We start from the raw sequence: 113,236 nt of genomic DNA on the forward strand, positions 1-113,236 counted from the left end.
CGACGTCTTCGTCACCGGGTTCGAGGAGCTGCCCGACCGGCGGCGCTTCTTCGCCTCGACCACCGACCTGATGCGACGCTGGTACGGCAACATGCTGCGCACCAGCAACCGGGCCATCGCCCTAGGGCCGCGGCCGATGGGGATGTTCACCTGGTGGAGCCTGGTGGATCAGCGTCTCTCCATGTGGACGACGCTGGTCGGCCCCACGGTGGTGACGCTGGTGTCGCTGTTCGTGAGGCCCTCGTTCTTCTTCGCCTACGTGCTGTGGATCCTCTTCACCCGCGGTATCGCGACCTCGATCCTGGCGTGGCAGCGCGGACGCTTCAGCCTGCTGTGGATCCCGCTGATCTACTACAACCAGGTGTGGGGCGCGATGCTGAAGACCTATGTCAGCTTTCGCTTCAACCGGCAGAAGTGGTCGCGCCAGGGCATCTCCGCAGGGGAGCCGGACGATCCCGTCGCGGCCAGCAGGCAGCGACGCATGGGCCACGTGCTGCACGGCTTCGCCTACGGCGTGCTGCTGTTCATTCTGCTGCTCTCCACCGGCGTGATGACACCGCCGGATCGGGTATCGCTGCACATCGCCCGCAGCCAGACCTGGGAGAGCGACCACGACCCCGAGCGGCTCGACCGCTGGCTCGGCGCCGTCCTCGCCGACAAGCGCGGCGACTCGGTGCAGCTGCCTCCCGGCTACTTCCGTCTCGAAGGCGACCTGGTCGAGACCCTGCAGCGGAACACGCTGCCGAGTGACAAGCGAATCCACGGCAACCAGGGCGCCACCCTACTGGCCATTTCACCCGCCGTGGCGGAATTGATCCAGGGCCCGAATGGCGAACCCATCCAGGATGCCGCCGAGTGCACCGTGGATGCGAACTGCCGACTGGCCTTTGACGAACATGACCTGACTCTCGTCAACGTACGACTCAGGGTCGAGCCTGCTGCGCCGACCGACGTGGCAGTGGCCCAACCCTGACGCAAGGAGCGACCAACGGATGGCTGACAACTTCTTCAACGACGACGCCAAGCGGCACGAGCCTACCCTGGGGGGGGATCGGCCGCACCGGCAACCCGATGCTTCGGCCGAGTCGAGGCATACCGATCGAGACAGCGCGCGCCTGACCCAAGGCGACCGACTGCAGCATGAGCGCCGTGACGAGCGAGGCTACATCCGTGTCAGCCTGCCGTTTCGCGTCGACCTCGACGACAGCGACGCGGAGCTGAACGGTAACGACGTTTCACTGGGCGGCTTCTCCGCACGCGGCCCGCGCGGCTTCCAGCCGGGCGAGCGCATCTCCGCCTCGCTGCTGATGATGGCCGGAGCAACCGAGCTGATCGTACCGCTCCGGGCGGAGTGCCTGCGCTCGAGGCCCGCCGACGGCGGTAGCGGCTACGACACCAGCTTCGAGATCACCGAGATCGAGCCGCAGCATCGCGAGCTGCTGCGCCAGATCATCCGCAGCGCGCTCAGCGGCCGCACCCCCAATGTGGAGGGCCTGATCGGCGGCGAGGACCCGCAGACGCCGCGCAAGCGCCAGGCGACTCGCCCTACTCCGCCGTCGCGTCCGCCCAAGCCGATGGGACGCTACCTCCTGCTGTTCGCCGCCATCGGCCTGCTGGTGCTGGTCGGGGCCGCCACGGCCTATCGCAACTTCATGCTGATCGAGCCGAGCTTCGCCGCCGTCACCGCGCCGCGCATCGACATTCGCGCACCGGGGCCGGGCATCCTCGGCGAGCACGAGCTGACGGCCGGGGACCAGGTCGAACGGGACCAACTGCTGACCAACGTGGTCAACAGCGAACTGGAGTCGGACCTGATCCTGGCCGAGGCGGCGCTCAACTACAACAACCGCTTGATCGAGAACCTGCGCGAGCACATCGAAGGCGGCATGCAGGAGGTCAGCCTGGCCAACTCGGCGCAGCCGGCCAGCGGCGACACCATGACCTTCGAGTCGGTCTCACCGGAGATCGCCCAGGCCCGCGTCGAGCAGTTCGAGACCGTGCGCGACTATGAGAGTTCGCGCATTGCCGCCCTCGAGGCGCGCATGGCCAGCAACGAGATCTACAGTCCGTGCGATTGCCTGGTGGCCTGGGCCCTGAGCAGTGCCGACGGCGTCTACATCAACGAAAGCGAACGGATCATGACCCTGATCCGCACCGACGAGGATGACGTGCTGGTCGAGGCCCTGGTGCACATGAACGACATCAGCCGCATCGAGCCCAACCAGAAAGCGTACGTGACCCTGGCCAATGCCAACCAGCCGATCCGTGCCCGGGTGCGCAACGTCGCCCTCGACGTCGAACGCCAGCCACGCGCCGGCTTCCCCAGTTGGGTGCGCCAGCAGCAGAACGTGGCCAGCGTGCTGCTGGTACCCGAGGAGCCGCTGCCTGCGGAGAGTGTCGGCCAACCCGTTGACGTGCGCTTCACCGAAGCCCCGCTGCTGGGCGCCGCCTCGGAGCGGATCTGGCAGGGCGTACGCTCGGTCATCCAGTTCGGCGACGACATCTATCGCGCCGCCACGGAGGACAACGATGAAAGCACCGATGAAAGCTGATTCCCGGCACGCCGCCTGCGGCTGGGTACCGCTGCTGGGCGCAGGGCTGCTGCTGACGAGCCTTGCCGCCCAGGCCGACAAAGCCGACGACGCCGTCGTCGGCATTCCCCAGGAGGTCGCCTGCTCGCAGCGCTACGTACAGGCCGAGACGCCGCGTCCGCATCAGGCCGTGGACGGCCATGCCGCCGTGCGCCAGAACTTTCACACCAGGCGCCACTGGGGCACCGAGGAGAACGTCGAACGCCTCGGCACCGAGCAGACCGGGATCGGCGAGCCCGGCCTGCGCGTGCACTATCCCGCCGGTACCTCCTCGCCGGGAGAGAAGCCGATCGGCGGGGCGGGCTTCTACAGCGACCCGCCCTCGATCAAGGGCGCCGAACAGGCCTGCCTGAGCTACATGATCCGCTTCCCGGCGGACTTCGATTTCGTGCGCGGGGGCAAGCTGCCGGGGCTTTACGGCGGCGACGCCCCCTCGGGAGGCGAAGAGGTCGACGGGAAGAATGGTTTCTCGATGCGCCTGATGTGGCGCGAAGAGGGGGAAGGTGAGCTCTATCCCTACGTGGTCGGCTTCGAGGGCGAGTCGGTGGGACGCGGCTTCTGGCGCTTTCCCCTGGGGCAGTGGGTCACCGTCGAGCAGGAAGTCGTGCTCAACGACCCCGGCCAGGAGAACGGCATTGCCCGGCTGTGGATCGACGGCCGCCCGGTGCTGGAGCAGCAGAACATCGTCTATCGCACCTCGCCGTCGGTCACCATCGACGGGCTGATGTTCTCCACCTTCTTCGGCGGCAGCGGCGAAGGGTGGCGTACGCCCCGCGACCAGTACGTGGACTTTGCCGCCTTTCGCTTCTTCACGTCCCACCCTTGACCATTCCGCAATCGAGCGCCAATGGAGCGACGCCGATCATGCCCCTTGCCGTAGCAAAAGGACTGACTGCAAGCCTGCTGTGCACGCTTCCCCTCGCCCTGATGGCGATGGGCGGCAGCGCGGCAATGGCCGACACACTCTCGCGCGAAGAGCGCATGGAGCTCGACCTCTCGGAGTACCGGGTCACCGATACGGATGCCGGCTACTTCGACGTCGAAGCGCGCATGGCCCTGCTCGACGAGACCGACAACTCGATCCTGCTGCAGCTTCAGGACGAGCTCGAAACGGGCCCCAGCTGTCGCCAGATGCTCAATTTCAAGCCCATTACCACGCGGGGCGGGATACCCGGCTTCTACCCCAACCCCGAGGAGTGGGAGCTGGCCACCGAGCCGCTGTTCGCCTTCGAGGACAGCGTGTCGGTACTCGCCGGCAGCTTCGTCGCCAGCGGCGACCCCTTCTATGCCGAGTGCCTGGTGCGCTTCCTGCACGGTTGGGCCGAGGCCAAGGCACTGACTACCTTCGTCTTCGACCCCAACGACCCTCAGGCCTGGTTCGCCGCGGAGTCGATGCTGTTCGCCGCCGCCATGGCCTACTCCATCGTGCGCCCCTACGTGGACGGCCTGGAGGAGGAGCGCGCCGAGATCGAGCAGTGGCTGCACGGCCTCGCCCTGCAGCACTCGGCATTTCCCGGGCAACCGGAGGAGAGCTGCTGCAACAACCACTTCTACCGCCGTGCGCTCTACGCCAGCATGATCGGCGTGCTGGTGGAGGATGACGAGCTGTTCCGCTTCGGCGTCAGCGCCATCTATTCCGCGCTGCACGACATGACCGAGGAGGGCGCCCTGCCCCTCGAAGTGAGCCGCGGCCGACGCGCCACCCATTACCAGAACTATGCGCTCAATTACCTCATCACCAACATGCAGGTCATTCAGCGCCAGGGCTACGACATCTTCGATCTGGAGTACGAAGGCAACAACATTCACGAGGCCGTCGATTATCTGTTCCAGATCCTCGACAACCCGCAGGCGCTGGGCGATTACGCACCGCTGGAACAGTTCACGGGGTTCCTGCGCGACCCGCAGTACTTCACCTGGATGGAGGTCTACCTCGCCCGCTACGACCATCCGCAGATGGCGCGTTTCATCACCCGGGTGCGGCCGACCTACAACCGCAGCGCCGGTGGCTTCATGACCCTCTATTTCATGGACCCCGAAGCCCAGCAACACGTCTACCTGGACGAGGAGCGGCGCCGCACCGAAGCCTTCCGCGGCCTGAGCAATTGAGCCAACGACAGAAAACCACACATCGAAGAGGGGAACCCATGGAACGCACGAACGTCAGGAATCGACTCATCCCCTCGCTGCGACTGGCGGCAGCGATCACCATCACGGCCGGACTCGTCGGCTGCGCAGCGCCCGGCGGCTCGGCGCCTGGCGAGCATGCCCCGCCCGTTCCGGAGGCCTACCAGGGCTGGTTCGGCGGCGTGATCGATGCCGACATCTCGGGCCGGGACTGGGACGTCATCAACTACAGCAAGCGCCTGATCGAGGAGGAGCGCTACGACGAGGCCCTGAAGCACCTCGACGCGCTGATGGCACGCAACATCATGCCGGCCTTCTACGAGGCCGGGAAGCTCTACGAGCGGGGCATCGGCGTTGAGCCGGACCCTGCCCGGGCGGCCAGGCTCTATGGCCAGGCGCTGGACCTGCAATCCTCCATCCATGGCCAGGCCTCGCTGCACCTGGGGCGCCTCTACCAGGAGGGTCGCGGGGTCGAGCAGAACGACGTGCTGGCCTACCACCTGCTCTGGCAAGCCATGGAAGAGGGCGTCGAGCAGGATGCCGAGAGCCGGCTGGCCGAGATGCTGGCCGAGGGCACCGAGAACATCGAGGCCGACCCGGACACGGCCAAGCGGCTGCTGGAGCGCGCCGCCGCCCGCGGCGATGCCAAGGCCCTGGAAACCCTGGCCGAGGCGCACTCTCCCGGCGGCTGGCTGAAGGAGGATCCCGCCCTGGCCATGGACTATGCCCAGCGCTTCGCCGAGACCCTCGAGTCGAAGGCCAGCCAGGGCGACACCGGTGCCATGCTGCAGCTGGCCTCGATGTACTCGGCGGACGGCATGCTCGGTGACCAGCCCGAGCAGCGCATCCGCTGGATGCGCCAGGCCGCCGAGGCCGGCGACGTCGACGCCCTGGCCCGCACCGGGCGCGAGCTGATCGACGCCGGCGACCACGCCCGGGGTATCGAACTGCTCGCGGAGGCGGCCGGGGACGGACAGGTCGATGCCATGACCTACTACGGCGAGGCGCTGCTCGAAGGCACCGCTGGCCAGCCGCAGCCGGTACAAGCCGAGCGCTGGCTGCGCGAGGCGATCGAGGCGGGCTCGGTGGATGCCCAGGTGATTCTCGGCCGTGCGCTGGTCAATGGCCAGGGGGGGCTCAACGACCTGCCCCGCGGCATGAACCTGCTCGAGCAGGCGGCCGAACAGGATCACGCGCTGGCGTTGGCCCAGCTGGGCGCGCTCTATCTCGACGACGAGCGGGTCGCCGGCCAACCCTACATCGCCGTCGAATACCTCGAGCGAGGCCACGAACTTGGTCACCCCTGGGCCACCCAGCAACTGGGCGAAGCCTACCTCAAGGGTCGCGGCGTGCCGCAGGATCCCGCCCGCGGCGAGGAGCTGCTGCTCCAGGCCGCTGAGCACGGGCAGTCGGGCGCGATGCGGTTGCTCGGCGAAGCCTACCTGGACGAGGAAAACCCCAACTTCCAGCCCAGCCGCGGCGAGGAGCTGCTGCTTCAGGCCGCCCAGGCCGGCGACACCACGGCCATGACCCTGCTCGGCGAAGGCTACCTGGAGGGGCCGCTGCGTGAGGATCCCACCCAGGGCATCCAACTGCTGACCCAGGCCGCCCAGCAGGGCGACGCCTACGCCATGGTGGTCCTCGGCCGCGCCTATCGCAACGGCGATGGGGTCGAGCGCGACCTGAGCGAAGCCAACCGCTGGCTGACCCGGGCGCAGGAGGCCGGGCACGAATCCGCCGACGAAGCGCTCACCTACCTGCAGCGCGACCTGGGCGCCCAGGGCAATATGGAGGCGCTGGTGGCCGCCGCCGAGGATGGCCACCCGGGCGCCATGGCCGACCTGGGTCGCGCCTTCCTCCGCGGGGAAGGGGTCCAGCAGGACCAGGGACGAGCGGAATACTGGCTGGGACAGGCGCACCAGGCCGGCCACGCCGGCGCCGCCGCCAGCCTGGGCCGCATGTACCTGGACCGCGGCGCCACCGAACGTGGCATCGAGTACCTCGAAGCCGCCGTCTCGCGGGGCCATGCCGGGGCTCGCGCCGACCTGGGCGAAGCCTACCTGACCGGGGACGGCGTCGAACGCAACGTGGAGCGCGGCATGGAGCTGCTGACCGCCGCCGCCGAAGCGGGTAACGCACAAGCCGCCTTCCACCTGGGCGAAGCCTACCAGAACGGCGACGGCGTGGAGCCGGATGCCGAGCAGGCCGAACGCTGGTACCGCCAGGCCAGCGATGCCGGCGCCATTCACGCACGCGTAGGACTGGGGCTCGCCCTGCTGCGTGGGGAAGGTGCCATCGACCAGGACGTCGAGCAGGGCCACGATCTGCTGCTCGAGGCCGCCGAGCAGGGCCACCCCGGTGCCCAGGCCTCCCTCGGCCGCGAGTACCTGCGCGGCGAAATCGTCGAGCGCGATCCCGAGCGGGGCGCCGACTATCTCTACCAGGCGGCCAGCCAGGGGCACAGAAGCGCGCGACTCGCCCTGGCCGAAGCCTACCTGTCGGCCCGGGGGCTGGAGCAGGCCAACCAGCAGCAGGCCCTGCTATGGCTCGACGAGGTGTTCGAGAGCGAAGGGCAGATGGCCATCGAGACCCTGCGTCAGCTGCTCACCGATGAAGCGGCCATCGCCGCTGCCGCCAGCGGCGGCGAGGGCGACTGAGACCGAAGGGAGCGCCTCTCCCCCGCTTGAGAGGCGCTCCTGCCCCACCTTCGACAGCGGAGGCACGGATGCCGCACACCCCACGTCGCCCAGCCCATGCCACCCTGCTGCTCGGCCTGTTGAGCGTCGCCGGGGGGCTCCCCGGCGTCAGCGCCGATGCTCCCGACGATGGCGATCTTCCCTCTCCGCGCCTGGCGCCCTGTTCGGAGCGCTATCCCCTGGTGGCCACCCTGAGACCACGACATGCGCTGCAGACCGCCAAGGGGGCGATTCGCGAGGACTTCGCCTCGACCCGTGACTGGGGCACCGAAACCAATGCCGAATTGCTCGCCGCCGTGACCAGCGGGTTGGCGGAGCCGGCCCTGCGCGCCCACTACCCCCGTAACAGCTCTTCGCCCAGCGATGCCGAACGGAAGGACATACCGCGTGGCGGCCTCGGTTTCTATACCGAGGAAAGGGGCTTGCAGGATACCGACCGGGCATGTCTACACTATCGGTTACGGTTTGAAGAAAACTTTGACTTTGTAAAGGGAGGTAAGCTTCCCGGACTCTACGGCGGTGACGCACCTAGCGGCGGCGAGGCAGTGACGGGAGAGAACGGCTTCTCGCTGCGCCTCATGTGGCGCCAGGACGGACAGGGCGAACTCTACCCCTATACGGTCGGTCTCGAAGGCGACTCCCTTGGCCGCGGCAGCTGGCACTTCCCCACCGGCCGTTGGGTGACCGTCGAGCAGGAAGTGATCCTCAACGACCCCGAAGAGCGCGATGGCATCGTCCGGCTATGGATCGATGGCTGGCCCGTCCTCGAGCGCAGGGAGATGGTGCTGCGCACCACTGAAGCGCTCGGCGTCGACGGCGTGATGTTCTCGACCTTCTTCGGCGGCACGGGCGAGAAGTGGCGTACGCCGCACGACCAGCACGTCGACTTCTCCGCCTTTCGTCTTTACGCACCCGAGCCAAGGTAGCGGCTAGCGTCAGCCGCTGCCGCATCGAAGCAGGAGGCTGACAAACGATGAGCTACCAAGGAAAGCATGCTCCCTACGCTACCATCCCCCCCTGGATCGTGCGTGCGACGGCCGCGGTTCTGCTGGCAGGCAGCGCCGCGACTCAGGCCCTGACGCTGGAGGAGCGCCGGGAACTGGATCTCTCCGATTACACCGTGCGTGACGCGGACGCGTCCTACTTCGACGTCGAGGAGCGCATGGCGCTGCTCCGGGAGACGGACAACAGCCTGTTGCTACAGCATCGTGAGGAGCTGGCCAAGTATGCGCCGAGCTGCCAACAGCGGCTGGAAATCCCGACCATCACCGACCAGATGCGCATTCCCGGCTTTTATCCCACTCCCGACGCCTGGAGGCTCGCCACCGAGCCGCTGTTCGATTTCGAGGATACCGTCTCGGAGCTCGCCGGCGCCTACGTCGCCAGCGACGACGATTACTATGCCGAATGCCTGGTCAGGTTCCTCGACAAGTGGGCCCGGGACGATGCCCTGCTGGATTTCCATTACCACTGGGAAGAGCCCCAGGCCTGGTTCTCGCTGGAGTCGATGATCTTCGCCGCCGGCATGGCCTATTCCGTGGTTCGCCCCCATGTGGAGGGGCTGGACGAGGAGCAGGCGCGGGTGGAAGCGTGGCTCAACGAACTGGCCAGCGTCCACATGGAGATCGAAGGTGCCGACAGCAGCTGCTGCAACAACCACTTCTATCGCCGTGCGCTCTATGCCGCCATGATCGGGGTGCTGACCGAGGATGACGACATGTTCCGCTTCGGCGTCAGCGCGATCCATTCCGCCCTGCATGACATGACCGAGGAAGGAGCGTTTCCGCTCGAGATGGAGCGCGGCCGTCGCGCTACCCACTACCAGAACTACGCGCTGCTCTATCTGATTCCGATCATGGAGATCACCCACCGCCAGGGCTACGACGTTTATGACATGGAGATCGGTGGCGGCAGCATGCACGATGCGGTGGACTTCGCCATGGATATCCTCGAGGATCCCGCCGAGCTGGGCGACCTGGCGCCGCGCGAACAGTACACGGGGTTTCTCAAGGACAACCAGTACTTCGCCTGGATGGAGATGTATCGCGCCCGCTTCGGGGAGTCGCGCTTCGACGACTTCCTGGCTTCGATGCGCCCCATCTACAACCGCGGCGCCGGTGGCTACGCGACCTTGTACTTCATGGACCCCGACGTGCAACGGCATCTGGTGATCGACGACGAAGGTCGGCGCGAAACGCAGGCATTCGAAGGACTCTCGCGTAACTGAGGCGGGATACGACGAGGCCGGCACCCAGGTGCCGGCCTCGTCCGCCGCGAGCCGCGCTCAGCCCTCGAACGGGTTGCGCAGCACGATGGTCTCGTTGCGATCCGGACCGGTCGAGACGATGTCGATCGAGGTGCCCACCTTCTCCTCGAGGAAGCTGATGTAGGAGCGCGCATTGGCCGGCAGGTCCTCGATGCGCTTGGCCCCCAGGGTCGACTCGCTCCAGCCCGGCAGGTCCTCGTAGACCGGCTCGACCGCCTCGTAGCCCTCCGAGTCGACCGGATTGTCGAGCACGTCGCCGTCCTTGCTGCGATAGCCCACGCAGACGCGGATGTTCTCGAGCCCGTCGAGCACGTCGAGCTTGGTCAGGCAGATCCCCGAGACCGAGTTGATCTGCACCGCGTGGCGCAGGGCCACGGCATCGAACCAGCCACAGCGGCGCGGGCGCCCGGTGGTGGCGCCGAACTCATGGCCGCGCTCGGCCAGGTGGCGGCCATGCTCGTCGAACAGCTCGGTGGGGAACGGGCCGGAGCCGACACGGGTGGTATAGGCCTTGGTGATACCGAGCACGTAGTCGAGGTAGAGTGGGCCGACGCCGGAGCCGGTGGCGGTGCCGCCGGCGGTGGTGTTGGAGCTGGTGACGAACGGATAGGTACCGTGATCGATGTCGAGCAGCGACCCCTGGGCGCCTTCGAACAGAATGTTCTCGCCGGCGCGGCGCAGCTCGTGCACCAGGCTCACCGTATCGCACACCATCGGACGCAGTTCCTCGGCCATTTCCATGGCCTCGTCGAGGATCTGCTGGAAGTCCACCGCCTTCTCGCCGTGATAGTTGACCAGCACGAAGTTGTGGTAGTCGAGCACCTCGCCGAGCTTGGAGGCGAAGCGCTCGCGGTGCAGCATGTCGCCCAGGCGCAGGCCGCGACGCGCCACCTTGTCCTCGTAGGCCGGACCGATGCCGCGGCCGGTGGTGCCGATCTTGGCCACCCCGCGAGCCTTCTCGCGGGCCAGATCGAGGCGCACGTGGTACGGCAGGATCAGCGGGCAGGCCGGTGAGAGACGCAGCCGCTCGCGGACCGGCACGCCCTTGGTCTCGAGTTCGCGGATCTCCTTGATCAGCGCCTCCGGCGACAGCACCACGCCATTGCCGATGACACAGGTCTTGCCCTGGCGCAGGATGCCGGAGGGGATCAGGTGCAGCACGGTCTTCTCGCCGTCGATGACCAGCGTATGCCCGGCGTTGTGCCCGCCCTGGAAGCGTACCACCGCCGCGGCGGATTCGGTCAGCAGGTCGACCACCTTGCCCTTGCCTTCGTCACCCCACTGGGTACCCAGTACGACTACGTTCTTGCCCATTGTGTCTCGTCTCTCGTGTCGGCGCCGCGTACGTGCGCGTCGATGATCCGGCCCTGCGGGCCGTGCTCGTCATCCGGCCCGCTTGCCGGTCTCGTCCAATTCAGCCTCGCTCGGCTGGTTCGCCCCTGCCCTGGAGCGCCTGCGTCTGCCAGCGACCTTCAACCTGCACCAGCCGCAGGCTGCAGCGATGCGCTTCGGGCGACGTCGTCTGCCCCGGCAGCGCCTGCACCACCCGGTGCCCAGCATCGCGCAGCGAGGCGATGGCCTCTGCCACACCCTCCCCGTCGGCAGGTGCCCAGATGCCGTCACAGGCCGGTTCGCTCTGCACCAGCGTGGCGAGCAGCTTCAGGTCCATCGAGAAACCGGTGGCGGGGCGCGCCCGGCCGAAGGCGCGCCCGGTATCGTCATAGCGGCCGCCCTTGGCCAGCGCCTGGCCGTAACCCGGCACGAAGGCCGCAAACATCATCCCGGTGTGGTACTGGTAGCCACGCAGTTCGGCCAGATCGAAATAGAACTCGACCTCGGGGTGCTCCTCGGCCACCCCCCGGTACAACGCCTCGAGCTGCGCCAAGGCGCCAGTCACGGCCGCCGGGGCACCGACAAGGGCATCGCGCGCGTTGTCGAGCACTTCGGGTCCGCCATGCAGGCGGCCCAGGGCACGGAACATCTCCGCCAGCGTGGGGTCGCTCACGCCTGCCTCGATCTGCTGGGCCAGCGCCCCCGGCGACTTCAGCTCCAGGGCCTCGAACAGGGCGCGCTCCTGGTCGGGTTCCAGTTCGGCCGCCTGTACCAGGCTACGATAGATGCCGATATGGCCCAACGCCAAGTGCAGCTCGCCGGCCCCGGCAGCCTTGAGGCTCAACAGCGCCAGGCGCAGGATCTCCAGGTCCGCCTCCAGGCCGGCATGGCCGAACAGCTCGACGCCGACCTGCACCGGACTGCGCCCTCCCTGGTGCTGGTCGGCCTTGGCCCGCAGCACATTGGTGCAGTAGCACAGCCTGGCCGGCCCCTGGTGATGCATCGAGTGGGCGTCCATGCGCGCCACCTGGGGCGTCACGTCCGCACTCACCCCCATCAGGCGCCCGGTGAGTTGATCGGTCAGCTTGAAGGTTTGCAGGTCCAGATCGGTGCCGGTACCGGTCAGCAGGGAGTCGAGGAATTCCACCGGCGGCGGCATCACCTGATCGTAGCCCCAGCGGTAATAGAGGTCGAGCAGCGCCCGGCGCAGCTCCTCCATGCGGCTCGCCTGGGGCGGCAGCACTTCATCCATGCCGTCGGGCAGCAGCCAGCGGTCAGCAATGGTCATGTCGTCAATCCTGCAAGGCGATTGGGCGGGCAAAAAAGGACGCGATGGCGAAAAAGGCCCACAAAAAAACCGGGCCACGCCCGGTTGACCGATTCTACCACGTTTAGCGGCCGGTTGAACCCCGCCCGCCAACACGAGGAGGTCGGCCGCCCCTGCGGCCGACCTCATGTGGCTCACTCCCCGTTCTGGACCTCGGGGCTACGCAGGTAGCGGAAGAAATCGCTGGTCGGGTCGAGCACCAGCATGTCCCGCTCGCCGTCGAAGCTGGCGCGATAGGCGTTGAGGCTGCGCCAGAAGGTGAAGAACTCGGGGTTCTGGCCGTAGGCCTCGGAGAAGATCGCGGCCGCTTCGGCATCGCCCTCGCCGCGCAGGGTCTCGGCCCGCTCGGTGGCCTGGGCCAGCAGCACCTGGCGCCGACGATCGGCATTGGCGCGGATGCGTTCGGACTCTTCCTGCCCCTGGGCACGCCATTCGCGGGCCTCGCGCTCGCGCTCGGAGCGCATGCGGTCGAACACCGCCGTCGAGACGTCGTCGGGCAGGTCGATGCGCTTGACGCGAACGTCGAGGATCGACACGCCGAGCTCCTCGCGCATCAGTGAGTCGAGCTCCTGGGTCGGCCGGATCATCAGGTCGTCGCGACGCTCGGCGATGATCTGCTGAAGGTCGAGGCGGCCGAACTCGTTACGCAGGCTCTCGTCGACCCGCGGCTGGATCAGGCGGATCGCCATGGTCTCGTCGCCGGCCGTGGCCTCGTAGTAGCGCGTGGGGTTGACCACCTGCCACTTGACGTAGGAGTCGACGATCACCGCCTTCTGCTCGAGCGTCAGGTAGCGGCTGGTGTCGGTGTCCAGCGTCAGCACCCGGGTATCGAACTTGCGAACCGTCTGGGTGATCGGCACCTTGAAGTGCAGCCCGGGCTGAATGTTCTCCTCGATGACCTCGCCGAAGCGCAGCTTGACGGCGCGCTCGGTCTCGTCGACCACGTAGAGACTGTTGCTGGCAAGCCAGGCCACGGCAGCGAGGCCACCGACGATGATCAAGGAACGGTTGTTGACCATTTAGCGGCCCTCCCTGCGGATACCACCGGTATTGCTACCCCCCTGCGACGACGAGGCGCTGCGCAGGCGCTCGAGCACACGCGGGTCGAGTTCGCCGTCTTCGCCGCGATCCGCCTCGCCGCTGCCTTCGCCGCCGGCCCCGCCGGGGCGCTGGTCGAGCGGCAGGTACATCAGCGGCGCATCCTCGCGCACGTCGACCAGCACCTTCGGCGTACGCGCGAAGACGTCGGCCATGGCATCGAGGTAGAGACGTTCGCGCATGATCTCCGGCGCATTGCGGTACTGGGCCAGCAGCGCGTTGAAGCGGTTGACCTGACCCTGCGCCTCGGCCACCACCGATTCGCGGTAACCCTGGCCCTGCTCGACCAGACGCTGGGCCTGGCCCTGGGCGGCCGGGATGATGGCGTTGGCGTAGGCCATGCCTTCGTTGATGGTCCGCTGGCGATCCTCGCGCGCCCGGATCACGTCGTCGAAGGCGTCGATGACCGGTGCCGGCGCCGAGGTCGACTCGATGTTGATGGTCTGCAGGCGAATGCCGGTGCCGTAGCTGTCGAGATAGGTCTGCAGGCGGCTCGCCACGGAGCTGCCGAGGATTTCGCGCCCGGAGGTCAGGATCTCGATCATGTCGGTGCCGCCGACCACGTGGCGCAACGCGGAGTCCAGCGCGTTCTCGATGGACAGCTGCGGATTGCGCACGTTGAGCACGAAGTCACGCGGATCGTTGACCTGATACTGGGCCGATATCTCGACCTCGACGATGTTTTCGTCGCGGGTCAGCATCGACTGGGTCTGGGTCAGCGAGCGCACGCGGGTGACGTTGACCATGCGCACGTCGTCGATCAGCGGCGGGTTCCAGTGCAGGCCGGGCCCCACCACGGTCTGGTACTCGCCGAAGCGCAGCACCACGCCGCGTTCGGCCTGGTCGACCAGGTAGAAGCCCATCGCCCCCCAGATGCCCAGGGCGATGATGAGCAACAGCCCGGGCAGGGCAAAGGTGTTGCGCGGACGCCCGCCTCCGCCCTTGCCGCCACGGCCACCGCCCTTGCCGCCACGGCCGCCGAGCATGTTGTTGAGCTTGTCCTGGAACTTCTTCAGGGCCTCGTCAAGGTCGGGTGGCCCCTGGTTCCCCCCCCGGTTTCCGCCGCCGCCATTGCCACCGCCGCGCCGGCCCCCGCCGCTCCAGGGGTCATGCTGATTGCCGCCACCCGGCTCATTCCAAGCCATACGTCGTCTCCACTCTGCGTTACCCCCCGCCGGCGTCTCGATCGGCCGCATGGGGAGATCGGTTGCTATCCTGTAGGGTCATCCGAAGGCGTCCGAGGCCATGGTTACCAGGGGAAGTCAGTCCAGCCGGCCAAGACAACCGCAGTCGTCATGCATCCCATACCGGCCGCTGGTGCAGTTCGGACGGCAGGTAATCCTCCGCCCGCTCTCCCAACCGGGCCATCAGCTGCAGGAAGTCGCGGCGCGGCAGGCGCACCTCGAGCCGCACCTTCCCGCCCTCTTCGTAGTGTTCTTCTCGCACGGCGCCAAGCTCGTGCAGGCCCGCCCTCAGCCGGCCCTGCTGGGGCGCCAGGTGCATGCTGAAGTCGATGACGTCCTCCGCCAGGCACTCGGAAAGGGCCTGGCCGAGCAGCTCGAGCCCGAGCCCGTCACGCGCCGACAGCCAGACCACTTCGGGCCGCCCCTGCCCGTCGCGCTCGATGCGCGGTGCACTGTCGAGCAGGTCGATCTTGTTCATTACCTTGAGCATCGGCACGTCGTGCGCACCGATCTCGTCGAGCACGCCTTCGACCTGGGCCACGTTGAGCTCGCGGTCCGGGTCGGCGGCATCGATCACGTGCACCAGCAACGAGGCCTCGGCCGCTTCCTGGAGGGTGGCCTGGAAGGCCTCCACCAGCTTGTGCGGGAGATGGCGAATGAAACCCACGGTATCCGCCAGCACCACCGGCCCAACGTCGCCGACCTCCAGCCGGCGCAGGGTCGGGTCGAGCGTAGCGAACAACTGGTCGGCCGCATAGACCTTCGCCTCGGTCAACGCATTGAACAGCGTCGACTTGCCGGCGTTGGTGTAGCCGACCAGCGAGACACTGGGGATCTCCGCCCGGGCCCGCGCACGGCGGTTCTGGCTGCGCTGGCTGCGCACCTTGTCGAGGCGCTTGTGAATGGCCTTGATGCGCGCCCGCAGCAGGCGGCGGTCGGTCTCGAGCTGGGTCTCACCCGGGCCGCGCAGACCGATGCCGCCCTTCTGGCGTTCCAGGTGGGTCCAGCCACGTACCAGGCGCGTGGACATGTACTCCAACTGGGCCAGCTCGACCTGCAGCTTGCCTTCGTGAGTCCGCGCCCGCTGGGCGAAGATGTCGAGTATCAGCCCCGTGCGATCCAGCACCCGGCACTTGAGCTCCCGCTCCAGGTTGCGCTCCTGGGATGGGCTCAAGCCATGGTTGAAGATGACGAGTTCGGCACCATGCACCGCCAGCGCCTCGCGGAGCTCCTCCACCTTGCCGCTACCGATGAAGGTGCGCGAATCGGGCCGATGCCGGCTGCCGCTGAGCAGCATGGCCGGCTCGGCACCGGCGGAACGGACCAGTTCCATGAACTCGCCCGGATCCTCGCGTTCCCGCTCGTCCTGGAAGTCGACATGGACCAGTACTGCCGTTTCGCCGGCATCGGGTCGTTCAAAAAACAATCAATACCTCACGCATTGCTGTCCGGCTGGGCCGCAGGGTCCTGCGGCGGTAGCCGCACGTTGCGCGAAGGCACCACGGTGGAGATGGCGTGCTTGTAGACCATCTGACTGACGGTGTTGCGCAACAGGATCACGAACTGATCGAACGACTCGATCTGTCCCTGCAGCTTGATGCCGTTGACCAGGAAAATCGAAACCGGAATGCGCTCCTTGCGCAGGATGTTCAGGTACGGGTCTTGAAGGGACTGCCCTTTGGACATGTTACCTCTCCCTAATACGTTCTCATGAGGGGTGGAAGGTTGTGTTCATTCTCGGCTGGTCACCCGGCCACTCGAAGCCAACATCTTACGCTAAGAGCCCGATTCACGCACGAAATTCAGGACGGCGTCCAGCGCATCCCGGCTCTGGCTATCGACCCAGTGTAGCGCTGTCCAGCTGCGCAGCCAGGTCAATTGACGCTTGGCCAGCTGCCGGGTCGCCACCACGGTGCGCTGGCGCAGCTGTTCGAGATCGCCCTTGCCGTCGAGGTATTCCCAGACCTGGCGGTAGCCCACGCTTTTCATCGACGGCAGGCCGAGATGCAGATCGTCACGCGCCTTCAGCGCCTCGACTTCGGCGATCAGGCCGGCCTTCAGCATGATCTCGAAGCGAGCGGCGATGCGCTCGTGCAGCACACGGCGATCGAAGGGCGTAAAACCTATCGACAGCACTTCCCAGGGGAAGGTTTCAGGACGTTGCCGACGCCACAGCTCGGTCAGCGTCGTGCCGCTGGCCCGATAGACCTCCAGCGCCCGCATCAGGCGCTGCGGATCGTTGGGGTGGATGCGCCGGGCGGCCTCGGGGTCGACCTTGGCGAGCTCGGCATGCAGCCCGGCCAGGCCGTGGCGTTCGACCTCTCGCGCCAGCTCGGCGCGGATCGCCGGGTCTGCCGCCGGCAGGCTGGCCACGCCCTCGAGCAGGCGCTTGGCATACATCATGGTGCCGCCGACCAGCAGCGGGGTGCGCCCGGCCGCGCTGATACGTCGCATCTCGCGGCGGGCATCCTCGCGAAAATCCGCCGCCGAGTAGGGCTCGGCCGGATCGCGGATATCGATCAGCCGGTGCGGTGCGCGCGCCAGCTCTTGCGGCGACGGCTTGGCGCTGCCGATGTCCATGCCGCGATAGACCATCGCCGAGTCCATGCTGATCAGCTCGCAGTCGAGCCGCTCGTGCAGTTCGATCGCGAGATCGGTCTTGCCGGCGGCGGTCGGCCCCATCAGCAGGATGGCGAGCGGGCGTCGTTCGGACATGGCGTGAAGGCTTCCTTACTGCCCGCGCAGGAACAGGCGGTCGAGCTGCTTGAGCGACATCTCGGTCCAGGTGGGGCGGCCATGGTTGCACTGGCCGCTGCGCTCGGTGCGCTCCATGTCGCGCAGCAAGGCGTTCATCTCGGCGACGGTCAGGCGCCGGTTGGCACGCACGCTGCCGTGACAGGCCATGGTGGCCAGCAGTTCGTTGATACGCGCGGCGAGGCGGTCGGAGCGGCCATAGCGCTCGAGGTCGCCCAACATGTCGCGGATCAGCGGCTCGACGTCGGCATCGGCGAGCAGCGCCGGCACCTGGCGTACCAGCAGGGTCTCCGGCCCCGCCACGTCGAGCTCGACGCCCAGGCGGCTGAAGGCGTCGCGTTCGGCTTCGGCGGTCGCCACTTCGGCGTGGCTGGCGGCCATCGACACTGGCACCAGCAGCGGCTGCGCCTCGAGCGCCCCGCCGTGCACCTGCTCCTTCATGCGCTCGTAGACGATGCGCTCATGGGCGGCGTGCATGTCGACGATGATCATGCCCTGTGCTGTCTGCGAGAGAATGTAGATGCCATGCAGCTGGGCAATGGCGAAACCCAGCGGCGGTATGCCGCTGCCCTCCGCCGCCGCCGGCAGGGACGATGCCGCCGTGGCCGAAAGCACCGGCGACGAAGACGATGCCTCGGCGCCGACCGATTCGGTGCCGGCCGGCTGCGGTGTCAGCAGATGCTCCTCATGCTCGGGATGCAGCGCGCGATAGCCGCTCATGAAGGCGCGTACGCGATCGGCCGTGACCCGTTCTGCCGGCTCGCTGGCGTGATGCAACCCGATGGCCTGTTGCTGCCAGCGCCCGGCCGGCTCCTGCACCGCGGCTTCGCCGCCCTGACTCACGATGGGGGACGCCTCGTCTGCGGCACCCTCGGCAACACCGCCATGCGCGGCCGGACGCGCCTCGGCCAGCGCTCGGTGCAGGCTGGAGAAGAGGAAGTCGTGCACCAGCCGGCCGTCACGGAAGCGAACCTCGTGCTTGGTGGGATGGACGTTGACGTCCACCACCGCGGGGTCGACCTCCAGGTAGAGCACGAAGACGGGATGGCGGCCGTGAAACAGCACGTCGCGGTAGGCCTGGCGAATGGCGTGCGCCACCAGGCGGTCGCGCACCACGCGCCCATTGACGAAGAAGTACTGCTGGTCGGCCTGGGCGCGGGAATGGGTCGGCAGGCCGACCCAGCCCCACAGGCGCAGGCCGCCGGCGGCGAGATCGAGGTGCAGGGCGTTGTCGAGGAAGCCCTTGCCCAGCAGCGCGGCGATGCGTCGCTCGCGACGGGCGGCATCGTCGCCCGCCGGCAGCTGGTGCACGGTCTTCTGGTTGTGGCGCAGCACCCAGCCGATGTCGTAGCGCGACAGCGCCAGGCGGCGGAAGGCCTCCTCCACGTGGCCGTACTCGGTCTTCTCGGTGCGCAGGAACTTGCGTCGCGCCGGCGTGTTGAAGAACAGGTCGCGTACCGTGACCGAGGTGCCCCGCGGATGCGGTGCGGGGGAGACGCGGGGCTCCATCTGGCGCCCCTCAGCCACCACGCGCCAGCCACTGCGCGGGTCGTCGTCGACGTTGGCGACGAGCTCGAGGCGCGAGACCGAGCTGATCGAGGCCAGCGCCTCGCCGCGGAAGCCGAGGCTGGCCACGCCTTCGAGATCCTCCAGCGAGGCGATCTTGCTGGTGGCATGGCGCGACAGCGCCAGCGGCAGGTCCTCCTCGGCAATGCCGCTGCCGTCGTCGCGCACGCGGATCAGCCGGGCGCCGCCGGCCTCGAGCTCCACCTCGATACGCCGGCTGCCGGCATCGATGGCGTTCTCGACCAGCTCCTTGACCACCGACGCCGGGCGTTCCACCACTTCGCCGGCGGCGATCTGGTTGGCCAGCCTGGGGTCGAGGACGCGGATGCGCCGGGTGTCGTCGACTACCGTCATGAGCGCGGAATCCGTAATACCTGTCCGACGCGGATCACGTCGCCATTGAGTTCGTTGGCCTGCTTGAGCTGCGCCACCGGCACGCCGTGCCGCGCGGCGATCTGCGACAGCGTATCGCCCGGCTGGATGCGGTACTCGTTGCCGGAGGGCGTGCGCTGATTGTCGCGCTCCCAGGCCAGCAGGCTCGCGGGCGGCGGGTTGCTGCGGAAGTGGGCCCGGATACCCTCGAAGATCGACTCCGACATTCGCTGCTGATGGCCCGAATCGCGCAGGCGGCGCTCCTCGTCGGGGTTGGAGATGAACCCCGTCTCAATCAGCAGCGAGGGAATGTCGGGCGACTTCAGCACCATGAAGCCGGCCTGCTCGACCCGCGACTTGTGCAGACGATTGACGCGCCCCAGCTGATCGAGCACCTGCCCACCGATGGCCAGCGAATCGTTGAGGGTGGCGGTCATGGTCAGGTCCAGCAGTACGCCGCGCAGCACCTCGTCCTTGTCGTTGAGCGAAAGGTTGCCGTCCACGCCGCCGATCAGATCGGCCTGGTTCTCGCTCGCCGCCAGCCACTGGGCGGTTTCCGAGGTGGCGCCGCGCTGGGACAGCGCATAGACGGAGCTGCCGTTGGGGCGCGGGCTGTTGAAGGCATCGGCATGGATCGAGACGAAGAAATCGGCCTTCTGCTCACGGGCGATGCGGGTCCGCTGGCGCAGCCCGACGTAGTAGTCCCCATCGCGGATCATCACCGCGCGGAAGCCTTCGGTGTCGTCGACCAGGCGCTGCAGGCGCCGGGCGATCTCCATCACCACGTCCTTTTCGCGGACGCCGCTGGGACCGATGGCGCCCGGGTCCTCGCCGCCGTGCCCGGCATCGATGGCGATGATGATGTCGCGACGCGGATGCGGCGCCGCCGGCTGCTGCGCCACCACCTCCGGGTCGATGCGCGGGGTCTCGCCGTCGGCCTCGTTGCGGTGTCGGTTGGCAGCGATCTCCTGCTCGCGGATCATCGCCTCGATGGGGTCGATGGGGTTCTGGACCGCGCTCTCGCCCGGATATTCCATGTCGACCACCAGGCGATGGCCGTACTGATCGTTGGGCGGCAGGGTGAAGTGGCGCGGCTCCACCTCGCGGGAGAGTTCCAGCACCACGCGCAGGCCGCCACCGTCGCGCACTCCGCTGCGCACCGCGGTGATGGCGCTGCCCTCCAGCTCCAGGCTCGCCAGGTCGGTGTCGAGCCCGCTCTGGTCGAGGTCGATCACCAGGCGCCGCGGGTTGTCCAGGGTGAAGACGTTGGCCTCGGCATGGCCCGAAAGGTCGAACACCAGGCGTGCATGATCCGGTGCCGCCCACAGGCGAATATTGTCGACCTGAGCCGCCTGGACCGGCACGGCCGGGGCAGCCAGCAGCGCCAGGACCAGCAGCAGGCAGCAGCGGGCCGCGTGACCGACATGACCGATGGGCAGGTATCGCGTACTCATCACGGCGTTTCACGCTCTCCGTTGCTGATCGTGTCGGCAAGAGCGGCCTCTCTCGCCAGCGCCTCGAGCGCCGACCGGCCATGCTCGGTATACGCCTCGAGCCGTGCCTCACGCCCGCTATCGCAAAGGCTCAGAGCCACGTGCAGGTCGGGCATGGGCAGCCAGCCTTCGCCCCGGCTCGGCCACTCGACGATGCACAGCGCATCGTCGGCGAACAGGTCGCGGCCGCCGATGAACTCCAGTTCCTCCGGGTCGCCCAAGCGGTAGAGGTCGAAGTGGTAGACCCGCCCGCCCTTCAGCTCGTAGGGCTCGAGCAACGTATAGGTCGGGCTCTTGACCGCGCCGGCATGACCATGAGCGCGCAGGATGCCGCGCGTGAGCGTGGTCTTGCCCGCCCCCAGCTCGCCCTCGAGATAGACACGACCGCGCCCCTTCAGGGCCGTGCCCAGGCACTGCCCGAAGACGACCTGACGCTCCTCGTCATCGAGTCTTATGCGCATCATGGCCCCCCGCCAGCGAATGGAACCCCGGCACGAACCCGGGGTTGACGATGATTCGCGCATAGGATGCCAGATCGGCGGCCAGCAGACCACGCTCCCCCGCGTCGCGTACGGCCATATCGGCGGCCATGGCATGCACCATGACACCGAGCCTTGCCGCCACTGGCCCTGCCAGCCCCTGGGCCAGCAGCGCGCCGAGAATCCCGGTGAGAACGTCGCCCATGCCCCCCGAGGCCATGCCCGGGTTGCCGTAGGGGCATACCGCCATGCCATCCGGCCCCGCCACCAGGCTGCCGGCGCCCTTGAGCACGACCACGCCGCCATAGCGTCGCTGCAGCTCACGCGCCGCCGCGGGCCGGTCGGCCTCCACTTCCGCCGCGCTGCAGCCCAGCAGGCGAGCCGCCTCACCCGGGTGAGGCGTCAGGATCCAGTCGTCCCGGCGCTGCCCAGGGAAATGCGAGGCCAGGAGGTTGAGGCCGTCGGCGTCCACCACCAGCGGCGTCGAGGCAGCCAGTGCCGCCTGCAGCATGCCCTGGCCCCAGGCACCCTGCCCCAACCCCGGACCAACCGCCAGCACATCGGCCTTCTCCGTCAGCTCGCCGAGCTCGGCGGCGCCGCGCAGGCCGTGCACCATCACCTCGGGGCGGTAGGTCAGGCAGGCGGTGACGTGCTCGGGCGCCGTGGCCAGGCTGATCTTGCCGGCGCCCAGTCGCGCCGCTGCCTCGCTGGCGAGCAGCGCCGCCCCACCGAAGCCCGGCGCACCGCCCAGCACCAGCACATGGCCCATGGCCCCCTTGTGGGCATCCCGTGAGCGGGGCGGCAGCCACACCTCGAGCAAGGCCTTGTCCAGCAGCTCTGCAGTCGGCACCAGATCGGCATGGCGGCGTGCCTCGACGCCCAGGGCACGAAAGTGGACCTCGCCGGTACGTGCGGGCGCGCGCCCGGTATGCAGGCCGACCTTGTCGCCGATGAAGGTCACCGTACGTGTCGCACGCACCGCCACGCCGAGCTCGGCCCCGGTATCGGCGGCGAGCCCGGAGGGAATGTCGATGGCCAGCACCGGCAGCCCGCTGGCGTTGATCGCCTCGATGGCCTCGCGGAATTCGCCGCGCACCTCACCGGTGAGGCCGGTACCGAGCAGGGCGTCGACGATCACCTCGCCGGAGAACGCGATCCCCTTGCGCCATGGCTCGAGCCCCACGCCGGCGGCGGTTGCCATTTCGGCGGCGCGCGCAGCATCGCCATCGAGCGTCTTCGGCGGCTTCAGCGCAATGCGCTGCACCTCGACGCCGGCCACCGCCGCCAGCGCAGCCAGCACGTGGCCATCGCCGCCGTTGTTGCCGCCGCCGCACAGCACGCTGATGCGCTTCACCCCGGGCCAGCTCGCCCTGAGGCTCTGCCAGGCCGCCGTGGCCGCCCGCTGCATCAGGGCGAAGCCCTCGATTCCCGCAGCGATGGTGCGCCGATCGAGTTCGCGGACCTGGTCGGCGCGGTACAGTGGACGCAGCGTCAGCTGCTCGTGGTCGGAACGATTGCCAGACATCCCGTGTCTCCCAGCCGGCATTGCTTTATCATGGGAGTGTATGCGCTGCGGCGCACAAGCCAATCCCCCCGCTGTGTTTTTGCCCGGTTTTTTCTCGATCATGCCTCTCCCCGCGACCCTGGACGACAACGCGCTGGCCGAACTGGCTACGACGATCAAGACTTGGGGCCGCGAGCTCGGCTTCCAGCAGGTGGGCATCGCCGATGTCGACCTGGCCGAGGACGAGCGCCATCTGCAGCGCTGGCTCGATGCCGGCTACCACGGCGAGATGGGCTTCATGGCCAAGCACGGCAGCAAGCGCACGCGCCCCGAGGAGCTGGTACCCGGCACCCTGCGCGTGATCAGCGTGCGCCTGGACTACCTGCCCGCGGAGGTCGAGAGCGCCAAGGTACTGGGCCAGCCGCAGACGGCCTATGTCTCACGTTATGCGGTGGGCCGCGACTACCACAAGCTGATGCGCAAGCGCCTGGCCACCCTGGCCCAGTGGATCGAGGAACGCATCGGCCCGTTCGGCTATCGTGCCTTCGTCGATTCGGCGCCGGTGATGGAGCGCGCCCTGGCGCGCAAGGCCGGGCTCGGCTGGGTGGGCAAGAACGCCATGCTGCTCAACCCTCGGGCGGGCTCGCTGTTCTTCCTCGGCGAGCTCTATGTCGACCTGCCGCTGCCCCTCGATTCCCCCTTCGACAGCGAGCACTGCGGCAGCTGCAGCGCCTGCCGCACGGCCTGCCCCACCGGGGCCATCGTCGAGGACAAGGTGGTCGACTCCCGCGCCTGCATCTCCTACCTCACCATCGAGCTGTTCGGCAGCATCCCCGAGCGCTATCGCGAGGCCATGGGCAACCGCGTGTTCGGCTGCGACGACTGCCAGCTGGTCTGCCCCTTCACCCGCTTCACCCGCGCCACGGCGGAGGACGACTTCGCCCCGCGCCACGACCTGGATCGGGCCAGCCTGGTGTCGCTGTTCGCCTGGGGCGAGGAGGAGTTCCTCGACAAGACCGCCGGCAGCCCGATCCGTCGCATCGGCTACGAGCGCTGGCTGCGCAACCTGGCAGTGGGGCTGGGCAACGCCCCCTGGAGCGAAGCCGTGGAGGCCGCCCTGCGTGCCCGCCTCGCCTACCCCTCCGACCTGGTGCGCGAGCACGTGCGCTGGGCGCTCGAGCGGCAGCGGGAAAAGCGTAGCAGAGTCATCGCCCGCGTCTGAATGGTGGCTGAACCGCGGCTTTTCCGGGGACAGCTCACCTCGAAGTGTCACAAGCCAGGTATGCCTACTACTCCTCATTTCGCTCGTATTGTCGTCACGGCCAAATCGTTCGCATGACAGCTCCACTCATGCCTCCAAGGGCTGAGCCAGGTTTGTTGCTCACTCCTCTTCGTCGCGCTCGCTACCGGCCAGCCGCAAGAAGGTATTGCGATAGTGCGCCAGCTCGGCCAGCGACTCGCGAATGTCGTCAAGCGCCTGGTGCGTGTTGCGCTTGTTGAAGCCGGCCAGTGCGCCCGGGTTCCAGCGCTTGGCCAGCTCCTTCAGGGTCGAGACGTCCAGGTTGCGGTAGTGGAAGAAGGCCAGCAGCTCGCGCATCTCGCGTTCGAGGAAACGCCGGTCCTGATGCACGCTGTTGCCGCACATGGGCGAGGTGCCGGGCGCCACGTAGCGCTTCAGGAACTCGAGGGTCTGCCGCTCGGCCTCGGCGGTGTCGATACGGCTCTGCTTGACCCGCTCGACCAGGCCCGACTCGCCGTGAGTCTTCTGGTTCCACTCGTCCATGGCGGCGAGCAGGCTGTCGGGCTGGTGCACGGCGATCACCGGCCCTTCGGCGATGAGGTTGAGATCGTTGTCGGTGATCAGGGTGGCCACTTCGATGATGCGCTCGCGCTCGGGCTCGAGCCCGGTCATCTCGAGGTCGATCCACACCAGCAGATCTTCACGCGGCGCAGGAGTGTTGGGCATGGGTCAGGCTCCAGGTTGAAGGGCGCGGCAGGACAGGCCGAGCCACGCTGGGTACAATGCCAGCATTGTAACGATCTTCGGGCGCCCATGAGCAAACGCAAGCTGAGCCGCCAGCAACGCTGGCGAATCGAGAAGATACAGGCCGAGCGGTCTCGGCGCGCCGAGCAGCGCGACGCCAAGGATTCGCACAAGCTCGCCGCGGGCGAATACGGCCCCGAACGACCGGGACGGGTCATCGCCCATTATGGCCGCACGCTGGACGTCCAGGGCGACGACAGCGCGGCCAGCGTTCGCTGCCACCTGCGCGCCAATCTCGAGGGGCTGGTCACCGGCGACCGGATCACCTGGCGCGCCGCCCAGGATGCCGAGGGCAACGTGGTCGAGGGCGTGGTGGTGGCCCGCAGCGAGCGCGACAACGTGCTGGAACGCCCCGACGCCCGTGGCCAGCTCAAGCCGGTGGCGGCCAACATCGACCAGATCCTGATCGTCTTTGCCGTCGAGCCGGCGCCACACCCCAACCTGATCGACCGCTACCTGGTGGCCGCCGAGGCCACCGGCATCGCCCCGGTACTGGTGCTCAACAAGATCGACCTGCTGCCCGAAAGCGGCGGCGAGCTGCGAGCGCTGCTGGCACGCTACGAGGCGCTCGGCTACCCGGTGGTGGCCACCACCACGGCCCGCGAAGCGGGGCTCGACGACTTGCTCGCTCGCCTGGCCGGGCGTACCTCGGTGTTCGTCGGCCAGAGCGGCGTGGGCAAGTCGTCACTGATCGATCGCCTGCTGCCCGACGAGTCGCTGCGCATCGGCGCGCTGTCGAAGGATTCGCGCAAGGGCACCCACACCACCACCACGGCCCGCCTCTACCGCTTGCCCAGCGCCGACGCCGCCGAATTGATCGACTCGCCAGGCATTCGGGAATTCGGCCTGATGCACCTGGACGAACAGCAGGTCGCCGAGGGGTTCATCGAGTTTCGCGACCTCCTCGGCCGCTGCCGCTTCCGCGACTGCCGCCACCGCCAGGAGCCGGGCTGCGCCCTGCTCGAGGCGGTGGAGCGCGGCGAGATCCACCCCGAGCGTTTTGCCAGCTTCCGCCATATCGTCGATAGTCTCAACGAGACCTGATTCGTCTTGTCATCGCCACTTCGAGGAATAAGGAGAGCGCCATGAGTTCCGAAGAGAACCTGCTGCCGCTGATCGTCGAGCCCGAGCAGCTCGCCGCGCACCTGGACGATCCCCAGCTGCTGGTCGTCGACGTGCCGCTCAAGGCCGAAAGCTACCAGGAGGGGCACGTTCCCGGCGCCATATTCCTCGACTTCCGCCACCTGTTGCGTGGCGAAGGCGAGGTAGCCAACGAGGTGCCGAGCGTCGAGGCGCTGTCGCAGCTGTTCTCGTCGCTCGGCCTCACCCGCGACACCCACGTGGTGGCCTATGACGACGAGGGCGGCGGCTGGGCCGGGCGCCTGCTATGGACGCTGGAGCTGATTGGTCACACCCGCTACTCCTACCTCAACGGCGGCATTCACGCCTGGCGCCAGGCCGGCCAGCCCGTGTCCCGTGAGCCGACCGCCGCCACGCCGAGCGACTACGAGGCCGAGATCCTGCACCCGGAGGTCGCCATCGACCGACTGGAGCTGCAGGAGCGCCTGGGCGAGAAGGGCTTTGCCATCTGGGATGCCCGTTCGCCAGCCGAGTACCGCGGCGAGAAAGGCGAGAACAAACAGCTCGGCCACATCCCCGGTGCGGTCAACATGGAGTGGACCGAGGCCATGGACAAGGAGCGAGCGCTGCGCATTCGCGACTACGCCGAGCTCGTCACCGAGCTCGAGGCGCTGGGGCTGACGCCGGACATGGAAGTGGTCACTCACTGCCAGAGCCACCATCGCAGCGGCTTCACCTGGCTGGTGGGCAAGGCGCTGGGCTTCGAGAACATTCGCGGCTACGCCGGCTCGTGGCAGGAGTGGGGCAACCGCGACGATACGCCGATCGAAAAGTAGACAAACCAACCAAGACGCTACGGAACCCTAACCTTGTCTCTCGCCAAGTTCTTTGCCCTGATCCAGTATCCGATTCCCCACCACCTGCTCTCGCGGCTGGTGGGCTATCTTGCCGAAACCCGCATCGCCTGGCTGAAGAATGCGCTGATCCGCGCCTTCATCAAGGCCTTCGAGGTCGACATGGGCGAGGCCGCCGAGCCCGACCCCACCGCCTACGCCACCTTCAATGACTTCTTCACCCGGGAGCTGAAGCCCGATGCCCGCCCCCTGGGCGAGGGCCTGCTCTCTCCTGCCGACGGCAACATCTCCCAGTTCGGTCCCATCGAAGCCGACCGTCTGCTGCAGGCCAAGGGCCATCGCTTCTCCGTGGTCGACCTGCTCGGCGGCGATGCCGTGGCCGCCAGACGATACAGCGGTGGCAGCTACGCCAACGTCTATCTCTCGCCGAGGGATTACCATCGCGTGCACATGCCGTTGGCCGGCACCCTGACCGAGATGGTCTACGTGCCGGGCCGGCTGTTCTCGGTCAACTCGGCCACCACAGACCACGTACCCAACCTGTTTGCCCGCAACGAGCGCCTGGTGTGCCACTTCGATACCGAATACGGTCCCATGGCGGTGGTGCTGGTCGGGGCGATGATCGTCGCGGCCATCGAGACCGTGTGGGCCGGCCAGATCACGCCGCTCTCCGGCCAGGTGCAGCGCGTGCGCTTCGACAAGCCGATTCGCCTGGAGCGCGGTGAGGAGATGGGCCGCTTCAAGCTCGGCTCTACCGTAGTGATGGCCTTCGCCGGCAGGGTCAATTTCGATACTGGCCTGGCGCCCAAGACCAAGGTCAGCATGGGGCAGTCGTTGGGTGGCTTGCCGCAGTCACATACACCCGACTTCGTCTAGGCACCTTCAGCAGCGTGGTGTGGCAAAGGCCATGACCTCCGCCACGCTCGCCCTGCCCAGGGCGAGCTGGATCAGCCGGTCGATACCCAATGCCACGCCGCTGCTCGCGGGCATGCCGTGTTCCAGCGCGGCGAGCAGGCGCCGGTCGACCTCTACCTCGGGCAGGCCCAGCCGTCGCCGGGCGGCATTGTCCTCGGCGAAGCGTGCACGCTGCTCGTCGGCATCGGTGAGCTCGTCGTAGCCGTTGGCGAGCTCCAGCCCGGCGAGATAGACCTCGAAACGCGAGGCGACCCACTCGCCGTCCTCCGGGTCGCGATGGCGCCGCGCCAGGGCCGCCTGGCTGGCCGGGTAGTCCACCACCACGTCGACCCCCTCGTGCCCAAGCGTAGGCTCGATGGCCAGGCTCATCAGCAGGTCGAGGCAACCGTCGCGCCCGGCATCGCGCATGTCGAGGCTGCCACGCTCGCCGGCCAGTCGCCGCAGTTCATCGAGATCGACGCTGAAGGGGTCGAGCCCCAGCCCCTCGCGGAACAGCTCGCGGTAGCGCCGGCGGCGCAGCGGGCCCGCCTCATTCCCCAGTTCTCGACCGAGCACCTGATGTATCAGCGCCACGGTCTCCTCGATCAGCTCATCGAGGGAGAAGCCCGGGCGATACCACTCCAGCATGGTGAATTCGATGTTGTGGCGGCTGCCCACCTCGCCGTCGCGAAAGCTTCTTGCCAGCTGGAAGATCGGCCCGCTGCCGGCGGCCAGCAGGCGCTTCATGTGGAACTCCGGCGACGTCTGCAGCCACAGCCGCTCGCGCCCCGCCGGCGTGGTCGCCTCGAGGGACAGCGAGGCCAGGTGCACGTCGGTGCTGCCGCCGTGACCCAGTATCGGGGTCTCCACTTCCAGCACGCCGCGCTCGGCGAAGAATGCACGCACCGCGGCCAGTAGCCTTGCCCGCTCACGCAGCGTCTCGATACTCGCCGTGGGCCGCCAGTCGATCTCTTGCATGGTCGTCACCATCGAAAACGCCGAGCCCAACAGGACTCGGCGTTGAAACAGCCAGGCACCCGGTCAGGCGCGTGACACATATTCGCCGGAGCGCGTATCGACTTTCAGTACTTCGCCCTGGTTGATGAACAGCGGCACCCGCACCACGGCGCCGGAAGAGAGCGTGGCCGGCTTGGAACCGCCCTGGGCGGTATCGCCCTTGAGGCCCGGGTCGGTCTCGACCACTTCCAGCTCGATGAAGTTGGGCGGCGTTACGCTGATGGCGTTGTCGTTCCACAGGGTCACGGTGTAGACCACCTGCTCCTTGAGCCACTTGAGGGTGTCGCCCAGCGCCTTCTTCTCCACCGCGTACTGCTCGAAGGAGCCGTCGGTCTTCATGAAGTGCCACATGTCGCCGTCGGTATAGAGATACTCCATCTCGAGGTCTACCACGTCGGCGCCTTCCAGGGATTCGCCCGACTTGAAGGTACGCTCCCACACGCGGCCGGTGATCAGGTTGCGCAGCTTCACGCGGTTGAACGCCTGGCCCTTGCCCGGCTTGACGAATTCGTTCTCGACGATCGCACAGGGGTCGCCGTCCAGCATCACCTTCAGACCGCCCTTGAATTCGTTGGTAGAATAGCTAGCCATGTTGCCTCTCGAATGATCGGGCGCGCCGCAGCAGGCTGCGGCGCGCAAGAAACCGAATCGACGAGGAGTCGAGCCCTCGCCCCTTTGTGACTGGTGTGCCGCATGATAACCCGAAGCTCCGCCCTTTTGCAGAGACCGGAATCGCTTAACGCTGACGTGAAGCCCTTGTCGCTGCCGAGCGCCTGGCAGACCCAGCTGTCGCGGGCGGTCCGCGACCCGCGTGAGCTGTGCCGGCGCCTTGGCCTGGAGGATTCGTGGCTGCCCGGCGCCGAGGCGGGCCATGCCCTGTTCGAGGTGCGGGTGCCCGAGGCCTTCCTGGCTCGCATGCGCTATGGCGATCCGCATGATCCGCTGCTGCGCCAGGTGCTGCCGCTGATCGCCGAGGGTGAGAACGTACCTGGCTACGTGACCGACCCGCTGGAAGAGGCCGAGCACACCCCGGGACCGGGGATGATCCACAAGTACGCCGGCCGCGTGCTGCTGATTGCGAGCCCCGCCTGCGCGGTAAACTGCCGTTACTGCTTCCGTCGCCACTTCCCCTATGGCGACAACAGCCCCTCGCGGGCTCAGTGGGAGCGCTCCCTCGACACGCTGAGGCAGGATGCCTCGATCCACGAGGCGATCCTCTCCGGGGGCGACCCGCTGGCCGCCAGCGACCGCCAGCTCGCCTGGCTCGTCGAACGCCTCGAGGCGATCCCTCACCTCAAGCGCCTGCGCCTCCACACCCGCCTGCCGGTGGTCATTCCCGACCGGGTCGACGACGCAATGCTCGGCTGGCTCGGCGCCACGCGGCTGCAGAAGGTGATGGTGCTGCATATCAACCACGCCCAGGAGATCGACGACGCTGTGGTCGCGGCCTGCGCACGGCTCAAGCAAGCCGGCGTGACGCTGCTCAACCAGAGCGTGCTGCTGCGCGGCGTCAACGATTCGGTGGCGGCGTTGGCCCAGCTCTCCGAGCGGCTGTTCGATGCCGGCGTGCTGCCCTACTACCTGCATGTGCTCGACCCGGTGGCGGGTGCGGCTCACTTCGACGTGCCCGACGAAGAGGCCCGCGAGCTGGTCGCGGGCCTCAGGGAGGAGCTGCCGGGCTTCTTGCTCCCCCGCCTGGTCAGGGAAATCCCCGGCGAAGCGAGCAAGACGCCACTGTAGGACCCAGACCGTCGACGGCAGGGCAAGCCAGCCTAGCGGGCTGGCGCAACGCCAATTACGCCAGCGTCGCCGCCGTCACATTGGCCGCCGCCGGCTCGTTGGAGACATGCCGGTTGATGGCGCTCATCACTGCCTTCATCGAGGCGCTGGTGATGCTCTCGTCGGTTCCCACGCCGAACACCGCCTTGCCGTCGATGCGCACCTCCACGTAGGCAATCGCCTCGGCGTCGGCGCCCTGGCCGCGGGAGTGTTCGTGGTAGTCGATGATCTCCACGTCATGGCCGGCCGCCGCCAGGGCCTTGATGAAGGCTGCCAGCGGGCCGTTACCCTCGCCGTCGATGGCGCGCCGCTCGCCGCGCTCCTCGATGGTCGCCTCGAGCTTGACCCTGGGGCTGTCGGGCTCGGAGGAGAGGCGATGATTGACCATGGCATAGGGTGAGGTACGCGCCAGGTACTCGTCGGCGAAGGCCTGGTAGATCATCTGCGAGGTGATCTCCTTGCCGGTACGGTCGGCCACCTCCTGCACCACCTGGCTGAACTCGATCGAGAGCCGGCGCGGCAGCTCGATGCCATGCTCCTGTTCGAGCAGGTAGGAGACCCCGCCCTTGCCCGACTGGCTGTTGACGCGAATCACCGCCTCGTAGCTGCGGCCGACATCCATCGGGTCGATGGGCAGGTAGGGTACCTCCCACATGGCATCCGGATTGGCGCGACGCTCGGCCATGCCCTTCTTGATCGCATCCTGGTGGGAGCCGGAGAAGGCGGTGAAGACCAGATCGCCGACGTAGGGATGGCGCGGGTGTACCGGCAGCTGGTTGCAGTACTCCACCTCGCGCATGATCGGTGTGATGTTGGAGAAGTCGAGCCCCGGATGCACGCCCTGGGTGTAGAGGTTCATGGCCAGCGTCACGATGTCGACGTTGCCGGTACGCTCGCCGTTACCGAACAGGGTGCCCTCGACGCGGTCGGCGCCCGCCATCACGGTGAGCTCGGCTGCCGCCACGCCGGTGCCGCGGTCGTTGTGGGGATGCACGCTGACGATCAGGTGGTCGCGGTTCTTCACGTGGCGACAGAACCACTCGACCTGGTCGGCGTAGTTGTTGGGCGTGGCCGCCTCCACCGTGGCCGGCAGGTTGACGATCATCTTCTTCCCGGCGCTGGCGCCGTAGGCCTCCATCACCGCCTCGACCACCTCCTTGGCGAAGTCCATCTCGGTGGTGGTGAAGAGTTCCGGCGAGTACTGGAAGGTCCAGTTGGTTTCCGGCGCCGCCTCCATCAGCTCGCGAATCTGGGCGGTGGCGTCCACGGCGATGCCGATGCACTCCTCCTTGCTGACGTTGAACACCACGCGGCGGAACACCGGGTCGGTGGCGTTGTAGACGTGCACGATGGCGTTCTTGGCCCCCTTCAGCGACTCGAAGGTGCGCTCGATCAGGTGCGGGCGCGCCTGGGTCAGCACCTGGATGGTGACATCGTCCGGCACCTTGTTCTGCTCGATCAGCGCGCGCACGAAGTCGAAGTCGGTCTGCGACGCCGAGGGAAAGCCGACCTCGATCTCCTTGAAGCCGATCTTCACCAGCAGGTCGAAGAAGCGCTGCTTGCGCTCCTGGTCCATGGGGTCGATCAGCGCCTGGTTGCCGTCGCGCAGGTCGACGCTACACCACTGCGGCGGCGACTCGATGCGGCGATTCGGCCACTGGCGGTCGGGCAGGTCGACGGCGACGAAGGGGCGGTACTTGGCGGCGGGGTTGTCGAGCATCATGGCGGCGGTCTCCCTGGCTGGCGGCTCTGGTTCGGACAGGCGGCGTTCAGAAACGACGACGCCCCGGCTGCGTGGCGCATACCGGGGCGTCGTGGCAATGGACGAGACGATTCTCGCGACCGATGGCGGTCACGGCGAAACGACGTACGTAGCGTGAAACAATTCGGGTGGTTGACATTTCGGTACCTCGACTGACCTGGACAAAAACGCGATGCGCAACGCATCGCCCGACACTCAAAGGCCGGCTAGTAGTCGTAGGTTCAGGCTGAGGTAGCAAAATGTCGTGTTCATGCCCTCTAGAAAATCAGCATGGCCGACGCTTGTCAAGGCCCGCCTCCCCTTTCCGCTTCGGTATCGGCCCGCTGCCACCATACCACGAGCTCCCGGGGCAACGCTTCCTCGGCCACTGTCAGGGCCCACAGCGAAGCGCCATCGGCATCCTCCACGCTCAGGGAGAAGCGGCGCCGGTCGGCGCCGGGCGATGCCACCTGCCCGGCCCCGGCTTCCGCGCCGCACAGCAATCGCCACAGCTCGTCGCGCTGCGCCTCACTGTAGCGGGCGCAGTCGATGCAGCGTGGCTGCGACAGGCCGGGAAAGTGAGCCACGCCCCCTTCGCGGCGCAGCCGGACCACACTGCCCGACGTCAGGCGAGGCGGCCGGCTCACGTCAATACCCCCACGCCTCGCCAACCTTCGCGCACCGCCCCGGCCTCCGTACTCGCCGCGCCATAGCGGCGCTCGGCGTTGTCCAGCGTCAGCATGGCGAAGGCGGCGAAGTCGCTATCCTGCTCCAGTCGCCGGTCGACGAGCGTGTCGTACCAGATTCGACCGGCCCGCTCCCAGGCATGGCCACCCAGCGCCATGGCCGCAAGGTGGAAGGCCCGGTTGGGAATGCCCGAATTGATGTGCACCCCGCCATTGTCCGCCTCGGTGACCACGAAAGCGTCCATGTGGCCAGGCTGAGGGTCGCGCCCCAGCAGCGGGTCGTCGTAGGCGCTCCCCGGGTTCGCCATGGAGCGCAGCGCCCGACCGGCGACCCGCTCGGTGAACAGCCCCTTGCCGATCAGCCAGTCCGCCTCGTCGACGCTCTGCCCCAGTTCGCGCTGCTTGGCCAGGCTGCCGAACACGTCGCACAGCGACTCGTTGAGCGCACCGGATTGGCCCGCGTAGGCCAGCGCCGCCTCGTGCTGGATGACGCCATGGGTCAGCTCATGGGCGACGATGTCCAGCGCCACGGTGAAGCGATTGAACAGCTCGCCGTCGCCATCACCGAACACCATCTGGCGTCCGTCCCAGAAGGCGTTCTCGTAGTCCTTCCCGTAATGCACCGTGGCCAGCAGCGCCATGCCGTCATCGTCGATGGAGTGTCGCTCGAAGGCCTCCCAGAACAGCCGGTAGGTCGCCCCCAGCCCGTGATAGGCCTCGTCGACGGCCGGGTCGCCGCTGTCGCCCTCCCCTTCGCGCCTCACCAGCCTGCCGGGCAGGATCTGATGCTGCTCGGCGTCATGCACGTAGCGGGCCGACTCACCGCGCCGGGGGCTGCCCTGTGGCAGTGGCACGCCACCCGCACGGGCGCGGAACTGACGGTCAGCCAGCAGGGTCTGTCGAGCGCTCTCGCTGAGGTGGGCCGAACCGGCGCTGGCGATGCGCTCGAGCACGTAGGGCGGCAGAAAGTGCCTGGCACCGGCGGGTGACAAGTCGGTCATCCTTTTCCTCTCCTCCACATCCGGCTCGCCCATCGAGCCTGGTTGATTAGAGCATAGCGGAAGCGTTACTCCCCGCGCCGCCCCAGCATTGCCTCCATGCGGGCCAGCTGGTCGCTCAGCGCCCGCACGTCGTTGCGCAGGCCATGCAGCTCGGCGGCTTCCCCCTCGCCGCTCTCCAACTGCACCTGAATGCTCTCCTTCTGCATCACGTCGAGCACGATGCCGATCATCATGTTGAGAAAAATGAAGGCATTCAGAAAGATAAAGGTAAGAAAGTAGATCCAGGCGTAGGGGTAGTGCTCCATGGTCGGGTAGAGCACCGCCGTGGCCCAGCTCTCGAAGGTGGCGACCTGGAACAGGGTCAGCATGGCCAGCGAGATATTACCCCACAGCTTCTCATCGACGCTGGCGAACAGAAAACTGCCGATGGCACCGTAGATGTAGAAGATGATGAACATCAGCAACGCCACGTAACCCATGCGCGGGATCGATTTGAACAGCGCCGCGATCAGCATGCGCAACTCGGGAATCATCGAGACCAGACGCAGCACGCGGAAGATGCGCAGCAGCCGCGCCAGCAGCACCATCTCGGAATCGTCCAGGGGGATCAGGCTGGCGGTGACGATCAGGAAGTCGAAGACGTTCCAGCCGCGCTTGAAGAAGTCGCGCAGGCGCTTCTCCGCCGCCATGCGGATCAGGATTTCCACTAGGAAGAATACCGTCACCGCCGTGTCGAGCAGCAGCAGCCACTCCTGGAAGGGGCTGACCTCTTCCTCGTAGGTCTTGGCACCGATCAGCAGGGCCGAGACGACGATGATGGTGATTACCGTCAGCTCAAAGGCCTTGTGGGCACGCAGTCGCTCGAAGCGGTCGCGCCAGGTTTCGAAAGAAGCGCTCATTGGAAATTCTCGAAAGTACCTTGGACAGGAATCCGAAGTGACAGGAGCCGAACCGCCGGCGGCAGACCAGGCGACACCAGCGGTCGAGGCGGCGTGATGGTATCACGAGCGCGAAACGAAGAGAGCACACGGCCGGTGGTCTCACCAGTTCTTACGACAGCGAAACCTTTATTCACTCTCCCCGCCTTGTCCAGTCGGTTGCGCGCTGCCTACCTTCAAGACATCACGTGCACAGGAAAAGGAGTCCGGCACATGAGCCAAGAGAAACAGCCAGCTCAAGAGCAAGCCCACCAGCCCGGCGCCGAGTACAAGATGGAGCCGAGACCGGAATATATTCGCGAGAGCTACCGCGGCGCCGACAAGCTCAGGGACAAGGTGGCGATCATCACCGGCGGCGACAGTGGCATCGGCCGTGCCGTGGCGGTGCACTACGCCCGCGAAGGCGCCGACTGCATCATCGTGCACCTGGAGGAGGATACCGACGCTCGCGAAACGCAGTCCCTGATCGAAGCGGAAGGCCGCCGCTGCCTGGTGCTCAAGGGCGACGTGGGAGAACCGACGTTCTGCCAGGACATCGTCGATCGCACCCTCAACGAGTTCAGCAAGCTCAACATCGTGGTACACAACTCGGCTGAGCAGTACGACTGGGACGACATCACCGACATTCCCGACGAGCAGCTGCAGCGCACCTTCCAGACCAACGTCTTCAGTCACTTCTACCTGACCAAGGCGGCCCTGCCCCACATGCACGAGGGCGACACGATCATCTGCACCTCGTCGATCAACGCCTTCAAGGGCAACCCTTCGCTGATCGATTACACCGCCACCAAGGGCGCCATCCAGGGGCTGGTGCGCTCGCTGGCGGTGCCGCTCGCCGAGAAGGGGATCCGGATCAATGCCGTGGCGCCGGGTCCGGTGTGGACACCGCTGATCCCGGCCAGCTTCCCCGCCGAGAAGGTCGCCTCCTTCGGCGGCCAGGTGCCGATGAACCGCGCCGGGCAGCCTTCCGAGATGGGACCGGCTTACGTCTACCTGGCCAGCGAGGAGTCTTCCTACATGAGCGGCCAGACGCTGCATCTCAACGGCGGCGTGGTGCTCAACACCTGAGCCGGTCTTTCGCCGGAAAGCGCGACGCCCGCCTCTCGGAGGCGGGCGTCGTCATGTCGCTCAAGCGGTCGGCGAACTCATGTCGTCAGTTCGGCGGGGTTCAGCAACCCGGCGAGCTCCTGGGCGTAGTGGGCGGCCTCACGGCCGCGCGGCGTCAGATAGCCACCGTCGGCCTGGGTCACCAGGCCCTTGGCGTGCAGCCGCGAGGCGGCGGCGACCGCTTCCGGCGCGGCATTGGAGTGCACCTTGATGCCCTCCTGGCTGGTGTCGAGGTTGTACAGGCAGAGCAGGTTCAGCTCGTCCAGCAGCTCGGCGGTGAAATGCGCTTGGGCCATGGCGTTCTCCGATGTGATCAGATCTTTCGAGACAGGCTCTTCAAGTCATCTTCGAAGGTACGCCACTTCCCCTTGCTTCACCAGTACTGCCGGTCAACCCGCCCGACTGTCGTCCTCCAGATCCCCCTCGCGATAGCCCATCAGGTAGAGCACGGCATCGATACCCAGGGTCGAGATCGACTGGCGCGCCTGGCTGCGCACCAGCGGCTTGGCGCGAAAGGCGATGCCGAGCCCGGCGGCGGCGAGCATCTTGAGATCGTTGGCGCCGTCGCCCACGGCGATGGTCTGCTCCATGGCGAGTCCTTCGCGGGCGGCGATCTCGTGCAACAGCTCGGCCTTGCGGCTGGCGTCGAGGATCGGCTCGCGAACCTCGCCGGTGACCTTGCCGTTCTCGATGACGAGCTCGTTGGCGTGGACCTCGTCGAAGCCGAGCTTCTCCTGCAGGTGGCGGGCGAAGTAGGTGAAGCCGCCGGAGAGGATCGCGGTGCGATAGCCGAGCCGCTTCAAGTGCTTCATCAGGCGCTCGACGCCGTCCATCAGCGGAAGCTCCTCGGCGATCTCGACGAGCACCGCTTCGTCGAGCCCCTTGAGCTTGGCCATGCGCTCACGGAAGCTCTGCTGAAAGTCGAGCTCGCCGCGCATGGCGCGCTCGGTGACTGCGGCAACGTCCTCGTAGACGCCATGGCGGCGCGCCAGCTCGTCGATCACCTCGGCCTGGATCAGGGTCGAGTCCATGTCGAAGCAGACCAGGCGGCGATGGCGACGCCAGATCGAATCTTCCTGGATGGCGATATCGACCCCGTGCATGGCCCCCAAGGCCAGGGCCTTTTCGCGCAGGATATCGAGATCGACCTCCTCGCCGCGCAGCCAGCACTCGACGCAGGCGCCGAAGGGGGGGACGCCGTCGTCCAGCGCCTCGCGACCGGAGAGGCGGTGGATCAGCTCCACGGTCAGGCCGTGCTCGGCGGTGAGCGCGCCGACCTCGGCCAGGATGCCGGCGGGCAGGTGCGGCGCGAGCAGGGTCAGGATCAGCCGCGGCTCGCTGGCCTGCACGCTCCAGCGCTGATAATCCTCGGCGCTGACCTGGATCGCCTGCACGTCGAGTCCCAGACTATCGCCCGCCTGGTTGAGCGCGCTCTCCAGGTCGCTCTCGCGGTCGAGCCCGACCAGCGCTTCCAGCGAGACCATGCCGAAGGTCACGCTCTGGTTGATATCGAGCAGCCGTGCGCCGCTGCGCGCCAGGGCTTGGCCCAGGCCGGCCAGCTGGCCGGGTCGTGCCGCGCCGGTGGCGCGGATCAGCAGTCGTCGTGTCATTCCCCACTCTCCAGGCGATCCACTTTCTGCAGGCCGCGGGGCAGCTTGCTGCCGCGTCGACCGCGTTCGCCGCGATAATAGTCCAGATCGGCGTCCTTGAGGGTCAGGTGGCGCTTGCCGGCATGCACGATCAGCCCCGCCCCCGCGGGCAGCAGCGCGATGTCGCGCACCAGTTCCTCGCGCCGCGCGGCACGGGCGCCGGGAATGTCGATCATCTTGTTGCCCTTGCCCTTGGCCAGCTCGGGCAGTTGCTCCAGCGGGAACAACAGCAGCCGCCCCTCGTTGGAGACCGCCGCCACCCAGATGTCCTCGCCCTCGGGCACGCGTACCGGCGCCATGACCCGGCAGCCCTTGGGCACCGAGAGCACCGCCTTGCCCGACTTGTTCTTGCCGATCAGCTCCTCGAGCCTGGCCACGAAGCCGTAGCCGCCGTCGCTGGCGAGCAGGTAGCGGGTCTCGGGCGGGGCCAGCATCAGCCCGGCCATGTGCGCACCGGCGACCACGTTGACCCGGCCGGTGACCGGCTCGCCCTGGCTGCGGGCGCTGGGCAGGTTGTGGGCGGCCAGTGTATAGGCGCGGCCGGTGTCGTCGAGCAGCACCAGCGGCTGGTTGGTCTTGCCGCGCCCGGCCAGGGCGAAGCGGTCGCCGGACTTGTAGGAGAGTCCTTCCGGGTCGATGTCGTGGCCCTTGGCGGCACGGATCCAGCCCTTCTCGGAGAGCACCACGGTGATGGGGTCGGCGCCCATCAGCTCGACCTCGGAGAGCGCCTTGGCCTCCTCGCGCTCGACGATGGGCGAGCGACGCTCGTCGCCGTGCTCGCGGGCGGCCTCGCGCAGCTCCTCCTCGATCAGGTCGGTGAGCTTGGCCTCGCTGCCGAGCAGTTCCTTGAGGCGCTTGCGCTCGGCTTCGAGCGCGTCCTGCTCCCCGCGGATCTTCATCTCCTCGAGCTTGGCCAGGTGGCGCAGACGCAGCTCGAGGATGGCCTCGGCCTGGCGGTCGGAGAGGCCGAAGGCGGCCATCAGCGCGCTCTTGGGCTCGTCCTCCTCGCGGATGATGCGGATCACCTCGTCGATGTTGAGGTAGGCGGCGAGCAGGCCTTCGAGGATGTGCAGGCGATCCTCGACCTTGCCCAGGCGATGCTCCAGGCGCCGACGCACGGTCTTGCGCCGGAAGGTGAGCCATTCGCCAAGCAGCTCGGGCAGCGGCATCACCCGCGGCCGGCCGTCGAGGCCGATCACGTTGAGGTTGACGCGAATGTTCTTCTCGAGGTCGGTGGTGGCGAACAGGTGTGCCATCATCGCCTCGATATCGACACGGTTGGAGCGCGGCTCGATCACCAGCCGGGTCGGCTCCTCGTGGGTCGATTCGTCGCGCAGGTCGTCGACCATGGGCAGCTTCTTGGCCTGCATCTGGGCGGCGATCTGCTCGAGCACCTTGGAGCCGCTGACCTGATAGGGCAGCGCGGTGACCACCACCTTGCCCTCCTCCATCACGTAGCGCGCGCGCAGCTTCACCGAGCCGCGTCCGCTCTCGTAGAGTTTGCGCAAGTCGTCACGCGAGGTGATGATCTCGGCCGCGGTGGGGAAGTCTGGCGCCGGCAGGTACTGCATCAGATCGGCGGTAGTAGCCTCGGAATTTCGCAGCAGGTGGCAGGTCGCCTCGACCACCTCGTGCACGTTGTGCGGTGGGATGTCGGTGGCCATGCCCACGGCGATGCCGGTGCCGCCGTTGAGCAGCACGTGGGGCAGGCGCGCCGGCAGCACCACCGGCTCGTTCATGGTGCCGTCGAAGTTGGGGGTCCAGTCGACCGTGCCCTGGCCCAGCTCGGCGAGCAGCACCTCGGCAAACTTGGAGAGCCGCGATTCGGTGTAGCGCATCGCCGCGAACGACTTGGGATCGTCGGGGCTGCCCCAGTTGCCCTGGCCGTCCACCAGCGGGTAGCGGTAGCTGAACGGCTGGGCCATCAGCACCATCGCCTCGTAGCAGGCGCTGTCGCCATGAGGGTGGAACTTGCCCAGCACGTCGCCGACGGTACGCGCCGACTTCTTGTACTTGGCGCTGGCGTTCAGCGCCAGCTCGCGCATGGCGTAGACGATGCGCCGCTGCACCGGCTTCATGCCGTCGCCGATGTGGGGCAGCGCCCGGTCGAGGATGACGTACATCGAGTAGTCGAGGTACGCCTTCTCGGTGTATTCGCGCAGCGAGAGGCGCTCGACGTCGCCCTCCGCCACCTGGATATCCATGGTCATGGGGTTAGCGCCCTATCTGTCATCATGGAAAAATCGCGGGCCGTGCCCGCACGAAACGTTCTGGAAGAGTTTCGAGATGCGGGCTTCGGGCTTCGAACCCCGCAGCCCGCAGCTCGTAGCTCGTAGCTCGTAGCTCAGACTTCGATATCCGCCAGGTTGCCATAGTCTTCGAGCCAGCTCTTGCGGTCCGACGCGCGCTTCTTGGCCAGCAGCATGTCCATCATCTCCATGGTGCCGTCGCCGACCTCGCGGGTGAGCTGCACCAGGCGGCGGGTTTCCGGCGCCATGGTGGTCTCGCGCAGCTGCAGCGGGCTCATCTCGCCGAGGCCCTTGAAGCGCTGCACGTTGGGCGTGCCGCGCTTGCCCTCGAGGCGACGCAGGATCGCCGCCTTCTCGCTCTCGTCCAGGGCGTAGTGCACCTCCTTGCCCAGGTCGATGCGGTAGAGCGGCGGCATGGCGACGTAGACGTGGCCGGCGTCCACCAGTGCCGGGAAGTGGCGCACGAACAGCGCGCACAGCAGCGTGGCAATGTGCAGGCCGTCGGAGTCGGCGTCGGCGAGGATGCAGATCTTGTGGTAGCGCAGCTGGGTCAGGTCATCGCTGCCCGGGTCCATGCCCACCGCCACGGCGATGTCGTGGACCTCCTGGGAGCCGTAGATGTCGTGGCTGTCGACCTCCCAGGTGTTGAGGATCTTGCCGCGCAGCGGCAGGATCGCCTGGGTCTCGCGGTTGCGCGCCTGCTTGGCGCTGCCGCCGGCCGAGTCGCCCTCGACCAGGAACAGCTCGCCCTGGGCCGGGTCCTGGCCGGAGCAGTCGGCCAGCTTGCCGGGTAGCGCGGGGCCGGCGGTGACCTTCTTGCGCGCCACCTTCTTGGCGCTCTTCTGGCGCCGCTGGGCGGCGCTGATGACCAGCTCGGCCAGCGTCTCGGCCTGGTCGACATGGTGGTTGAACCACAGCGAGAAGGCGTCCTTCACCACGCTGGAGACGAACGCCGCCACCGTGCGCGACGAGAGGCGCTCCTTGGTCTGGCCGGCGAACTGCGGGTCGAGCATCTTCACCGAGAGCACGTAGGCGACCCGCTCCCACAGGTCCTCGGCGGTGAGCTTGACGCCCCGCGGCAGCAGGTTGCGGTATTCGCAGAACTCGCGCAGCGCCTCGAGCAGGCCCGAACGCAGGCCGTTGACGTGGGTGCCGCCCTGGGGCGTAGGGATCAGGTTGACGTAGCTTTCCATCAGCGTCTCGCCGCCTTCCGGGAGCCACTGTACCGCCCAGTCCACCGCCTGCTCGTCGTCGGCGAAGTGGCCTATCAAGGGCGAGGCCGGCAACACTTCGAAGCCGTCGGTGGCCTGGGCCAGGTAGTCGCGCAGGCCGTCCTCGTACTGCCAGACGCTTTCGGCGCCGTCGGCTTCCACCAGGGTGACCTTGAGCCCCGGGCACAACACCGCCTTGGCCCGCAGCAGGTGCTTGAGCCGCCCCATGGCCAGCCGCGGGCTGTCGAAATAGGATTCGTCGGGCCAGAAGCGCACCAGGGTACCGGTGGTACGCTTGGCCACGCTGCCGATCTCGGCCAGTTCCGACACCTTGTCGCCGTGCTCGAAGGCCATGGCGTGGCGGGCGCCGTCGCGCGACACCTCGACCTCCAGGCGCCGCGACAGCGCATTGACCACCGATACCCCGACGCCGTGCAGGCCGCCGGAGAAACGGTAGCTGGACTGGGAGAACTTGCCGCCGGCGTGCAGCCGGGTAAGGATCAACTCGATCCCGGAGACGCCGTGCTCGGGATGGATGTCGATCGGCATGCCGCGGCCGTCGTCGGCCACTTCGATACCGCCATCCTCCAGCAGGCGCACGGTGACTTCCCGTGCATGGCCGGCCAGCGCCTCGTCGACGCTGTTGTCGATGACTTCCTGGGCCAGGTGGTTGGGGCGGGTGGTGTCGGTGTACATGCCGGGGCGCTTGCGCACCGGATCGAGACCGGAGAGTACTTCGATTGAGCTGGCACTGTACTGTGTCATGCGTGTCCCAAAGCCATTACGAATTCGATTGCGCTCCCAGCAGGCCTGCCCCTTCCCTGAAAGCCCGGCTGCGTCTGCGTCATTGCCCCGGTGGCCCGGCAGTCACGCGCCTCGGTGGCAGGCAGTGTCCGCCATGGGCGAGCACGGCCGGCAGGTAGCTCTCCAGCATGCCGAAGACATGGTCGCCGCCGGGGTGCAGGACGGTCCGGGCGCCGCGGTAGAGGGCGAAGGCATCCGCCGGATCGAGCGTCTCGTCGGCGGTTCCCAGCAGCAGCAGGTAGCGCTCGGGGCACACGCGCTGCGGCGTCAGTTCGACCAGCTCCTCTCGATGCGCCGCCTCGATGACGAAACGCTCGTCGGTATGCTCGTTGACGAAGGCCTCGCCTACCCACTCCCCCACCAGCCGCGCCGGCCGCACCGCGGGATTGACCAGCACCGCCGGGAGGTCGTGGCGCTCGGCCAGGCAGGTCACCAGGAAGCCGCCCAGGGAGCTGCCGACCAGCAGCGGACTCGGCCCCAGCGTGTTCAACTGCGCTTCGGCCATCTCCAGCGCGGCCGCAGGACGATGCGGCAGCTGAGGCGTCTCGCAGGGCAGCGCCAGCTCCGTGCAGGCGGCCCGTATCAGCGCCGCCTTGGGCGAGCCATAGCCGCTGTTGAAGCCATGCAGGTAGAGCAGGCCGCTGGCGGGCAGCGGCGCCAATGGTGCGCTCAGCATACCGAACGAACTGTATACATTGCCAGCCCTTCCACGCTAACCCGTTTCTCCCTGCTTCAACGATCGCTCTCCCGCTCGGCCTCCCAGACCGCTTCGAGCAGCGCTCGGGTGGAGGCATCCATCTTCTCGTGGCCATGGTGGTCGGCCAGCATGCGCTCGGTTTCACCGGCGATCTGCTTGCCCAGCTCCACGCCCCACTGGTCGAAGGGGTTGATGCCCCAGATGGTAGCCTGCACGAACACCTTGTGCTCGTAGAGGGCGATCAGCGCTCCCAGGGTGGCCGGGGTCAGGCGGTCGAGCAGCAGCGTGGTGGAGGGCTGGTTGCCGCGGTAGCGCTTGTGGCCGGGACGCTCACCCGGTTCGTCGATGGCGTCATCGCCGAGCATCAGCAGGCGCGACTGGGCGAAGCAGTTGGCCAGGGTCAGGCGATGCTGCCCCATCAGGTGCCGGCGGGTTGCCGCATCCTCGACGTCGTCGTAGCGCTTGAGCGGGGCGATGAAGTCGCACACCACCGGCTGGGTACCCTGGTGCAGCAGCTGGTAGAAGGCGTGCTGGGCGTTGGGGCCGAGCTGCCCCCACAGCACCGGGCAGGTGGAGTAGCTCACCTGGCGCCCGTCGTGGGTGGCCGACTTGCCGTTGGACTCCATCTCGAGCTGCTCGAGGTAGGCGGCGAAGTGCTCCAGGCGGCCGTCGTAGGGCAGGATCGAGTGGGCGCGGATGTCGAGGAAGTTGACGTTCCAGATCCCCGCCAGCGCCAGCAGCACCGGCAGGTTGTCGCCGAGAGGCGCCTGGGCGAAGTGCTCGTCCATGGCGTGGGCGCCGGCGAGCAGCTCGCGGAAGTTGGCCATGCCGATCACCAGCGCAATGGGCAGGCCAATCGCTCCCCACAGCGAATAGCGACCGCCGACCCACTCCCAGAACAGCAGCTGGTTGGCCTCGGCGATGCCCCACTCGCTCATCTTGTCGGGCTTGGCCGAGACGCCGACGAAGTGCTGACGCATGACCATGTCCTCGTCGACCCCCTGGATGCCATCGTTCACCAGGCGCGCCATCAGCCAGTCGCGGGCGGTGCGCGCGTTGGACAGGGTATCGATGGTGGTGAACGACTTGGACGAAATCACGAACAGCGTGGTCTCGGGGTTGAAGCGGGTGAGATAGTCGGCGAGCTGCGAGCCGTCCATGGTGGAGGCGAAGTGCACCTCGACATGGTGCGCATCGGCGGGTCGGTAGTCGGCCAGCGCATGGGTCACCATCAGCGGGCCGAGATCGGAGCCGCCCACGCCCAGGTTGACCACATCGTGAATCGGCCGACCGGTAGCGCCGCGCCACTGGCGGGCGTGGAGGCGTGCGACCATGGTCGCCATGCGGTCCAGCGTGGCGTGAACGCCCGGGACCACGTCCTCGCCGTCGACGGCCAGGGAGGCCTCCGGGGGCAGACGCAGGGCCGTGTGCAGCGCCGGACGATCCTCGCTGACGTTGACGTGATCGCCACTCAGCAGGGCCTGAATGCCCTCGGGCACGCCGGCTTCGCGGGCCAGGTCGAGCAGCAGCGCAAGCGTGGTGTCGCTCCAGCGCTGTTTCGACAGGTCGAGGGTCAGCCCCGCCGCCTGCTGCGTGAAGGCGCGCCCCCGCGCCTGGTCGAGGAACAGCTCGCGCAGGTGGGTGGGGCGCATCTCCTCGGCGTGCTCCATCAGCCGCTGCCAGGCGCCAGTCTGGTCGATCGGGGTGTGGTTCATAGCAATCCTCCTTGACGTTGCGGGAACACCGCGTCGTTGACGGCCAGCGTGAGACGGGCGACATCCTTCGCCCACAGGCTAGCCTTGTATCCGCCTGTAAATCCACAGCGTAAATGCAACGCGTGGCGATGCACGGCAGCGGCGCTATCTCGCCGCCGCGCGGCGCGCCATCCGTGCAGCCGGCCAGCGGCCGGCGTAGAATATCGGCCTGATCCACGTAACCGGCCTGCTCATGAGTGACGCATCTTATCGCGACGCGATCTTTTCCACACCCCTGGACCGGGTCGCGCGCTTCTCCTTCGACGAACGGGTGGTGGCCTGCTTCCCCGACATGATTCGCCGCTCGGTGCCCGGCTACGGCCAGATACTCGGCATGCTGGGGCTGATCGCCGGTCGCCATCTTCGCCACGGCGCCCATGTCTACGACCTGGGCTGCTCGCTGGGTGCCGCCAGCCTGGCACTGGCCGGCCAGTTGCCGGCGGACGCCTTTCGCCTCACCGCGGTGGACATCTCGCCGGCCATGGTCGCCCGCGCCCGTGAGACCCTCGCCGCCGAGTGTCCCGAGCACGCCATCGAAGTCATCGAGGGCGACATTCGCACCCTCGACTACCGGCCCTCGGGCATGGTGATCCTCAACTTCACCCTGCAGTTCCTGCCACCCGAGGATCGCGAGGCGCTGCTGGTTCGCCTGTTCGAAGCGCTGGAGCCTGGCGGCGTGCTGGTACTTTCCGAAAAAGTGATCGACCCCGACGAGCGCGACAACGCCTGGCGGGTGGAGCGCTACCACGACTTCAAGCGCGCCAACGGCTACAGCGAACTCGAGATCAGCCAGAAGCGCACGGCGCTGGAGAACGTGCTGGTGCCGGACACCCTCGCGGCGCACCATGCGCGCCTGGCCCGGGCCGGCTTCCCGCGCTCGCTGACCTGGTTCCAGTACCTCAACTTCGCCTCGCTGATCGCGTTCAAGGAGGCCTGAGGTGGCGATACCCGCTGATCAGCGACCGCTCTATCGCGCCTTCATCGACCAAGGCCTGGATGCTTGGCTCGCCTGCCTGCCGGAACAGTTGGCCCAAGGGCTCGACCGCAAGCGCTATGGCGACCTGCCGGCCTGGGAGAAGGCGGTGGCCAAGCTGCCCGCCCTGCCCGAGGCACGCGACGTCCAGTTGGATACCGATACGGTGACGGTGGATTGCGCGCTCGACGACAGCCGGCGGCGCCAGTGCGAGAACCTGCTGAGGAAGCTATCGCCGTGGCGCAAGGGCCCCTACCGGCTCGCCGGCATTCACATCGACACCGAATGGCGCTCCGACTGGAAGTGGCGGCGGGTGGCGCCGCACCTCACCGACCTGCGCGGCAGGCGCGTGCTCGACGTGGGCGGCGGCAGCGGCTACCACGCCTGGCGCATGGCCGGCGCGGGGGCCGCCTTCGTGCTGGTGATCGACCCTTCGCCGCGCTTCTACTACCAGTTCCAGGCCCTGCGCCACTTCGTCGGTGACGCCGACGGGGGACGCACCCACTTCCTCCCGGTGGGCATCGAAGACGTGCCCGAGCGGCTCGCCTTCTTCGACACGGTGTTCTCCATGGGCGTGCTCTACCACCGCCCCTCGCCGCTGGAGCACCTGTTGCAGCTCAAGGAGGCTCTGCGCCCAGGCGGCGAGCTGGTGCTCGAGACGCTAGTGGTGGAGGGCGACGAAACCACGGTGCTGCTGCCCGGCGAGCGCTACGCCGCCATGCCCAACGTCTACTTCCTGCCCTCTTCCGCAGCGCTGTGCCAGTGGCTCGAGCGCTGCGGCTTCGTTGACGTACGGGTAGTGGACGAGGCCCCCACCACGCTGGACGAGCAGCGCTCCACCGAGTGGATGACCTTCCAGTCGCTGGCCGACTTCCTCGACCCGGCCGACCCGACGCGCACCCGCGAGGGCTATCCCGCGCCGCGACGGTCAGTGGTGATGGCAACGAGACCAGCGTAGCGAGCAGATGCTGCGTCAGGGAGTCTCGGCTTCCATTTCGAGGCTTTCCGCCGCCAGATCGCCGAGGATCGGACACTCCGGGCGCTCGTCGCCATGGCAGTGCTTCACCAGGTGCTCCAGGGTACGGCGCATGCCCTGCAGCTTCTTGATCTTGCCATCCAGCTCCTCGATGTGCGCCTGGGCGACGGCCTTGACGTCGGCACTGGCCCGATGGCGGTCCTGCCACAGGGCGAGCAGGTTACCCATCTGCTCCACCGAGAAGCCCAGGTCACGGGCCCGGGAGATGAAACGCAGCGCGTGAACGTCCTTCTCGCTGAAGATCCGATACCCCGACTCCGTCCGTTTTGCCGGGGCAATGAGGCCGATACTCTCGTAGTAGCGAATCATCTTTTCCGAGATGCCGGATGCCTTCGACGCTTGACCGATATTCATCGGGTGCCTCCTCTTTCAGGAACTTGGCGCGAGAGATGCCCCGATTGCCGGGAACGCTTGTCAGCGCTTGACCTTACAACAATGGGAAGGTTTATGCTGTCCAGCACACCCACCACGAGGAAGCGCTCATGCCGAAATTCAACGTGCCGGACATGTCATGTAACCACTGCGTCTCGACGATCTCCACCGCCATCGAATCCGTGGACAGCGGGGCCAGCCTGGAATTCGACCTGGCGAATCGCCAAGTCAGCGTGAACAGCAGCGCGCCGGTCGAGGCGATCCAGGCAGCCATCGAAGCGGCCGGCTACCCCAATCAGGTGGCCTAGCGCCATTACCTTCCCATGACTGGAAGGTTTGAGACATAGTAACCCTCATCGCAACGGAGGCACAAGGCATGTCGAGCAACGAGGCCGCCTTGGCGGTTCGTAATGATTCCAGCGGCAGCGAAACGTATTCCGTGGCCATCGAAGGCATGAGCTGCGCCTCCTGCGTCGGCCGGGTCGAGAAGGCGATCCGCGGTGTGCCAGGAGTCGTCGACGCTTCCGTCAACCTGGCCACGCAGCGCGCCCAGGTGGAGTTCGCTTCCGGTCAGACGGATATCGCCGGTGTCGTGCAGGCGGTCAATGCCGCAGGCTATCCCGCCTCAAGCGAGACCATCGAGCTGTCGGTCGAGGGCATGAGTTGTGCCTCCTGCGTCGGCCGCGTGGAGCGCAAGCTCGCCGGCGTGCCCGGGGTACTCGAGGCCAGCGTCAACCTGGCCACGGCGACGGCCACCGTGAAAGTGGTGGCAGGGGCCGTCACCGCGCCGCGTCTGATCGAGGCCGTGAAGGCGGCGGGCTACGACGCCGAGGCCGCCAGCGACGCACCGGATCGCAGTGATCGCGAACGCGAGGCCCGTGAACGGGAGATCGCCGAGCTGAAACGCGCGGTCGCCATCGCCACAGTATTCACGCTGCCACTCTTCGTGCTGGAGATGGGCTCGCACTTCATACCCGGGCTTCATCACTGGCTGCACATGAGCCTGGGCCAGCAGAACCTGTTCTACCTGTTCTTCGTGCTGGCCTCGATCGTACAATTCGGCCCCGGCCTGCGCTTCTACCAGAAGGGCTGGCCCGCCCTGATGCGCGGCGGCCCGGACATGAACTCGCTGGTGATGCTGGGTACTACCGCGGCCTGGGGCTATTCGGTGGTGGCCACCTTCCTGCCCCAGGTGCTGCCGGCCGGCACCGTGAACGTCTACTTCGAGGCCTCGGCGGTGATCATCACGCTGATCCTCGTCGGCCGCTATTTCGAGGCCATCGCCAAGGGCCGCACCAGCGAGGCCATCAAGGCGTTGATGAAGCTCCAGGCCAAGACCGCCCGCGTGGTTCGCGACGGTGAGGAAATGGAGATCGGCATCGACGCGGTGCGCCAGGGCGACATCGTGCTGGTACGCCCCGGCGAGAAGATCCCGGTGGATGGCCTGGTGATCGACGGCAGCTCCTTCGTTGACGAGTCGATGATCACCGGCGAACCCGTACCGGTGCGCAAGGAAGCCGGCGCGGACGTGGTCGGCGGCACTCTCAACAAGGTGGGCAGCTTCAGCTTCCGTGCCACCAAGGTCGGCGCCGACACCCTGCTGGCCCAGATCGTGCGCATGGTCGAGCAGGCCCAGGGCTCGAAGCTGCCGATCCAGGCCATGGTGGATAAGGTCACTACCTACTTCGTCCCGGCGGTGATCGCCGCGGCCCTGGCCACCATTGGCGTCTGGCTGGTCTTCGGCCCCGCCCCCGCGCTGACCTTCGCCCTGGTCAACGGCGTGGCGGTGCTGATCATCGCCTGCCCGTGTGCCATGGGCCTGGCCACCCCCACCTCGATCATGGTGGGCACCGGCAAGGCCGCGAAGATGGGCGTGCTGTTCCGCAAGGGCGAAGCCCTGCAGTCGCTGCGCGACGCCAAGGTGATCGCGCTGGACAAGACCGGCACCCTGACCAAGGGCCGGCCCGAGCTCACCGACCTGGTCGTGGCCAAGGATTTCGACGAGGCCGATACCCTGCGCCTGGTGGCCTCCGTCGAGCGTCAGTCGGAGCACCCCATCGCCGAGGCGATCGCCAGCGCGGCCAAGGCCCGCGGGCTGGAGCCCGGTGCCATCCAGGGCTTCGAGGCCATTCCCGGTTTCGGCGTCACGGCCCGGGTCGATGGGCGCCGGGTGGACGTCGGTGCCGACCGCTACATGCGCCAGTTGGGCCTGGACGTGGAGACCTTCGCCGAGAGCGCACACCGGCTCGCTGACGAGGGCAAGTCACCGCTGTATGCCGCCATCGATGGCCGCCTGGCCGCGATCATCGCCGTCGCCGACCCGATCAAGGAGTCCACGCCGGCCGCCATCCGCGCGCTGCACGCCGAGGGCCTGCAGGTCGCGATGATCACCGGCGACAACCGGCGCACCGCCGATGCCATCGCCCGCCGCCTCGGCATCGACAAGGTGGTGGCCGAGGTCCTGCCCGACGGCAAGGTGGATGCGGTGAAGCAACTGCAGGCCGAAGGCGGCCTGGTGGCCTTCGTCGGCGACGGCATCAACGATGCCCCGGCGCTGGCCCAGGCCGACGTGGGGATCGCCATCGGCACCGGCACCGATATCGCCATCGAATCCGCCGAGGTGGTGCTGATGTCCGGCGACCTGCGCAACGTGCCCAATGCCATCGCGCTGTCCCGGGCCACCATCCGCAACATCAAGCAGAACCTGTTCTGGGCCTTCGCCTACAACACCGTGCTGATCCCGGTGGCCGCCGGCGCGCTGTTTCCCGCCTTCGGGATCCTGCTCTCGCCGATCTTCGCCGCCGTGGCCATGGCCGCCTCGAGCATCTGCGTGCTTACCAACGCGCTGCGCCTCAAGGGCTTCCAGCCGCCGATCGCGCTCGATGCGGATGAGGCCACAGCGCCGGAGGTGGAGGTCGCTAGCCGGGCGGGCGCGTGAGGCATCACGGCGCGTCCTGGGTGGCCAACGGCTCCTCGACGGCTCGCCTGGTCGCCCAGGCGAAGCCGAGCAGCCCCACGATCGGGCCGGGGACGAGCAGCCAGGCGGCGTGCAGCCCCACGCGCTCGAACAGCGTCGTCGTGGCGGCAATGGAGACCACGGTAATGGCAAAGCCGATGGAATTCTGAATCGCCAATGCGGCACCGACCAGCTCGCGCGGGCAGGCCTGAGCCGAGAGGGCGGAGAATTGCGGCGAGTCCGCGATGACGGTCGCCCCCCATACCAGCAGCAGCAGGCCCAGCGCGACGGCCGGCAGCGCCTGCCAGAACAGCGCGAACACCAGGGCACAGACGCCCGAGGAGGCCAGGGCGCCCAGCGCCACCCTGGCGCTGCCGATGCGCTGCGACAGCCACCCGCCGACGATGCAGCCCAGCGCCCCGACCCCGATGATGGTAAATGCCATCCCGGAGACTCCCACCGCGCCGTACCGGCTGGCCAGCACCGTCTGCGATACCAGCAGCGGCACCACCGTCCAGAAGGCGTACAGCTCCCACATGTGGCCGAAGTAGCCCAGCGCGGCCGCGCGGAAGCGATGGATCCGGAACGCGTCCAGCACCGTGGGCCTCTGCCCTGTCTCGGTGCCCGAGGATGCCTTGCGTTGGCGGGCATCCGGCAGGTGAGGTCCGTCGCCCAGCCAGCGGATCATCACCGCCCCGAGCAGGGCAAGCCCGGACGAGGCAAGAATGATCATCTGCCAGGGAAGCTCGGCCCCTACCTCCCGCAGCCCGTGGGGCAGCGCCGTACCCAGCGTCAGCATGGCCACCAGCTGTGCCAGCGCCTGGCCGGTACGCTCCGGCGCCCAGCTGACGATCAGCTTCATGCCTACCGGATAGATGCCCGCCAACGACAGCCCGACCAGGAAACGCAACACCAGGGCACTGGCCAACCCCTCCGACAGCAGGGCGAAACCGGCGTTGAACAGGGCGCCGGCCAGCGCACAGCAGACGAAGATCCGGCTGGCGCGATAGCGATCCGCCAGACCGCCGAGGGCCATCGTCAGCGTGCCGAGGATGAAGCCGACCTGCACCGCGCTGGTCAGCCAGCCGATATCGGCGGCGCTGACGTGCCAGGTGCGCATCAGGTCGTCCGCCGCGCTGTTGGCGCTGAACCACAGCGAGGTACCGAACAGCTGGGCGATGGCGATCGTCGCCACGGGCCACGTATCGCTTCGGGTGCTCTCCTCGACGTTGCCTGACGTCATTGTGGTTCTCCGGGTCGCTCGAGCCAGGCACCGACACGACCCGGCGATGGTCAAGGCACCGCCGGTGCGATCCCAGGGGCACGCAGCCCGGATCCCCGGCAAGCCTCGAGACGGAAGCCTGCGCAGCGACTACCGCTCAGTCCAGCTTCATTGGCCGCTACGCCGTGCCGTCAATGCTGGCAGAATCCCGACCTCCCGTACATCAGCAGAATTCGATGGTAACCGCCGCCAGGCCCTAGACCCCGAACGGATAGGTATCCGGTGCCTCCTCCGGGTGCCACTGCTCGCCCCTGTCGAACGGCTCCACGGCGCGGGTCTCGTCGACATGGAAAACGGCGTCGAACTGCCGGGCCATTGATGCCTTGAAGTAGTGGCTGATGCGCTCCGACTCGGGGCGGTAGATCACGCCGATGGCGCGCTCCCACAGCGGCTCCTTCAGGGGCGCCGCACCCTCGCCCAGCGGCAGGTAGAAGTCGCCGCGGCCGCTGTCGTGGAACAGCCGCTCGACGCTGCCCTCCATCGAGGGCCGCACCTTGCGATGCTCCACCGGGCCGTCCCAGTCGCGGGCCGCCGAGACGAAGCCGCTATGGGTGGTAAAGCCCACCAATAGCGCCTGATCGGTACCGAAGCGATGGCGCACCAGCTGGCCGACATTGTGCTGGCCGCGATGCCAGCCCATGTCGGTGAACGCGGCATCGCCCAGGTGGGAGTTGTGCGCCCACACCACCAGCTTGCCCTGCCCGCCCTGGCGGCGCAGGTGTTCGCGCAGCTCGGCGATGGTATCGGTCATGTGCTCGTCGCGCAGGTTCCAGGTATCCACCCGCGAGCCGAACATGGCCCGATAGTAGTGTTCCGCATTGACCACCACGCGGGCGTTCTGCTCGGCGAAGAACTGCTCGTCGCGAGAGCGTCGGCCGTCCCCATGCAGGTAGTTGCCGGCCTTCTCGAGCAGGTCGGCGAGCAGGCGCACGGCGGCATCCTCGCAGATGCGGCTGAGGCCGAAGGCGGCATCGTGACCGTAGCGCACCGGGTCGCCACCGTGGTCGAGGCAGCCGTAGCCCTCGCGGGCGATGCGCGCCTGCTCCGGGTCGATGCCCTCGAGGTACTCGATCACTGCCTCCGCCGAGCGGTGCAGGCTGTAGACGTCGAGGCCGTGGAAACCCACCTGCTCATCGGCATGCTTGCCGGCATTGTGCTCCGCGAGCCAGCCGATGAAGTCGCGCACGTCGGTGTTGCGCCACATCCACTGCGGAAACCGCTGGAAATCGTCGAAGGCGCTCTTGAGCGTGTCATCACCTTCGCCGCGGACGTAGCGATTGAGGCGCAACGCATCGGGCCAGTCGGCCTCGACGATCACCGCCTCGAAGCCCTTCTCGCGGATCAGGCGCCGAGTGATCTCGGCGCGCATACGGTAGAACTCGGCGGTGCCGTGGGAGGCCTCGCCGAGCAGCACCAGTGAACGCTCACCCACCTCGTCGAGCAGGCGGTCGTAGTCGCTGCTCCGTCCGGCGAGCGGCATGGCATGGTCGCGAACGTAGTCCTGGGGAGTCGTCATCTCGCACCTCCTCCATGAAGGCCCATGGTTACTCCCTGAACTCTAGAAACCCCTTCCGCTTGCACTCAAGGTCTGGTGGGGTCAGCGACGCAGGATCACCAGCCAGCGCCCCAGGTTCAGGATGCTCGCCAGCGAGGCGGCCACGTAGGTGAAGGCGCAGGCGGTCAGCACGTGGCGGGCGCCGGGCATGTCGTAGGGCGGCACGTACTCGCGCAGCAGCGGCAGGGCGCGATTGAAGCTGGCGTCGAACTCCACCGGCAGGGTCACCAGATGCACCACCGCCGCGGTGCCGAAGCTGATTACCGCCGCCACGATCACGATGGCCAGCCCCCCGGGCAGGCGGGTCAGGATGAACAGGAAAGGGGCAGCCATCATCAGCAGCGCGCCGATCTTCTCGGCCCGCTGCGCCACGCCGACCATGCGCGCCCGAGCGATCAGCGGGGCGTACCCCTCGTGGTGCTGGATGGCATGGCCCACCTCATGGGCGGCCACGGTCACTGCCGTCAGCGAGCGTCCCTCGTAGTGCTCGCGGGAGAGTCGCACCCGGCGCGCCTCCGGGTCGTAATGGTCGCCCTGGTCGGTCATCTCCACCTTGACCCCCTCGATGCCCAGGCGACGCAGCAGATGATCGGCCAGTTCGGCACCGGTACCGGGATAATCGTCGCGCCCACGGGAGTGCCGCGACAGCACCCACTTGGCCCACACGTTGGGCAGCACGAAGATGGCCAGCAGAAAGACGATCAGCAGCACGATCATGGCGTTCGGGGTCTCTTTGGGCGTCTTGACGTTGGACGTAGCGTACCCGGTTCGGGTTCATGCTGTCGCGCTGCGCCCGACGCACCAACGACGCAGCCCCGGCCAGTTGGCCGGGGCTGCGCGGGGTCTAGCCGATATCAGGTCGTCGCGGGTTCCGGCTTTGCCTCGACATCCCGCATCATCGTCGCGAAGGGTACGCCGGCCCGGGTCGCGGGCGTGACGGACTGCACCTCACCGCCGCTGTCATGGTCGCGGGTCTTGGCATATTCCACCGCCTCGACGGCGCTCTTGCCGTGGTCGATGGCAGCCAGCGCCCACTTCCAGCCGGTGCCGTAGGCGACGGGGCCGTTGACCGGAATCCGCACCAGCTTGTTGAACATCTCGAAGACGCCGTCGGGCCCGGCAATGATCATCTCGACCCTCGTCACGTGCGGCTTGTCGTTACGTGGCGCCCCGGCATTGAGCCACTCCATGACCTCCCACCACTCCTGCTGCTCGCCGGCGAAGGCGACCCACTCGCCGTTGTCGAGCTGGAACAGCTTCTGCGCATGGTTGTAGGTCGAGCCGTTAACACTGATCAGCGAATCCGTCGCCAGCGTGGTCCCATCCCATACGATCGTGGTCATGCGAGTACCTCTTCTGAAACGTGCCGAGCCTCAACGAGAAATTAACGAAGCCCTGGCGTCAGGCGCAGGGTAGAAGCGAAAAACGCAAGAAATCGACACACAGAATAACGAATTTGTAACCCGCCAAAGCGATGGACTAGCGCCGGAGCCGGCCTCAGCTCGAGCTATGCATGCGACGCCCGGCGCACCCGCTCGAGCCCCTCCTCGGCGATCAGCCCTTGGGTGAAGGCGTGCTCGGCCATGGCAAGACTGTCTTCGGCCAGCACCAGGTCGCAGCCGGTATGGCGAATCTCCTCGCGCAGCGCATCGATGGCGCGCTCGCGCTCGGGCCGGCGCTCCACCCGCCGGATGTAGACCGCCCGGATCCGCTCGGGATATTCGTGCACGATGCGCGCATAGACCTCGGGGTCATGCTGGCCGCTGTCGCCGACCAGTACACAGGGCAGCTCGTCGCGCATCGACAGCATGTGCTGGATCAGGTCGTACTTGTGATCCTCGGCACGCCGCGGCCACGGCTTGCGCCAGGAGATGCCCCACTCGCGCAGGAACAGGATGGGCCCCACGGGGATGCGGTTGAGCTGGAAGAACTCCTCGAGCATCTCGTAGATGCTCCAAGGCCCGCGCGAGACGTAGAGAATCGGCCGCTTGGCCTGGCCGCTGCCACCGACGTGCAGCGCCTGGTAGAAGTCGGCTACGCCGGGAAAGGCCATGCGCTGGTGCGCCCGCTTGACGAACAGCCGGTGCAGCATGCGCAGCTTGTTGGCCACGCCGGTGTACATCACCGTGTCGTCGATGTCGCTGATGATCAGCAGGTCGGCCTCGGCCGGGGGGATGTAGACCTCGGCGAACGACTGTACCGGCTCGATGTCCGGCAGCACCACGTGCAGTTCGGCGTGATGCCAGGCGCTGTCCTGCGGCAGGGCGTGCGCGAGCGGCATGTGCACGTCGAAGTAGCCGTCGCGGTCGGTGGTCACGGTGGTGACGTTCTGCCCCAGGGTCACCTCGACGGTGACCGCAGGGAGCCCATGGCGGAAGAGGCGCCGCACGATGTCGGCCAGGTCGCGCAGAACGCCATAGCGCGGAATCAGCTCGCCCAGCGCGGCCTGGCGGAACACCCGCCCCATGAGGAAGGCCTCGTGGCGGGAGCCGTAGCCGCGGTAGGGGTGCACGACGTAGCCACCACGCCCGCGGTCACGCTTCATCGGGCGGGCGGCAATGCGCAGCAAGCGCCTGACGAAGCCCGTCATTCACCCTCCGGCGAGGCGCCAGCTGGCGGGAAGCCACTCGAACGGTACGCTACCGGCCGATCCTGGCAGTACGGCATGTCTCCTCCCTGACACTCGACAGGGCCCGGCAAGCGCCGAGCCCTGTCCCTAGTGTGGAGGATAATGCCGCCAGTTCAACCGTCTATGGTCGGTCTGGCCGATCAGCGCAGCAGATCGCGAACGTCCTTCGCTTCCCAATGCGGGAAATGCTTGCGAATCAGCGCATTGAGTTCCAGTTCGAAGGTCGGCCAGTCGACCTCGCGGCGCGGTTGCCCTGCCGCCTCGGCAGCGCCGCGCACCATGCCCGCCCCCACGGTGACGTTGGAGAGCCGGTCGATGACGATGAAACTCCCGGTGCCGGGGCTCTGGTCGTAAGCGTCGAGCGGTACCTCGGCGGTCAATTCGACCCGGCAGCGGGCGATGGCGTTCAGCTCCAGGCGCTCGGCCTCGTGCCGCTCCAGGGTGTTGACGTCGACCTGGTGGTGAATCGCACTCACGCGCCCGGCCACCGAGCGTCCGGCCAGGCGGATGTCATACTGCCGACCGGGCGCCAAGGGCTGTTCGTGCATCCACACGATGTCGGCATCGAAGGCGTTGGTCAGGGTGACCTCGGCATCCTCGGCGACGATCCAGTCGCCACGGGAGATATCGATCTCGTCCTCGAGGGTCACGGTGACGGCCTGCCCCGGCCACGCCGCCTCCAGGTCGCCATCGAAAGTGACGACCCGTTCGATGCGACTGGTCTTGCCCGAGGGCAGCGCCTTGATCGCCAGGCCCGGGCGCAGCACACCGGCCTCCAGCGTGCCGGCATAGCCGCGGAAGTCGAGGTTGGGCCGGTTGACGTACTGCACCGGGAAGCGCAGGTCGACCAGGTTGCGGTCGCGGCTCACCTCCACGGACTCCAGCAGTTCCAGCAGCGCCGGTCCCGCTTCGCCGTCGATCTGGTACCAGGGCGTGCGGTCGCTGCGGTTGACCACGTTGTCGCCCTCCAGCGCCGACATCGGCACGAAATGCAGGTCCTTGACCGAGAGTTGCTCGGCGAAGCGCCGGTAGTCGGCGACGATCTCGTCGAAGCGCGCCTCGTCGAAGCCCACCAGGTCCATCTTGTTCACCGCGATGACCAGGTGCTTGATGCCCAGCAGATCGGCAATGAAGCTGTGACGCCGGGTCTGGGTCTGCACGCCGTAGCGGGCGTCGATCAGGATGATCGCCAGGTTGGCGGTGGAGGCCCCGGTGGCCATGTTGCGGGTGTACTGCTCGTGCCCCGGCGTATCGGCGATGATGAACTTGCGCTTGTCGGTGGAGAAGAAGCGGTAAGCCACGTCGATGGTGATGCCCTGCTCGCGCTCCGACTGCAGGCCATCGACCAGCAGCGCCAGGTCCACGGCATCGCCGGTGGTGCCGCTCTTCTTGGAGTCGCGGGTCAACGCCGCCAGGTGATCGTCGAAGATCATCTTGGAGTCGTGCAGCAGCCGGCCGATCAGGGTCGACTTGCCGTCGTCGACGCTGCCGCAGGTGATGAAGCGCAGCAGGTCCTTGTTCTCGTGCTCGTGCAGGTACTGCTCGATGTTGTCGGCGATCAGTGTCGATTGGTGTGCCATCAGAAGTACCCCTCGCGCTTCTTCTTCTCCATCGAGCCCGCCTGGTCGTGGTCGATGGCCCGGCCGCTGCGCTCGCTGGTGCGGGTCAGCAGCATCTCCTGGATGATCTCGGGCAGGGTGTCGGCCCTGGACTCCACCGCGCCGGTCAGCGGGTAGCAGCCCAGGGTGCGGAAGCGCACCCACTTCTCCTCGGGCACCTCGCCGGGGGCGAGCGGCATCCGCTCGTCGTCGACCATGACCAGCATGCCGTCGCGCTCCACCACCGGGCGCGGGGCGGCGTAGTAGAGCGGCACGATGGGAATCTGCTCGAGGTAGATGTACTGCCAGATGTCCAGCTCGGTCCAGTTGGAGAGCGGGAAGGCGCGGATCGACTCGCCCTTGTTGACCCGGGCGTTGTAGAGGTTCCACAGCTCGGGACGCTGGCTCTTGGGGTCCCAGCGGTGGAACTTGTCACGGAACGAGAACACCCGCTCCTTGGCGCGGCTGGCCTCCTCGTCGCGACGCGCGCCGCCGAAGGCGGCATCGAAGCCGTACTTGTCCAGCGCCTGCTTGAGCGCCTGGGTCTTCATCACGTCGGTATAGCCGCTGGAGCCGTGATCGAAGGGGTTGATGCCCGCGGCGCGCCCCTCCTCGTTGATGTGCTCGATCAGCTCCATGCCCACCTCGCCGGCCATGCGGTCGCGGAAGGCGATCATCTCGCGGAACTTCCAGGTGGTGTTGATGTGCATCAGCGGGAACGGCGGCGGCCCGGGGTAGAAGGCCTTGCGCGCCAAATGCAGCATCACCGAGGAGTCCTTGCCGATGGAGTAGAGCATCACCGGGTTACGGAACTCGGCGGCCACCTCGCGGATGATATGGATCGATTCGGCTTCGAGCTGCTGGAGATGGGTCAGCCGGCGCGGCGACAGGGAGGCCGGCGAGTCGGAAGCCGGGGGCGCCGGCTTGTGCTCGGGAGCTTTGAGACTGGTCATCGGCCCGGATACCTCGCATGACGATGGGCATTAGAATCATGCGCACAGGGTAACGCCGGGCTAATAATAACGTAAAAGAATGATTGCCTATCTTTTTAGATCAAAAACGAATCGAAGCATCAAAGATCGATGCGCTCGATCCAGGTCAACCACTCGTCGCTGCGCAGGTCGACGATCCGAAAGCCCGGGCGCGACGCCTCATCGATGGCGAAGCCGTCGGAGCCAGCCAGGAACTGATCGGTGGTCGAAGGGCAGCCGTAGACCATGACCTCGCCACGCTCCAGCCGCTGGCGGCCGGCGAAGGCCTGGTGGATGTGACCGCAGAGAATGGCCTTGACCTGCGTGAACGGCGCCAGCGCCTGCCACAGGGCGTCACGATCCTTGAGCCCGATCTCGTCGAGCCAGGCCGAGCCCACCGGAAGCGGCGGATGATGCATGACCAGCAGCGTGGGGCGCTCGTCCTGGCTCAGGCGCTCGACCAGCGCCTCGATCCGCTCCGCGCCCAGTTCGCCATGGGCATGCCCCTTGACCCAGGTATCGGCGACCAACAGCCGCCAGTCGCCCAGGTCGATGTCGTCGTGGATGGCCTTGATGTCCCGCATCAGATCCTGCTGGTCGTGGTTGCCGCCCAGCCAGAACCAGGGGCACTCCAGCCTCGAGAGCACCCGATGGGCATGCTGGTAGGAGGCTGCCGTCTCGTCCTGACTGACATCGCCGCTGACAATGACCGCGTCGGGGCGTTCGGCGCGCACCGCCGCCACCACCGACTCGAGCTGGCGCAGAGGGAAGCCGGCCCGCGAGCGGGCATCGGGGTCGGCATGCAGGTGGCAGTCGCTGAGCTGGACCAGCCGCATCATCCCGGCAGTTCCGTCACGTTGGTAGGGTGGCCGTGCTCCAGGCCATGGGCCAGCCACTCCCCCAGGAAACGGTTGAGCTGCAGCTTCTCGTCGGGCTGGAACATGCGCACGTTGGGATAGCGGTAGCGCCCGTTGAAGTGACGCTCGCGCTGGAAGTCCGTGACCTCGGCCATGCGCACGTCATGGTACAGGTGCACACGCATGCAGGGCGGCTCGATGACCGCATCCATCAGGCCGCTCTGGCTCACGCGGGCGATGGTGGTATAGGGCGCCCGCTCCAGCACCGACAGCCACAGGGTACCGAATCGGCCACGCCCACCGGTCAGCTCGAGCTCACGCGTCTCGCCCGCCCCCAGATCGCCCAGCAGCCGAACCAGGCGCAGGTAGTTGGCGCTGCATTCCCCCTGCAGGCCCTTCAGATCGGTGACATAGGCGGTTCTCGCCACGCTACCCCCTTGCTCGTAGAGATGCTCGTTCAGCCGCCAACCAGTAGAAGGCGATCAGACACATGGCATTGTCGAGTCGCCCAGCCTGCAAGAGTTCCCAGGCCTGATGAAACGGTAACACGTGAACGCGGATGTCCTCATGCTCTTCGTCCAGGCCATGCACGCCGCCCAGCCCGTCACAGTCGACCAGCGCGCAGAACAGCGTCACTCGCTCCGAGCAGGCGCCCGGGCTCGGATAGTAGGTATGCAGTTCGACCAGGTCAATGACCTCGCAGCCGGCTTCCTCCATGGCTTCCCGCCGGGCCACCTCGGCCGCGCTCTCACCCTCCTCGACCAGGCCGGCGACGATCTCGAGCTTCCACGGCGACTCGGGGTCGTCCAGCGCCCCGGCACGGATCTGCTCGACCAGCACCACGCAGTCGCGCTCCACGTCGTAGAGCAGCACGCCGACGGCATCATGCCGAACGTGCACCTCGCGCACCACCGTACCACTCCAGCCGCCCTCGAACAGGCGGTGGCGCAGGTGCACCTCGTCCAGGCGGAAGAACCCCTGATGCAGGCAGCGACGCTCGTTCAGCTCGACATCGGTACCGCTGAAGCTGGGCAGGCGGGCGGCGTCCCGGCCGCTATCGTGATTATCGGTCATGCAAACCTCCGAGTCTGCGATGGCGACCATTATCGTGACCGGAGCCGAATCTGCCAACCGCCGCCTGCCGAACCCGCACGCCCCGGGCGCGCGGGAACGTCGCCTCAGAGCCGGGACAGCAGCGCCCTGGCCTCCTCGCGCAGTGCCTCGTCCGAGGCCTGGCGATCCTCGCGCGCGGTACCGTCGACGGCACGCTGGGCGTGCTCGCGCGCCTCACCGCGGCGCCCCTCGTCCTCGAGGAAGGCAGCATAGTAGTAGTTGACGTCGATACCCTCGGGGCGGATCTCCAGCGCGCGCTGGAACATGCGCTCGGCGGTGTCACTGTCGCCAAAGCCAATGGGGAAACCCGGCGCACGGTCGTATAACGCGCCCAGGGTCACGTAGGCCGAGCCGTTGCCTCCCTGCGGGTCGAGCTCGATGGCGCGCTCCAGGGCATCGCGCGCCGAGCGGGCGCTGCCCAGCGCCCCCAGGCCGCTGCGCTCGCGCGCATACGACGCCTCGATGATGCCGTACCAGATCAGCGGCTGGGCCTCGCCGGCATTGGCCTCGGTCAGCTGCTCGGCTTCGCTGGCCAGCGACTTGAGCGCGCTGCGACGCTGCCCCTCGGCCTGCTGCGTGTTGATCCGCTCCCAGCGCTGCTTGAGCGCCTCCACCTCGTTCTCCCAGGCCAGGGCGCCGGAAAAGGGCGCAAGCAGCAGACCTGCCCCCAGGGCGGCGGCGAGAAACTGACGTCGTGGCATGTCCAGACTCCTTCCTTCATTCGCTTGTTATTGGCTGATGACTTCTTGACGGTGGCGCGCGGCACCACTTCCGGCAATGTAACGAACGTTTGAATGATTCGCCAGTCCGTTCACCGCCTCGGTGCTGGCCCACCGGGGGTCAATGGCGTATGTTGCCCTTTCGCCGCATGAACCTACTCGCCGCAAGAATGCAGGAGCGACGCCATGAAGGGCCGTAACATGACGCGCTGGCGCGACCCCGCCAAGGACCCGCGCCAGGAACCCAGGAGCAACCTGATCACTGCCGAGGGGGCCGAGCGCCTGCGCGGTATTCTCGATCACCTTTCCCGGGTCAAGCGCCCCGCCCTCTCGGCCAAGGTGGGCGAAGCCGCGGCGCTGGGCGACCGCAGCGAGAACGCCGACTACACCTACAACAAGAAGGAACTCAACCGGGTCATCGCCCGCATCCGCTACCTGACCAAGCGGCTCGACGAGCTGCAGGTGGTGGATCGCCTGCCGACGGATACCGGCAGGGTCTATTTCGGCGCCTTCGTCACGCTCGAGGACGAGGAAGGCGAGGAGATGCGCATCCGCATCGTCGGCCACGACGAGACCGACACCGCCAAGCGCTGGATCAGCGTCGACGCCCCGCTGGCCAAGGCACTGCTGGGCAAGGCGCTGGACGACGAGGTCACGGTCAAGGCGCCGGCGGGCGATACGACCTACCTGATCACGGAGATCGCCTATCGGGATCCTGCCACGCGGGCCCGATAAACCCGAAACCGCCGATCGTCGGCCAGGACATCGAACCCACCGAAGGCGCTCTCGAGCAGGTCCGGATAGGGCAGGAAGGCGTTGGCCACCATCAGCAGCGTCCCACCCGGCAGCAGATGCGCGGGCGCCTCGCGGATCAGGCGCCCGGCCGGGCCGTAGTCGATGCTGCGCTCCTGATGAAACGGCGGGTTGCTGACGATGGCGGCGAAGCGGCGCCCATCGAGCGCCGAGTAGACGTCGCTGGACAGCGCCCGCCCTTCGAGCCCATTGGCCGCCAGGGTGCGCCGGGTGGCTTCCACCGCGAAGGCGTTGACGTCGACCGCCGTGACCCGGTGACCGCGGCGCGCCAGCCAGGCGGCGAGGATGCCATCGCCGCAGCCCATGTCGAGCACGTCCTGCGCCTTGTCAGGCCCCGGCAGTTCCGCTTCGAGCCGCTCGAGCAGCAGCCGGGTGCCCTCATCCAGCTTGCCGTGACCGAACACGCCGGGATGGCTGACGAGCGTCAGCCCCTCGGCTTCGAAGGTGGTCCAGGCGGCATCCGGGTCGATGCCGACTTTGCCGAGGCGCGTCTCGAACAGGATGCAGCGCCGCGCGCTGTCGAGCTTGCGACAGCCCAGCCCCAATGCCGCCAGCACCTTGAGCACGCGCTTGATGCCGCCCTGGTTCTCGCCCACCAGCTGCAGCGGCGTTCCGGCCGGCAGAGTAGCGCACAGCCACAACAGCCACCATTCGCCCAGGGCATGGGTCTTGGGCCAGAACAGCACCGCCCCGGGCGGCGCGCCGACGACATCGCCGGCGAACGGCGAGGAGGCCGGGCGGCCGCGACCCTGCCAGGCCTGCAGCACGCCATGGTCGGCGCTCAGGACGCTGCCCTGCCCCGCCTCGAGCCAGGCATCGCGCGGCGGCGCCACCCACAGCCAGCCGCGATAGTCGGCCTGCTGGCGTTCCAGCAGTTGGCAGACCGGCGTTTCGGCACTCATCGAACGTTCTCCTCGGTCGGCAGATCGCCTTCCTTCACCAGCGTATAGAGCAGGTAGCGGCCCAGTCGCCAGAGCGGCTCGACCTGGCAGTAGCGCCGCTCCAATGCCACCAGCCGCTGCCAGTCGTCCTCGCTGGCCGGCGGGTGACGCAGGTAATCGTGGAACACACGGATGCCCGCCACAGCGCGAATCGACAGCCCGCATTCGCGGCTCCAGGCGACGATCCGGTCATGGCTCAACGGGGAGATGGGGGTCAACCGCTGGCGCTTGCCGGTGCCCTCGAGGCGATCGTCCAGCGCCTTCTGCAGGTTGCCCTTGACCACGTTGGAGAAACGCAACGCATCGCGATTGAACACCATCAGCGACAGCTGACCGCCCGGAGCGAGCCCATCCGCCAGAGTGGCGAGAGCCGCACGCGGGTCGCTGAGCCACTCCAGCACGGCGTGGCAGGCGATCAGCGGCCAGGGGCCGGGCGTGCGCTCCGGCAACGCCTGCAGCGGCGCCCGCATGAAGCTCACCGGCAGCCCCTCGAGCGACTGGCGCGCCTGTTCGAGCATGTCGCCGGCCGGCTCCAGCAGGGTGACCGGGTGGCCGCGCCGGGCGAACCAGGCGGAGAGTTGCCCCAGCCCACCCCCCACGTCCAGCAGCGGCTGGCCATCGAGTTCGAGCATCTCGGGCAGCAACGCATCGAGCATGGCCAGGCGCAGCGCACCGCGCGGCCCACCGTAAAGGCTGCCGGCGAACTTCTCGACCAGGCCGTCGAAGTGACGGTCACCGGCAGGCGAAAGCGGAGTGGAATCGGTCATGGCGGAACTGCGACAGAGGGTGTGGCGCGCATTCTACCCGTCCTGCCAAGGCCTGGGCAGGTGTCGTGCCCAACGCGCCTCGGCCTCGACCTGCGCTGCCAGCGCCAGCAGGCGATGCTCGTCCCCCATGGCGCCGATCACCTGCACACCGACCGGCAGGCCATCCGGTGTCACGTGCAGCGGCAGCGACATGGCCGGCTGGCCAGTCAGGTTGGCCAGCTGGGTATAGGGAGTGCGCGATAGCGCATCGCGCGCCAGGTGCCCGAGCATGCCCGCCTTGAGCGCCAGCCCCGCCAGACCGGGAATCGCCAGCAGCCCCATCAGGCGCTCTTGCACGCGTGGCGGATAGAGTTCCCCCAGGCGCGGCGCCGGCGCCGCGGTCACCGGCAGCAGCAGCGCGTCGTAGCGGCGATGGAAGGCTCCCATGGCGCGCGCCGCCGCGTTCCAGTCGCGCTTGGCCAGCTCGTAGTCGCGCACCGGCAGGCAGCGTCCCAGGCGGGCAATGGCGCGGGTGGAGGGCTCAACGTCCAGGCGAGGGACGGGCACGCCGGTCTCGCGGGAGATCCAGGCCAGGTCGGCCGTCAAGTGTCCCAGGTAAAGCGTCAGGTAGGCGTTGGCCAGGCGCTCGCCGTCGACCGGCGGCTCGGCCCACTCGACATGATGGCCCAGCCCTTCGAGCATGCCTGCCGCGGCCTCCACCGCCCGGCGCACCTCGGGATCGAGCACGCTGCCCAGTGGCCTGCCCAGCGGCTCGCCGAGCGATACCGCCACGCGCAGCGGAGCGGGCGGACGCTCGAGCGCCGCAAGATAGCCCGTTTCGCGCCTGACCGGGTACGGTGCCCCCTCGTCCATGCCGTTGATGGCGTCGAGCAGCGCGGCGCTGTCCCGCACCGAGCGGGTCACGGCGTGCTCCACCACGGCACCCTGCCACACCTCGGCGTGCAGCGGCCCCTGGGGCACCCGCCCGCGCGACGGCTTGAGGCCGAACAGCCCGCAATAGCTGGCGGGAATGCGGATCGAACCGCCGCCGTCGCCGGCCATGGCCAGCGGCACCAGCCCCGCGGCAACCGCTGCCGCCGCCCCGCCGCTGGAGCCACCGGGCGAATGCGACGGCTGCCAGGGGTTGATCGGATGCGGGAAGGCCCGCGGCTCGGTGATCCCCATCAACCCCAGCTCGGGCGTCGCCGTCTGGCCGAGAATGGCAAGACCCGCCTGGCGCAACCGAACCACCAGGGTCGAGTCCACCGGCGGCTTCCACTCGGCCAGGGCCGCGCTGCCGAAGGCCAGCGGCTCGCCCTCGATCGCCATCAGCAGGTCCTTGGTCAGGGTCGGTACCCCGGCGAACGGCGCCGCCGGATCGACGCCGCCGGCCTCTTGCCGGGCACGCTCGAAGCGCATGCGCACTACCGCCTGAAGCCGCGGGTTGTCGCGCTCGATGGCACGGCAGGCGGTGTCGAACACCTCCTCGCGACTCACCTCGCCGCTGCGTATCAGCTCGGCCAGCCCCAAGGCATCGTGCCGTCGGTACTCATCGATTTCCATGCGCGCTTCCTGCTACTGAAGACAAGCTCGATGATGGCCGTTCGGCTTCAGGCTTGGCAACACACGCAGGGCAATCGGTTTATCTCGATGCCACAAGCGCTTATAATGCGCAGCCGTGCGGCCCCCATAGCTCAGCTGGATAGAGCGTCCCCCTCCTAAGGGGAAGGTCCCAGGTTCGAATCCTGGTGGGGGCGCCAACCTGTTTCCACTCTCCTTCCGCGCTTCTGCCCGGCGCATCTTGGCTACGTGAAGAAAACCCTGCCTTGACGAACGCTTGCAGCCGATCGCTTGTGCTCTCCGCCGCTGGCGGCTACGGTCAAATACCTATGCCCCAAGACGACAGGTCAGATGCCCATTCCCTTCGCCGCTCCCTCCTTGACCGTCGCCATCGTTGTGTTCGGCATCTGCACCCTAGTCATCGGATTCGTGGGGACCAAGCTGACCGGTATCGTCGACAACCTGGCGGATCGCACCGGGTTGGGCGAAGCCATGGCCGGTGCGGTGTTGCTGGGCATGGCCACCTCGCTTTCCGGCATCGTCGTGTCGGTGACCTCGGCCTGGACCGACAAGCCCGAACTCGCCATGAGCAACGCCTTGGGGGGCATCGCCGCCCAGACGGTATTTCTCGCGTTTGCCGACATCGTGCATAGACGCGCCAACCTCGAGCATGCCGCGGCCTCGCTGGGCAACATGATTCAGGGTGGGTTGTTGCTGTGCTTGCTGAGCCTGCTGCTGGTCGGGCGCTTCGCGCCGGAATGGACCATCTGGCAGATTCACCCGATCACGCCCCTGCTGTTCATTGCCTATCTGTACGGCCTGCGGCTGGTCAAGATCTCCAGGGCCAACCCCATGTGGCGACCGGCGAGGACACGCGAGACACGCCCCGACGTGCCCGAGGAAGCCTCCAACAAACGCTCGCTGACTTTCCTGTGGCTGCTGTTCCTGCTGCTTGGCGCCAGTATCGGCATCGCCGGCTGGGTGCTCGAACGCAGCGCCACGGTGATCGCCGAAGAGACCGGGCTCAGCCAGGCGGCGGTCGGCGTACTGCTCACCTCGGTGGCGACCTCCCTGCCCGAACTGGTAACCACCGTCGCGGCGGTGCGCCAGGGGGCCCTGACCCTCGCCGTGGCCGGCATCATCGGCGGCAATGCCTTCGACACCCTGTTCGCCGCCGCCTCGGATGTCGCCTACCGCGGCGGCTCGATCTACCACGCCATTCCCGATCATGTAGCGCTATGGGTCGCCCTGTCGTTGCTGATGACCAGCGTGCTGATACTCGGGCTGCTATATCGTCAGGAGAAAGGGCCAGGTCGTATCGGCTTCGAAAGCGTGACGATTATCGGTCTATATCTTGCAGGAATCGTCATGCTTGTAGCGGGTTAAGCCCCATCGTGTCATTGCCTTCGGTCATTCTCGGCTGGCAACAAGCCGGAATGGCTTAAGCTCTTCATTTCCATGGGCCGCCATTGGCTTACCAAAATTAACTTGTTGCGCCTCATCTCCCTGCTACGTTGAAGAACGGAACAGGAATTCCAGTACAACAGATGCAGCGAGGCCAACATGTTTCATCATGCCAAAGAACTTCAATTCAATGCTCGCGTCTCGGGACCCGACCCCAGATTTGCCAGCCTTCTTCTTGAGCAATTTGGTGGAATGAATGGCGAACTCAAGGCGGCCATGCAGTATTTCACCCAGGCGTTTGCCGCTCGCCAGCCTTATCCAAAGGTGTACGACATGCTGATGGATATCGCGACCGAAGAGTTCAGTCATCTGGAAATCGTGGGCGCCACGATACAGATGCTCATGAACGGTGTGAATGGCGAGTTGAAGGATATCTCGGAACAATCCGAAATCATGCAGATGATTACCGGAAAGGCGGGAAAGGAAAACATCATTCACGAGGCGATGGTCAACCCGATGTTCCTGGCGGTGAGCGGAGGAGGCCCTACCGTTACCAATAGCCAAGGCGTTCCCTGGTCAGGCTATTACGTAGACGCCAACGGTGACCTCACCGTCGATCTTCGTTCGGATATCGCGGCGGAGACACGCGCCAAGATCACCTACGAATACCTCATGCAGTTCACCGACGATCCCGAGGTCAAGGAGACCTTGAAGTTTCTGATGACACGCGAAGTCGCCCATCATCAGATGTTCGAGGCGGCGCTCTCCACCCTACAGCCGAACTTTCCACCCGGCGTTACCCAAGGCGACCCGCGCTACAGTAACCTCTACTTCAACATGTCCAAGGGCCAGGAGGCTAGAGGGCCATGGAATGAAGGCAAGAGCCCTATGCTGGGCGAAACCTGGCAATACATCGACGACCCTCAGTCGCACGTCGAAACCAGTGACGGTCTCAGAGACCAATCCCCTGTCGGTTCCTCGATGAGCCCGGAGGAAGCGGATAAGAAGAGCAAGGAAGTCAGTGAGCTACGCAGCCGGGAAATCAAGGGCTCGGTTCCCAAGGGCAGCAACCAGTGGAGCCGCTACGACGAATAGCCATTGTGCGTCTCCACGCCAGGCGATCCGTATCATGCCCCAGCCAGGCCCGCCAGCAGCGGCGGGCCTTGGCTTGTGGAGCCTGCCTCTGCATGGCACTCGATTCCCGCTGTGTGGCTCATGCCTCGCCCCTTCTCAGATGAAGGTAGAGGGGATCGAACTCGCCCGCCTGCTTCAGTTTCTCCCAGTCGAGGATGGTCACCTTCATTTTCCTGCTCTGCACGAGGCCATCGGCCCGCAGCGCCTGAAGCGTGCGGCTGACATGCACCGCGCTGATGCCGATCACGTCCGCCAGCTCGTGCTGGCTCATCGGCAGGTCGAAGGTATCTTCCTCGGCGAGCCCCACCGCCTTCAGGCGGACCATGAGCTCACACAGCAAGTGGGCCATGCGGGTATAGGCGTCTCGCTGCCCGATGCTGAGCAACCACTCCCGATAGATCGAGGCGTCGACCAGTGTCTCGCGCCAGAGGGCGGACGCGAGTCGTAGATGACGCTCGCACATTCGGCGCAGGTCCGCGTGCTGGATGAAGCCGACCGTACAAGGGCTGAGCGAGGCAATGCTGCTGTCCATGACCTCCAGGTGCAGGCTCTGCAGGTCCGGCATGTCACCGGGCACGTGCAGCGCCATGATCTGGCGCCTGCCCTCGTAGCTGAGCTTGTAGACACAGGTCAAGCCCGCCAGCACCAGGCAGCACTGCCTGGGCCGGTCACCGATCTGCACGACAGACTGATCGGGCTTGAGACGCGCCACCTGCACCGGCAAGTCGCGGAGCGCCTGCCTCTCTTCCTCGTCGAGAGGAAAGAGGCTCTCGAGCTTGCGGATCATCAGCGTATCGGGCAAGTACGTTTCGGCATTCATGCTGGCACTCCGCGGGCGCATCGAGGTCGTTGCCTACACCCTAGTTCATTCAAGGGCAACGCAGAGCAACACATCCCCGGCATGCGACGTAACATGAACTTCATCCGTTTCATGCTAGGATAGGAATCGCCAATATCGGTAAACTTTCAGGCAGGAGGCCGGAATGTTTCAACGCACAAGGAAGGTCGCGTGTCCCCAATGCAGCGGTGCCAATTTCTGGCACGGCAACCCCAGGCCCACGGACGTGCTTCACTGTCGCTACTGCGACGCCGCCGTCATCAGCTACGCCGAATATGTCGAGCAGACGGCCCGGCGCGAGGCCGAGAGACTGCTGGCGGAGTTCGTCGAGACCGACGTCTCGCGCGATCTCGCCCATCTCAAGGCCGTGCTGGCGACCCCCGAGCAGCGGGTCAACCCCTAGCAACAGGCCAAATCCGACAGACTGCTAGCCTCCGTGCGGCACGGCCGCCCTCGGATGGCCGTGCCGCTGCAACGACGGAATGACGAGATGCCCCTTAGGCGCTGTAGACCGTGTACACCATCTGCAGCGCCAGCCCCATCAGCATGATCGCGAAGATTCGCTTCAGCATCGCCACCGGCAGGCGATGCGCCAGCCTGGCCCCCACGGGCGCCAGCAGGATGCTGAAGGGCGCCATCAACAGCAGCGCCGGTACGTAGACGAAGCCCAGCGCGGCGCCGGGCAGCCCGGGTGTCCCCCAGCCATTGATCACATACCCCAGGGCACCGGCCACGGCAATCGGTAACCCCACCGCCGCGGAGGTCCCCACGGCCATGGGCAGCCTGACGTTGCACCAGGTGAGGAACGGCACGGTGAGCGACCCACCGCCAATGGCGACCAGCGCCGATATCCCACCGATCCCCACCCCCACGCCACCGAGACCGACCGGCCCCGGAAGACGCCGCGTCGGCTTGGGCTTGAGATTGGCCAGCATCTGCAGTGACATCAGGGTCATGAAACCGGCGAAGAAGATCGCCAGTCCCCGGGTCGGCAGGGCGGCAGCGATGAAGGTGGCCAGGAAGGTGCCCACCAGGATGCCTGGGGTCAGGTAGCGGACGATCTCCCAGCGCACGGCGCCGTGACGTCGATGAGAGAGAAGGCTTGCGGTGGAAGCGGGAATGATGGCGGCCATGGCCGTGCCCAGCGCCAGGTGAGCCAGGTGCTCGTGCGGTACGCCCTGCAAGACGAAAAGCGCGGTCAGGATCGGCACCATGATGCCACCCCCGCCGATGCCCAGCAGGCCGGCCATGACCCCCACCAAGCCACCCAAGGCCACGTAGGCCAACCAGATCAGTTCCAAGACCACCCCCGCGCAAGCATCCGTGACGATCAGGCGAGCCAGTCTATCAGAAACGGATCAAGTAGGCCGCAGACCCAGCGATGCCGGGCGGCAGCGTTGAGATCCGCCAAGCGGCAACGGCCCGGTGAGAAAGGCTGAAAAAAGAAAACCGGCCCCGAAGGGCCGGTTCTGTCGTCGAGTGAATCGACGTGTCTTGCTGTCCTTGCTGGACGGCAGACTCGCTTAGAAGTGGTAGCGAGCGCCAGTCAGCCAGTACATGTCGTCGCCGTCGGCAGTGTCGATACCCTCGTCGGTGCTGACAGTGATCTCGGGCTGGTCGCCCTGATACAGCTCGGCGAAGATGTCGAAGTTGCTGGACAGCTTGTAGTAGGCACCGGCCGCCCAGGCGGTACGGTTGTCGCTGTTGTCCGGGCTCACGCGGTAGACGTCAGCGTTGAAGGCCCACTGACCCATCGCGTAGGAGCCACCCAGACCCCAGCTGTCGTAGCCGCCAACGCCAGCATCATTCTCGTCACGGGTCTCGTAGCCCAGGCGAGCGGAGAAGGCGTCGTTGAAGGCGTAGGAAGCAGAGGCGCCGTACAGCATTTCGCCGTTGCCGCCGCCGACTTCGTCGTCGTCCACATAACCAAGCGCCAGGCGCAGGCCGGCAGCGTCGTACTTCACGCCACCCTGGGTAACAGTCTCGGAACCGCTGGACGGCTCGACTTCACCGCGGTCGCTATAGTGCTTGGCGGAGAGGAAGGCCTGGAAGCCGGACAGGTTCGGGGTGATATAGCCGAGGGAGTCGCCGCGTGCCTGCTTGGCACCGCCAGCGGTAGCCAGGGTCTCAGCATCACCATTGAGGGTGAAGTTCAGGCCCTGGTCGATGTAGACATCGAACGGCGCCATGACGTGGCTGTTGTAGAAGCTGTCATAGTTGCCGGCCATCACGGTACCGAAGGTGTTGCTCTCCAGGCCGATGTAGCTGTGACGGGTCTCGGTGAAACCACTGAAGTCGTTCTCGCCAGTGCGTCCACCGCCAGTGCGCTCGTCGCCACGGAAGCGCCACTCGACGCGACCGAAGGCCTTCAGGTCGCTGCTGATCTGGTGGCTCATGGAGAGGCCGAGACGGGAGTAGACATCGACGAATTCAGCGCCGTTGTCGATCTGTTCACCAGAAGAGTTGTACTCCGGGCCGCCGCCGGCGATACCCATGGCGATACGGCCGTTGACGATCAGCTGAGTGCCGTCCTGGTCGTAAACGGTAGCGGCCTGAGCGGCAGCGGAGGCGCCCAGGGCACCGGCAATGGCAGTCGCTAACAGTGTCTTTTTCATCACGATAGTTCCTTTCACTAGCTTACTGTTTCGATCGTTACTGCACGATCCGGGATCGGTGCAGGTAGCTTGCCGGGCATGGGTCCCGCCGTGCTTGGCTCGATTCCTTCTCAGGAGTGGCCGGGCCGGTCATGACCGCAGCGAAGCCTTGTTATAGTCCAATGCTCGCAGGTAGAACTCTATACCGGGAAAAATGGGAACGCAATAAGAAAAAACACTGTTTTCCTTCGTCGCCCGCCTCCCCGACGGAACTTTTCCCTGCTGTTGCGGTCTTGGGCGCTCCCGCCCGAGGGGCCGCGTGCCGCAGGCAATGGCAGTAAGGTTGCCTGGCAGCGATGAGCCCGCACATCATGCCCCGCTGATTAAGGAGAGGCAAGAGCCGGCTTAAACGCTAGGTTTCGTCGACTCAATGCCCTTTCGCCTGGCCGTTGTGCTTGGCCAGCAGCGCCGAGAGCTTGGCCTCCATGCGCGCGGCGGGGTCGGCCGGGGGGGCAGGTGCATCGCCCGGCGCCTGGCTGTCTGCCGGGGCGGGCTTGGCGCTGCGCTGCGTCGGGCCACGCCCGGCCTTGCGCGGCTGATGGTCGGCGGCGTCGCGCCCGCGGTTGCCCTTGCCGCTGCGCCGGGGGGCGCCGCCCTCGGTGCGGCCGCGCTCGCGGCGTTCGCTCTGCAGGCGCTCCAGCTTGCGCTTGGCGTGCTCGGCGGCCTGGGCGTCGACGCTGCCGGCGGGCTCGCCGTCGAGGTCGATGCGCTCGGCCTCTTCACGCACGGCCTTGAGGTAGCGCGGCAGGTTGACGTAGCCCGCCAGGGCCCGGCGCACCAGCTTCTCGGGCCAGGGTTCGCGGGCGGCGAGGTCGTGATGGATGCCTACCTTGAGCGGTCGGGTGTGGCCCTTGAAGAAGGTCCTGGGGTAGCGCTGGTACCACTGTTTCAGCAGCGCATCGGCGGAAGGCGCCTGCTCGATGGCGAGCCGCCCCTGGCGTTCGTCATGGGGGGACGAAACGTCTCTCTCGCTGCCGTCGACTTGCCCGTGCCCCGCCTCGAGCCGAGGTGAAGCCTCGGCACCGGCCGGGCCAGGCGCCTGCCGCCGGGGTGTCACGTCCGCGCCGGGAGTCGCTGCGCCCTGCGACGCTGCGCCCTGCGACGCTGCGGCTGGCGCCGGCTCCGCCCCTGCGCCGTCGCTCGCCTCGCGCACGCCGTGCCCGGGCTCTGAATCGTCACGCGGGCGCTGGCCCATCAGCGCGGCGAGCCCCTGGGCGCGTCGCGTCGCGCCGGGGAAGACCGGCGCCGGCTCGCCCTTGCGCAGGCGTTCGCGCAGGCGGGCATTGTCCTCCTCGAGCTCGCGATTCTGTTCGTCGAGCTCGCGGTTTTCCTCCATCAGCTCGAGCCGGGACGCTTCCAGCTCCCGTCGTGCCGCCTCGGCATCGGCGAGCCGGGCCTCCAGCGTCTGCAGCTTCGCGCGACAGTCGCGCAGTTCGTCGAGCGCATCGACGGCACGAGCCTCGAGGGCGCTGAACAGTTGTAGTGAACGCTCTTCGACCAAACCGGCATCCTCCCGGAAAACGCTGCACCAATGCCTGGGCGAGCGAATCGCCGCGTTGCCCCACAAGCTTCCGCCTAGTGTGTGCCACAAGCGAGACGCTGACAAACCATCCGGCTCATTCGACCCGACGCCGATACTCGACGAAGCTGTATGCCGGCTGCCCCGGGTTGGGCGAGCCCGCCACCCTCTGCACCTCTTCCCACTCGCGCTCGTCCAGGGTGGGAAAGCGGGCGTCGCCCGCCACCTCGACCTCCACCTCGGTCAGGTAGATGCGGCTGGCATGAGGCAGCGCCTGGGCGTAGATCTCGCCACCGCCCATCACCATGATCTCGTCGACGCCGTCGATGGTGGCCTGCTGGTCGGCCAGGAATAGCGCCGACTCGAGGTCGTGGCAGACCCGTACGCCGTCGTGCCGGAAGCTCTCGTCGCGGGTCACCACGATGTTGAGCCGTCCCGGCAGCGGCCGGCCGATGGAGGCGAAGGTCTTGCGCCCCATGATCAGCGGCTTGGCCTGGGTCATGCGCTTGAAGAACTTGAGGTCGTCGGGCAGGTGCCAGGGCAGCTTGTTGTCAATGCCGATCACGCCGTTGCGCGACACGGCGGCGATCATCGCCACCGGCACCAGGGTCTCGTCCGTCATACCGCTACCTCGGCCTTGATGTGGGGATGGGGATCGTAGCCTTCGATGGCGATGTGCTCGAAGCGGAAGTCGAACAGCGAGTCGACATCGGGGGCGAGCACCAGCCTCGGCGCCGGGCGCGGCGTGCGCGACAGCTGCAGCTCGGCCTGCTCCAGGTGGTTGAGGTAGAGGTGCGCGTCGCCCAGGGTGTGCACGAAGTCGCCCGGCTCGAGCCCCGAGACCTGGGCGATCATCGCGGTCAGCAACGCATAGCTGGCGATGTTGAACGGCACGCCGAGGAAGATGTCGGCACTGCGCTGGTAGAGCTGGCAGGAGAGCCGCCCCTCGGCCACGTAGAACTGGAACAGGCAGTGGCACGGCGGCAGCGCCATCTCGTCGACCAGCGCCGGATTCCAGGCGGAGACGATCAGCCGCCGCGAGCGCGGCTGGGTGCGGATCTGCTCCAGCAGCCTGGCGATCTGGTCGACGTGGCCGCCGCGGGGGTCGGGCCAGCTGCGCCACTGGTAGCCATAGACCGGCCCCAGGTCACCGTTCTCGTCGGCCCACTCGTCCCAGATGCTGACGCCGTTCTCCTTGAGATAGGCGACGTTGGTGTCGCCGCGCAGGAACCACAGCAGCTCGTGGATGATCGAGCGCAGGTGCAGCTTCTTGGTGGTCACCAACGGGAAGCCGCGGGAGAGGTCGAAGCGCATTTGATGGCCGAACAGCGAACGCGTACCGACCCCGGTGCGGTCGGCGCTGTCCACGCCCCGCTCGAGCACCTGGCGCATCAGGTCCAGGTAGGGTTGCTCGAGAGGGGGCGCTTCACGAGGAGAGCTGGCGAGCGCGGTCTGGGCGTTGTCGTCAGACATCGTGGCGATCTCTTTGAATAATGGTCGACAGGGCTGGGAGTGTACCGTTCTCTTGCGCTTGCGTCGCATGCCCGCTCGTATCACTTCGTGACGGCCGCCCCCACCGTCGGCTGACGCCGCGACCAGGCGATCAGCACGAGGCCGAAGGCGATCATCGGCAGCGTCAACAGCATGCCCATGGTGAACCAGTCGAAGGCGAGGTAGCCGATGTGTGCATCCGGCAGGCGGAAGAACTCCACGCTGAAGCGGAAGGCACCGTAGAGCAGCAGGAACAGGCCGGACACCAGCCCACGGCGGCGCGGTCTGGCCGAGACCCACCACAGGATGGCGAACAGCGCCACGCCTTCGAGCAGGGCCTCGTAGAGCGAGGTGGGATGGCGCGGTGCGGGCCCCATGCCGGGGAACGGCATGCCCCAGGGCAGCTCGGTGACCCGCCCCGGCAGCTCGCGATTGATGAAGTTGCCGATGCGCCCGGCGCCCAGGCCGATCGGTACCATGGGCGCGAAGAAGTCGGTCAGGGTGAAAAAGGCCATGCCCTTCTTGCGCGCGAACCACAGTGCCGCCAGCAGCACCCCGATCAGCCCGCCGTGGAAGCTCATGCCGCCGTCCCACACGCGCAGCACCCACAGCGGATCGGCGGCCCACTGGCCCAGGCCGTAGAACAGCGCATAGCCCAGGCGGCCGCCCACCACCACGCCGAGGGCGGCATAGAACAGCAGGTCGCCGACGTCGTCCCGGGTCAGTCCGAAGCGTTCGGCCCGCTGCCGGCCGAGCCACCAGGCGCCTACGAAGCCGATGACGTACATCAAGCCATACCAGTGAATCTGGATGGGGCCGAGGGAGATGGCCACCGGGTCGATATCGGGATAGTTCATGGTTACCTCAGAACAGGAAACGGAGCCCCACGATCAGCAGCAGCGCCGCAAAGGCGAGCCGCAGCACGCGGGCCGGAAGCACATGGGCCAGGCGCACACCCAGCCTGGCGCAAGGCACGCTGGCCAGCACGATGCCGAAAAAGGCAGGCCACATCACGAAGCCGGTGGCCCCCACCGGCAGCGAAGGATGATGCCAGCCCACCACGATGAAAGTCAGAGCGCCGAACAGGGCGATGGGCAGGCCGCAGGCGGCCGAGGTGCCCACCGCTTGGGTCATGCTGGCCCCGCAGCGGGAGAGCCAGGGCACGCTGAGGGTTCCGCCGCCGATGCCGAACAGCGCCGATACGCCACCGATGACCACGCCGGCGAGGCCCATGGCCAGTCGCCCCGGCGCCGCGCGCCCCGCCCTGGGACCCACGCCCAGCGCCATCCTCAGCGCCACCAGTACCACAAACACCCCGAACAGGGTACCCAGCCGCCCGCCCGACAGCGCGCCGGCCACGAACACGCCGGCGATGGCCCCCAGCACCAGTCCGGGCAGCAGGGCGAGGAACCAGGCGCGGCGAATGCTGCCGCGCTGGTGGTGCGCCCAGGCGGACGAGGCACCGGTCACCAGGATGGTGGCCAGCGAGGTGCCGATCGCCAGGTGCATGGCGATATCGGGCGCCACGCCTTGCAGGCCGAAGGCAAAGACCAGTGCCGGCACGATGATCAAGCCGCCGCCGACACCGAACAGCCCCGCCATGGTGCCGGCCGCCGCGCCCAGCGCCAGGTAACCCAGCAAGGTGAGGAGGACGCTCATGTCACTGGGGATTCCTCGAACGCGTCGGGTCGCCAGCGCTGCAGAAGCTCGATCAGCTCCCGAGGCCCGTAGGGCTTGGCCAGGTAATCGTCCATGCCGGCCTCGTCGAAGCGCCGGCGGTCGCTCTCGGTGGCGTTGGCCGTCAAGGCCACCAGCACGCTGCGCCCGGCATCGGGCTGCTGCGCCTCCTGCTCGCGCCAGCGCCGGGCGGCCTCCACGCCGTCCATGCCGGGCATGAAGATGTCCATCAACACCAGGTCGTAGGCCTGGCGATGCTGCTGTTCGAGCGCCTCCAGGCCGCTGGCGACACAGTCGACGCGCAACCCCTGCCGCTCCATGACCTGGCTCGCCAGCATGCGATTGACCGGGCCATCATCGACCACCAGCACGCGCAGCGGGGCAGCCTGCCCGGACGGAAGCCGCATGTCGCGCAGCGCCGTTGCGCCCTGCTCCCCCGCCAGGCTGCTGATCAACAGCAGAATATCGGCGATACGCTCGCTCAAGTGAGCATGCCGGCAGGGATCGCTGCGGCTGTCGTCGTCGCCCTTCATCTCCCGGGCCAGCTCGGAGAGCAGCGGCTCCAGTTCACGCTGCAGCAGGGTCAGGTAGCGCGACTTGAGCCGCGAGTCCTCGCGGGCACGCTCGCGGGCGGCCAGCAGCCCGCCGAGGTCGTGCGTGCCGGCACGCTCGAAGAACGACAGCTGGTAGGGGGGGGCATCCCACCACTCCACCTGGAAGGAACGCCAGCGGCCTTCGCCATCCATCACCTGCACCTCGCCCGGACGGCTCCCGCTCGACTCGGCGGCGATCAGACGAGTCGCCGGGTCCTGCCCTGCCAGGGTCTCCTGGCTCTCTCCCAGCAGCTGTTCCATGGCCAGGTTGGCGCCCACGATCCGCCCGTGATAGAGCAGCAGAGCCGGGCGCTGGCTGGCCATGAGCAGCTCGTCCAGTTTCGGCACCAGCTCGAGCCGGGACTGCAGTTCGAGCATGCCGTCGTGGAGCTTCTCCAACCGCTCGATGACCGGGTCCTCGTGGTCGGGTGGCGACCGGGTCACCCCAAGCCAGCGCGGCAGGCTCTGCTCGGTCTCCTGCAGCAGCCTCTCGATGCGGCCGAGCCGCCCCTCGATCTGGCCCTCGTAGTCACGCAGGCTGTGACGCAACTGCAGCAGGAAAGCCGAGACGGTCAAGGTGGTGCCTGCCAGCAGGGCGAGCAGCAGCCAGGCGGACTCGGCCCAGGACGTCGGGTCGGGCGTGGCCACCCACAGCACCACCCCCACCAGCAGGCAGAGCAGCACCAGGGCCGCCTGGGCCAGCAGCAGCGGCCACAGCAGCGGCCAGATCAGGTGCGACCAGAAGCGGTCCTTGCGAGTTCCGACAGGCATTCGCATCCCTGTGCCAGGCAATGTGGCTGTGAGTTTACGCCGACGGCCCCCGGCTGTCATGGCAGGCCGAGGCACGCAAGTGCTCGCGCTGTAGCGAAATTCTCTCCCGCGTCACGCCCAACGGAGTGCCTGCGGGACCGTAGCGGTGCTCTTCCAGGACGATGACGCCCGCCTCGTCGCTCCACTCCAGCCAGGTCGTGGCGCGGGTGCCGTACTGTTCGCCGACGATGAAGGCCGGCGACAGCCGGCGCTCCAGCTCCAGGCCTACGCCGGTGTCGGGCAGGTGATGGTCGTCGGCCGGGCAGCTGTCGGACAGCGCGCTCAGGGCATCCTCCGGCCAGCGCCGTCGCAGCGCCGTCGCCAGCCCCTGCCGGGCCGCGATCAGCTTGGGCCAGGGGGTGTCGAGGCTGGCATTCGAGAGGCCATGGACGCCGGGCGTCACCTCCGCCAGCATCAGCCGCTCGCGGCTGCGGTGAAGGTGCCAGAGTCGGTGGCCATCGCCGGCCAGCAGGTTGAAGCCGGCATAGCGCCAGCCATCGCCTTCGGCCAGCCTGGCCAGCCACCCGGGCAGGTCGGCGCACTCCAGCGCCTCGCGCACCAATCGACCCCGGCTCGGGGCGTTTGCCGCCACCCGAAGCTCCGGGTCGCGCACGTTGGTGACCGCGGCCACGCGACCACGGCGATGCACCGCCAGCCAGCTGCCGCCGGCCTCGAGGTCGCGACCGCCGACGATGTCGGGCGCGTCCTGCCAGGCTCCCAGCGCAGCCGTCGGGCGCTGGTGGAATTCGTCACGGTTGGCGATCAGCCGCAGCGGCACGGGCGCTTCCGGCCGGAAGTCGAAGGCGATGAGGCACATGGGACGGCGTTCAGTCCCGCGGCGGCAGCAGGTGGGCCAGCTGCCACTCGCTCAGCCGGGTGAACAGGTGGCTGCGCACCGCCGCCGGCGTGTTCAACGCCAGGATCTCGCTCACCAGGACCTTGGCGGCATCGAGGGAGACCCGGCGTATCGCCGCCCTGACCCGTGGCAGGCTGGGGGCGTTCATGGAGAGCGAGTCGAAGCCCATGCCCATCAGCAGCAGCGCCCCGGCCGGATCCCCGGCCAGCTCGCCGCACACCGAGATCGGTTTCTTCAGCCGCGCCGACTCCTCGGCCAGGCGCGCCATGGCGCTCAGCACGGCCGGATGGCAGGCGTCGTAGAGGCTCGCCACGCGAGGGTTGTTGCGGTCCACCGCCAGCAGGTACTGGGTCAGGTCGTTGCTGCCCACAGAGAAGAAGTCGGCGCGTTCGGCCAGGGCGTCGAGCTGATAGAGCGTCGCCGGCACCTCCAGCATCACGCCGACCTTGGGCCGCGGCGAGACGATGCCCTCCTCGGCCAGTTCGCGTATGGCGCGGTCGAGCAGGCGCAGCGCATCGTCGACCTCGTCGACGTTGGTGACCATGGGCAGCAGGATCTGCATGTTGTCGAGGCCTTGGGCGGCACGCAGCATGGCGCGCAGCTGCACCATCAGCACTTCGGGGTGATCGAGGGTGACACGGATGCCGCGCCAGCCGAGGAAGGGATTGGCCTCGTCGATGGGAAAGTAGGGCAGGTCCTTGTCGCCGCCGATGTCGAGGGTGCGCATCACCACCGGCAACGGCGCGAAGCTCTCCAGCTGGTCGCGGTAGAGGCGCGCCTGTTCCTGCTCGCTGGGAAAGCGCTCGGCGATCATGAACGGCACTTCGGTGCGGTACAGCCCCACCCCGCTGATGCGCTTCCTGAGCGACACCGTGGTGTCGATGGCCAGCCCGGTATTGACCATCAGCGGCATGACGTGGCCATCCGGGGTCTCGCTGGGCAGGTCCTGCTCGTGCTCGAGCACTTCGACCAGCGCCGCCTCTTCGGCAATCAGGCTCTCGTAGCGGGTCTTGAGCTCGTCCGAGGGCCGCACGAACAGCCGGCCGCGGTGGCCGTCGAGCACCACCTCGGCGCCGGAGAGGCGCGGCAGCGGCAGGTCGACCATGCCCAGCACGGTGGGCACCCCCATGGCCCGCGCGACGATCGCCACGTGGGAAGTGCTCGAGCCGCGCACCGACACCAGCCCGGCGAGCCGCTCCCGCGGCACCTCGCCCAGCGTGGCAACGCTGATCTCATCGCCCACCAGGATGGTGCTCTCGGGGAAGGTATCGGGCACCTGCGGTGTCTCTTCCTGCAGGTGGGCGAGCACTCGCCGACCCAGGTCACGCACGTCGGCGGCCCGCTCGCGCAGGTAGTCGTCGTCGACCCGCTCGAGGTACTGCACGTGGCGGCGCACCACGTCGGCCAGGGCCCCCGGCGCCCACTGGCCCTCGCGAATGCGCTTCTCCACCTCCTGGGAGAGCGCCGCCTCGCTGAGCATCTGCTGGTAGACCTCGAACAGCGCCAGCTCCTGGGCCGAAATGCGGTTGGCCAGGCGCTCGCCCGCCGCGCGAATCTCCTCGCGCACGCGCTCGATGGCCTCCTTGAGGCGCACGATCTCGTATTCGACGTCGGTCGGAATCAGGTCGGGTACGCTATCCAGGTCGGCCAGCGGCGCCACCACCACCACTTCGCCGATGGCCATGCCGGGCGACGCGGCGACCCCGGTGAACAGCGCCTGGCCGCCCGGCAGGGCGGGCCGGCTGAGGCTGCCGGTGGCCAGGGCATGCGCCAGCACGCCGGCGAGCTGCGCGCCCATGGTGATGAGGAAGGCCTCGTCCTCCTCGTCGTAGCGCCGCTTCTCCCCCTGCTGCACGACCAGTACGCCGAGCATGCGGCGCTGGTGGATGATCGGCACGCCGAGAAAACTGGAGTAGCGCTCCTCGCCGGTGGCCTCGAAGTAGCGGAAGCGCGGGTGCGAGGGGGCATCCTCGAGGTTGAGCGGCTCCTCGCGCTCGGCCACCAGGCCGACCAGCCCCTCCCCCACTCGCAGGCTCACGTGCCCCACCGCCTGGCTGTGCAGACCGATGGTCTCCATCAGCACGAGCTCCTGGGTCTCCTTGTCAAAGAGGTAGAAGGAGCACACGTCGGTATGCATGGCCTTGCGAATGCGCCGGACCATGGTCGCCAGCGCCGCATCGAGGTTGCGGGCGCTGTTGACCTCCTGGATGACCCGGCGCAGCACCTCCAGCATCGGCGTCTTGCTTTCCATTGTTGTCTTACCTCGCCTGGCTGAGGAATCAGGACCGCGCAGCGGCACTTGAAGGGAACGGCCCTCACGGCGGGGCCCTGCGTAAGCCCCTCGTGTCGTGTCCACCCAGTTCCCTTCTCGGGGACCCTTCGATCAGCGACCTTCGAGCGCCAGCCGCTGCGCGCGCGGCGAAAGCTCGCTCAACGCGCGGCGATACACCTCGCGCTTGAAGGGCACCACCTGGCCCAGCGGATACCAGTAGCTGACCCAGCGCCAGTTATCGAACTCGGGCTTTTCCGAGCCATCCACGCAGATGCGGTTCTCCTGGCAGCGAATGCGCAGCAGGAACCACTTCTGCTTCTGGCCGATACAGACCGGCCTGGAGTTCATGCGCACCATGCGTCGCGGCAGGCGATAGCGCAGCCATCCCCGGGTACAGGCCAGTAGCTCGACGTCATCGGCGGTCAGGCCGATTTCCTCCTCCAGCTCACGATAGAGCGCCTGCTGCGGTGTCTCGGTTGACTTGATGCCTCCCTGGGGAAACTGCCACGCATTCTGTCCAACCCGACGCGCCCAAAGCAGTTGCCCCCTGGCGTTGGCAATGATGATGCCAACGTTGGGGCGAAAGCCGTCAGCGTCGATCACGGACGTCACCTTGTGAAATACGTCATTAAGAGCATTCTTCCACAAGGGCGCAAAGCGCATCAATACAACGATCAGCGGGGAAGCGCCGAGCAGGCATCGACGGTACGAGAAAAAGTGCGGCGGGGCTTAGCAGCGCAAGGCGTTGTCTGACATAATCGCCAGCTTTCACGCAATGCAGCATGACGTTACGACAACTCACCACATCGCAAGGGGTAAGCCGTGAGTCTGGCCATCTTCGATCTGGACAACACCCTGCTCTCCATCGACAGTGACCATGCCTGGGGCGAGTTCCTGCTCGAACAGGGCGCCGTGGATGCCGAGGCCTATCGTGAAGCCAACGACCGCTTCATGGCCGACTACGAGGCGGGTACGCTGGACATCCATGCCTTCCTGGCCGTGGCGCTCAGGCCGCTGGCCGACAACAGCCCCGAGCAGCTCGCCGCCTGGCACCAGCAGTTCATGGCCAGCAAGATCGAGCCCAGCATCCTGCCCAAGGGCGAGGAACTGCTGGCACGCCACCGCAGCCGTGGCGACACCCTGCTGATCGTCACCGCCACCAACCGCTTCATCACCGGCCCGATTGCCGAGCGGCTGGGCGTCGACCACCTGATCGCCGTGGAACCGGAAGTCCGCGATGGCCGCTACACCGGCCAGGTGAGCGGCACGCCGAGCTACCGCGAAGGCAAGGTGAAGCGCCTGGAGGAGTGGCTGGCGGACAAGGACCTGACCCTCGACGACGCCTGGTTCTACAGCGACTCGCACAACGACCTGCCGCTGCTGGAACTGGTGGAGCACCCGGTGGCGGTGGACCCCGACGCCACCCTGCGCGAAGAAGCCGAAAAGCGCGGCTGGCGCATCATGAGCCTACGCGACTGAACGGCTTCGCCAGTTCATGAGTCGTAAGAACGGCGCTTCGCGCCTGGAAGAGCGAAGACGAAAGACAAAAACCCCGAAGGCCTGAGACCTTCGGGGTTTTTCTTGGCTCTTACTTCTTTCTTACACGCTTAGCCCAGCAGATGCTCGACCGCGGCGCGCTCTTCACGCAGCTCGTTCTCGGTGGCCTGCATCTTGGCACGGCTGAACTCGTCGATCTCGAGCCCCTGGACGATCTCGTAGTCGCCGTTCTGGCAGCGCACCGGATAGGAGTAGATGATGCCCTCGGCGATGCCGTAGCTGCCGTCGGACGGGATCGCCATGCTCACCACCTGGTCGGTGCCCAGCGCCCAGTCGCGCATGTGGTCGATGGCGGATGAGGCGGCGGAAGCGGCGGAAGAGGCGCCACGCGCCTTGATGATCGCCGCGCCGCGCTGCTGCACGGTGGGGATGAAGTCGTTCTCGTACCAGTCGCGCTCGACCAGCTCGAAGGCCGGCTTGCCGGCCACCTTGGTGTGGGCCAGGTCGGGGTACTGGGTGGCGCTGTGGTTGCCCCAGATGATCATGCTCTCGACGTCGGTGACGCGCTTGCCGGTCTTCTGCGCCAGCTGGGTCAGGGCGCGGTTGTGGTCGAGGCGTGTCATCGCGGTGAACTGACGCGGGCTGAGGTCCGGCGCGTTGCAGGAAGCGATCAGCGCATTGGTGTTGGCCGGGTTGCCCACCACCAGCACGCGCACGTTACGGCTGGCGTTGTCGTTGAGCGCCTTGCCCTGCACGGAGAAGATCGCCGCGTTGGCTTCCAGCAGGTCCTTGCGCTCCATGCCCGGGCCGCGCGGACGCGCACCCACCAGCAGGGCGAAGTCGGCGTCCTTGAAGGCGACGTTGGGGTCGTCGGTGGCAACGATGTCCTGCACCAGCGGGAAGGCGCAGTCGTTCACCTCCATCACCACGCCGTTCAGCGCATCCATGGCCTGCGGGATCTCGAGCAGCTGGAGGATGACGGGCTGATCGGGGCCCAGCATATCGCCTGCCGCGATACGGAAGATGAGGGAGTAGCTGATCTGGCCGGCACCGCCGGTAATGGCAATACGTACGGGATCTTTCACTTGTTGCTCCTTCGGTTGAGCCGCCATGAGGGAATGAAGATGAGCCGCGCGGGCTCTGCCCACCCTGGCCGGAATCGGGACCGCCAAGATGGTATGCCTGCAGTGCACAAAACTCAATCCGACCTCTGGTTAGGGAACACCCGGCGCGCTGTCCGGGCGAGGCGACTGATACCCTTCGGCACATGCGCTATCATGCGGTGCCGAAATATGCTAATGCAGGCATTTACCCACGGAAGGCTCTATGCTCAGACGCCCCCCCAATTCCGCGCTGCTGGCCGCCCTGGTGCTGCTGGCCCTCTTGCTGTGGCTGGTGCTCGGCGACTTCCAGCGCTTCCAGCAGCAGGCGCCTCCCGCCGAGGCTCCACAGACTGAGAGCCTGCCCCGGGTCGAATACCGGGTCAGCGAAGCCGCCTCCTACCAGCCGCGGCGAGTGGTCCAGGGGCAACTGGAAGCCTTCCGCGAGGTCGAGCTGCGCAGCCGCCATGCCGGGCGGGTGGCCGAGCTGCCGGTGGCCCAGGGCACGGCAGTGGACGCCGGCACGCCCCTGCTGGTGCTGTCACGCGACGCCCTCGAGGCGCAGCTGGAGCGCGCCGAGGCTCAGCTCGAACTGGCCCGGGCCGAGCTTGCCGGGGCCAATGACCTGCGCCAGCGCAACCTGATTTCCAGGCCCGAGCTGCTGCGCCTGCAGAGCAGCGTCAGCGTGGCGGCGGCGGACGTGGCGGAGCTGCGCCAAGCGCTCGACGAGACCCGCCCGACGGCTCCCTTCGACGGCGTGCTCGACCGTCTCCACGTCGAGCTCGGCGAAGTGCTGCAGGTCGGCGAGGCCTACGCCCGCCTGGTCGACGACCGGCGCCTGACGGCCAGCGCCTGGGTCGCCCAGCGCGATGCCCAGGACCTGCGCCCCGGCCTGCCCGCCGAGGCCAGGCTGCTGGACGGCAGCCGCTTGAGCGGGGAGTTGACCCACGTGGCCAGCCGCGCCGACGAGTCCACGCGCTCCTTCTACGTCGAGGCCGAGTTCGACAACCCCGAGCGTCGGCGCCTGGCCGGCGCCAGCGCGACCCTGGCGATCACCCTGCCCGAGCGCGAGGTGCACCGCTTCTCCCCCGCCCTGCTCGAACTGGACGAAGAGGGTCGGCTGCGGATCAAGCACCTGGACGACGACGATCGCGTGGTGAGCACGCCCGTCGGCCTGGTCGGCGCCGACGCCACGGCGGCCCGCGTCACCGGGCTGCCCGAGACGATCCGGCTGATCACCCTCGGCGGCGGCTTCGTCGCGCCCGGCGATCGCGTCATCGCGGTTCCCGAGCCCAACTCGAACGGCACATCGTCCGAGGAGCCGCTCTGACATGCGCACCCTGATCGAGGCCGCGCTGGACCGTTCGCGCACCACCCTGCTGCTGCTGCTCGCTCTGCTGCTGTCCGGGCTCGCCGCCTGGCAGGCGGTGCCCAAGGAGGCCAACCCCGACGTCCCCATCCCGATGATCTACGTCTCGCTATCGCTCGAAGGCGTGAGCCCGGAGGACGGCGAGCGGCTGCTGGTGCGGCCCATGGAGCAGGAGCTGCGCACCATCGAGGGGGTGCGCAAGATGACCGCCCAGGCCAGCGAGGGGCACGCCGCGATCACGCTGGAGTTCGACGCCGGTTTCGACGCGCGCCAGGCGCTGGCCGACGTGCGCGAACGCGTCGACATCGCCAACGCCGAGCTTCCCGAGGAGGCCGACGAACCGCGCGTGGTGGAGGTCAACGTGGGGCTCTTCCCGGTGCTGACGCTGGGCCTCTCCGGCCCCATCGAGGAGACCCGCCGGCTGGCCATCGCCCGCCAGTTGCAGGATGCCATCGAGGGACTGCCGGAAGTGCTCGAGGTCGAGATCGGCGGCGAGAGCGAAGAGCTGATGGAGATCGTCGTCGACCCGCTGGTGCTCGACAGCTACGGCGTCGACTTCACCGACCTGTTCAACCTGATCACGCGCAACAACCGGCTGGTCGCCGCCGGCAGCCTCGATACCGGCGCCGGGCGCAGCCCGGTGAAGGTGCCCGGCGTGATCGAGACCCTGGAAGACATCTTCGAGATGCCGGTCAAGGTGGACGGCGACCGCGTGGTGACCTTCGCCGACGTGGGCTGGATCCACCCCACCTTCAAGGATCCCGAGGGTTACGCCCGCATCGACGACGAACCGGCCCTGGTCCTGGAGATCTCCAAGCGCGCCGGGGCCAACCTGATCGCCACCATCGAGGGGGTGCGCGACATCTTCGCCGAGGCCGCCCCGCTGCTGCCCGAGGAGCTCTCCATCACCACCATCATGGATCAGTCGGTGACCGTCGAGCAGATGCTCTCGGAGCTGCTCAACAACGTGCTGACCGCCGTGGCCCTGGTGCTGATCGTGATCCTCGCGGCGATGGGGGTGCGTTCGGCGCTGATGGTGGGCCTGACCATTCCCGGCGCCTTCCTCACCGGTATCCTGCTGATCTGGGCGATCGGCTACACCCTCAACATCGTGGTGTTGTTCGCCCTCATTCTAGTCGCCGGCATGCTGGTGGACGGCGCCATCGTGGTCAGCGAACTCGCCGACCGCCACCTGCGCGAGGGCCAGCCGCCGCACCAGGCCTGGGTCAACGCGGCGACCCGCATGAGCTGGCCGGTGATTGCCGCCACCGCCACCACCCTCGCCGTATTCTTTCCGCTGCTGTTCTGGCCCGGCGTGGTGGGCGAGTTCATGAAGTACCTGCCGGCCACGGTGATCCTGTGCCTGCTCGCCTCGCTGGCCATGGCCCTGATCTTCCTGCCCACCCTCGGCGGGGTATTCAGCACCCGTACCGCCCGCCCCCAGCGCAGCGAGGAACTGGTCACCGCCGGCGGCCGGCTCTACCGCGCCATCCTCGCCCGGCTGCTGGCCCACCCCGGCACGACGCTGGCGATCGCCCTGCTGCTGATGGCGCTGATCTTCGTCGGCTACGGCCGCTTCAACCATGGCGTGGAGTTCTTCCCCGCGGTCGAACCGGATAGCGCCCAGGTGGTGATCCGCGCCCGCGGCGACTTTTCCACCGCAGAGAAGGACGCCATCGTGCGCCGGGTCGAGGCGCGCCTGGCCGGCATGAGCGAGGTGCAGGCGCTCTACGCCCGTTCCTATGGGGTGGCCAACGAGCAGATCGGCGGTGACGTGATCGGCGTGGTGCAGTTCCAGCTGATCGACTGGCAGCAGCGGCGACCGGCGCGAACGATCATGAACGAGATGGCCGAGCGCACCGACGACCTGCCCGGGGTGGTGCTCGAGTTCCGCGAACAGGACATGGGGCCCGGTGCGGGCAAGCCCATCGTGCTCGAGATCAGTGCCCAGCAGGAGGCCGCCGGCGAGGCGGCGGTGGAGGCGATCCGCGCGCAGATGGAGCGGCTGGGCGGCTTTCGTGACATCGAGGACAACCGCAGCCTGCCCGGCATCGAATGGCGGCTCAACGTGGACCGCGCCGCTGCCGCCCGCATGGGCGCCGACGTCGCCGCGGTGGGCAGCGCCGTGCAGCTGGTCACCACGGGCCTGCAGGTGGCCACCTACCGCCCCGCTTACGCCCGCGACGAGGTCGACATTCGCGTGCGCCTGCCCGAGAGCTGGCGCAGCCTGGACCAGCTCGAGCGGCTGACCCTCAACACGCCGCGCGGCCAGGTGCCGATCTCCCATTTCGCCAGCCTGGAGCCGGCGCCCAAGGTCGATACCCTGCACCGCATCGACGGCCAGCGCGCGATCACCCTGGAAGCCGACGTGGCCGAGGGGTTCCAGCCCGACGAGCGGCTGCGCACCCTGCTGGAGAGCCTGGGCCCGCCACCGGAGGGCGTGCGCGTCAACGTGGCCGGCGAACAGGAAGACCAGGAGCAGGCCAGCCGCTTCCTGATCACGGCCTTCCTGGTGGCGATCGCGCTGATGCTGCTGATCCTCGTCACGCAGTTCAACAGCCTCTACCAGGCCCTGCTGGTGCTGTCGGCCATCGTCTTCTCCACCGCCGGGGTACTGATGGGCTTGCTGATCAACGGCCAACCGTTCGGCATCGTCATGGTAGGCATGGGCATCATCGCCCTGGCCGGGATCGTGGTGAACAACAACATCGTGCTGATCGACACCTACAACGAGCTTCGCCAGGCGGGGCTGGCCCCGTATGAGGCGGCGCTGGGCGCAGGCGGCCTGCGCCTGCGCCCGGTGCTGCTCACCGCCATCACCACCGTGCTGGGCCTGATGCCGATGGTACTGGAGATCAACGTCAACCTGTTCGCCCCGAGCCTGGGCATCGGCGCCCCCTCGACCCAGTGGTGGACCCAGCTCTCCAGCGCCATTGCCGGCGGACTGGTGTTCGCCACCGGACTGACGCTGCTGCTCACCCCCTGCATGCTGGTGCTGTGGCAGCGTCGCCCGAGGCGCGAAGCGGCCAAACCCGCCGAGGCGTGAGCCCTATCGTCGAGAGAACGGACACCAGACGCAACGGCGCCGCTCCGATACGAGTCGGAGCGGCGCCTGAAAGAATCGGCCTGTCAGTCAGGCGGTTACTCGGTCTGGGCTTCCGCCTTGGGCGTATGCGCCGCGTGAAGACGTGCGATCAGCTGGTCTTCCAGGGCGAAGCGCTCGGTCAGTCCCTTGGCCAGACGGTCGAGCCAGGCGGGCAAGCGAGGCAGGAAGTGCTGGCAGCGTACCGGGGTCGAGTAGTCGGCATCGAAGGCCAGGACCAGCTCGGTGGAGAGCTCCAGCCGCTCGAGCAGCTTGCCGGCGATCTCCAGGGCTTCATGGTCCTCGAAGGCGTTGGCCTCCTCGCGCAGCTGCGGGTAGATCTCGAAATGGCCGGCGCTGATGTAGTCCATCAGCAGCTCGCTGAAGCGATCGATCTGCGGCTTGCTCACGGCCTCCAGCTCGGTATCGCAGGCCTCCTTGAGCTCGAGGAAGCTGACTAGCAAATCGCGACGTTCATCCAGCCATCGGTCGATCAGCTGATGCACGCCACCCCAGCGCTCCCTGGCCGTCTTGCACTGTTCCAGCATCGTGAGCCTCCTTCCCTAATGCAGCCGGTTCCGCTCGTCGGACCCACCGAGCTCGAAGCCTCAGACTCGCCGTTGCCAACCTGCCTGTCAATCCTTGGGCGGGCGAAAATTTCGCTCACACCAATAAGTTTCAAGCTTGAAATTTTAAGCTTGAACTATCTGCTTTTCGGGTCTAGCCTGCAATCAAGTACAACAACGATACGGCCGCCCCATCATGAGAATCGCCTGCCTCGGCGGAGGCCCCGCCGGCCTCTACTTCGCCATCAGCATGAAGCGCCGCGATCCCTCCCACGAGATCGTGGTAATCGAGCGCAACCGCCCCGACGACACCTTCGGCTGGGGCGTGGTGCTCTCCGATGAGACCCTGGACAACCTCGCCGCCAACGACGCCGAGAGCGCCGCACGCATCCGCGAGCACTTCGCTTACTGGGACGACATCGCCGTGATCCACGACGGCGTGCGCACCGTCTCCACCGGCCACGGCTTCTGCGGCATCGGTCGCCACCGGCTGCTGCTCCTGCTGCAGCAGCGCGCCCGCGAGCTTGGCGTCGAGCTGCGCTTCGAGACCGACGTGCCCGAAGAGCGCATCGACGAGCTGCGCCGCGAATTCGACCTGGTGCTGGCCGCCGACGGCCTCAATTCGCGCACTCGCCAGCGCTACGCCGAGCATTTCGAACCCGACATCGAGGTGCGCGCCTGCAAGTTCGTCTGGCTCGGCACCCACCAGACCTTCGACGACGCCTTCACCTTCATCTTCGAGAAGACCGAGCACGGCTGGGTGTGGGCCCATGCCTACCAGTTCGATGCCGACACCGCGACCTTCATCGTCGAGTGCAGCGAGCCCACCTGGCGCGCCTTCGGCTTCGGCGAGATGAGCAAGGAGGAGTCGATCGCCACCTGCGAGCGGATCTTCGCCCGGCACCTCGGCGGTCATGCGCTGATGAGCAACGCCCACCACATTCGTGGCTCGGCGTGGATCAATTTCCCCCGGGTGCTGTGCGCGCGCTGGAGCTTCGACAACGTGGTGCTGATGGGCGACGCCGCCGCCACCGCGCACTTCTCCATCGGCTCGGGCACCAAGCTGGCACTGGAGAGCGCCATCGCGCTGGCCGATTACCTGCACAGCGAGCCCGACATGGCCAGCGCCTTCGCCCGCTACGAGGAGGAGCGCCGCCTCGAGGTGCTGCGGCTGCAGTCGGCGGCGCGCAACTCCACCGAGTGGTTCGAGCAGGTCGAGCGCTACCTGGACCTCGACCCGGTGCAGTTCAACTATTCGCTGCTGACCCGCTCCCAGCGCATCAGCCACGAGAACCTGCGCCTGCGCGATCCGGCATGGCTCGAGAGCGCCGAGCGCTGGTTCCAGGCCCAGGCCGGCAACGAGGGCAGCGCGCGGGCGCCGATGTTCGCCCCCTACCGACTGCGCGACATGCAGCTCGTCAATCGCGTGGTGGTCTCGCCCATGGCCCAGTACAAGGCGGTGGACGGCAGCCCCACCGACTGGCACTTCGTGCACTACGCCGAGCGCGCCAAGGGCGGCGCCGGGCTGGTCTATACCGAGATGACCTGCGTCTCGCCGGAGGGGCGCATCACGCCGGGCTGCCCGGGGCTCTACGCCCCCGAGCACGAGGCGGCGTGGAAGCGCCTGTGCGACTTCGTCCACGCCGAGACGCCGGCCAGGCTGTGCGCCCAGATCGGCCACTCCGGGCCCAAGGGCTCGACCCAGCTCGGCTGGCAGGAGATGGACGCGCCGCTCGCCGAGGGCAACTGGCCGATTCTGGCGGCCTCCGCCGTGCCCTGGTCGCCACGCAACCAGGTGCCCAGGGCCATGACGCGTGCCGACATGGACCGGGTGCGCGACGAATTCATCGCCGCCGCGCAGATGGCCGAGCGCGCCGGCTTCGACATGCTCGAGGTGCATGCCGCCCACGGCTACCTGCTCTCCTCGTTCATCACGCCGCTGACCAACCGCCGCGACGACGAATACGGCGGCTCGCTGACGAACCGCATGCGCTATCCGCTGGAGGTGATTCGCGCGGTGCGCCAGGTGTGGCCCGCGCACAAGCCGCTCTCGGTGCGTATCTCGGCCAACGACTGGGTCGGCGACGAGGGGGTGACGCCTGACGAAGCCGTCGAGATCGCCCGCCTGCTCCAGACCGCCGAGGTCGACATCGTCGACGTCTCCGCCGGGCAGACCTCGACCCGGGCGCGACCTGTCTACGGGCGCATGTTCCAGACCCCCTTCTCGGACCGCATCCGCAACGAGACCGGCATGGCCACCATGGCGGTGGGCAACATCTACCAGGCCGACCACGTCAACTCGATCCTGATGGCCGGTCGCGCCGACCTGGTGTGCCTGGCCCGCCCGCACCTGGCCGATCCCTACTGGACGCTGCACGCCGCCGCGGGCATTCAGGACCGCGAATGCGACTGGCCGGCCCCCTACCGTGCCGGGCGTGACCAGCTGCAGCGCCTGGCCGAGCGCGGCGAGGGGTGGGTATGACCATGAGCACGACCATGCATCCCCTCGACGGCAAGCGCGTGGTGATCACCGGCGGCGGCAGCGGCATCGGCGCCGACATGGCGCTGGCCTTCGCCGAGACCGGCGCCGAGGTGACCATCACCGGACGGCGCCGCGAGTCGCTGGAGGCGACGGCCGGACGCCACCCGGCCATCACATTCGTGATCGCCGACGTCACCCGGGAAACCGATATGGTCGCCCTGTTCGAGCGCCTGGGCGAGGTCGACATCGTGATCGCCAACGCCGGGACCGCCGAGAGTGCACCGCTGGCCAGGACCGGCCTCGAGCAGTGGCAGCGCATGCTGGAGGTCAACCTGACCGGCGCGTTCCTGACCCTGCGCGAGGGCCTGAAACACCTGCGCGAGGGCGGCCGGCTGATCGCCGTGGCCTCCACCGCCGGGCTCAAGGGCTATGCCTACGTGGCGCCCTACTGCGCCGCCAAGCACGGCGTGGTGGGCCTGGTGCGCGCCCTGGCCCAGGAGGTGGCGGGGCGCGACATCACCGTCAATGCGCTGTGTCCCGGCTTCACCGAGACCCCGCTGCTGGAGGAGAGCATCGCCACCATCGTGGCCAAGACCGGCCAGAGCCCCGAGCAGGCCCGTGCCCACCTGCAATCGACCAATCCCCGCGGCCGGCTCGTCCAGCCCGCCGAGGTCACCGCCACCGCACTGTGGCTGTGCGGCCCGCATAGCGGCGCCATCCACGGCCAGGCGATCTCCATCTCGGGAGGTGAGACATGACGGCCCCACCGCTGAAAGCGGAAACCCTGAGCAAGGAGCGCCTGCGCCTGTGGCTGCGCATGCTGCGGGTGACCCGCCAGGTCGAGGCGGCGCTGCGCGAGAAGCTGCGCCTCGAGTTCGACTCCACCCTGCCGCGCTTCGACGTCATGGCGGCGCTGTTCCGCGAACGCGAGGGGCTCAAGATGAACGAACTCTCCAAGCGACTGCGCGTCTCCAACGGCAACGTCACCGGCATCGTCGACCGCCTGGCCGACGACGGCCTGGTCGAGCGCATTGCCATCGAGGGCGACCGCCGCGCTACCCGGGTGCGCCTCACCCCCGCCGGGCGCGACGCCTTCAGCGTCATGGCAAAGGCCCATGAGGGCTGGGTCGACGAACTGCTGGCTGGCGTCGACGCCGAGGACGCCCACCACATCGGCGAGCTGCTGCACGGCTTGCCGGCCGACACGGGAGCACAACGATGAAACTGGCCGACCTGACGCCCAGGCATTTCCTGTGGCGCATGGAGGGCGAGGTGGCAGTGATTCGCCTCGACCGCCCCGAGCGCAAGAACCCGCTCACCTTCGACAGCTACGCCGAGCTGCGCGACACCTTTCGCGACCTGGTCTATGCCGAAGATGTGAAAGCCGTGGTGTTCGCTCCCAACGGCGGCAACTTCTGCTCCGGCGGCGACGTTCACGAGATCATCGCCCCGCTGGTCGGGCGCGACATGAAGGGCCTGCTCGAATTCACCCGCATGACCGGCGATCTGGTCAAGGCAATGATCCACTGCGGAAAACCGGTGATCAGCGCCGTGGACGGTGTCTGCGTCGGTGCCGGCGCGATCATCGCCATGGCCTCGGACATCCGCTTTGCCACGCCCCGTGCCAGCACCGCCTTCCTCTTCACCAGGGTGGGCCTGGCCGGCTGCGACATGGGGGCCTGCGCCATGCTACCGCGCATCATCGGTCAGGGCCGCGCCGCCGACCTGCTCTACAGCGGGCGCAGCATGAGCGCCGAAGAAGGCCATCAATGGGGTTTCTACAACCGCCTGGTGGAGGTAGAGACGCTCGAGGCCGAGGCCATCGCCTACGCCACCCGCTTGGCCAGCGGCCCAACCTTCGCCCACGGCATCACCAAGACCCAGCTCAACCAGGAGTGGTCGATGAGCCTGGAGCAGGCCATCGAGGCCGAAGCCCAGGCCCAGGCGATCTGCATGCAGACCCGCGACTTCGAGCGTGCCTACCGCGCCTTTGCCGCCAAGCAGAAGCCCCAGTTCCAGGGGGACTGAGCGCCCAGGGAGACTTAGCAATGAGCGATACGAGCTTTCTCGACTGGCCCTTTTTCGAGGCCCGCCATCGCGACCTGGCCAAGCGCCTGGAGGCCTGGTGCCAGCGCGAGCTGCCCCGCGACCACGCCGACGTCGACGCCACCTGCATCCGACTGGTGCGCGACCTGGGCCAGGCCGGCTTTCTCGAGGGCACCGCGGGCGACACCATCGACGTACGCAGCCTGTGCCTGATTCGCGAGACCCTGGCCCGCCACGACGGCCTGGCCGACTTCGCCTTCGCCATGCAGGGCCTGGGCACCGGGGCGATCAGCCTGTTCGGCAGCGCCGGGCAGAAGCAGTGGCTGGACAAGACCCGCCGCGGCGAGGCGCTCTCGGCTTTCGCCCTGACCGAGCCGCGCTCCGGCTCCGACGTGGCCCAGCTCGACACCGCCGCCGAGCGCGACGGCGACCACTACCGCATCAACGGCGAGAAGACCTGGATCTCCAACGGCGGCATCGCCGATGTGTACACCCTGTTCGCCCGCACCGGCGAAGGACCCGGCGCCAAGGGGCTCTCCTGTTTCCTGGTGCCGGCCGACACGCCGGGGCTCGAGATCCGCGAGCGGCTCGAGACGATCTCGCCGCACCCGCTGGCGCGGCTCGGCTTCGACGACATGCGCCTGCCGGCGAGCGCCATGATCGGCCAGCCCGGCCAGGGCTTTCGCATCGCCATGGCGGTGCTCGACGTGTTCCGCTCGACGGTGGGCGCCGCGGCGCTGGGCTTCGCCCGGCGCGCGCTGGACGAGTCGCTGGACCGCGCACGCAGCCGCGAGCTGTTCGGCGCCAGCCTGGCCGACCTGCAGATGGTCCAGGGCCACCTGGCGGAGATGGCACTGGACGTGGATGCCGCCGCGCTGCTGGTCTACCGCGCCGCCTGGACCAAGGACATGGGCGCCGAACGGGTCACCCGCGAGGCGGCCATGGCCAAGCTCTACGCCACCGACCGCGCCCAGCAGGTGATCGACAAGGCGGTGCAGCTGCACGGCGGCGACGGCGTGCGCAAGGGGCACATCGTCGAGAGCCTGTATCGCGAAATCCGCGCGCTGCGCATCTACGAAGGCGCCTCGGATGTTCAGAAGGTGGTGATCGCCCGCAGCTGCCTGGCACAACAGGAGAGCGTACAAAACGGTTAGAGAGACGCCAGACCCGTATCCCCCTGTCGACGCCTCGGCGCCGAACAACAACAACGACGTACGGAGAATGGTCATGAACGCACCGTCGGCTCACGCCGATACCTTCGCCCGGGACAACCTGCCTCCCGTGGACCAGTGGCCCGAGTTCCGACTCGACGGCTTCGACTATCCCGAGCGGCTCAACGCCGCGGTGGAGCTCTGTGACCGCTGGGTCGAGCGCGGCCACGGCGAGCGCGTGGCGCTGATCGGCAACGGACGACAACGCAGCTATCGCGAACTGGCCGAGTGGAGCAACCGCCTGGCCCATGCGCTGGTCGAGGAGCTCGGCGTGCGCCCCGGCAGCCGGGTGCTGATCCGCTCGGCCAACAACCCGGCCATGGTGGCCTGCTGGCTGGCCGCCACCAAGGCCGGCGCGGTGGTGGTCAACACCATGCCGATGCTGCGCGCCGGCGAGCTGGCCAAGATCGTCGACAAGGCCGAAATCAGTCTCGCCCTGTGCGACACCCGTCTGCTCGACGAACTCGAGGCCTGCGCCGTCGGGAGCGCCTTCCTGAAGCGAGTCGTCGGCTTCGACGGCACCGCCAACCACGACGCGGAACTCGACCGCCTGGCGCTGGACAAGCCGAGCGAGTTCGAGGCCGTGGCCACCGCCGCCGACGACGTGGCGCTGCTCGGCTTCACCTCCGGCACCACCGGCAAGCCCAAGGCGACCATGCACTTCCATCGCGACCTGCTGATCATCGCCGACGGCTACGCCCGCGAGGTGCTGCAGGTGACGCCCGACGACGTCTTCGTCGGTTCGCCGCCGCTGGCCTTCACCTTCGGCCTCGGCGGGCTCGCCATCTTCCCGCTGCGCTTCGGCGCCAGCGCCGTGCTGCTGGAGAAGGCCACGCCGCCCAATATGATGGCGATCATCCGCGATCACCGTGCCACCATCGTCTTCACCGCGCCTACCGCGTATCGCACCATGCTCGCCTCGCTCGAGAGCGGCCAGGAACTCGACAGCCTGCGCGTGGCGGTCTCGGCCGGCGAGACGTTGCCGGCACCGATCTACCACGACTGGATCGCCAGGACGGGAAAGCCGATCCTCGACGGCATCGGGGCCACCGAGATGCTGCACATCTTCATCTCCAACCGCCTCGACGACCATCGCCCGGCCTGCACCGGCAAGCCGGTGACCGGCTACGAGGCGAAGATCGTCGATGCCGAGATGAACGAACTGCCGCGCGGAGAGGTCGGGCGCCTGGCGGTACGCGGCCCCACCGGTTGCCGCTACCTCGACGACGCTCGTCAACAGGGCTACGTGCAGGAGGGCTGGAACATCACCGGCGACGCCTTTTTCCAGGACGAGGCCGGCTACTTCCACTTCGCCGCGCGTAACGACGACATGATCGTCTCGTCCGGCTACAACATCGCCGGTCCCGAGGTCGAGGCCGCCCTGCTCGCCCACGAGGCGGTGGCGGAGTGTGCCGTGATCGGCGCACCGAATGGAGAGCGTGGGCAGATCGTCGAGGCCTTCGTGGTACTGTCTCCCGGGGTCGAGGCGGATTCGAACTGTGTCGAGCGGCTGCAGGATTTCGTCAAGCAGCGCATCGCGCCCTACAAGTACCCGCGCTCGATCCGCTTCGTCGAGGCGCTGCCGAAGACCGCCACCGGCAAGGTGCAACGCTTCCGGCTGCGCCAGGAGCACTATCCCGACAATGGACGGCCAGACAGCGGGAACCCGCTCGGCAGTACGACCTGACGGGCCGCAAGAGCACAAGCGCTGGACACGGCGCCGAAGCCCACAATAAACGAGAACGAAGAGGGAAAAGCCATGAAGAGACTAGCCAGCGTTGGCCTCGGCCTGCTGATGACCACCGCCATGGCGGCGGCCCAGGCCCAGGAGGTCAAGATCGGCATGATCACCACCCTGTCGGGCGGCGGCTCGCACCTGGGCGTGGACGTACGCGACGGCTTCCTGCTGGCCATCGAGCGCTCCGGCCGCGACGACGTCGAGGTGCTGGTGCAGGACGACGGCAACCGGCCGGACCTGGCGCGTAGCCTGTCCAACGAGTTCATGCAGCGCGACGAAGTCGACATCCTCACCGGCATCATCTTCTCCAACCTGGCGATGGCGGTGGTACCGGCGGCGGTACGCCAGGGCACCTTCTACATTTCGCCCAACGCCGGGCCTTCCGACCTGGCCGGGCGCATGTGCCACGAGAACTACTTCAACGCCGCCTACCAGAACGACAACCTGCACGGCGCGATGGGCGCCTACATGCGCGAGCAGGGCTTCGAGCGCCCCATCATCATGGCCCCCAACTACCCCGCCGGCACCGACGCCCTGGCCGGCTTCAAGCACCTCTACGAAGGCGAGGTGGTCGACGAGATCTACACCCAGATGGGCCAGACCGACTACGCCGCCGAGATCGCCCAGATCCGCGCCAGCGACGCCGACAGCCTGTTCTTCTTCCTGCCCGGGGGCATGGGCATCTCGTTCATGAAGCAGTGGGAGAGCTCCGGGGTCGACATGCCGGTGTTCGGCGCCGCCTTCTCGTTCGACGAGACGATCATCAAGGCGGTGGGCAGCGCGGCCATCGGCGCGATGAACACCTCACTGTGGGCCTACGACCTCGACAACGAGGCCAACCACGCCTTCGTCGAGGCCTTCCGCGAGACCTACGACCGCACGCCGACGCTGTATGCGGCCCAGGGCTACGACACCGCCAACCTGATCCTCAGCGCGCTGGAGAAGGCCCATCCGGACGACCAGGACGCCTTCCGCGAGGCGCTGCGCGAGGCCGACTTCGACTCGGTACGCGACGAGTTCCGCTTCGGCCCCAACCACCACCCGATCCAGGACATCTACGTGCGCGAGGTGGTCGAGGGCGACGACGGCCAGCCGACCAACCGCCTGGTGGGCATCGCCGTGGAGGATATCCAGGACATCTACCACACCCAGTGCGAGATGTGACGCTGCACCGCCGGGCCGGCCGGCCCGGCGGCGCTACTGCAACGCTCAACGGTTATTCGTGACATGACCCTATTCATCGAACAGCTCTTCAACGGCCTGCAGCTCGGCACCATGCTGTTCCTGATGGCCAGCGGCCTGACCCTGGTGTTCGGGGTGATGGGGCTGATCAACCTGGCCCACGGCTCCTTCTACATGGTCGGCGCCTACGCCACGGCCTCGGTCACCGCCGCCACCGGCTCCTTCCTCGTCGGCCTGACGGCCGGCCTGGCCGCGGCGGCCGCGGTCGGCGCGCTGGTGGAGCTGATCGTGATCCGGCGGCTCTACCATCGCCCGCACCTCGACCAGGTGCTGGCCACCTTCGCCCTGATCCTGATCTTCTCGGAGGGCACGCGCTGGCTGTTCGGCTCCTCGCCGCTGTGGCTCAACCCACCGGCGCTGCTGGCCGGCTCGGTCACCCTGCCCGGCGGCCTGCGCTATCCGGCCTATCGGCTGCTGATCATCGCCGTGGGCGTGGTCGTGGCGGTGGGCCTGTATTTCCTGATCTCGCGCACGCGGCTCGGCATGCGCATCCGCGCCGGCGAAAGCGATCGCGAGATGATCGGCGCCCTGGGGGTCAACATCGCCCGGCTCTATACCCTGGTGTTCGCCATGGGCGCGGCGCTGGCCGGCCTGGCCGGCGCCCTGGTCGGCGCCTTGCAGTCGGTGCAGGTGGGCATGGGCGAGCCGGTGCTGATTCTCGCCTTCGTGGTGATCGTGATCGGTGGCATCGGCTCGATCAAGGGCGCACTGTACGGCGCCATCCTGGTCGGCGTGGTGGATACCCTGGGGCGGGTCTTCCTGCCGCTGTTCTTCCGCCAGTTCATGCCCTCCTCCGAGGCGGCAGGCGTCGGCTCGGCGATTGCCGCGATGCTGATCTACATCCTGATGGCCGTGATACTGGCCTTCAAACCCAAGGGACTGTTTGCCGCCAATGAATAAGCCCGACACCCCGACCCTCGCCCCTCAGCCGGGGCTGCCGGCGCCCGCGGCCAGCTGGCACGACCGCAAGGGGCTGGTGCAGATCGGCCTGCTGGCGCTGCTGCTGCTGGCGCCGCTCGCCGCCCACCTGCTGGGCCACGTCTACTACGTCAACCTGGCTTCGCGCGTCACCCTGGTCGCCATGGCGGCGGTGGGCCTCAACCTGGCCATCGGCTACGGCGGCATGGTGAGCTTCGGCCACGCCGCCTACTTCGGCCTGGGCGGCTACGTGGCCGGTATCAGTGCCTATCACGCCTTCGACTTCACCCCCGTGATCGGCTGGCCGGTGGCCATTCCCGGCAGCGACAGCATGCCGGTGATCTGGCTTGCGGCAATCCTGCTGTGCGGCCTGCTGGCGCTGGTCATCGGCGCCATCTCGCTGCGCACCACCGGGGTCTACTTCATCATGATCACCCTGGCCTTCGCCCAGATGATCTACTACTTCGCCAACTCCTGGCCCACCTACGGCGGCGAGGATGGCCTGCCGATCTACCTGCGCAACTCACTGCCGTGGGCCGATAGCAGTGACGCCCTGACCTTCTTCCTGGTCTGCTTCGCCGGCCTGGTGCTGTCGCTCGCCCTCACCTCGCGCATCATGAAGTCGCGCTTCGGCGCCGCCCTGACCATGGCCCGGCTCAACGACACGCGCCTCGCCACCGCCGGCATCGCCCCCTACCCCATCCGCCTGGTGGCCTTCGTCATCTCGGCAATGATCACGGGGCTTGCCGGGGCGCTCTACGCCGACCTCAACGGCTTCGTCAGCCCCACCATGCTGAGCTGGCACATGTCCGGCGAGCTGATGGTGATCGTGATCCTCGGCGGCGTGGGGCGGCTCTACGGGCCGCTGGCCGGCGCCCTCCTGTTCGTGATGATGGAGACCCTGCTGGGCGGGCTGACCGAGTACTGGAAGCTGTTCCTGGGCCTGGTGCTGCTGTTCGTGGTGCTGTTCGCCAAGCACGGCGTGATGGGCTGGCTGGCCGGGAGGGAGCGCCATGAGTGACGCCGTGCTCACGCTTGCCCACCTCAACAAGCGCTTCGGCGCGTTGCAGGCCACCCGCGATGTGTCGCTGGACCTGCGCCCGGGCGAGATCCATGCGCTGATCGGCCCCAACGGTGCCGGCAAGTCGACCCTGATCGGCCAGATCGCCGGCAGCCTGAAGCCCGACGCCGGCAGCATCGTGCTGGCCGGCCGCGACATCACCTCGCTCAGCGTTGCGCAGCGGGCGCGGCTGGGGCTGGGCCGCAGTTTCCAGGTCTCGTCGCTGGCCGAGCCGCTGACGGTGAAGCGCAACGTGATGATCGCCGTGCAGGCGCTGCAGGGGCACAGCTTCCGCTTCTGGAAGCCGGTGCACCGCGACGAGCGCCTGCTGGCGCCGGCCATGGCGGCGTTGGAGCGCATGGCACTCGCGCATCGCGCCGACACGCCGGTGGCTGAACTCTCCCACGGCGAGCGGCGCCAGGTGGAGGTGGCCTGCGCCCTGGCGCTCAAGCCCAAGGTGCTGTTGCTCGACGAGCCCATGGCCGGTCTCGGCCCGGAGGGCTCGGCGCGTCTGACCGAGCTGCTCGAAGCGCTCAAGCACGAGGTGCCGATCCTGCTGATCGAGCACGACATGGACGCGGTGTTCCGTCTGGCCGATCGCATCTCGGTGCTGGTGGCCGGCGGCGTGATCGCCCACGGTGACAGCGCCGAGATCCGCGCCAACCCGCAAGTCCGCGAAGCCTACCTGGGGGAGTGAGATGCTCAACGTCACCGCCATTGAAACCTTTTACGGCCCCTCCCAGGCACTGTTCGGCGTCGACCTCAGCGTCCAGGCGGGCGAAATGGTGGCACTGATGGGACGCAACGGCATGGGCAAGACCACCACCATCCGCTCCATCTTCGGCCTGACCCCGGCGCGCAGCGGCAGCATCACCTTCGAGTCCCACGACCTGCGCCGCCTGCCCTCCTACCGCATCGCCCAGGCCGGGCTCGGGCTCGTTCCCGAGGGGCGGCGCTGCTTTGCCAATCTCACGGTGCGCGAGAACCTGGTGGTCACCGCACGCCCCGGCCACTGGACGCTGGCACGCGTCGAGGCGCTGTTCCCGCGGCTGGCCGAGCGGCGCAGTCAGATGGCGCGAACCCTCTCGGGTGGCGAGCAGCAGATGCTCGCCATCGGCCGCGCGCTGATGACCAACCCCCGCCTGCTGGTACTCGACGAGGCCACGGAGGGGCTGGCCCCGGTGATCCGCCAGGAGATCTGGGCCGCCATCCGCGAACTTAAGACCCAGGGTCAGGCCACGCTGATCGTCGACAAGTCGCTGGCCGAGCTGCTGCCGGTGGCCGACCGCTGCACCATCCTCGAGAAAGGATGCACGGTGTGGTCGGGCGAGCCCGACGCACTCGACGAGACCGTTCGCGACCGTTACCTCGGGGTCTAGGAGAGCCGACATGCCATTCGTCACCCAGCGCAAGGTGCGCTTCCAGCACTGCGACCCGGCGGGAATCGTCTTCTACCCGCGCTACTACGAGATGCTCAACTCGGTGGTCGAGGACTACTTCGCCGAGTCGGTCGGCCACGATTTCAACCGGCTCCATGTGGACACCCGCACCGGCGTGCCCACGGCGCATATCGAGACCGACTTCCACGCGCCCAGCCGGCTGGGCGAAACGCTCACCTTCGAGCTGACGCTGCGCGACGTCGGCCGCACCAGCCTGACCCTGCGCACCGTGGCCCATTGCGGCGGCGAACCACGCCTGACCTGCGACTCGACCCTGGTCTTCGTCGACCTGGAGAGCGGTCGCCCCCTGCCCTGGCCAGAGGCCATGCGCGCCCATTTCGCCAAGGACTGCCAACAAGGATAATCCGATGAACGACGCCACCCTGCACGAGCTGCTCCACCCCTCCCACTGGAAGGCCGCCGTGGGCTACGCCAACGGCGTGCTCGCCTCCGGCCGCACGATCTTCGTCGGCGGCCAGATCGGCTGGAACGGCGCCCAGGTGTTCGAGAGCGACGACTTCGTCGCCCAGGTTCACCAGGCGCTGGCCAACATCGTCGAGGTACTCGACGAGGCCGGCGCCGGCCCTGAGCACGTGGTGCGGCTGACCTGGTACGTCACCGACAAGCGGGAGTACCTGGCACGGCTCAAGGAGGTAGGCGCCGCCTACCGCGAGGTGATGGGCAAGCACTTCCCGGCCATGACCATGGTGCAGGTGGCCGACCTGATCGAGGATCGAGCGAAGGTGGAGATCGAGGCCACCGCGGTACTCCCCGAGGCCCAGTAGACCCGCAGGCGAACTTAGATGCTGTGGAAAGCAGCGATACGCTGAACGAAGCGCCCGCCCGGCGCGTAGTGATCGAGGATCGAGAAGTGATCGTCGCCGGGCATGAGCTCATGGCTGACCGCCGCGCCATGGGCCTCGAGGTGTTCGGCGTGGGCCTGCATCTGTCGCGCGAACTCGGCGGACTCCTCACCACCGGCCACCAGCTGCACCGGCGCGGGAACTCGATACGGCAAGAACAGCGGACTGTAGTCGGCCACGTCACGGCTGGTGAGCTGCAGCTTGGGCTGTAGCCACGACCACGGGAAGGGCCGCAGGTCATACAGCCCGCTGACGCACAGGGCACCGCCGATCAGGTCGTCAGGCAGCCCGTACTCCCCCGCCCAGTCCGTGGCCAGCAGCATGGCGGCGAGGTGCCCGCCGGCGGAGTGGCCGGAGACGCTCAGACGTGATGCATCGACACCCAGCGTAGCCCCGTTGCTCCTCACCCAGGCCACCGCGGCCCGCGCCTGCCTCACCAGTTCGCCGAAGGCCACCGTGGGGCACAGCGCATAGTTGACCACCGCCACGCTGATGCCCGCCGCTACCAGCCCCTCGGCGACGAAGCCGAACTCGCGGTGGCCCAGCGAGCGCCAGTAGCCGCCGTGGAAGAACAGATGGATCGGGGCATCGTCACGTGCGGCATGGTAGATATCCATGCGCTCGGCGAGCGTAGGGCCATAGGCGACGTCACAGGCGACCCGTCCCTGCTCGCGCACCACCTCGCTGCGCGACTGCCAACCGGCCAGCAGCTCGGCCGGGTCGCGACCCCGCATGGGATCGTACTCGCGATCGATCGCTTCCTGGGTGGCAAAATCGCGATACAGCATGCCCGCCTTCCTCCTGTCAGCCTCAGGGCCAGAGGCCGCGAACGGCACGATACAGAATCCCCAACGGGGCCAGCGCCAGCACGATGAAGCCGATCAGCGTCCAGCCCGGCAGCGAAATGCCCAGCAGCAGGAAATCGATCTCGGCGCACTCGCCGGAGCCGGAAAGCACCATGGCGACCACGTCCTGCATGGGCAGGACATCCATCATGTAGTCGAGCCCGGGACCGCAGCTCGGTACCTGATCCGGCGGCAGCGACTGCAACCACACATGGCGCGCGGCGACGCCGATACCCCCGAGCACTGCCGTCAGAGACAGCCCGCCGTAGACGACCGGGCCCAGCCGGCCGCGTGGGTTATGGATCGCCGCGACGATGAAGACCGCGGCGGCGGCCAGTACCGCCACGCGCTGGAAGATGCACAGCGGGCAGGGTTCGAGCCCGCCGATATGCTCGAGGCCCAGGGCCACGCCCATCATCAGGACACAGAAGGCCAGCCCGGCGAGGCTCCACTGGCGCACGGAAAGACGTCGAAGGCGTGCAAGCATCAGGCATTCCCCTGGCTGGCCATTGCCACGCGAGGCTCGCGGGCGCTGGCGAAATAGTGCTCGAGGAACTGCTCGAAGCGCTGGGTATCGGCGGCCTCGATGTCGCGCTGCTGCTGATGCGAGGTCTCGACCATCTGCTCGAAGGTCGCCGCCCGCGCCGGGTCGATGGCCTCCTGGCGCAGCCGCTCGGCATGCTCCTCGGCCAGGCTCGAGGCGAAGTCGACGAACTCCTCGCCGGTCTCCTCGAGCCGGGCGAGCAGGCGGCCGGAGGGCGTCAGTGCCGGATCGGCGAGCCAGGGCGTGAACGCCGCCACGGCATCGGCGTGGGGGCTGCCCTGTTCCAGCGCATCGAGCACCTCAGCGGCGCGGCCAAGCTCGGCGAAGATCTCGCGCCCCCAGTCGGCCACGGAGCGGTAATGGCCGTTCTGCAGCAGTCTCAGCGCCGGGTCACGGCCGCGCTCGACCACCAGGCGCCGGTTGTCGTCCAGCCGGTCACACTCGTCGTCGGGAATCCAGGGGCTGTCGGCGAGCAGACACCACATCATGAAGGTATCGATGAAGCGCAGGCGCGTCTCGTCGATGCCCAGCGGCAGGAAGGGGTCGAGATCGAGGCAGCGTACCTCGATGTACTCGACGCCGCGCGCCTCGAGTGCCTGGCTCGGCGTCTCGTTGGAGCGGGTGACGCGCTTGGGCCGGATGTCGCTGTAGTATTCGTTCTCGATCTGCAGGATGTTGGCGTTGAGCTGCCGCCAATCGCGGCCATCCGTGACCCCCAGCGCCTCGTAGGCGGGCCAGGGCGTCGAGATCGCATGACGCAGGGTGCCCACGTAGTTGGAGAGCGAGTTGAAGCAGATCTTGAGCTGCTCCTGCACCTTGTTCTGGTAGCCGAGGTCCGACATGCGCAGGCTGGTGGCGTAGGGCGATACCAGGGTCTCGCGAGCGTGCGGACGCAGCTTGTCGGGAATGTTGCCTTCGGGCAGGAAGCTGCGGTCGAGCGCCGGCGAGGCGCCGAACAGGTAGAGCAGCAGCCAGCTGTGGCGACGGAAGTTGCGGATCAGGCCGAAGTAGCGGCTGGAGCGATAATCGTCGAGCGACATCTGCGTGGCAGCGTCGCGCTCGCGCAGCACGTCCCACAGCTCGTCGGGCAGCGAGACGTTGTAGTGGATGCCGGCGATGGCCTGCATGATCCGGCCATAGCGCACGTCCAGCCCCTTGCGGTAGACGTGCTTCATGGTACCGACGTTGGAGCTGCCGTAGTCGGCGATGGCCACGCTGTCGTTGCCGTCGAGCCTGGCCGGCATGCTCGCCGGCCAGATCCGCTCGTCGCCGAGATGGCGATAGCTGAAGCGATGCAGGTCGGCGAGGAAACCGAGGGCGTCGCCGGGGCGGCAGTAGACCGGCGTGATGTACTCCAGCAGCGCCTCGGAATAGTCGGTGGTGATGTGCGGGTGGGTCAGCTTGGAGCCCAGCGCATGGGGATGCGGCGTGGAGACGATACGCCCCGCGCGGTCGACGCGCAGCCCCTCCTTCTCCAGGCCGCGGCGCAGGCGCCCGAAGCGCCCCCGGGCCGCCAGCCCGGCGAGGTGCGAAACGGTGGCAGAGTATGAATCAGACAAGGCGTGGACCCCGTGTCTTGGAGACCCTCGACGGGCCTTCCGATCTAAACGTGCCGGCCGCCCGGGGCGACCGATCATGCGTTTTGTGTCGAGAGTATGGCGAGTGGCGTACCGGGATCAAGATTTGCCCTTCCTGGCCTTGAGCAGCGCGGCCCCCAGCGCACCCATCTGGTTCGGCTGGGACGGCTCGCGGGGCGTGCCCTTGCGCGCTGCCTTGCCCTGGCCGCCGCGCCGTTCGCCCTGGCCAGCGCGCGACGATCTGCCGCCCTCGGCCTCACCGGGCTGATCGGTCAGGCGCATGGAGAGCCCGATGCGTGCGCGCTCGAGATCCACGCTCATCACCTTGACCTTGACGATGTCGCCGGCCTTGACCACCGAGCGCGGATCCTCGACGAACTTGTCGGAGAGCGCCGAGATGTGCACCAGGCCATCCTGATGCACGCCGATGTCGACGAAGGCGCCGAAGTGGGTGACGTTGGTCACGCTGCCCTCGAGGATCATGCCCGGCTCCAGGTCCTTGAGCGTCTCCACGCCCTCGCGGAACTCGGCGGCCTTGAACTCGGGACGCGGGTCACGGCCCGGCTTGTCGAGCTCCTTGAGAATGTCGCTGATGGTGGGCACGCCGAAGCGCTCGTCGGCGAACTCGGCCGGCTTGACCGCCTTCAGCGTGGCGCTGTCGCCGATCAGGCTGGCTACCGGGCGACCGCTGCGGCTGGCGATGCGTTCCACCACCGGGTAGGCCTCGGGGTGCACGGCGCTGGCATCGAGCGGGTTCTCGCCGTTCATGATGCGCAGGAAGCCCGCACACTGCTCGAAGGTCTTGGGGCCCAGGCGGCTGACGTCGAGCAGCTGCTGGCGGCTGGCGAAGGCACCCTCGGCGTTGCGCCGCGCGACGATGTTCTCGGCCAGCGCCGGGTTGAGCCCGGCCACCCGCGACAACAGCGCACTGGAGGCCGTGTTGAGGTCGACCCCCACGGCGTTGACGCAGTCCTCGATCACCGCCTCCAGGCTCTTCGACAGCTGCAGCTGCGAGACGTCGTGCTGGTACTGGCCCACGCCGATGGACTTGGGCTCGATCTTGACCAGCTCCGCCAGCGGGTCCTGCAGGCGACGGGCGATGGAGACCGCCCCGCGAATGGTGACGTCGAGTTCGGGCAGCTCGCGGGCTGCGTATTCGGAAGCCGAGTAGACCGAGGCGCCGGCCTCGCTGACCATCACCTTGGAGAGCGCTTTGCGCCCGGCGAAGGCCTTGACCAGCTCGCCGGCCAGCTTGTCGGTCTCGCGGCTGGCGGTGCCGTTACCCACGGCGATCAGCGCCACGTCGTGCTTTTCCACCAGCCTGGCGAGCTGGGCCAGGGACTCGTCCCAAGCATTCCGGGGCGCATGGGGAAAGATCGTGGCGTGCTCGAGGAACTGGCCGGTGGGGTCTACCACCGCCACCTTGCAGCCGGTGCGCAGGCCCGGGTCGATGGCCAGCGTTGCCTTCTGCCCCGCGGGGGCGGCCAGCAGCAGGTCCTTGAGGTTGGCGGCAAAGACCTCGATGGCCTCGAGCTCGGCACGTTCGCGCAGTCGTCCCATCAGCTCGGTCTCGAGATGGGTATAGAGCTTGACCCGCCAGGTCCAGCGCACCACGTCGGCCAGCCACTTGTCGGCGGCGCGGCCTTCGTCGCGAATATCGAAGTGCCGGGCGATGGTCACCTGGGCGGGGTGGATTGGCGCCTCGTCCTCGCCGGGCAGGCGGATGGCCAGCGTCAGCACGCCCTCGTTGCGACCGCGGAACATCGCCAGCGCCCGGTGTGAAGGCACCTTGGCCAGCGGCTCGTCGTGTTCGAAATAGTCGGAGAACTTGGCGCCTTCGCGCTCCTTGCCTTCGAGCAACCGGGCGCTGAGTTCCCCCTCGCTCCACAGCCGCTCGCGCAGCGCACCGACCAGCTCGGGGTCCTCGGCGAAGCGCTCCATCAGGATCTGGCGCGCGCCGTCCAGCGCCGCCTTGGCATCCTCGATGGCCGGAATATCGCCCTCGGCGGGGCGAAGATACTGGGCCGCTTCTATCTCGGGGTCGAGCGCGGGATCGGCCAGCAGCGCATCGGCCAGCGGCTCGAGGCCCGCCTCGCGGGCGATCTGGGCCTTGGTGCGGCGCTTCTTCTTGTAGGGCAGGTAGAGATCTTCCAGGCGCTGCTTGGTGTCGGCGGCCTGGAGCTGTCGCTCGAGCTCCGGGGTCAGCTTGCCCTGTTCGTCGATGGCGGCGAGCACGGCGGCACGGCGCTCTTCCAGCTCGCGCAGGTAACGCAGGCGTTCGTCGAGGTTGCGCAGTTGGGTATCGTCGAGCCCACCGGTGACCTCCTTGCGGTAGCGGGCGATGAAGGGCACGGTGGCGCCACCGTCGAGCAGTTCCACGGTGGCTGACACCTGCTGCGGGCGAACGGCGAGTTCCTCGGCGAGGCGCGAAATGATCCGGGTCGTGGCGTCCATGACTTCCTTGGTAGTGCAACAACGAAAGATCGCGCCAAGGTACCACAAACGCCACGCCGTCGCCGCCGCGATCAGCGACGCCCGCCAATGTCGTCCCAGAAATGGCGGCGGCTCTCACGCCGGGCCTGCTCTCGCGTCAGCCCGACATCTCGCAACAGCTCGTCAGGCAGCGTCTGCAGCTGGCTGCGTTCGCGGCGCAGCTGCATCAGGTGCCGCACTCTCGCCAGCCCGATCCCGAGGCGGGAGAGGTAGGAATGGCTCTCCCGCTCATTGCCCGTTACGGCACAGCAAGAGTCGTTGCAGGTGGCGGCTCTCATGGGTGACTTCCTCCGGTTCATGGCGATAGGAGGCAGTGTCGACGAGCCACTTGAATCAATCCAACAAATAGTTATTATGCAATACATCACTACACATGATGGAAAGCCGCCATGCTGCACACCATCGATCATGAGTTGCTGCGTACCTTCGTCGCCATCGTCGACCACGGTGGCTTCACCCGTGCGGCCCAGGCGGTCAACCGCACCCAGTCGGCGGTCAGCATGCAGATCAAGCGGCTCGAGGAGGACGTGATCCAGCGCCCGCTGTTCGAGCGCCAGGGGCGCCAGATGCACCTGACCAGCGAGGGCACCACGCTGCTCGGTTATGCCCGCCGCATCCTCGACCTGCAGGGCGAGGCGCTCAATAAGCTGCGCAAGCCAGAGATGGTCGGCCGGGTGCGGATCGGCGTGCCCGACGACTTCGTCATGCGCTTCCTGCCCGGAATTCTCAAGTCCTTCTCCCAGACCTGGCCGCTGGTCGACGTCGAGGTGCAGTGCGCGCCCTCGTCCGAGCTGCTCGGGCGCCAGCAGGGCACCCTCGACCTGAGCATCGTGACCCGTGAGGTGGGCCAGGAGATCGGCACCATCCTGCGTCGCGAGGAGACCGTGTGGGTGGTGGCGGAGAGCCATGCCGTGCATCGCCAGTCGCCGCTGCCGCTGGCGCTGTTCGAGGAGCCCTGCTTCTGCCGGCGCCATGCCTGCAACGCCCTGACCCGCGCCGGACGCCAGTACCGCATCGCCTACTCGAGCCCGAGCCTGGCCACCCTGCAGGCGGTGGTGGGCGCGGGGCTCGCCGTCTCGGCGCTGATGAAAAGCCTGGTCACCCCGGGCATGCGCATCCTCGACCAGGCGGACGGCTTCCCGCCGCTGCCCGACGGCTCCATCGTGCTGCTGCGCTCACCCGAAGCGACGTCGCCCGCGGTGGACGGCCTGGCGCGGCACATCGTGGAGGGGTTCAGGTAGCCGCCGGTACGAAATTCAGCGCCAGGCCGTTGTTGCACCAGCGCAGCCCGGTGGGCTCGGGGCCGTCGCTGAAGACATGGCCCTGATGACCGCCGCAGCGGGCGCAGTGATACTCGCGCCGCGGCCAGACCAGGCTGAAGTCGAGCTGGCTGAGCAGATGCCCTTCGACATGCTCGAAGAAGCTCGGCCAGCCGGTGCCCGAGTCGTACTTCATGGCGCTCTCGAACAGCAGCAGGTCGCAGCCGGCACAGCGGTACTCGCCTTCGCGCCACTCCTTGTCCAGCGGACTCGAGAATGGCGGCTCGGTGCCATGATCGCGCAGGATCTCGAACTGCTCGGGCGTAAGGCGCTCGCGCCACTCGTCGCGTGACAGCTCGAGGCGTTCGAGACCGGGGGCCGCCTCCAGCGACAGCCTAGGAAATCCCCAGCCGAGGCCGGGTACCAGCCCCGCCGCCCCACCGACCCCCAGCAGTCCCAGGAAAAGACGTCGTTTCATTGGACCCTCCCACCTGGTCAGTCAGCCGACCTGCCAGGCCCATAACGCGAACGGGGAAGAGGCTTGCACCCCTTCCCCGTTCAGACCGCCGCGGCAACCGCGGGTTCACCTCAGGTCAGGCTGGGCCCGGCCTTGACGATGGTTTCGCTGACACCTTCGAACTTCTTGAAGTTGTCGACGAACTTGGCCGCCAGGTCGCTACGCTTGCGGTCGTAGGCGGCCTGGTCTTCCCAGGTCTCGCGCGGATCGAGCAGGCTGGAGTCGACGCCGGGCACCGCCACCGGCACGTCCAGGTTGAGCCCTTCGATGCGCTTGGTCTCGATATCGCGGAGCACGCCGGACTGGATGGCGCTGATGATGGCGCGAGTCGTGGGAATGGAGAAGCGCGAACCGCCCTCACCGTAGGAACCGCCGGTCCAGCCGGTATTGACCAGATAGACCTGGGCGCCCTTGGCTTCGACGCGCTTGATCAGCAGGTCGGCGTAAACGCGGGCCGGACGCGGGAAGAACGGTGCACCGAAGCAGGTGGAGAACGTCGCCGCGAGGCCTTCGGAAGAGCCCATCTCGGTGGAGCCCACCTTGGCGGTGTAGCCGGACAGGAAGTGGTAGGCGGCCGCTTCCTTGGACAGCACCGACACCGGCGGCAGCACGCCAGACATGTCGCAGGTCAGGAAGATGATCGCGTTGGGCTCGCCGGCGCGGTTCTCCGGCACCCGCTTGTCGATGTGCTCCAGCGGATAGGCGGCGCGCGAGTTCTGGGTCAGACTGTCGTCGGTGTAGTCAGGCTCGCGACGGTCGTCGAGCACCACGTTCTCTAGCACGGTGCCGAACTTGATGGCGTTCCAGATCACCGGCTCGTTCTTGGCCGAGAGGTCGATGCACTTGGCGTAGCAGCCGCCCTCGATGTTGAACACGGTGCCGGGGCCCCAGCCGTGCTCGTCGTCGCCGATCAAGTAGCGTGCCGGATCGGCGGAGAGCGTAGTCTTGCCGGTACCGGACAGGCCGAAGAACAGCGCCGTCTCGCCATCCTCACCGACGTTGGCCGAGCAGTGCATAGGCAGCACGTCGGAGGCCGGCAGCAGGAAGTTTTGCACCGAGAACATCGCCTTCTTCATCTCGCCGGCATAGCGCATGCCAGCGATCAGCACCTTCTTCTGAGCGAAGTTGATGATCACGGCGCCATCGGAGTTGGTGCCGTCGCGGTTCGGCTCGCATTCGAAGTGGGGCGCATTGAGGATGGTCCACTCCTCCTTGGCCGAGGGGTTGTAACCCTCGGGGCGCACGAACATGGTACGACCGAACAGGTTGTGCCAAGCCGTCTCGGTAGTGACCCGTACCGGCAGGTAGTGAGTCGGATCGCTGCCCACGTGGAGCTCGGAAACGAAACGCTCGCCGCTGTTCAGGTAGTCCTCGACACGTGCCCACAGGGCATCGAACCTGCCGGAATCGAAGGGGCGGTTGACGCTACCCCAGTCGATCTCAGCGGTGGTAGAGGGTTCGTCGACGATGAAGCGATCCGCGGGCGAGCGACCGGTACGCTCACCGGTGTTCACCACCAGAGCGCCATTGGCGGCCAGGTGGCCTTCTCCGCGTGCCACGGCACGCTCGATGAGCTCGGCGCTGCTGAGATTGACGTGTGCTTGAGGAGCGGCTTGGGATGTGGTCATGTCGTTTCCTGGGCCTTGCGGCCGGTTCTCTCTCGTGTGCCAGGCGTCCGTACGCCGTTGCATTGCGTTTCCGATCGTCCGTGTGCGGATACTTGCCGTCTTGTCATGCGGCGATCGGCCCTTAGGCGGGCGCCATTATGGCAAAAAGGGGGCCGTCAGGAAACGGGAACTTTGACCGAAGTTCATGTAGTTTTACTACTACATCGAGACATATCGCCGCAGGTTGGACGCATCATGCTTGTGCATCGCAGCATTGCGCCGCGCCGGGCGAGACGTGCATCGCCCCGCCCCGATCGACGACGTTCAGTGCAGAACCGGCGGCGGCCCGTCCTGGGTACGCAGCAGCGCCTCGATCTCGTTGTCCGAAAAACGGTAATGGGTATGACAGAAATGGCACTGGGTCTCGATCTCGCCCCGTTCGGCCAGCACGTCGCGCAGCTCATCGGCGCCCAACGTCAGCAGGGCATTGCCGATACGCTCCCGCGAGCAGGTGCAGCCGAAGCGTAACCGCTTGGGCTCGAAGACCCGTACCGTCTCCTCGTGATAGAGCCGGTGCAGCAGTTCTCGCTGCTCGAGCCCGAGCAGTTCCTCGGTGCGCAGCGTGCGGGCCAGCTGCACCGTGCGCTCCCAGGCATCCTCGTCCTGGTTCTGCGACTCGTCCGGCAAGCGCTGCAGCAGCAGCCCGCCGGCACGTTCATCGTCGGCACGCAGCCACAACTGGGTAGGCAGCTGTTCGGACTGCGAGAAGTAGGCTTCGAGGCAGCCGGCCAGGCTGTCATGGTCGAGCGCCACGATGCCCTGGTAGCGATTGCCCTCGCGCGGGTCCAGGGTGATCACGATATGGCCATCACCGACGAGTTCGCGAAAGCCCGCCTCGCCGGCCGGCAGTGTGGCATCCTCCGCCACTCGGGCGATGGCGCGCAGCTCGCCGCCGGGGTTGGACTCGGCCATCAGCAGCGACAATGCGCCCTGGCCGCGCACTTCGATGCTGAGGATACCGTCGAGCTTGACCGTATCGGTGAGCAGCGCCACCGCCGCCAGCAGCTCGCCCAACAGGCGATTGACGGCCGGCGGATAGCCATGGCGATCGAGCACCTCGCCATAGGCACGTTCGAGGGTGACGATCTCGCCACGTACATTGGTGCGTTCGAACAGGAAACGCTGGATCTGGTCGGTCATGATCGATTCCGAAAGAGGTCGTTCTTAATGGGTCGGCAGGCGGGGATACTCACTCGTCCTGCTGGCGCTGGAAGCGCTGGATCTCGCGACGCTGCTTCTTGTCGGGGCGCTTGAGCGGGTGCTGCATGGCCTGATTGGTCAGCCGTCGGCCTTCCGCCTCGCGCGCGCGACGTTCGACGCTCTCGGCGGTCTCGCGATAGAGTTCGCGGGCCTCGGGCGCACCACGGCGCTGGTCGGAAAGCGCCACGACCTCCACCTCCCACACGTCCCAGCCCTGGGGCACGCGAACCAGCGCCCCCACCTCGACGTTCTTGCTGGTCTTGGCGCGGCCGCCGTTGTAGTGCACCTTGCCGCCTTCGATGGCCTTCTTGGCCAAGGCCCGGGTCTTGAAGAAGCGGGCCGCCCATAGCCATTTGTCGAGTCGTACGCTATCCAATCTTGCCTCCCTCCTCGCCGGGCACTGCCCGGTCGCTGCGTATCATTTCGCCACGTACCTTGTCGTCACGTAACTTGTCGCCAGGTACTTCGGAGGGTAGCTCCTCGGGCAGGATCGTGGCGAAGCGGTCGAGGGCGATGAACTCTTCCAGTTCCTTCTCGGGACGCGTGCTGTCGGGCTGCTTGATGCCCAGGAGGTGGCGTATGCCGAACTCCCGCGCACTCTCCAGCACCTCGGGGTTGTCGTCGATGAAGAGTGTCCGCGACGGATCGAAGGGCTCGACTTCCTGCAGCGCGAACCAGAACTCCTGGGCTTCCTTGGGCACGCCGAGGTCGGCCGAGGAGACGATGGCATCCAGATAGGCCTCGAGGCCGGTGAGCGGCAGCTTGAGCTCGAGGCTTTCACGGTCGGCGTTGGTCGCCAGAATTACCCTGGGATGAGCCCTCTGCAACCATTTGAGAAAGTCGAGTGCATCGCTGCGCAGGCCGATCAGATGCTGGATCTCGCGCTTGAGGGCGACGATATCCACCCCCAGCTCGCGGCTCCAGTAGGCCAGGCTGTACCAGTTCAGCGTACCCCGCTCACGCAGGATGCGCGCGCGGATCTGCTCCTGGGTAGCCTCGTCGAGGCGGTGCAGCTCCACGTAGCGCCGTGGCAGGTGTTCCAGCCAGAAGTGACTGTCGAAGTGCAGGTCGAGCAGTGTGCCGTCCATGTCGAGCAGAACGGTATCGATGGCGCGCCAGTCGATCATGTCGACTCCCGGTGGGTCTGTGCAGGGGAAGGCGTGGTATTGTACCCAATGCGGAGAGACGACGCATTCCCGGCAGCCCGCATGACACGGAGCCTTCATGTCCGAGAGACGCCCCCTGCAAAAACCCCAGGTGCTATCGCGCCAATCCGTGGCCAGAAGCCGCCTGTTCCACATCGAGGCGCTGGAGCTGCGTTTCGCCAATGGCGCCGAGCGCACCTTCGAGCGCCTCACCGGCAGCGACCAGGGCGCGGTGATGATCATCGCCATGCCCGATCCCGATCACGTGCTGCTGATCCGCGAGTACGCCGCAGGTTTCGAGGATTACGTGCTGACCCTGCCCAAGGGGCTGGTGGATCCCGGCGAGGATATCGTCACCGCGGCCAATCGCGAACTGATGGAGGAGTGCGGCTTCGGCGCCCGACGCATCGAGCCGCTGGTGGAGCTGTCGCTGGCCCCCAACTACATGCGCCACCGCATGCAGGTACTACTCGCCACCGACCTCTACCCCAAACGCCTGCCCGGCGACGAACCGGAGCCGCTGGTGGTCGAGAAGCACGCCCTCGAGGAACTGCCCGCCCTGCTGATGCGCGACGACTTCCACGAGGCGCGGGCCATCGCGGCGCTGTTCATCGCCCGCGACACTCTGCGCGAGCGCCGCGGCGACGAGGCACCGCTGAGCTGGTGAGCCGCCGACGACGTGCCGCGGTGGTGGCATCAAGCGCCGCGGCGATGCAGCAGCTTGCGCAGGGTGCCATTGTTCTCCTTGAGGCGGATCCAGCGATCCTGGCGATAGCTGTCCAGCCCCGCTTCCAGCAGCGTCATCACCTCGATGGCTTCCTCCACCGTCACGGGCGGTGGCGTGCCTTCCGCCAGGGACTCGACGATACCGGCATAGTACGCCAGGTAATCGCCCGGCAGCCCCGCATGCTCGCGAGAGGTCAGCGCAACGGTTTCGCCCTCCCCCTCGTCGACCGACAGCTTCCCGGGTCGCGGATCGATGCCCCAGTCACGCGTCGGCGCGCGCCCCTCGCGCAGCCAGTTCTCCTGGGGGTCGCGGCCATACTTGACGAAGCTGCCCCGGGTACCGTGCAGGGCCTGCTGCGGCGTCGGCTCGGCCACCAGCGAGCTGGCGCGCAGGGTGACGCGCAGATCCTCGTAGTCCAGCAGCGCATGGAAGTCGTCATCCACCTGGGCATCGTCGCGCGCGGCCATCAGGTCGAGCAGGATCGCCCGCGGCATGCCGAACAGCGTGCGGGCCTGATCGAGCAGGTGCGACCCCAGGTCGTACCAGATACCGCTACCCGGCTTCTGCTGCTCCCGCCAGCGATCGGCCACCTTCGGGCGGAAGCGGTCGAAGCGTAGCTCGAGCGCCACCGGGCGGCCCACGGCCCCCGCCTCGATCAGCGCCTGCAAGGTGCGAAAATCGCTGTCCCAGCGTCGATTGTGAAAGACGCTGACCCGGCACTCGGCCTTGTCGGCTTCGGCCTTGAGCAGCCGCGCCTCCGACAGCGATACGGTGAATGGCTTGTCGATCACCAGATGCTTGCCGGCAGCCATCGCCGCCTTGGCCAGCGGGAAGTGGGTCTCGTTGGGGCTGGCGATGACCACCAGGTCGATGTCCGAGCGGGCGAACAGCGCCGCCGCCTTGGGCAGCACCTCGACCTCGGGCAGCGCTTCATGCACACGTTCGGGCGAGCTGCTGACCACGGCCAGCAATTCCAACCCAGGCGT

Annotated in this window: 104 protein-coding genes and 1 tRNA gene (2 of these 105 running past the window's edge); 40 read left to right on the forward strand and 65 right to left on the reverse strand. The window is 67.4% G+C overall.

Going from position 1 to position 113,236, the window contains the following annotated elements:
* The 7 genes from I4484_RS14790 to I4484_RS14820 form a co-directional block, all read left to right on the forward strand.
* Positions 1-973, forward strand: partial view of a glycosyltransferase gene (locus tag I4484_RS14790; RefSeq protein ID WP_197448007.1) — the 3' portion only. It extends 956 nt beyond the left edge of the window; the window shows 973 of its 1,929 coding nt (coding positions 957-1,929); its start codon lies off the left edge, out of view; the stop codon is at positions 971-973.
* Between the two features lie 19 nt (positions 974-992).
* Positions 993-2,552: an HlyD family efflux transporter periplasmic adaptor subunit gene (locus I4484_RS14795; protein WP_197448008.1), complete on the forward strand. Its 1,560-nt coding sequence runs from the start codon at positions 993-995 to the stop codon at positions 2,550-2,552.
* Positions 2,542-3,417 carry a polysaccharide lyase gene (locus I4484_RS14800; RefSeq protein WP_234283740.1) on the forward strand — a complete coding sequence of 292 codons (876 nt, stop codon included), beginning with the start codon at positions 2,542-2,544 and terminating at the stop codon, positions 3,415-3,417. The genes I4484_RS14795 and I4484_RS14800 overlap by 11 nt, the downstream gene beginning before the upstream one ends.
* A gap of 38 nt (positions 3,418-3,455) precedes the next feature.
* The gene (locus I4484_RS14805) at positions 3,456-4,700 is read left to right on the forward strand and encodes an alginate lyase family protein (protein ID WP_197448009.1); all 1,245 of its coding nucleotides are present in this window, start codon (positions 3,456-3,458) and stop codon (positions 4,698-4,700) included.
* 38 nt (positions 4,701-4,738) lie between these two features.
* Positions 4,739-7,375, forward strand: a complete 2,637-nt coding sequence (locus I4484_RS14810) for a tetratricopeptide repeat protein (protein ID WP_197448010.1) — start codon at positions 4,739-4,741, stop codon at positions 7,373-7,375.
* Positions 7,376-7,443: 68 nt separating this feature from the next.
* Positions 7,444-8,340, forward strand: a complete 897-nt coding sequence (locus I4484_RS14815; protein WP_197448011.1) for a polysaccharide lyase — start codon at positions 7,444-7,446, stop codon at positions 8,338-8,340.
* A 47-nt stretch (positions 8,341-8,387) separates the two neighbouring features.
* A complete protein-coding gene (locus tag I4484_RS14820) occupies positions 8,388-9,641 on the forward strand; it encodes an alginate lyase family protein (protein ID WP_197448012.1) in 1,254 nt (417 codons plus the stop codon).
* 57 nt (positions 9,642-9,698) lie between these two features.
* On the opposite strand, the gene I4484_RS14825 is transcribed toward I4484_RS14820, so the two are convergent.
* The 11 genes from I4484_RS14825 to I4484_RS14875 all read right to left on the reverse strand — a co-directional run bounded on the left by I4484_RS14825 (position 9,699) and on the right by I4484_RS14875 (position 22,810).
* Complete coding sequence (locus I4484_RS14825) at positions 9,699-10,994, reverse strand: adenylosuccinate synthase (protein ID WP_197448013.1); 1,296 nt, start codon at positions 10,992-10,994, stop codon at positions 9,699-9,701.
* Positions 10,995-11,094: 100 nt separating this feature from the next.
* The gene (locus tag I4484_RS14830) at positions 11,095-12,300 is read right to left on the reverse strand and encodes an ATP phosphoribosyltransferase regulatory subunit (protein ID WP_197448014.1); all 1,206 of its coding nucleotides are present in this window, start codon (positions 12,298-12,300) and stop codon (positions 11,095-11,097) included.
* Positions 12,301-12,473: 173 nt separating this feature from the next.
* Positions 12,474-13,358 carry a protease modulator HflC gene (hflC, locus tag I4484_RS14835; RefSeq protein WP_197448015.1) on the reverse strand — a complete coding sequence of 295 codons (885 nt, stop codon included), beginning with the start codon at positions 13,356-13,358 and terminating at the stop codon, positions 12,474-12,476.
* Positions 13,359-14,582 (reverse strand): FtsH protease activity modulator HflK, encoded by a 1,224-nt coding sequence (gene hflK / locus I4484_RS14840; RefSeq protein WP_197448016.1) that lies wholly within the window; start codon positions 14,580-14,582, stop codon positions 13,359-13,361.
* Positions 14,583-14,730: 148 nt separating this feature from the next.
* Entirely contained in the window at positions 14,731-16,047 is a 1,317-nt protein-coding gene (hflX, locus tag I4484_RS14845) for a ribosome rescue GTPase HflX (protein WP_197448017.1), read from the reverse strand.
* Between the two features lie 8 nt (positions 16,048-16,055).
* Entirely contained in the window at positions 16,056-16,307 is a 252-nt protein-coding gene (gene hfq / locus I4484_RS14850) for an RNA chaperone Hfq (RefSeq protein ID WP_103968388.1), read from the reverse strand.
* 90 nt (positions 16,308-16,397) lie between these two features.
* On the reverse strand, positions 16,398-17,336 hold the full coding sequence (gene miaA, locus I4484_RS14855; RefSeq protein ID WP_197448018.1) for a tRNA (adenosine(37)-N6)-dimethylallyltransferase MiaA: 939 nt from the start codon (positions 17,334-17,336) through the stop codon (positions 16,398-16,400).
* A 15-nt stretch (positions 17,337-17,351) separates the two neighbouring features.
* A complete protein-coding gene (gene mutL / locus I4484_RS14860) occupies positions 17,352-19,295 on the reverse strand; it encodes a DNA mismatch repair endonuclease MutL (RefSeq protein ID WP_197448019.1) in 1,944 nt (647 codons plus the stop codon).
* The gene (locus tag I4484_RS14865; protein ID WP_234283738.1) at positions 19,292-20,767 is read right to left on the reverse strand and encodes an N-acetylmuramoyl-L-alanine amidase; all 1,476 of its coding nucleotides are present in this window, start codon (positions 20,765-20,767) and stop codon (positions 19,292-19,294) included. The genes mutL and I4484_RS14865 overlap by 4 nt, the downstream gene beginning before the upstream one ends.
* Entirely contained in the window at positions 20,767-21,267 is a 501-nt protein-coding gene (gene tsaE, locus I4484_RS14870; protein ID WP_197451064.1) for a tRNA (adenosine(37)-N6)-threonylcarbamoyltransferase complex ATPase subunit type 1 TsaE, read from the reverse strand. The genes I4484_RS14865 and tsaE overlap by 1 nt, the downstream gene beginning before the upstream one ends.
* Positions 21,248-22,810, reverse strand: a complete 1,563-nt coding sequence (locus I4484_RS14875) for an NAD(P)H-hydrate dehydratase (protein ID WP_197448020.1) — start codon at positions 22,808-22,810, stop codon at positions 21,248-21,250. Before I4484_RS14875 ends, tsaE begins: the two co-directional genes overlap by 20 nt.
* A 100-nt stretch (positions 22,811-22,910) precedes the next feature.
* On the opposite strand from I4484_RS14875, the gene queG reads away from it, so the two are divergent.
* Entirely contained in the window at positions 22,911-24,011 is a 1,101-nt protein-coding gene (queG, locus tag I4484_RS14880; RefSeq protein WP_197448021.1) for a tRNA epoxyqueuosine(34) reductase QueG, read from the forward strand.
* A 159-nt stretch (positions 24,012-24,170) separates the two neighbouring features.
* Here the strand turns inward: queG and orn are convergent, their stop codons facing one another.
* Positions 24,171-24,755, reverse strand: coding sequence for an oligoribonuclease (gene orn, locus I4484_RS14885; protein WP_197448022.1), 585 nt, complete (start codon positions 24,753-24,755; stop codon positions 24,171-24,173).
* An 87-nt stretch (positions 24,756-24,842) separates the two neighbouring features.
* On the opposite strand from orn, the gene rsgA reads away from it, so the two are divergent.
* The 3 genes from rsgA to asd are packed head-to-tail and all read left to right on the forward strand — an operon-like array spanning position 24,843 to position 27,643.
* The gene (gene rsgA, locus I4484_RS14890; protein WP_197448023.1) at positions 24,843-25,877 is read left to right on the forward strand and encodes a small ribosomal subunit biogenesis GTPase RsgA; all 1,035 of its coding nucleotides are present in this window, start codon (positions 24,843-24,845) and stop codon (positions 25,875-25,877) included.
* Positions 25,878-25,918: 41 nt separating this feature from the next.
* Positions 25,919-26,749, forward strand: a complete 831-nt coding sequence (locus tag I4484_RS14895; RefSeq protein ID WP_197448024.1) for a sulfurtransferase — start codon at positions 25,919-25,921, stop codon at positions 26,747-26,749.
* Between the two features lie 33 nt (positions 26,750-26,782).
* On the forward strand, positions 26,783-27,643 hold the full coding sequence (gene asd / locus I4484_RS14900) for an archaetidylserine decarboxylase (protein WP_197448025.1): 861 nt from the start codon (positions 26,783-26,785) through the stop codon (positions 27,641-27,643).
* 6 nt (positions 27,644-27,649) lie between these two features.
* On the opposite strand, the gene epmA is transcribed toward asd, so the two are convergent.
* Both epmA and efp read right to left on the reverse strand, forming a co-directional pair.
* Positions 27,650-28,639 (reverse strand): EF-P lysine aminoacylase EpmA, encoded by a 990-nt coding sequence (gene epmA / locus I4484_RS14905; protein WP_197448026.1) that lies wholly within the window; start codon positions 28,637-28,639, stop codon positions 27,650-27,652.
* A 63-nt stretch (positions 28,640-28,702) separates the two neighbouring features.
* A complete protein-coding gene (gene efp / locus I4484_RS14910) occupies positions 28,703-29,269 on the reverse strand; it encodes an elongation factor P (RefSeq protein ID WP_197448027.1) in 567 nt (188 codons plus the stop codon).
* A 102-nt stretch (positions 29,270-29,371) separates the two neighbouring features.
* Between efp and epmB the strand changes: the two genes are divergently transcribed.
* Positions 29,372-30,418: an EF-P beta-lysylation protein EpmB gene (gene epmB / locus I4484_RS14915; RefSeq protein ID WP_197448028.1), complete on the forward strand. Its 1,047-nt coding sequence runs from the start codon at positions 29,372-29,374 to the stop codon at positions 30,416-30,418.
* A 55-nt stretch (positions 30,419-30,473) separates the two neighbouring features.
* On the opposite strand, the gene leuA is transcribed toward epmB, so the two are convergent.
* From leuA to I4484_RS14935, 5 genes are all read right to left on the reverse strand, one after another.
* Complete coding sequence (gene leuA, locus I4484_RS14920; RefSeq protein WP_197448029.1) at positions 30,474-32,180, reverse strand: 2-isopropylmalate synthase; 1,707 nt, start codon at positions 32,178-32,180, stop codon at positions 30,474-30,476.
* Positions 32,181-32,226: 46 nt separating this feature from the next.
* Positions 32,227-32,358, reverse strand: coding sequence for a hypothetical protein (locus I4484_RS20990; protein ID WP_267956713.1), 132 nt, complete (start codon positions 32,356-32,358; stop codon positions 32,227-32,229).
* Between the two features lie 145 nt (positions 32,359-32,503).
* On the reverse strand, positions 32,504-32,845 hold the full coding sequence (locus I4484_RS14925; RefSeq protein WP_197448030.1) for a protealysin inhibitor emfourin: 342 nt from the start codon (positions 32,843-32,845) through the stop codon (positions 32,504-32,506).
* Complete coding sequence (locus I4484_RS14930) at positions 32,842-33,885, reverse strand: M4 family metallopeptidase (RefSeq protein WP_197448031.1); 1,044 nt, start codon at positions 33,883-33,885, stop codon at positions 32,842-32,844. Before I4484_RS14930 ends, I4484_RS14925 begins: the two co-directional genes overlap by 4 nt.
* A gap of 65 nt (positions 33,886-33,950) precedes the next feature.
* Positions 33,951-34,784 carry an ion transporter gene (locus I4484_RS14935; protein WP_197448032.1) on the reverse strand — a complete coding sequence of 278 codons (834 nt, stop codon included), beginning with the start codon at positions 34,782-34,784 and terminating at the stop codon, positions 33,951-33,953.
* 252 nt (positions 34,785-35,036) lie between these two features.
* On the opposite strand from I4484_RS14935, the gene I4484_RS14940 reads away from it, so the two are divergent.
* Positions 35,037-35,891: an SDR family oxidoreductase gene (locus I4484_RS14940; protein WP_197448033.1), complete on the forward strand. Its 855-nt coding sequence runs from the start codon at positions 35,037-35,039 to the stop codon at positions 35,889-35,891.
* Between the two features lie 77 nt (positions 35,892-35,968).
* Here the strand turns inward: I4484_RS14940 and I4484_RS14945 are convergent, their stop codons facing one another.
* From I4484_RS14945 to pgi, 6 genes are all read right to left on the reverse strand, one after another.
* A complete protein-coding gene (locus I4484_RS14945; protein WP_159553541.1) occupies positions 35,969-36,226 on the reverse strand; it encodes a TIGR02647 family protein in 258 nt (85 codons plus the stop codon).
* 93 nt (positions 36,227-36,319) lie between these two features.
* On the reverse strand, positions 36,320-37,540 hold the full coding sequence (serB, locus tag I4484_RS14950) for a phosphoserine phosphatase SerB (RefSeq protein ID WP_197448034.1): 1,221 nt from the start codon (positions 37,538-37,540) through the stop codon (positions 36,320-36,322).
* Entirely contained in the window at positions 37,537-39,789 is a 2,253-nt protein-coding gene (gene parC / locus I4484_RS14955; protein ID WP_197448035.1) for a DNA topoisomerase IV subunit A, read from the reverse strand. Before parC ends, serB begins: the two co-directional genes overlap by 4 nt.
* 134 nt (positions 39,790-39,923) lie before the next feature.
* Positions 39,924-41,804, reverse strand: a complete 1,881-nt coding sequence (gene parE / locus I4484_RS14960; protein ID WP_197448036.1) for a DNA topoisomerase IV subunit B — start codon at positions 41,802-41,804, stop codon at positions 39,924-39,926.
* A 79-nt stretch (positions 41,805-41,883) separates the two neighbouring features.
* Positions 41,884-42,519: a YqiA/YcfP family alpha/beta fold hydrolase gene (locus I4484_RS14965; protein WP_197448037.1), complete on the reverse strand. Its 636-nt coding sequence runs from the start codon at positions 42,517-42,519 to the stop codon at positions 41,884-41,886.
* Positions 42,520-42,575: 56 nt separating this feature from the next.
* A complete protein-coding gene (pgi, locus tag I4484_RS14970) occupies positions 42,576-44,255 on the reverse strand; it encodes a glucose-6-phosphate isomerase (protein WP_197448038.1) in 1,680 nt (559 codons plus the stop codon).
* A 232-nt stretch (positions 44,256-44,487) separates the two neighbouring features.
* Between pgi and cmoA the strand changes: the two genes are divergently transcribed.
* Positions 44,488-45,231 carry a carboxy-S-adenosyl-L-methionine synthase CmoA gene (gene cmoA, locus I4484_RS14975; RefSeq protein ID WP_197448039.1) on the forward strand — a complete coding sequence of 248 codons (744 nt, stop codon included), beginning with the start codon at positions 44,488-44,490 and terminating at the stop codon, positions 45,229-45,231.
* 1 nt (position 45,232) lies between these two features.
* On the forward strand, positions 45,233-46,225 hold the full coding sequence (gene cmoB, locus I4484_RS14980) for a tRNA 5-methoxyuridine(34)/uridine 5-oxyacetic acid(34) synthase CmoB (protein ID WP_197448040.1): 993 nt from the start codon (positions 45,233-45,235) through the stop codon (positions 46,223-46,225).
* Between the two features lie 15 nt (positions 46,226-46,240).
* On the opposite strand, the gene cueR is transcribed toward cmoB, so the two are convergent.
* Entirely contained in the window at positions 46,241-46,657 is a 417-nt protein-coding gene (cueR, locus tag I4484_RS14985; protein ID WP_197448041.1) for a Cu(I)-responsive transcriptional regulator, read from the reverse strand.
* 128 nt (positions 46,658-46,785) lie between these two features.
* Between cueR and I4484_RS14990 the strand changes: the two genes are divergently transcribed.
* Together I4484_RS14990 and I4484_RS14995 are read left to right on the forward strand one after the other, a co-directional pair.
* On the forward strand, positions 46,786-46,983 hold the full coding sequence (locus I4484_RS14990) for a heavy-metal-associated domain-containing protein (RefSeq protein WP_197448042.1): 198 nt from the start codon (positions 46,786-46,788) through the stop codon (positions 46,981-46,983).
* Between the two features lie 68 nt (positions 46,984-47,051).
* The gene (locus I4484_RS14995) at positions 47,052-49,613 is read left to right on the forward strand and encodes a heavy metal translocating P-type ATPase (RefSeq protein WP_234283737.1); all 2,562 of its coding nucleotides are present in this window, start codon (positions 47,052-47,054) and stop codon (positions 49,611-49,613) included.
* Positions 49,614-49,617: 4 nt separating this feature from the next.
* On the opposite strand, the gene I4484_RS15000 is transcribed toward I4484_RS14995, so the two are convergent.
* The 11 genes from I4484_RS15000 to I4484_RS15050 all read right to left on the reverse strand — a co-directional run bounded on the left by I4484_RS15000 (position 49,618) and on the right by I4484_RS15050 (position 60,337).
* Entirely contained in the window at positions 49,618-50,874 is a 1,257-nt protein-coding gene (locus I4484_RS15000) for an MFS transporter (RefSeq protein ID WP_197448043.1), read from the reverse strand.
* A gap of 235 nt (positions 50,875-51,109) precedes the next feature.
* Positions 51,110-52,429: an erythromycin esterase family protein gene (locus I4484_RS15005; RefSeq protein ID WP_197448044.1), complete on the reverse strand. Its 1,320-nt coding sequence runs from the start codon at positions 52,427-52,429 to the stop codon at positions 51,110-51,112.
* Positions 52,430-52,510: 81 nt separating this feature from the next.
* The gene (locus I4484_RS15010; protein WP_197448045.1) at positions 52,511-53,185 is read right to left on the reverse strand and encodes a zinc metallopeptidase; all 675 of its coding nucleotides are present in this window, start codon (positions 53,183-53,185) and stop codon (positions 52,511-52,513) included.
* Between the two features lie 137 nt (positions 53,186-53,322).
* Entirely contained in the window at positions 53,323-53,811 is a 489-nt protein-coding gene (locus tag I4484_RS15015; RefSeq protein WP_197448046.1) for a 20S proteasome subunit A/B, read from the reverse strand.
* Between the two features lie 164 nt (positions 53,812-53,975).
* On the reverse strand, positions 53,976-55,058 hold the full coding sequence (locus I4484_RS15020) for an App1 family protein (RefSeq protein ID WP_197448047.1): 1,083 nt from the start codon (positions 55,056-55,058) through the stop codon (positions 53,976-53,978).
* Between the two features lie 179 nt (positions 55,059-55,237).
* Positions 55,238-56,677 carry a sulfate adenylyltransferase subunit CysN gene (gene cysN / locus I4484_RS15025; RefSeq protein WP_197448048.1) on the reverse strand — a complete coding sequence of 480 codons (1,440 nt, stop codon included), beginning with the start codon at positions 56,675-56,677 and terminating at the stop codon, positions 55,238-55,240.
* On the reverse strand, positions 56,677-57,585 hold the full coding sequence (cysD, locus tag I4484_RS15030) for a sulfate adenylyltransferase subunit CysD (RefSeq protein WP_197451066.1): 909 nt from the start codon (positions 57,583-57,585) through the stop codon (positions 56,677-56,679). Before cysD ends, cysN begins: the two co-directional genes overlap by 1 nt.
* A 182-nt stretch (positions 57,586-57,767) precedes the next feature.
* Complete coding sequence (locus I4484_RS15035) at positions 57,768-58,502, reverse strand: phosphodiesterase (RefSeq protein ID WP_197451067.1); 735 nt, start codon at positions 58,500-58,502, stop codon at positions 57,768-57,770.
* Positions 58,502-58,951 (reverse strand): DUF1249 domain-containing protein, encoded by a 450-nt coding sequence (locus tag I4484_RS15040; RefSeq protein ID WP_197448049.1) that lies wholly within the window; start codon positions 58,949-58,951, stop codon positions 58,502-58,504. The genes I4484_RS15035 and I4484_RS15040 overlap by 1 nt, the downstream gene beginning before the upstream one ends.
* A 1-nt stretch (position 58,952) precedes the next feature.
* The gene (locus tag I4484_RS15045) at positions 58,953-59,597 is read right to left on the reverse strand and encodes an NUDIX domain-containing protein (RefSeq protein WP_197448050.1); all 645 of its coding nucleotides are present in this window, start codon (positions 59,595-59,597) and stop codon (positions 58,953-58,955) included.
* 104 nt (positions 59,598-59,701) lie between these two features.
* Positions 59,702-60,337, reverse strand: a complete 636-nt coding sequence (locus tag I4484_RS15050) for a hypothetical protein (protein WP_197448051.1) — start codon at positions 60,335-60,337, stop codon at positions 59,702-59,704.
* A gap of 204 nt (positions 60,338-60,541) precedes the next feature.
* Here I4484_RS15050 and greB point away from each other — a divergent pair, with 204 nt between their 5' ends.
* Complete coding sequence (gene greB, locus I4484_RS15055) at positions 60,542-61,090, forward strand: transcription elongation factor GreB (protein ID WP_197448052.1); 549 nt, start codon at positions 60,542-60,544, stop codon at positions 61,088-61,090.
* Here the strand turns inward: greB and I4484_RS15060 are convergent.
* Genes I4484_RS15060 through I4484_RS15070 form a run of 3 tightly spaced genes read right to left on the reverse strand, consistent with a single transcriptional unit; the run spans position 61,060 to position 64,418 of the window.
* On the reverse strand, positions 61,060-62,070 hold the full coding sequence (locus I4484_RS15060) for a methyltransferase (protein ID WP_197448053.1): 1,011 nt from the start codon (positions 62,068-62,070) through the stop codon (positions 61,060-61,062). The two genes, greB and I4484_RS15060, sit on opposite strands and share 31 nt — an antisense overlap.
* Positions 62,067-62,876, reverse strand: coding sequence for a methyltransferase domain-containing protein (locus tag I4484_RS15065; protein WP_197448054.1), 810 nt, complete (start codon positions 62,874-62,876; stop codon positions 62,067-62,069). The genes I4484_RS15060 and I4484_RS15065 overlap by 4 nt, the downstream gene beginning before the upstream one ends.
* Positions 62,877-62,909: 33 nt before the next feature.
* Complete coding sequence (locus I4484_RS15070) at positions 62,910-64,418, reverse strand: amidase (RefSeq protein ID WP_197448055.1); 1,509 nt, start codon at positions 64,416-64,418, stop codon at positions 62,910-62,912.
* Positions 64,419-64,538: 120 nt separating this feature from the next.
* Between I4484_RS15070 and I4484_RS15075 the strand changes: the two genes are divergently transcribed.
* The 3 genes from I4484_RS15075 to I4484_RS15085 all read left to right on the forward strand — a co-directional run bounded on the left by I4484_RS15075 (position 64,539) and on the right by I4484_RS15085 (position 66,914).
* Positions 64,539-64,615: transfer RNA gene (locus I4484_RS15075), tRNA-Arg, on the forward strand.
* A 151-nt stretch (positions 64,616-64,766) separates the two neighbouring features.
* Positions 64,767-65,801, forward strand: coding sequence for a sodium:calcium antiporter (locus I4484_RS15080; RefSeq protein WP_197448056.1), 1,035 nt, complete (start codon positions 64,767-64,769; stop codon positions 65,799-65,801).
* Between the two features lie 177 nt (positions 65,802-65,978).
* Positions 65,979-66,914 (forward strand): manganese catalase family protein, encoded by a 936-nt coding sequence (locus I4484_RS15085; RefSeq protein WP_197448057.1) that lies wholly within the window; start codon positions 65,979-65,981, stop codon positions 66,912-66,914.
* Positions 66,915-67,032: 118 nt separating this feature from the next.
* Here the strand turns inward: I4484_RS15085 and I4484_RS15090 are convergent, their stop codons facing one another.
* The gene (locus tag I4484_RS15090) at positions 67,033-67,773 is read right to left on the reverse strand and encodes a Crp/Fnr family transcriptional regulator (protein WP_197448058.1); all 741 of its coding nucleotides are present in this window, start codon (positions 67,771-67,773) and stop codon (positions 67,033-67,035) included.
* A 163-nt stretch (positions 67,774-67,936) separates the two neighbouring features.
* Between I4484_RS15090 and I4484_RS15095 the strand changes: the two genes are divergently transcribed.
* Complete coding sequence (locus tag I4484_RS15095) at positions 67,937-68,194, forward strand: hypothetical protein (RefSeq protein ID WP_197448059.1); 258 nt, start codon at positions 67,937-67,939, stop codon at positions 68,192-68,194.
* A 94-nt stretch (positions 68,195-68,288) separates the two neighbouring features.
* On the opposite strand, the gene I4484_RS15100 is transcribed toward I4484_RS15095, so the two are convergent.
* From I4484_RS15100 to I4484_RS15150, 11 genes are all read right to left on the reverse strand, one after another.
* The gene (locus I4484_RS15100) at positions 68,289-69,098 is read right to left on the reverse strand and encodes a sulfite exporter TauE/SafE family protein (protein WP_234283736.1); all 810 of its coding nucleotides are present in this window, start codon (positions 69,096-69,098) and stop codon (positions 68,289-68,291) included.
* A 216-nt stretch (positions 69,099-69,314) separates the two neighbouring features.
* Positions 69,315-70,406 carry a porin gene (locus I4484_RS15105; RefSeq protein ID WP_197448061.1) on the reverse strand — a complete coding sequence of 364 codons (1,092 nt, stop codon included), beginning with the start codon at positions 70,404-70,406 and terminating at the stop codon, positions 69,315-69,317.
* Positions 70,407-70,812: 406 nt separating this feature from the next.
* Positions 70,813-71,946: a ProQ/FINO family protein gene (locus I4484_RS15110; protein WP_234283735.1), complete on the reverse strand. Its 1,134-nt coding sequence runs from the start codon at positions 71,944-71,946 to the stop codon at positions 70,813-70,815.
* Between the two features lie 115 nt (positions 71,947-72,061).
* Entirely contained in the window at positions 72,062-72,586 is a 525-nt protein-coding gene (locus tag I4484_RS15115; protein ID WP_197448062.1) for a dihydrofolate reductase, read from the reverse strand.
* Positions 72,583-73,437: a thymidylate synthase gene (locus I4484_RS15120; RefSeq protein WP_197448063.1), complete on the reverse strand. Its 855-nt coding sequence runs from the start codon at positions 73,435-73,437 to the stop codon at positions 72,583-72,585. The genes I4484_RS15115 and I4484_RS15120 overlap by 4 nt, the downstream gene beginning before the upstream one ends.
* An 80-nt stretch (positions 73,438-73,517) precedes the next feature.
* Positions 73,518-74,312 (reverse strand): prolipoprotein diacylglyceryl transferase, encoded by a 795-nt coding sequence (lgt, locus tag I4484_RS15125; RefSeq protein WP_197448064.1) that lies wholly within the window; start codon positions 74,310-74,312, stop codon positions 73,518-73,520.
* 7 nt (positions 74,313-74,319) lie between these two features.
* A complete protein-coding gene (locus tag I4484_RS15130) occupies positions 74,320-75,114 on the reverse strand; it encodes a sulfite exporter TauE/SafE family protein (protein ID WP_197448065.1) in 795 nt (264 codons plus the stop codon).
* Complete coding sequence (locus I4484_RS15135) at positions 75,111-76,496, reverse strand: response regulator (protein ID WP_197448066.1); 1,386 nt, start codon at positions 76,494-76,496, stop codon at positions 75,111-75,113. Before I4484_RS15135 ends, I4484_RS15130 begins: the two co-directional genes overlap by 4 nt.
* 34 nt (positions 76,497-76,530) lie before the next feature.
* On the reverse strand, positions 76,531-77,352 hold the full coding sequence (locus I4484_RS15140; protein ID WP_197448067.1) for an NRDE family protein: 822 nt from the start codon (positions 77,350-77,352) through the stop codon (positions 76,531-76,533).
* Positions 77,353-77,362: 10 nt separating this feature from the next.
* Entirely contained in the window at positions 77,363-79,624 is a 2,262-nt protein-coding gene (gene ptsP, locus I4484_RS15145; RefSeq protein WP_197451069.1) for a phosphoenolpyruvate--protein phosphotransferase, read from the reverse strand.
* 150 nt (positions 79,625-79,774) lie between these two features.
* Positions 79,775-80,266 (reverse strand): RNA pyrophosphohydrolase, encoded by a 492-nt coding sequence (locus I4484_RS15150; RefSeq protein WP_197448068.1) that lies wholly within the window; start codon positions 80,264-80,266, stop codon positions 79,775-79,777.
* A gap of 219 nt (positions 80,267-80,485) precedes the next feature.
* On the opposite strand from I4484_RS15150, the gene I4484_RS15155 reads away from it, so the two are divergent.
* Complete coding sequence (locus I4484_RS15155) at positions 80,486-81,142, forward strand: HAD family phosphatase (protein WP_197448069.1); 657 nt, start codon at positions 80,486-80,488, stop codon at positions 81,140-81,142.
* A 128-nt stretch (positions 81,143-81,270) separates the two neighbouring features.
* Here the strand turns inward: I4484_RS15155 and I4484_RS15160 are convergent, their stop codons facing one another.
* Complete coding sequence (locus I4484_RS15160; protein WP_197448070.1) at positions 81,271-82,245, reverse strand: malate dehydrogenase; 975 nt, start codon at positions 82,243-82,245, stop codon at positions 81,271-81,273.
* Between the two features lie 241 nt (positions 82,246-82,486).
* On the opposite strand from I4484_RS15160, the gene I4484_RS15165 reads away from it, so the two are divergent.
* Both I4484_RS15165 and I4484_RS15170 read left to right on the forward strand, forming a co-directional pair.
* On the forward strand, positions 82,487-83,590 hold the full coding sequence (locus I4484_RS15165) for an efflux RND transporter periplasmic adaptor subunit (RefSeq protein WP_197448071.1): 1,104 nt from the start codon (positions 82,487-82,489) through the stop codon (positions 83,588-83,590).
* A gap of 1 nt (position 83,591) precedes the next feature.
* Positions 83,592-86,675, forward strand: coding sequence for an efflux RND transporter permease subunit (locus I4484_RS15170; RefSeq protein WP_197448072.1), 3,084 nt, complete (start codon positions 83,592-83,594; stop codon positions 86,673-86,675).
* Between the two features lie 95 nt (positions 86,676-86,770).
* Here I4484_RS15170 and rsd read toward each other — a convergent pair whose 3' ends face one another.
* Positions 86,771-87,259, reverse strand: coding sequence for a sigma D regulator (rsd, locus tag I4484_RS15175; RefSeq protein ID WP_197448073.1), 489 nt, complete (start codon positions 87,257-87,259; stop codon positions 86,771-86,773).
* 214 nt (positions 87,260-87,473) lie between these two features.
* Between rsd and I4484_RS15180 the strand changes: the two genes are divergently transcribed.
* The 13 genes from I4484_RS15180 (at position 87,474) to I4484_RS15240 (ending at position 100,198) form a co-directional block, all read left to right on the forward strand.
* Positions 87,474-89,759 carry a bifunctional salicylyl-CoA 5-hydroxylase/oxidoreductase gene (locus I4484_RS15180; protein WP_197448074.1) on the forward strand — a complete coding sequence of 762 codons (2,286 nt, stop codon included), beginning with the start codon at positions 87,474-87,476 and terminating at the stop codon, positions 89,757-89,759.
* Positions 89,756-90,517 carry an SDR family NAD(P)-dependent oxidoreductase gene (locus tag I4484_RS15185; RefSeq protein ID WP_234283734.1) on the forward strand — a complete coding sequence of 254 codons (762 nt, stop codon included), beginning with the start codon at positions 89,756-89,758 and terminating at the stop codon, positions 90,515-90,517. The genes I4484_RS15180 and I4484_RS15185 overlap by 4 nt, the downstream gene beginning before the upstream one ends.
* A complete protein-coding gene (locus I4484_RS15190; protein WP_197448075.1) occupies positions 90,514-90,981 on the forward strand; it encodes a MarR family winged helix-turn-helix transcriptional regulator in 468 nt (155 codons plus the stop codon). Before I4484_RS15185 ends, I4484_RS15190 begins: the two co-directional genes overlap by 4 nt.
* Complete coding sequence (locus I4484_RS15195; RefSeq protein WP_197448076.1) at positions 90,978-91,787, forward strand: enoyl-CoA hydratase family protein; 810 nt, start codon at positions 90,978-90,980, stop codon at positions 91,785-91,787. Before I4484_RS15190 ends, I4484_RS15195 begins: the two co-directional genes overlap by 4 nt.
* A gap of 20 nt (positions 91,788-91,807) precedes the next feature.
* Positions 91,808-92,959, forward strand: a complete 1,152-nt coding sequence (locus I4484_RS15200; RefSeq protein WP_197448077.1) for an acyl-CoA dehydrogenase family protein — start codon at positions 91,808-91,810, stop codon at positions 92,957-92,959.
* Positions 92,960-93,032: 73 nt separating this feature from the next.
* The gene (locus I4484_RS15205) at positions 93,033-94,703 is read left to right on the forward strand and encodes a benzoate-CoA ligase family protein (RefSeq protein ID WP_197448078.1); all 1,671 of its coding nucleotides are present in this window, start codon (positions 93,033-93,035) and stop codon (positions 94,701-94,703) included.
* A 72-nt stretch (positions 94,704-94,775) separates the two neighbouring features.
* Positions 94,776-95,918 (forward strand): ABC transporter substrate-binding protein, encoded by a 1,143-nt coding sequence (locus tag I4484_RS15210; RefSeq protein WP_197448079.1) that lies wholly within the window; start codon positions 94,776-94,778, stop codon positions 95,916-95,918.
* Between the two features lie 63 nt (positions 95,919-95,981).
* Positions 95,982-96,896: a branched-chain amino acid ABC transporter permease gene (locus I4484_RS15215; protein WP_197448080.1), complete on the forward strand. Its 915-nt coding sequence runs from the start codon at positions 95,982-95,984 to the stop codon at positions 96,894-96,896.
* Positions 96,889-97,935 (forward strand): branched-chain amino acid ABC transporter permease, encoded by a 1,047-nt coding sequence (locus I4484_RS15220; RefSeq protein ID WP_197448081.1) that lies wholly within the window; start codon positions 96,889-96,891, stop codon positions 97,933-97,935. Before I4484_RS15215 ends, I4484_RS15220 begins: the two co-directional genes overlap by 8 nt.
* Positions 97,928-98,671, forward strand: coding sequence for an ABC transporter ATP-binding protein (locus I4484_RS15225; protein ID WP_197448082.1), 744 nt, complete (start codon positions 97,928-97,930; stop codon positions 98,669-98,671). The genes I4484_RS15220 and I4484_RS15225 overlap by 8 nt, the downstream gene beginning before the upstream one ends.
* A gap of 1 nt (position 98,672) precedes the next feature.
* Positions 98,673-99,353 (forward strand): ABC transporter ATP-binding protein, encoded by a 681-nt coding sequence (locus I4484_RS15230; RefSeq protein WP_197448083.1) that lies wholly within the window; start codon positions 98,673-98,675, stop codon positions 99,351-99,353.
* Between the two features lie 10 nt (positions 99,354-99,363).
* Entirely contained in the window at positions 99,364-99,777 is a 414-nt protein-coding gene (locus I4484_RS15235) for a thioesterase family protein (protein WP_197448084.1), read from the forward strand.
* Positions 99,778-99,781: 4 nt separating this feature from the next.
* Entirely contained in the window at positions 99,782-100,198 is a 417-nt protein-coding gene (locus I4484_RS15240; RefSeq protein ID WP_197448085.1) for a RidA family protein, read from the forward strand.
* A gap of 14 nt (positions 100,199-100,212) precedes the next feature.
* Here the strand turns inward: I4484_RS15240 and I4484_RS15245 are convergent, their stop codons facing one another.
* From I4484_RS15245 to I4484_RS15265, 5 genes are all read right to left on the reverse strand, one after another.
* On the reverse strand, positions 100,213-101,064 hold the full coding sequence (locus I4484_RS15245; RefSeq protein WP_197448086.1) for an alpha/beta hydrolase: 852 nt from the start codon (positions 101,062-101,064) through the stop codon (positions 100,213-100,215).
* A gap of 22 nt (positions 101,065-101,086) precedes the next feature.
* A complete protein-coding gene (locus I4484_RS15250) occupies positions 101,087-101,608 on the reverse strand; it encodes a disulfide bond formation protein B (protein WP_197448087.1) in 522 nt (173 codons plus the stop codon).
* Entirely contained in the window at positions 101,608-103,224 is a 1,617-nt protein-coding gene (gene gshA / locus I4484_RS15255; RefSeq protein ID WP_234283733.1) for a glutamate--cysteine ligase, read from the reverse strand. Before gshA ends, I4484_RS15250 begins: the two co-directional genes overlap by 1 nt.
* A 117-nt stretch (positions 103,225-103,341) precedes the next feature.
* Positions 103,342-105,696, reverse strand: coding sequence for a Tex family protein (locus I4484_RS15260; RefSeq protein WP_197448089.1), 2,355 nt, complete (start codon positions 105,694-105,696; stop codon positions 103,342-103,344).
* Between the two features lie 71 nt (positions 105,697-105,767).
* The gene (locus I4484_RS15265) at positions 105,768-106,013 is read right to left on the reverse strand and encodes a DUF1127 domain-containing protein (RefSeq protein WP_197448090.1); all 246 of its coding nucleotides are present in this window, start codon (positions 106,011-106,013) and stop codon (positions 105,768-105,770) included.
* Between the two features lie 111 nt (positions 106,014-106,124).
* Between I4484_RS15265 and I4484_RS15270 the strand changes: the two genes are divergently transcribed.
* A complete protein-coding gene (locus I4484_RS15270; RefSeq protein ID WP_197448091.1) occupies positions 106,125-106,976 on the forward strand; it encodes a LysR substrate-binding domain-containing protein in 852 nt (283 codons plus the stop codon).
* Here the strand turns inward: I4484_RS15270 and msrB are convergent.
* From msrB to yrfG, 5 genes are all read right to left on the reverse strand, one after another.
* Positions 106,969-107,472, reverse strand: coding sequence for a peptide-methionine (R)-S-oxide reductase MsrB (gene msrB, locus I4484_RS15275; RefSeq protein ID WP_197448092.1), 504 nt, complete (start codon positions 107,470-107,472; stop codon positions 106,969-106,971). The two genes, I4484_RS15270 and msrB, sit on opposite strands and share 8 nt — an antisense overlap.
* 110 nt (positions 107,473-107,582) lie before the next feature.
* Entirely contained in the window at positions 107,583-109,139 is a 1,557-nt protein-coding gene (locus I4484_RS15280; protein ID WP_197448093.1) for a phosphoenolpyruvate carboxykinase, read from the reverse strand.
* 303 nt (positions 109,140-109,442) lie between these two features.
* Entirely contained in the window at positions 109,443-110,318 is an 876-nt protein-coding gene (gene hslO, locus I4484_RS15285; protein WP_197448094.1) for an Hsp33 family molecular chaperone HslO, read from the reverse strand.
* A gap of 49 nt (positions 110,319-110,367) precedes the next feature.
* The gene (gene hslR, locus I4484_RS15290) at positions 110,368-110,754 is read right to left on the reverse strand and encodes a ribosome-associated heat shock protein Hsp15 (protein WP_197448095.1); all 387 of its coding nucleotides are present in this window, start codon (positions 110,752-110,754) and stop codon (positions 110,368-110,370) included.
* Positions 110,747-111,505, reverse strand: a complete 759-nt coding sequence (yrfG, locus tag I4484_RS15295) for a GMP/IMP nucleotidase (protein ID WP_197448096.1) — start codon at positions 111,503-111,505, stop codon at positions 110,747-110,749. Before yrfG ends, hslR begins: the two co-directional genes overlap by 8 nt.
* A 97-nt stretch (positions 111,506-111,602) precedes the next feature.
* On the opposite strand from yrfG, the gene nudE reads away from it, so the two are divergent.
* Positions 111,603-112,190, forward strand: a complete 588-nt coding sequence (gene nudE / locus I4484_RS15300; protein ID WP_197448097.1) for an ADP compounds hydrolase NudE — start codon at positions 111,603-111,605, stop codon at positions 112,188-112,190.
* Between the two features lie 29 nt (positions 112,191-112,219).
* Here nudE and I4484_RS15305 read toward each other — a convergent pair whose 3' ends face one another.
* Positions 112,220-113,236, reverse strand: partial view of an oxidoreductase gene (locus tag I4484_RS15305; protein WP_197448098.1) — the 3' portion only. 81 nt of this gene lie beyond the right edge of the window; 1,017 of the gene's 1,098 nt are visible here — the last part of the coding sequence; its start codon lies beyond the right edge, outside the window; the stop codon is at positions 112,220-112,222.

This window comes from Halomonas sp. SS10-MC5, from assembly GCF_015992245.1.
Classification (GTDB): Bacteria; Pseudomonadota; Gammaproteobacteria; order Pseudomonadales; family Halomonadaceae; genus Halomonas; species Halomonas sulfidoxydans.

What these genes read in the sequence shown, in the direction of transcription:
- I4484_RS14795 (WP_197448008.1), top strand. Translation starts at nt 993, where the DNA reads ATGGCTGACAACTTCTTCAACGACGACGCCAAGCGGCACGAGCCTACC.
- I4484_RS14800 (WP_234283740.1), top strand. Translation starts at nt 2,542, where the DNA reads ATGAAAGCTGATTCCCGGCACGCCGCCTGCGGCTGGGTACCGCTGCTG.
- I4484_RS14805 (WP_197448009.1), top strand. Translation starts at nt 3,456, where the DNA reads ATGCCCCTTGCCGTAGCAAAAGGACTGACTGCAAGCCTGCTGTGCACG.
- I4484_RS14810 (WP_197448010.1), top strand. Translation starts at nt 4,739, where the DNA reads ATGGAACGCACGAACGTCAGGAATCGACTCATCCCCTCGCTGCGACTG.
- I4484_RS14815 (WP_197448011.1), top strand. Translation starts at nt 7,444, where the DNA reads ATGCCGCACACCCCACGTCGCCCAGCCCATGCCACCCTGCTGCTCGGC.
- I4484_RS14820 (WP_197448012.1), top strand. Translation starts at nt 8,388, where the DNA reads ATGAGCTACCAAGGAAAGCATGCTCCCTACGCTACCATCCCCCCCTGG.
- I4484_RS14825 (WP_197448013.1), bottom strand. Translation starts at nt 10,994, where the DNA reads ATGGGCAAGAACGTAGTCGTACTGGGTACCCAGTGGGGTGACGAAGGC.
- I4484_RS14830 (WP_197448014.1), bottom strand. Translation starts at nt 12,300, where the DNA reads ATGACCATTGCTGACCGCTGGCTGCTGCCCGACGGCATGGATGAAGTG.
- hflC (WP_197448015.1), bottom strand. Translation starts at nt 13,358, where the DNA reads ATGGTCAACAACCGTTCCTTGATCATCGTCGGTGGCCTCGCTGCCGTG.
- hflK (WP_197448016.1), bottom strand. Translation starts at nt 14,582, where the DNA reads ATGGCTTGGAATGAGCCGGGTGGCGGCAATCAGCATGACCCCTGGAGC.
- hfq (WP_103968388.1), bottom strand. Translation starts at nt 16,307, where the DNA reads ATGTCCAAAGGGCAGTCCCTTCAAGACCCGTACCTGAACATCCTGCGC.
- miaA (WP_197448018.1), bottom strand. Translation starts at nt 17,336, where the DNA reads ATGTCCGAACGACGCCCGCTCGCCATCCTGCTGATGGGGCCGACCGCC.
- mutL (WP_197448019.1), bottom strand. Translation starts at nt 19,295, where the DNA reads ATGACGGTAGTCGACGACACCCGGCGCATCCGCGTCCTCGACCCCAGG.
- I4484_RS14865 (WP_234283738.1), bottom strand. Translation starts at nt 20,767, where the DNA reads ATGAGTACGCGATACCTGCCCATCGGTCATGTCGGTCACGCGGCCCGC.
- tsaE (WP_197451064.1), bottom strand. Translation starts at nt 21,267, where the DNA reads ATGCGCATAAGACTCGATGACGAGGAGCGTCAGGTCGTCTTCGGGCAG.
- I4484_RS14875 (WP_197448020.1), bottom strand. Translation starts at nt 22,810, where the DNA reads ATGTCTGGCAATCGTTCCGACCACGAGCAGCTGACGCTGCGTCCACTG.
- queG (WP_197448021.1), top strand. Translation starts at nt 22,911, where the DNA reads ATGCCTCTCCCCGCGACCCTGGACGACAACGCGCTGGCCGAACTGGCT.
- orn (WP_197448022.1), bottom strand. Translation starts at nt 24,755, where the DNA reads ATGCCCAACACTCCTGCGCCGCGTGAAGATCTGCTGGTGTGGATCGAC.
- rsgA (WP_197448023.1), top strand. Translation starts at nt 24,843, where the DNA reads ATGAGCAAACGCAAGCTGAGCCGCCAGCAACGCTGGCGAATCGAGAAG.
- I4484_RS14895 (WP_197448024.1), top strand. Translation starts at nt 25,919, where the DNA reads ATGAGTTCCGAAGAGAACCTGCTGCCGCTGATCGTCGAGCCCGAGCAG.
- epmA (WP_197448026.1), bottom strand. Translation starts at nt 28,639, where the DNA reads ATGCAAGAGATCGACTGGCGGCCCACGGCGAGTATCGAGACGCTGCGT.
- efp (WP_197448027.1), bottom strand. Translation starts at nt 29,269, where the DNA reads ATGGCTAGCTATTCTACCAACGAATTCAAGGGCGGTCTGAAGGTGATG.
- epmB (WP_197448028.1), top strand. Translation starts at nt 29,372, where the DNA reads ATGATAACCCGAAGCTCCGCCCTTTTGCAGAGACCGGAATCGCTTAAC.
- leuA (WP_197448029.1), bottom strand. Translation starts at nt 32,180, where the DNA reads ATGATGCTCGACAACCCCGCCGCCAAGTACCGCCCCTTCGTCGCCGTC.
- I4484_RS20990 (WP_267956713.1), bottom strand. Translation starts at nt 32,358, where the DNA reads ATGTCAACCACCCGAATTGTTTCACGCTACGTACGTCGTTTCGCCGTG.
- I4484_RS14930 (WP_197448031.1), bottom strand. Translation starts at nt 33,885, where the DNA reads ATGACCGACTTGTCACCCGCCGGTGCCAGGCACTTTCTGCCGCCCTAC.
- I4484_RS14935 (WP_197448032.1), bottom strand. Translation starts at nt 34,784, where the DNA reads ATGAGCGCTTCTTTCGAAACCTGGCGCGACCGCTTCGAGCGACTGCGT.
- I4484_RS14940 (WP_197448033.1), top strand. Translation starts at nt 35,037, where the DNA reads ATGAGCCAAGAGAAACAGCCAGCTCAAGAGCAAGCCCACCAGCCCGGC.
- I4484_RS14945 (WP_159553541.1), bottom strand. Translation starts at nt 36,226, where the DNA reads ATGGCCCAAGCGCATTTCACCGCCGAGCTGCTGGACGAGCTGAACCTG.
- serB (WP_197448034.1), bottom strand. Translation starts at nt 37,540, where the DNA reads ATGACACGACGACTGCTGATCCGCGCCACCGGCGCGGCACGACCCGGC.
- parC (WP_197448035.1), bottom strand. Translation starts at nt 39,789, where the DNA reads ATGACCATGGATATCCAGGTGGCGGAGGGCGACGTCGAGCGCCTCTCG.
- parE (WP_197448036.1), bottom strand. Translation starts at nt 41,804, where the DNA reads ATGACACAGTACAGTGCCAGCTCAATCGAAGTACTCTCCGGTCTCGAT.
- I4484_RS14965 (WP_197448037.1), bottom strand. Translation starts at nt 42,519, where the DNA reads ATGCTGAGCGCACCATTGGCGCCGCTGCCCGCCAGCGGCCTGCTCTAC.
- pgi (WP_197448038.1), bottom strand. Translation starts at nt 44,255, where the DNA reads ATGAACCACACCCCGATCGACCAGACTGGCGCCTGGCAGCGGCTGATG.
- cmoA (WP_197448039.1), top strand. Translation starts at nt 44,488, where the DNA reads ATGAGTGACGCATCTTATCGCGACGCGATCTTTTCCACACCCCTGGAC.
- cueR (WP_197448041.1), bottom strand. Translation starts at nt 46,657, where the DNA reads ATGAATATCGGTCAAGCGTCGAAGGCATCCGGCATCTCGGAAAAGATG.
- I4484_RS14990 (WP_197448042.1), top strand. Translation starts at nt 46,786, where the DNA reads ATGCCGAAATTCAACGTGCCGGACATGTCATGTAACCACTGCGTCTCG.
- I4484_RS14995 (WP_234283737.1), top strand. Translation starts at nt 47,052, where the DNA reads ATGTCGAGCAACGAGGCCGCCTTGGCGGTTCGTAATGATTCCAGCGGC.
- I4484_RS15000 (WP_197448043.1), bottom strand. Translation starts at nt 50,874, where the DNA reads ATGACGTCAGGCAACGTCGAGGAGAGCACCCGAAGCGATACGTGGCCC.
- I4484_RS15005 (WP_197448044.1), bottom strand. Translation starts at nt 52,429, where the DNA reads ATGACGACTCCCCAGGACTACGTTCGCGACCATGCCATGCCGCTCGCC.
- I4484_RS15010 (WP_197448045.1), bottom strand. Translation starts at nt 53,185, where the DNA reads ATGATCGTGCTGCTGATCGTCTTTCTGCTGGCCATCTTCGTGCTGCCC.
- I4484_RS15015 (WP_197448046.1), bottom strand. Translation starts at nt 53,811, where the DNA reads ATGACCACGATCGTATGGGATGGGACCACGCTGGCGACGGATTCGCTG.
- I4484_RS15020 (WP_197448047.1), bottom strand. Translation starts at nt 55,058, where the DNA reads ATGACGGGCTTCGTCAGGCGCTTGCTGCGCATTGCCGCCCGCCCGATG.
- cysN (WP_197448048.1), bottom strand. Translation starts at nt 56,677, where the DNA reads ATGGCACACCAATCGACACTGATCGCCGACAACATCGAGCAGTACCTG.
- I4484_RS15035 (WP_197451067.1), bottom strand. Translation starts at nt 58,502, where the DNA reads ATGCGGCTGGTCCAGCTCAGCGACTGCCACCTGCATGCCGACCCCGAT.
- I4484_RS15045 (WP_197448050.1), bottom strand. Translation starts at nt 59,597, where the DNA reads ATGACCGATAATCACGATAGCGGCCGGGACGCCGCCCGCCTGCCCAGC.
- I4484_RS15050 (WP_197448051.1), bottom strand. Translation starts at nt 60,337, where the DNA reads ATGCCACGACGTCAGTTTCTCGCCGCCGCCCTGGGGGCAGGTCTGCTG.
- greB (WP_197448052.1), top strand. Translation starts at nt 60,542, where the DNA reads ATGAAGGGCCGTAACATGACGCGCTGGCGCGACCCCGCCAAGGACCCG.
- I4484_RS15060 (WP_197448053.1), bottom strand. Translation starts at nt 62,070, where the DNA reads ATGAGTGCCGAAACGCCGGTCTGCCAACTGCTGGAACGCCAGCAGGCC.
- I4484_RS15065 (WP_197448054.1), bottom strand. Translation starts at nt 62,876, where the DNA reads ATGACCGATTCCACTCCGCTTTCGCCTGCCGGTGACCGTCACTTCGAC.
- I4484_RS15070 (WP_197448055.1), bottom strand. Translation starts at nt 64,418, where the DNA reads ATGGAAATCGATGAGTACCGACGGCACGATGCCTTGGGGCTGGCCGAG.
- I4484_RS15080 (WP_197448056.1), top strand. Translation starts at nt 64,767, where the DNA reads ATGCCCATTCCCTTCGCCGCTCCCTCCTTGACCGTCGCCATCGTTGTG.
- I4484_RS15085 (WP_197448057.1), top strand. Translation starts at nt 65,979, where the DNA reads ATGTTTCATCATGCCAAAGAACTTCAATTCAATGCTCGCGTCTCGGGA.
- I4484_RS15090 (WP_197448058.1), bottom strand. Translation starts at nt 67,773, where the DNA reads ATGAATGCCGAAACGTACTTGCCCGATACGCTGATGATCCGCAAGCTC.
- I4484_RS15095 (WP_197448059.1), top strand. Translation starts at nt 67,937, where the DNA reads ATGTTTCAACGCACAAGGAAGGTCGCGTGTCCCCAATGCAGCGGTGCC.
- I4484_RS15105 (WP_197448061.1), bottom strand. Translation starts at nt 70,406, where the DNA reads ATGAAAAAGACACTGTTAGCGACTGCCATTGCCGGTGCCCTGGGCGCC.
- I4484_RS15115 (WP_197448062.1), bottom strand. Translation starts at nt 72,586, where the DNA reads ATGACGGACGAGACCCTGGTGCCGGTGGCGATGATCGCCGCCGTGTCG.
- I4484_RS15120 (WP_197448063.1), bottom strand. Translation starts at nt 73,437, where the DNA reads ATGTCTGACGACAACGCCCAGACCGCGCTCGCCAGCTCTCCTCGTGAA.
- lgt (WP_197448064.1), bottom strand. Translation starts at nt 74,312, where the DNA reads ATGAACTATCCCGATATCGACCCGGTGGCCATCTCCCTCGGCCCCATC.
- I4484_RS15130 (WP_197448065.1), bottom strand. Translation starts at nt 75,114, where the DNA reads ATGAGCGTCCTCCTCACCTTGCTGGGTTACCTGGCGCTGGGCGCGGCG.
- I4484_RS15135 (WP_197448066.1), bottom strand. Translation starts at nt 76,496, where the DNA reads ATGCCTGTCGGAACTCGCAAGGACCGCTTCTGGTCGCACCTGATCTGG.
- I4484_RS15140 (WP_197448067.1), bottom strand. Translation starts at nt 77,352, where the DNA reads ATGTGCCTCATCGCCTTCGACTTCCGGCCGGAAGCGCCCGTGCCGCTG.
- ptsP (WP_197451069.1), bottom strand. Translation starts at nt 79,624, where the DNA reads ATGCTGGAGGTGCTGCGCCGGGTCATCCAGGAGGTCAACAGCGCCCGC.
- I4484_RS15165 (WP_197448071.1), top strand. Translation starts at nt 82,487, where the DNA reads ATGCTCAGACGCCCCCCCAATTCCGCGCTGCTGGCCGCCCTGGTGCTG.
- I4484_RS15170 (WP_197448072.1), top strand. Translation starts at nt 83,592, where the DNA reads ATGCGCACCCTGATCGAGGCCGCGCTGGACCGTTCGCGCACCACCCTG.
- rsd (WP_197448073.1), bottom strand. Translation starts at nt 87,259, where the DNA reads ATGCTGGAACAGTGCAAGACGGCCAGGGAGCGCTGGGGTGGCGTGCAT.
- I4484_RS15180 (WP_197448074.1), top strand. Translation starts at nt 87,474, where the DNA reads ATGAGAATCGCCTGCCTCGGCGGAGGCCCCGCCGGCCTCTACTTCGCC.
- I4484_RS15185 (WP_234283734.1), top strand. Translation starts at nt 89,756, where the DNA reads ATGACCATGAGCACGACCATGCATCCCCTCGACGGCAAGCGCGTGGTG.
- I4484_RS15190 (WP_197448075.1), top strand. Translation starts at nt 90,514, where the DNA reads ATGACGGCCCCACCGCTGAAAGCGGAAACCCTGAGCAAGGAGCGCCTG.
- I4484_RS15195 (WP_197448076.1), top strand. Translation starts at nt 90,978, where the DNA reads ATGAAACTGGCCGACCTGACGCCCAGGCATTTCCTGTGGCGCATGGAG.
- I4484_RS15200 (WP_197448077.1), top strand. Translation starts at nt 91,808, where the DNA reads ATGAGCGATACGAGCTTTCTCGACTGGCCCTTTTTCGAGGCCCGCCAT.
- I4484_RS15205 (WP_197448078.1), top strand. Translation starts at nt 93,033, where the DNA reads ATGAACGCACCGTCGGCTCACGCCGATACCTTCGCCCGGGACAACCTG.
- I4484_RS15210 (WP_197448079.1), top strand. Translation starts at nt 94,776, where the DNA reads ATGAAGAGACTAGCCAGCGTTGGCCTCGGCCTGCTGATGACCACCGCC.
- I4484_RS15215 (WP_197448080.1), top strand. Translation starts at nt 95,982, where the DNA reads ATGACCCTATTCATCGAACAGCTCTTCAACGGCCTGCAGCTCGGCACC.
- I4484_RS15220 (WP_197448081.1), top strand. Translation starts at nt 96,889, where the DNA reads ATGAATAAGCCCGACACCCCGACCCTCGCCCCTCAGCCGGGGCTGCCG.
- I4484_RS15225 (WP_197448082.1), top strand. Translation starts at nt 97,928, where the DNA reads ATGAGTGACGCCGTGCTCACGCTTGCCCACCTCAACAAGCGCTTCGGC.
- I4484_RS15230 (WP_197448083.1), top strand. Translation starts at nt 98,673, where the DNA reads ATGCTCAACGTCACCGCCATTGAAACCTTTTACGGCCCCTCCCAGGCA.
- I4484_RS15235 (WP_197448084.1), top strand. Translation starts at nt 99,364, where the DNA reads ATGCCATTCGTCACCCAGCGCAAGGTGCGCTTCCAGCACTGCGACCCG.
- I4484_RS15240 (WP_197448085.1), top strand. Translation starts at nt 99,782, where the DNA reads ATGAACGACGCCACCCTGCACGAGCTGCTCCACCCCTCCCACTGGAAG.
- I4484_RS15245 (WP_197448086.1), bottom strand. Translation starts at nt 101,064, where the DNA reads ATGCTGTATCGCGATTTTGCCACCCAGGAAGCGATCGATCGCGAGTAC.
- I4484_RS15250 (WP_197448087.1), bottom strand. Translation starts at nt 101,608, where the DNA reads ATGCTTGCACGCCTTCGACGTCTTTCCGTGCGCCAGTGGAGCCTCGCC.
- I4484_RS15260 (WP_197448089.1), bottom strand. Translation starts at nt 105,696, where the DNA reads ATGGACGCCACGACCCGGATCATTTCGCGCCTCGCCGAGGAACTCGCC.
- I4484_RS15265 (WP_197448090.1), bottom strand. Translation starts at nt 106,013, where the DNA reads ATGAGAGCCGCCACCTGCAACGACTCTTGCTGTGCCGTAACGGGCAAT.
- I4484_RS15270 (WP_197448091.1), top strand. Translation starts at nt 106,125, where the DNA reads ATGCTGCACACCATCGATCATGAGTTGCTGCGTACCTTCGTCGCCATC.
- msrB (WP_197448092.1), bottom strand. Translation starts at nt 107,472, where the DNA reads ATGAAACGACGTCTTTTCCTGGGACTGCTGGGGGTCGGTGGGGCGGCG.
- I4484_RS15280 (WP_197448093.1), bottom strand. Translation starts at nt 109,139, where the DNA reads ATGACCACATCCCAAGCCGCTCCTCAAGCACACGTCAATCTCAGCAGC.
- hslO (WP_197448094.1), bottom strand. Translation starts at nt 110,318, where the DNA reads ATGACCGACCAGATCCAGCGTTTCCTGTTCGAACGCACCAATGTACGT.
- yrfG (WP_197448096.1), bottom strand. Translation starts at nt 111,505, where the DNA reads ATGATCGACTGGCGCGCCATCGATACCGTTCTGCTCGACATGGACGGC.
- nudE (WP_197448097.1), top strand. Translation starts at nt 111,603, where the DNA reads ATGTCCGAGAGACGCCCCCTGCAAAAACCCCAGGTGCTATCGCGCCAA.